Source organism: Pedobacter sp. ISL-64 (assembly GCF_018613605.1).
Taxonomy (GTDB): domain Bacteria; phylum Bacteroidota; class Bacteroidia; order Sphingobacteriales; family Sphingobacteriaceae; genus Pedobacter.
Window position 1 is genome coordinate 197,297 of sequence record NZ_JAGGPU010000020.1, and the last position, 115,343, is coordinate 312,639.

104 protein-coding genes (1 of these 104 cut by a window edge) are annotated in these 115,343 nt (G+C 38.2%); 58 read left to right on the forward strand and 46 right to left on the reverse strand.

The features are described from left to right. Window positions 1–25: 25 nt before the first annotated feature. Complete coding sequence (locus J7E57_RS22030; RefSeq protein WP_215130875.1) at window positions 26–430, reverse strand: EVE domain-containing protein; 405 nt, start codon at window positions 428–430, stop codon at window positions 26–28. A 1,113-nt stretch (window positions 431–1,543) separates the two neighbouring features. After that, complete coding sequence (locus J7E57_RS22035) at window positions 1,544–2,314, reverse strand: hypothetical protein (RefSeq protein WP_215130873.1); 771 nt, start codon at window positions 2,312–2,314, stop codon at window positions 1,544–1,546. A 311-nt stretch (window positions 2,315–2,625) separates the two neighbouring features. On the opposite strand from J7E57_RS22035, the gene J7E57_RS22040 reads away from it, so the two are divergent. Continuing rightward, complete coding sequence (locus J7E57_RS22040) at window positions 2,626–2,994, forward strand: hypothetical protein (RefSeq protein ID WP_215130871.1); 369 nt, start codon at window positions 2,626–2,628, stop codon at window positions 2,992–2,994. A 660-nt stretch (window positions 2,995–3,654) separates the two neighbouring features. Here J7E57_RS22040 and J7E57_RS22045 read toward each other — a convergent pair. Beyond that, entirely contained in the window at window positions 3,655–4,929 is a 1,275-nt protein-coding gene (locus tag J7E57_RS22045) for an alginate lyase family protein (RefSeq protein ID WP_215130869.1), read from the reverse strand. 902 nt (window positions 4,930–5,831) lie between these two features. On the opposite strand from J7E57_RS22045, the gene J7E57_RS22050 reads away from it, so the two are divergent. The 4 genes from J7E57_RS22050 to J7E57_RS22065 all read left to right on the forward strand — a co-directional run bounded on the left by J7E57_RS22050 (window position 5,832) and on the right by J7E57_RS22065 (window position 8,398). Then, entirely contained in the window at window positions 5,832–6,368 is a 537-nt protein-coding gene (locus J7E57_RS22050) for a hypothetical protein (protein ID WP_215130867.1), read from the forward strand. A gap of 534 nt (window positions 6,369–6,902) precedes the next feature. Beyond that, window positions 6,903–7,262, forward strand: a complete 360-nt coding sequence (locus tag J7E57_RS22055; RefSeq protein ID WP_215130865.1) for a ferredoxin — start codon at window positions 6,903–6,905, stop codon at window positions 7,260–7,262. Window positions 7,263–7,389: 127 nt separating this feature from the next. Then, window positions 7,390–7,857, forward strand: a complete 468-nt coding sequence (locus tag J7E57_RS22060; RefSeq protein WP_215130864.1) for a hypothetical protein — start codon at window positions 7,390–7,392, stop codon at window positions 7,855–7,857. Beyond that, a complete protein-coding gene (locus J7E57_RS22065) occupies window positions 7,847–8,398 on the forward strand; it encodes a hypothetical protein (protein ID WP_215130862.1) in 552 nt (183 codons plus the stop codon). The genes J7E57_RS22060 and J7E57_RS22065 overlap by 11 nt, the downstream gene beginning before the upstream one ends. A 698-nt stretch (window positions 8,399–9,096) precedes the next feature. Here J7E57_RS22065 and J7E57_RS22070 read toward each other — a convergent pair. The 4 genes from J7E57_RS22070 to J7E57_RS22085 form a co-directional block, all read right to left on the reverse strand. Next, window positions 9,097–9,786 carry an ATP-dependent Clp protease proteolytic subunit gene (locus J7E57_RS22070; protein WP_215131152.1) on the reverse strand — a complete coding sequence of 230 codons (690 nt, stop codon included), beginning with the start codon at window positions 9,784–9,786 and terminating at the stop codon, window positions 9,097–9,099. 77 nt (window positions 9,787–9,863) lie between these two features. Continuing rightward, on the reverse strand, window positions 9,864–10,133 hold the full coding sequence (locus J7E57_RS22075) for a hypothetical protein (RefSeq protein ID WP_215130860.1): 270 nt from the start codon (window positions 10,131–10,133) through the stop codon (window positions 9,864–9,866). Beyond that, entirely contained in the window at window positions 10,114–10,674 is a 561-nt protein-coding gene (locus J7E57_RS22080; RefSeq protein ID WP_215130858.1) for an RNA polymerase sigma factor, read from the reverse strand. The genes J7E57_RS22075 and J7E57_RS22080 overlap by 20 nt, the downstream gene beginning before the upstream one ends. Before the next feature lie 575 nt (window positions 10,675–11,249). After that, entirely contained in the window at window positions 11,250–12,242 is a 993-nt protein-coding gene (locus tag J7E57_RS22085) for a helix-turn-helix domain-containing protein (protein ID WP_215130856.1), read from the reverse strand. A 159-nt stretch (window positions 12,243–12,401) separates the two neighbouring features. Here J7E57_RS22085 and J7E57_RS22090 point away from each other — a divergent pair, with 159 nt between their 5' ends. Further along, the gene (locus J7E57_RS22090) at window positions 12,402–13,019 is read left to right on the forward strand and encodes a class I SAM-dependent methyltransferase (RefSeq protein ID WP_215130855.1); all 618 of its coding nucleotides are present in this window, start codon (window positions 12,402–12,404) and stop codon (window positions 13,017–13,019) included. Between the two features lie 187 nt (window positions 13,020–13,206). Here J7E57_RS22090 and J7E57_RS22095 read toward each other — a convergent pair whose 3' ends face one another. From J7E57_RS22095 to holA, 3 genes are all read right to left on the reverse strand, one after another. Beyond that, window positions 13,207–14,718, reverse strand: a complete 1,512-nt coding sequence (locus J7E57_RS22095; protein WP_215130853.1) for a sulfatase — start codon at window positions 14,716–14,718, stop codon at window positions 13,207–13,209. 449 nt (window positions 14,719–15,167) lie between these two features. Then, window positions 15,168–17,426 (reverse strand): glycosyl hydrolase family 95 catalytic domain-containing protein, encoded by a 2,259-nt coding sequence (locus tag J7E57_RS22100; RefSeq protein WP_215130851.1) that lies wholly within the window; start codon window positions 17,424–17,426, stop codon window positions 15,168–15,170. 336 nt (window positions 17,427–17,762) lie between these two features. Further along, window positions 17,763–18,785, reverse strand: coding sequence for a DNA polymerase III subunit delta (gene holA, locus J7E57_RS22105; RefSeq protein WP_108199923.1), 1,023 nt, complete (start codon window positions 18,783–18,785; stop codon window positions 17,763–17,765). 231 nt (window positions 18,786–19,016) lie between these two features. Between holA and J7E57_RS22110 the strand changes: the two genes are divergently transcribed. Beyond that, window positions 19,017–19,475, forward strand: a complete 459-nt coding sequence (locus J7E57_RS22110) for a type I restriction enzyme HsdR N-terminal domain-containing protein (RefSeq protein WP_215130849.1) — start codon at window positions 19,017–19,019, stop codon at window positions 19,473–19,475. A 144-nt stretch (window positions 19,476–19,619) separates the two neighbouring features. On the opposite strand, the gene J7E57_RS22115 is transcribed toward J7E57_RS22110, so the two are convergent. The 5 genes from J7E57_RS22115 to J7E57_RS22135 all read right to left on the reverse strand — a co-directional run bounded on the left by J7E57_RS22115 (window position 19,620) and on the right by J7E57_RS22135 (window position 27,708). Further along, complete coding sequence (locus J7E57_RS22115) at window positions 19,620–19,826, reverse strand: hypothetical protein (protein ID WP_215130847.1); 207 nt, start codon at window positions 19,824–19,826, stop codon at window positions 19,620–19,622. Window positions 19,827–20,255: 429 nt separating this feature from the next. After that, the gene (locus J7E57_RS22120) at window positions 20,256–21,449 is read right to left on the reverse strand and encodes a Gfo/Idh/MocA family protein (RefSeq protein WP_215130846.1); all 1,194 of its coding nucleotides are present in this window, start codon (window positions 21,447–21,449) and stop codon (window positions 20,256–20,258) included. A 437-nt stretch (window positions 21,450–21,886) separates the two neighbouring features. Continuing rightward, a complete protein-coding gene (locus J7E57_RS22125; RefSeq protein ID WP_215130844.1) occupies window positions 21,887–23,251 on the reverse strand; it encodes a DUF1080 domain-containing protein in 1,365 nt (454 codons plus the stop codon). 97 nt (window positions 23,252–23,348) lie between these two features. Continuing rightward, window positions 23,349–24,704, reverse strand: a complete 1,356-nt coding sequence (locus J7E57_RS22130; RefSeq protein WP_215130842.1) for a Gfo/Idh/MocA family protein — start codon at window positions 24,702–24,704, stop codon at window positions 23,349–23,351. Between the two features lie 337 nt (window positions 24,705–25,041). Continuing rightward, window positions 25,042–27,708, reverse strand: coding sequence for a valine--tRNA ligase (locus J7E57_RS22135; protein WP_215130840.1), 2,667 nt, complete (start codon window positions 27,706–27,708; stop codon window positions 25,042–25,044). 374 nt (window positions 27,709–28,082) lie between these two features. Between J7E57_RS22135 and J7E57_RS22140 the strand changes: the two genes are divergently transcribed. After that, window positions 28,083–28,505: a DoxX family protein gene (locus J7E57_RS22140; protein ID WP_215130832.1), complete on the forward strand. Its 423-nt coding sequence runs from the start codon at window positions 28,083–28,085 to the stop codon at window positions 28,503–28,505. A gap of 1 nt (window position 28,506) precedes the next feature. Here J7E57_RS22140 and J7E57_RS22145 read toward each other — a convergent pair whose 3' ends face one another. Both J7E57_RS22145 and J7E57_RS22150 read right to left on the reverse strand, forming a co-directional pair. Continuing rightward, complete coding sequence (locus J7E57_RS22145; RefSeq protein ID WP_215130830.1) at window positions 28,507–29,142, reverse strand: Uma2 family endonuclease; 636 nt, start codon at window positions 29,140–29,142, stop codon at window positions 28,507–28,509. 138 nt (window positions 29,143–29,280) lie between these two features. Further along, complete coding sequence (locus tag J7E57_RS22150) at window positions 29,281–31,263, reverse strand: heavy metal translocating P-type ATPase (RefSeq protein ID WP_215130828.1); 1,983 nt, start codon at window positions 31,261–31,263, stop codon at window positions 29,281–29,283. A 346-nt stretch (window positions 31,264–31,609) separates the two neighbouring features. Here J7E57_RS22150 and J7E57_RS22155 point away from each other — a divergent pair, with 346 nt between their 5' ends. The 3 genes from J7E57_RS22155 to J7E57_RS22165 all read left to right on the forward strand — a co-directional run bounded on the left by J7E57_RS22155 (window position 31,610) and on the right by J7E57_RS22165 (window position 35,507). Next, a complete protein-coding gene (locus J7E57_RS22155; RefSeq protein WP_215130826.1) occupies window positions 31,610–33,643 on the forward strand; it encodes a M13 family metallopeptidase in 2,034 nt (677 codons plus the stop codon). A gap of 564 nt (window positions 33,644–34,207) precedes the next feature. Continuing rightward, window positions 34,208–35,020, forward strand: a complete 813-nt coding sequence (locus J7E57_RS22160) for a DUF2625 domain-containing protein (protein WP_215130824.1) — start codon at window positions 34,208–34,210, stop codon at window positions 35,018–35,020. Window positions 35,021–35,042: 22 nt separating this feature from the next. After that, window positions 35,043–35,507, forward strand: coding sequence for a DinB family protein (locus tag J7E57_RS22165; protein ID WP_215130822.1), 465 nt, complete (start codon window positions 35,043–35,045; stop codon window positions 35,505–35,507). Window positions 35,508–35,548: 41 nt separating this feature from the next. Here the strand turns inward: J7E57_RS22165 and J7E57_RS22170 are convergent, their stop codons facing one another. Then, the gene (locus J7E57_RS22170) at window positions 35,549–35,887 is read right to left on the reverse strand and encodes an MmcQ/YjbR family DNA-binding protein (protein ID WP_215130820.1); all 339 of its coding nucleotides are present in this window, start codon (window positions 35,885–35,887) and stop codon (window positions 35,549–35,551) included. Between the two features lie 316 nt (window positions 35,888–36,203). On the opposite strand from J7E57_RS22170, the gene mnmD reads away from it, so the two are divergent. From mnmD to mazG, 6 genes are all read left to right on the forward strand, one after another. Beyond that, window positions 36,204–36,872 carry a tRNA (5-methylaminomethyl-2-thiouridine)(34)-methyltransferase MnmD gene (gene mnmD / locus J7E57_RS22175; protein ID WP_215130818.1) on the forward strand — a complete coding sequence of 223 codons (669 nt, stop codon included), beginning with the start codon at window positions 36,204–36,206 and terminating at the stop codon, window positions 36,870–36,872. 276 nt (window positions 36,873–37,148) lie between these two features. After that, window positions 37,149–38,096: an aldo/keto reductase gene (locus J7E57_RS22180; protein ID WP_215130815.1), complete on the forward strand. Its 948-nt coding sequence runs from the start codon at window positions 37,149–37,151 to the stop codon at window positions 38,094–38,096. Window positions 38,097–38,176: 80 nt separating this feature from the next. Next, window positions 38,177–39,283 carry an AI-2E family transporter gene (locus J7E57_RS22185; protein WP_215130813.1) on the forward strand — a complete coding sequence of 369 codons (1,107 nt, stop codon included), beginning with the start codon at window positions 38,177–38,179 and terminating at the stop codon, window positions 39,281–39,283. A 1-nt stretch (window position 39,284) separates the two neighbouring features. After that, complete coding sequence (locus J7E57_RS22190; RefSeq protein WP_215130811.1) at window positions 39,285–39,581, forward strand: hypothetical protein; 297 nt, start codon at window positions 39,285–39,287, stop codon at window positions 39,579–39,581. A 16-nt stretch (window positions 39,582–39,597) separates the two neighbouring features. Then, the gene (locus J7E57_RS22195; RefSeq protein WP_215130809.1) at window positions 39,598–40,047 is read left to right on the forward strand and encodes a hypothetical protein; all 450 of its coding nucleotides are present in this window, start codon (window positions 39,598–39,600) and stop codon (window positions 40,045–40,047) included. 19 nt (window positions 40,048–40,066) lie between these two features. Beyond that, complete coding sequence (mazG, locus tag J7E57_RS22200; RefSeq protein ID WP_215130807.1) at window positions 40,067–40,873, forward strand: nucleoside triphosphate pyrophosphohydrolase; 807 nt, start codon at window positions 40,067–40,069, stop codon at window positions 40,871–40,873. Window positions 40,874–40,922: 49 nt separating this feature from the next. Here the strand turns inward: mazG and J7E57_RS22205 are convergent, their stop codons facing one another. Further along, complete coding sequence (locus J7E57_RS22205) at window positions 40,923–41,306, reverse strand: YchJ family protein (protein WP_251030006.1); 384 nt, start codon at window positions 41,304–41,306, stop codon at window positions 40,923–40,925. A gap of 74 nt (window positions 41,307–41,380) precedes the next feature. On the opposite strand from J7E57_RS22205, the gene J7E57_RS22210 reads away from it, so the two are divergent. From J7E57_RS22210 to J7E57_RS22220, 3 genes are read left to right on the forward strand one after another with little or no spacing between them, the layout of a single operon-like run. Further along, complete coding sequence (locus tag J7E57_RS22210) at window positions 41,381–42,181, forward strand: tRNA pseudouridine synthase A (RefSeq protein WP_215130805.1); 801 nt, start codon at window positions 41,381–41,383, stop codon at window positions 42,179–42,181. Window positions 42,182–42,217: 36 nt separating this feature from the next. Further along, entirely contained in the window at window positions 42,218–42,664 is a 447-nt protein-coding gene (locus J7E57_RS22215; protein ID WP_215130803.1) for a hypothetical protein, read from the forward strand. A gap of 11 nt (window positions 42,665–42,675) precedes the next feature. After that, window positions 42,676–43,077 carry a hypothetical protein gene (locus tag J7E57_RS22220; RefSeq protein WP_215130801.1) on the forward strand — a complete coding sequence of 134 codons (402 nt, stop codon included), beginning with the start codon at window positions 42,676–42,678 and terminating at the stop codon, window positions 43,075–43,077. 56 nt (window positions 43,078–43,133) lie between these two features. Here the strand turns inward: J7E57_RS22220 and J7E57_RS22225 are convergent, their stop codons facing one another. Next, window positions 43,134–44,354: an ABC transporter permease gene (locus tag J7E57_RS22225; RefSeq protein WP_215130798.1), complete on the reverse strand. Its 1,221-nt coding sequence runs from the start codon at window positions 44,352–44,354 to the stop codon at window positions 43,134–43,136. A gap of 296 nt (window positions 44,355–44,650) precedes the next feature. On the opposite strand from J7E57_RS22225, the gene J7E57_RS22230 reads away from it, so the two are divergent. From J7E57_RS22230 to J7E57_RS22240, 3 genes are all read left to right on the forward strand, one after another. Further along, window positions 44,651–45,802, forward strand: a complete 1,152-nt coding sequence (locus J7E57_RS22230) for an exo-beta-N-acetylmuramidase NamZ domain-containing protein (protein ID WP_410522695.1) — start codon at window positions 44,651–44,653, stop codon at window positions 45,800–45,802. 153 nt (window positions 45,803–45,955) lie between these two features. Then, window positions 45,956–46,162 (forward strand): hypothetical protein, encoded by a 207-nt coding sequence (locus J7E57_RS22235; protein WP_029279784.1) that lies wholly within the window; start codon window positions 45,956–45,958, stop codon window positions 46,160–46,162. A 279-nt stretch (window positions 46,163–46,441) separates the two neighbouring features. Continuing rightward, window positions 46,442–46,579 carry a hypothetical protein gene (locus J7E57_RS22240; RefSeq protein WP_215166281.1) on the forward strand — a complete coding sequence of 46 codons (138 nt, stop codon included), beginning with the start codon at window positions 46,442–46,444 and terminating at the stop codon, window positions 46,577–46,579. Window positions 46,580–46,667: 88 nt separating this feature from the next. Here J7E57_RS22240 and J7E57_RS22245 read toward each other — a convergent pair whose 3' ends face one another. Then, window positions 46,668–47,720 carry a DNA topoisomerase IB gene (locus J7E57_RS22245; RefSeq protein WP_215130794.1) on the reverse strand — a complete coding sequence of 351 codons (1,053 nt, stop codon included), beginning with the start codon at window positions 47,718–47,720 and terminating at the stop codon, window positions 46,668–46,670. Between the two features lie 91 nt (window positions 47,721–47,811). Here J7E57_RS22245 and fmt point away from each other — a divergent pair, with 91 nt between their 5' ends. After that, window positions 47,812–48,720 (forward strand): methionyl-tRNA formyltransferase, encoded by a 909-nt coding sequence (fmt, locus tag J7E57_RS22250; RefSeq protein WP_215130793.1) that lies wholly within the window; start codon window positions 47,812–47,814, stop codon window positions 48,718–48,720. Window positions 48,721–49,226: 506 nt separating this feature from the next. On the opposite strand, the gene J7E57_RS22255 is transcribed toward fmt, so the two are convergent. Both J7E57_RS22255 and J7E57_RS22260 read right to left on the reverse strand, forming a co-directional pair. Beyond that, window positions 49,227–50,066, reverse strand: coding sequence for an aminotransferase class IV (locus tag J7E57_RS22255; protein WP_215130791.1), 840 nt, complete (start codon window positions 50,064–50,066; stop codon window positions 49,227–49,229). 3 nt (window positions 50,067–50,069) lie between these two features. After that, the gene (locus J7E57_RS22260; protein ID WP_215130789.1) at window positions 50,070–51,098 is read right to left on the reverse strand and encodes an RluA family pseudouridine synthase; all 1,029 of its coding nucleotides are present in this window, start codon (window positions 51,096–51,098) and stop codon (window positions 50,070–50,072) included. 103 nt (window positions 51,099–51,201) lie between these two features. Between J7E57_RS22260 and J7E57_RS22265 the strand changes: the two genes are divergently transcribed. From J7E57_RS22265 to J7E57_RS22280, 4 genes are all read left to right on the forward strand, one after another. Further along, window positions 51,202–52,230, forward strand: coding sequence for a DUF6588 family protein (locus J7E57_RS22265; protein WP_215130787.1), 1,029 nt, complete (start codon window positions 51,202–51,204; stop codon window positions 52,228–52,230). Between the two features lie 265 nt (window positions 52,231–52,495). Beyond that, entirely contained in the window at window positions 52,496–53,365 is an 870-nt protein-coding gene (locus tag J7E57_RS22270) for a 1-aminocyclopropane-1-carboxylate deaminase/D-cysteine desulfhydrase (RefSeq protein WP_215131143.1), read from the forward strand. A gap of 246 nt (window positions 53,366–53,611) precedes the next feature. After that, window positions 53,612–54,208 carry a TetR/AcrR family transcriptional regulator gene (locus J7E57_RS22275; RefSeq protein ID WP_215130785.1) on the forward strand — a complete coding sequence of 199 codons (597 nt, stop codon included), beginning with the start codon at window positions 53,612–53,614 and terminating at the stop codon, window positions 54,206–54,208. 6 nt (window positions 54,209–54,214) lie between these two features. Then, window positions 54,215–55,363, forward strand: coding sequence for an FAD-dependent oxidoreductase (locus tag J7E57_RS22280; protein WP_215130783.1), 1,149 nt, complete (start codon window positions 54,215–54,217; stop codon window positions 55,361–55,363). A gap of 328 nt (window positions 55,364–55,691) precedes the next feature. Here the strand turns inward: J7E57_RS22280 and J7E57_RS22285 are convergent, their stop codons facing one another. Continuing rightward, on the reverse strand, window positions 55,692–55,997 hold the full coding sequence (locus tag J7E57_RS22285) for a GNAT family N-acetyltransferase (RefSeq protein WP_215130781.1): 306 nt from the start codon (window positions 55,995–55,997) through the stop codon (window positions 55,692–55,694). 128 nt (window positions 55,998–56,125) lie between these two features. After that, a complete protein-coding gene (locus tag J7E57_RS22290; protein ID WP_215130779.1) occupies window positions 56,126–56,491 on the reverse strand; it encodes a winged helix-turn-helix transcriptional regulator in 366 nt (121 codons plus the stop codon). Window positions 56,492–56,589: 98 nt separating this feature from the next. On the opposite strand from J7E57_RS22290, the gene J7E57_RS22295 reads away from it, so the two are divergent. Together J7E57_RS22295 and J7E57_RS22300 are read left to right on the forward strand one after the other, a co-directional pair. Next, the gene (locus J7E57_RS22295; RefSeq protein ID WP_215130778.1) at window positions 56,590–57,342 is read left to right on the forward strand and encodes an SDR family NAD(P)-dependent oxidoreductase; all 753 of its coding nucleotides are present in this window, start codon (window positions 56,590–56,592) and stop codon (window positions 57,340–57,342) included. Between the two features lie 333 nt (window positions 57,343–57,675). Then, the gene (locus J7E57_RS22300) at window positions 57,676–58,143 is read left to right on the forward strand and encodes a hypothetical protein (RefSeq protein WP_215130776.1); all 468 of its coding nucleotides are present in this window, start codon (window positions 57,676–57,678) and stop codon (window positions 58,141–58,143) included. Window positions 58,144–58,154: 11 nt separating this feature from the next. On the opposite strand, the gene J7E57_RS22305 is transcribed toward J7E57_RS22300, so the two are convergent. The 3 genes from J7E57_RS22305 to J7E57_RS22315 all read right to left on the reverse strand — a co-directional run bounded on the left by J7E57_RS22305 (window position 58,155) and on the right by J7E57_RS22315 (window position 60,391). Beyond that, entirely contained in the window at window positions 58,155–58,616 is a 462-nt protein-coding gene (locus J7E57_RS22305; protein ID WP_215130774.1) for a nuclear transport factor 2 family protein, read from the reverse strand. 221 nt (window positions 58,617–58,837) lie between these two features. Then, window positions 58,838–59,728: an MBL fold metallo-hydrolase gene (locus tag J7E57_RS22310; RefSeq protein WP_215130772.1), complete on the reverse strand. Its 891-nt coding sequence runs from the start codon at window positions 59,726–59,728 to the stop codon at window positions 58,838–58,840. Window positions 59,729–59,809: 81 nt separating this feature from the next. Next, window positions 59,810–60,391 (reverse strand): Crp/Fnr family transcriptional regulator, encoded by a 582-nt coding sequence (locus J7E57_RS22315; RefSeq protein ID WP_215130770.1) that lies wholly within the window; start codon window positions 60,389–60,391, stop codon window positions 59,810–59,812. A 240-nt stretch (window positions 60,392–60,631) separates the two neighbouring features. Here J7E57_RS22315 and lat point away from each other — a divergent pair, with 240 nt between their 5' ends. Beyond that, on the forward strand, window positions 60,632–61,963 hold the full coding sequence (lat, locus tag J7E57_RS22320) for an L-lysine 6-transaminase (protein ID WP_215130768.1): 1,332 nt from the start codon (window positions 60,632–60,634) through the stop codon (window positions 61,961–61,963). 2 nt (window positions 61,964–61,965) lie between these two features. Beyond that, window positions 61,966–62,370, forward strand: coding sequence for a hypothetical protein (locus J7E57_RS22325; protein WP_215130766.1), 405 nt, complete (start codon window positions 61,966–61,968; stop codon window positions 62,368–62,370). 936 nt (window positions 62,371–63,306) lie between these two features. On the opposite strand, the gene J7E57_RS22330 is transcribed toward J7E57_RS22325, so the two are convergent. The 4 genes from J7E57_RS22330 to J7E57_RS22345 form a co-directional block, all read right to left on the reverse strand. After that, a complete protein-coding gene (locus J7E57_RS22330) occupies window positions 63,307–64,668 on the reverse strand; it encodes an acyl-CoA dehydrogenase family protein (protein ID WP_215130764.1) in 1,362 nt (453 codons plus the stop codon). Window positions 64,669–64,839: 171 nt separating this feature from the next. Then, the gene (bshB1, locus tag J7E57_RS22335; RefSeq protein WP_215130762.1) at window positions 64,840–65,556 is read right to left on the reverse strand and encodes a bacillithiol biosynthesis deacetylase BshB1; all 717 of its coding nucleotides are present in this window, start codon (window positions 65,554–65,556) and stop codon (window positions 64,840–64,842) included. Between the two features lie 7 nt (window positions 65,557–65,563). Next, window positions 65,564–66,076: a glutathione peroxidase gene (locus J7E57_RS22340; RefSeq protein WP_215130759.1), complete on the reverse strand. Its 513-nt coding sequence runs from the start codon at window positions 66,074–66,076 to the stop codon at window positions 65,564–65,566. 5 nt (window positions 66,077–66,081) lie between these two features. Then, window positions 66,082–66,696: a DUF4294 domain-containing protein gene (locus J7E57_RS22345; protein WP_057933640.1), complete on the reverse strand. Its 615-nt coding sequence runs from the start codon at window positions 66,694–66,696 to the stop codon at window positions 66,082–66,084. Between the two features lie 109 nt (window positions 66,697–66,805). Here J7E57_RS22345 and J7E57_RS22350 point away from each other — a divergent pair, with 109 nt between their 5' ends. The 4 genes from J7E57_RS22350 to J7E57_RS22365 all read left to right on the forward strand — a co-directional run bounded on the left by J7E57_RS22350 (window position 66,806) and on the right by J7E57_RS22365 (window position 72,519). Then, the gene (locus tag J7E57_RS22350) at window positions 66,806–69,013 is read left to right on the forward strand and encodes a RelA/SpoT family protein (protein ID WP_055906427.1); all 2,208 of its coding nucleotides are present in this window, start codon (window positions 66,806–66,808) and stop codon (window positions 69,011–69,013) included. Window positions 69,014–69,166: 153 nt separating this feature from the next. After that, window positions 69,167–69,664, forward strand: a complete 498-nt coding sequence (locus J7E57_RS22355; RefSeq protein WP_215130757.1) for a Fur family transcriptional regulator — start codon at window positions 69,167–69,169, stop codon at window positions 69,662–69,664. Window positions 69,665–69,702: 38 nt separating this feature from the next. Next, entirely contained in the window at window positions 69,703–70,983 is a 1,281-nt protein-coding gene (locus J7E57_RS22360; RefSeq protein ID WP_215130755.1) for an adenylosuccinate synthase, read from the forward strand. A 279-nt stretch (window positions 70,984–71,262) separates the two neighbouring features. After that, complete coding sequence (locus J7E57_RS22365; RefSeq protein WP_215130746.1) at window positions 71,263–72,519, forward strand: anthranilate synthase component I family protein; 1,257 nt, start codon at window positions 71,263–71,265, stop codon at window positions 72,517–72,519. A gap of 277 nt (window positions 72,520–72,796) precedes the next feature. On the opposite strand, the gene J7E57_RS22370 is transcribed toward J7E57_RS22365, so the two are convergent. The 4 genes from J7E57_RS22370 to J7E57_RS22385 form a co-directional block, all read right to left on the reverse strand. Then, the gene (locus J7E57_RS22370; protein WP_215130744.1) at window positions 72,797–73,603 is read right to left on the reverse strand and encodes a M48 family metallopeptidase; all 807 of its coding nucleotides are present in this window, start codon (window positions 73,601–73,603) and stop codon (window positions 72,797–72,799) included. A 95-nt stretch (window positions 73,604–73,698) separates the two neighbouring features. Next, a complete protein-coding gene (gene plsY / locus J7E57_RS22375) occupies window positions 73,699–74,346 on the reverse strand; it encodes a glycerol-3-phosphate 1-O-acyltransferase PlsY (RefSeq protein ID WP_029279402.1) in 648 nt (215 codons plus the stop codon). A gap of 49 nt (window positions 74,347–74,395) precedes the next feature. Further along, window positions 74,396–75,238, reverse strand: coding sequence for a carboxylating nicotinate-nucleotide diphosphorylase (nadC, locus tag J7E57_RS22380; protein WP_215130742.1), 843 nt, complete (start codon window positions 75,236–75,238; stop codon window positions 74,396–74,398). Window positions 75,239–75,398: 160 nt separating this feature from the next. Next, a complete protein-coding gene (locus tag J7E57_RS22385) occupies window positions 75,399–75,797 on the reverse strand; it encodes a DUF4783 domain-containing protein (protein ID WP_215130740.1) in 399 nt (132 codons plus the stop codon). A 173-nt stretch (window positions 75,798–75,970) separates the two neighbouring features. Between J7E57_RS22385 and gpmI the strand changes: the two genes are divergently transcribed. Next, a complete protein-coding gene (gene gpmI / locus J7E57_RS22390; RefSeq protein WP_215130738.1) occupies window positions 75,971–77,494 on the forward strand; it encodes a 2,3-bisphosphoglycerate-independent phosphoglycerate mutase in 1,524 nt (507 codons plus the stop codon). Further along, entirely contained in the window at window positions 77,494–78,024 is a 531-nt protein-coding gene (locus tag J7E57_RS22395) for a hypothetical protein (protein WP_215130736.1), read from the forward strand. Before gpmI ends, J7E57_RS22395 begins: the two co-directional genes overlap by 1 nt. 54 nt (window positions 78,025–78,078) lie before the next feature. Here J7E57_RS22395 and J7E57_RS22400 read toward each other — a convergent pair whose 3' ends face one another. Continuing rightward, a complete protein-coding gene (locus J7E57_RS22400) occupies window positions 78,079–78,699 on the reverse strand; it encodes a tetratricopeptide repeat protein (protein WP_215130734.1) in 621 nt (206 codons plus the stop codon). Between the two features lie 316 nt (window positions 78,700–79,015). Here J7E57_RS22400 and lon point away from each other — a divergent pair, with 316 nt between their 5' ends. The 3 genes from lon to J7E57_RS22415 all read left to right on the forward strand — a co-directional run bounded on the left by lon (window position 79,016) and on the right by J7E57_RS22415 (window position 83,084). Continuing rightward, the gene (gene lon, locus J7E57_RS22405; RefSeq protein ID WP_215130732.1) at window positions 79,016–81,487 is read left to right on the forward strand and encodes an endopeptidase La; all 2,472 of its coding nucleotides are present in this window, start codon (window positions 79,016–79,018) and stop codon (window positions 81,485–81,487) included. Window positions 81,488–81,570: 83 nt separating this feature from the next. Continuing rightward, complete coding sequence (locus J7E57_RS22410) at window positions 81,571–82,521, forward strand: lipid A deacylase LpxR family protein (protein WP_215130730.1); 951 nt, start codon at window positions 81,571–81,573, stop codon at window positions 82,519–82,521. Window positions 82,522–82,568: 47 nt separating this feature from the next. Next, window positions 82,569–83,084, forward strand: a complete 516-nt coding sequence (locus J7E57_RS22415; protein ID WP_215130728.1) for a murein L,D-transpeptidase family protein — start codon at window positions 82,569–82,571, stop codon at window positions 83,082–83,084. 3 nt (window positions 83,085–83,087) lie between these two features. Here J7E57_RS22415 and arfB read toward each other — a convergent pair whose 3' ends face one another. Together arfB and J7E57_RS22425 are read right to left on the reverse strand one after the other, a co-directional pair. Next, entirely contained in the window at window positions 83,088–83,498 is a 411-nt protein-coding gene (arfB, locus tag J7E57_RS22420) for an alternative ribosome rescue aminoacyl-tRNA hydrolase ArfB (RefSeq protein WP_215130726.1), read from the reverse strand. Between the two features lie 38 nt (window positions 83,499–83,536). Further along, a complete protein-coding gene (locus J7E57_RS22425; protein WP_215130724.1) occupies window positions 83,537–84,061 on the reverse strand; it encodes a ferritin in 525 nt (174 codons plus the stop codon). 130 nt (window positions 84,062–84,191) lie between these two features. On the opposite strand from J7E57_RS22425, the gene cmk reads away from it, so the two are divergent. From cmk to J7E57_RS22460, 7 genes are all read left to right on the forward strand, one after another. Continuing rightward, complete coding sequence (gene cmk, locus J7E57_RS22430; protein WP_215130722.1) at window positions 84,192–84,872, forward strand: (d)CMP kinase; 681 nt, start codon at window positions 84,192–84,194, stop codon at window positions 84,870–84,872. 290 nt (window positions 84,873–85,162) lie between these two features. Further along, complete coding sequence (locus tag J7E57_RS22435) at window positions 85,163–85,993, forward strand: DUF1080 domain-containing protein (protein ID WP_215130720.1); 831 nt, start codon at window positions 85,163–85,165, stop codon at window positions 85,991–85,993. A 59-nt stretch (window positions 85,994–86,052) separates the two neighbouring features. Beyond that, window positions 86,053–87,558, forward strand: coding sequence for a TPM domain-containing protein (locus tag J7E57_RS22440; protein ID WP_215130718.1), 1,506 nt, complete (start codon window positions 86,053–86,055; stop codon window positions 87,556–87,558). A 191-nt stretch (window positions 87,559–87,749) separates the two neighbouring features. Beyond that, window positions 87,750–88,730, forward strand: coding sequence for an SH3 domain-containing protein (locus J7E57_RS22445; RefSeq protein ID WP_215130716.1), 981 nt, complete (start codon window positions 87,750–87,752; stop codon window positions 88,728–88,730). A gap of 580 nt (window positions 88,731–89,310) precedes the next feature. Continuing rightward, on the forward strand, window positions 89,311–91,245 hold the full coding sequence (rpsA, locus tag J7E57_RS22450) for a 30S ribosomal protein S1 (protein ID WP_215130714.1): 1,935 nt from the start codon (window positions 89,311–89,313) through the stop codon (window positions 91,243–91,245). Between the two features lie 553 nt (window positions 91,246–91,798). Further along, window positions 91,799–93,484 carry a beta-N-acetylhexosaminidase gene (locus J7E57_RS22455; RefSeq protein ID WP_215130712.1) on the forward strand — a complete coding sequence of 562 codons (1,686 nt, stop codon included), beginning with the start codon at window positions 91,799–91,801 and terminating at the stop codon, window positions 93,482–93,484. Between the two features lie 187 nt (window positions 93,485–93,671). Beyond that, window positions 93,672–93,878, forward strand: a complete 207-nt coding sequence (locus J7E57_RS22460) for a hypothetical protein (RefSeq protein ID WP_215130710.1) — start codon at window positions 93,672–93,674, stop codon at window positions 93,876–93,878. Here J7E57_RS22460 and J7E57_RS22465 read toward each other — a convergent pair. Further along, window positions 93,875–94,273, reverse strand: coding sequence for a thiol-disulfide oxidoreductase DCC family protein (locus tag J7E57_RS22465; RefSeq protein WP_215130708.1), 399 nt, complete (start codon window positions 94,271–94,273; stop codon window positions 93,875–93,877). The genes J7E57_RS22460 and J7E57_RS22465 overlap by 4 nt on opposite strands. Before the next feature lie 94 nt (window positions 94,274–94,367). Here J7E57_RS22465 and J7E57_RS22470 point away from each other — a divergent pair, with 94 nt between their 5' ends. The 7 genes from J7E57_RS22470 (at window position 94,368) to J7E57_RS22500 (ending at window position 103,646) form a co-directional block, all read left to right on the forward strand. Next, window positions 94,368–95,225 carry an aminotransferase class IV gene (locus J7E57_RS22470; protein ID WP_215130706.1) on the forward strand — a complete coding sequence of 286 codons (858 nt, stop codon included), beginning with the start codon at window positions 94,368–94,370 and terminating at the stop codon, window positions 95,223–95,225. A 270-nt stretch (window positions 95,226–95,495) separates the two neighbouring features. Further along, window positions 95,496–96,044, forward strand: coding sequence for a bifunctional pyr operon transcriptional regulator/uracil phosphoribosyltransferase PyrR (gene pyrR / locus J7E57_RS22475; RefSeq protein ID WP_029279357.1), 549 nt, complete (start codon window positions 95,496–95,498; stop codon window positions 96,042–96,044). 2 nt (window positions 96,045–96,046) lie between these two features. Continuing rightward, a complete protein-coding gene (locus J7E57_RS22480; protein WP_057933671.1) occupies window positions 96,047–96,976 on the forward strand; it encodes an aspartate carbamoyltransferase catalytic subunit in 930 nt (309 codons plus the stop codon). Window positions 96,977–97,403: 427 nt separating this feature from the next. After that, entirely contained in the window at window positions 97,404–100,427 is a 3,024-nt protein-coding gene (locus J7E57_RS22485; protein WP_215130704.1) for a tetratricopeptide repeat protein, read from the forward strand. A gap of 4 nt (window positions 100,428–100,431) precedes the next feature. Further along, window positions 100,432–102,129 carry a TonB-dependent receptor gene (locus tag J7E57_RS22490; protein WP_215130702.1) on the forward strand — a complete coding sequence of 566 codons (1,698 nt, stop codon included), beginning with the start codon at window positions 100,432–100,434 and terminating at the stop codon, window positions 102,127–102,129. A 224-nt stretch (window positions 102,130–102,353) separates the two neighbouring features. Next, on the forward strand, window positions 102,354–103,061 hold the full coding sequence (locus J7E57_RS22495; protein ID WP_215130700.1) for a DUF2071 domain-containing protein: 708 nt from the start codon (window positions 102,354–102,356) through the stop codon (window positions 103,059–103,061). Between the two features lie 27 nt (window positions 103,062–103,088). Further along, a complete protein-coding gene (locus J7E57_RS22500) occupies window positions 103,089–103,646 on the forward strand; it encodes a hypothetical protein (protein WP_215130699.1) in 558 nt (185 codons plus the stop codon). A 105-nt stretch (window positions 103,647–103,751) separates the two neighbouring features. Here the strand turns inward: J7E57_RS22500 and J7E57_RS22505 are convergent, their stop codons facing one another. Next, window positions 103,752–105,245: a hypothetical protein gene (locus J7E57_RS22505; RefSeq protein ID WP_215130697.1), complete on the reverse strand. Its 1,494-nt coding sequence runs from the start codon at window positions 105,243–105,245 to the stop codon at window positions 103,752–103,754. Next, window positions 105,242–105,817, reverse strand: a complete 576-nt coding sequence (locus tag J7E57_RS22510) for an RNA polymerase sigma factor (RefSeq protein WP_215130695.1) — start codon at window positions 105,815–105,817, stop codon at window positions 105,242–105,244. Before J7E57_RS22510 ends, J7E57_RS22505 begins: the two co-directional genes overlap by 4 nt. A gap of 161 nt (window positions 105,818–105,978) precedes the next feature. Between J7E57_RS22510 and J7E57_RS22515 the strand changes: the two genes are divergently transcribed. Next, window positions 105,979–106,881 carry a class I SAM-dependent methyltransferase gene (locus tag J7E57_RS22515; protein ID WP_215130693.1) on the forward strand — a complete coding sequence of 301 codons (903 nt, stop codon included), beginning with the start codon at window positions 105,979–105,981 and terminating at the stop codon, window positions 106,879–106,881. Between the two features lie 344 nt (window positions 106,882–107,225). Here J7E57_RS22515 and J7E57_RS22520 read toward each other — a convergent pair whose 3' ends face one another. From J7E57_RS22520 to J7E57_RS22535, 4 genes are read right to left on the reverse strand one after another with little or no spacing between them, the layout of a single operon-like run. Continuing rightward, window positions 107,226–108,821, reverse strand: a complete 1,596-nt coding sequence (locus tag J7E57_RS22520) for a SusD/RagB family nutrient-binding outer membrane lipoprotein (RefSeq protein WP_251030008.1) — start codon at window positions 108,819–108,821, stop codon at window positions 107,226–107,228. 7 nt (window positions 108,822–108,828) lie between these two features. Continuing rightward, the gene (locus J7E57_RS22525; protein ID WP_215130691.1) at window positions 108,829–111,930 is read right to left on the reverse strand and encodes a SusC/RagA family TonB-linked outer membrane protein; all 3,102 of its coding nucleotides are present in this window, start codon (window positions 111,928–111,930) and stop codon (window positions 108,829–108,831) included. A 32-nt stretch (window positions 111,931–111,962) separates the two neighbouring features. Then, window positions 111,963–112,976: a FecR domain-containing protein gene (locus J7E57_RS22530; protein WP_215130689.1), complete on the reverse strand. Its 1,014-nt coding sequence runs from the start codon at window positions 112,974–112,976 to the stop codon at window positions 111,963–111,965. A 46-nt stretch (window positions 112,977–113,022) separates the two neighbouring features. Beyond that, a complete protein-coding gene (locus J7E57_RS22535; RefSeq protein ID WP_215130687.1) occupies window positions 113,023–113,664 on the reverse strand; it encodes an RNA polymerase sigma-70 factor in 642 nt (213 codons plus the stop codon). A 149-nt stretch (window positions 113,665–113,813) separates the two neighbouring features. Here J7E57_RS22535 and J7E57_RS22540 point away from each other — a divergent pair, with 149 nt between their 5' ends. Together J7E57_RS22540 and J7E57_RS22545 are read left to right on the forward strand one after the other, a co-directional pair. After that, on the forward strand, window positions 113,814–114,710 hold the full coding sequence (locus tag J7E57_RS22540; protein WP_215130685.1) for an ROK family protein: 897 nt from the start codon (window positions 113,814–113,816) through the stop codon (window positions 114,708–114,710). Between the two features lie 144 nt (window positions 114,711–114,854). Then, window positions 114,855–115,343, forward strand: partial view of a SusC/RagA family TonB-linked outer membrane protein gene (locus J7E57_RS22545; protein WP_215130683.1) — the 5' end (the start) only. It continues 2,622 nt past the right edge of the window; only the first 489 of its 3,111 coding nucleotides appear in the window; its start codon is at window positions 114,855–114,857; the stop codon falls past the right edge of the window.

The following is a 115,343-nucleotide window of genomic DNA, read 5'->3' on the forward strand; positions in this document are numbered from 1 at the left end:
CTCCAAACGCCCAACTCCAAACTGATCAACTCCCCATTTCCAAAATCTTATCAAACTCAGCAGCTTTAAGCGGCATTACCGATAAACGGCCCTGGCGCACCAATGAAATATCAACCAAACTCGGCTCAGCTTTGATCTGTTCTAAAGAAACCGGGTTTTTCAGGCTTTCTACAGGCGATAAATCAACCACTACCCAATTCGTATCATCAGTAGTGGGGTCCTGGTAAAACTCCCTTACTACTTTGGCAATGCCCACTACGTTTTTACCTTCGTTACTGTGGTAAAAAAGTACCAAATCGCCTTCTTTCATGGCTTTTAGGTTATTCCGGGCCTGATAATTACGAACACCATCCCAAAAGGTACGGCCATCCTGATTAAATTTTTCCCAACTGTATTTAAAAGGCTCTGATTTTACTAACCAATGATTCATGCTACTTTGTATTTATTTCGATTATTTTACCTTCAAAACTAAGAAAAGGGAATGGATTAGGAAATAATTATCGAAGGAACGTAATGTTAAGATCAAGTACAATATGGCCCTTTTTTATTATACTTGGGTTCAGATTAACTAAATGAGTATGGCTCCAATTAAAAATTTAAGCTTTGTTAAATAAGAACTTACTGTTTAAACAGATGAAAAACGGCAAGACTGTAAGGCTTTCTTGCAAAGTAACCGATGATATTATTTACACCATTTTCTTACAGTTAATTAACGACTTATATTCTATTCATTACTACTATATTGATGGCAATGATGTGTCCGACGAAGATAACTATAGAGATGAACATACATATAATTACGATGATTTTAATAAGCTATATACAGCACTATTAGTTAAATTTCCTGATCTTACTTAAACAATAAATATGATTAATTCCTCACATAGCACACACACTAATAGCGAAGTTCTTGGTGTCTAGGCTAGTGGACTAGATGACTTGTGCTGTGATAAAGCTTATCGATACCAGCGCAAGTCTAATGAACCTCGAAATGTAGATTGCTGACTAAGCTTTCATTATTAATCTTGATTATACTGCCAAAGCACAAGGCAGGCCTATACTCTGGCCAGGGGCACTGAGACTTGCGCTAGATATGGTTGTTCCAAACCAATGCTTCTCGAAATCGGATACTAACTCATTAATTTGCTGTTCTACTGTTTTTTGCTTTTAAAGCCTTAGATGCTACACTTGCTGTCTGATACATTTAGTTCTATTTAAGTTGGAAATATCCTTTAAGAAGCTTTTAAAAGAAACTCACGTAGCAGCAGACGTACGATTTTTAGGCTAAACTGTTGGTAATGAATAAAAGTTTGTATAAGTTTACAATATAACAGGAAGAGCTATCCTTACGAATAGCTCTTTTTAACTGGCCTAGGAACCAAAACCTGTACTGTTTCGGGAGCAGCTACTGGCACTTTCTAAGATACCTAATGAGAGTATCTTTGCAATTGCAACTCTAATGTGGCTTGAAATATATAGTTGTTTCACAATTTCACCACTCCGTACTAAGTATTTTTAACGGCCCCTTCACTGGGGTTCGTTATTATTCATCATCTTTCATTGCGCTTATTACTCTGATAATCTTATCCCAATCTGCGTTTACGATTCCGTCTGGATATATCAGCTTTGCTCTTCTGCCATCCTGGAGTTTAATTCCAAGAGATAAGTCATCAGTTAGCGTTATCGGTTGATATTCTTCATGTGAAGTTCCAAGTTGCTTAAAGGATGAAGATGGCGTATCTGTGCTTGTATAGTCTTCAAACTCTGGAGTTATAGTCTCAATCTTTGAACTTACTTCTCCTAAGCTTTTCATCTTATTATTTCCGTCTATAAGATTAAGGAACTTCAAATTTTCAATAAAAATTTCTGCTGCCTTTTTAGATGTGTTTTCAGCTATATTATGTTTTCTAAATAATGTAACTGCTAAAGCATCTACCGAAGGCATGTGACTGCCAGCATAAATATTCAGTAGCACTTCATATAACTTTGGACTGCGAAAACTCTCCAATTGTGCTTGCCATTTCTCATCTTCCGTTTCTGGTTTGTAATATCTAATAAATAATTCTGTAGGGTTGTAACCAATCTTTGATTTCATCTCTAAAAATCCATATTGCGTTGCATTGCTTAACGGTACAGTAAGGTAATTAGGAGACATATTTAAAACTTTAGCTATACTTTCTCTAGTATTATGAGAGCTACTGCCAAAAGCATTATAGATTTTTTTTGTAAATTCAAAGGCAGTTTCCATCGTTTGAGATGGGTAAGCGGCACTCCTTACTACTGCTTTTGTGAAATCTGTTTTTTCTGTTGCCATTATATGTATATTTGAATTCCTACACAATAGTGAGGAATATTTTTCAATTACACAAATATTTAACTATTTTAAGTAGAAATATACTTTAATTAACTGATTTACAGATGTATATTTTTATACTTAAATTATACAAATAAATATACTTGACAATTAAATAGATACATTTATAATTCAAAATAGGTCATTAAAGAAAAAGGAGCCTTTAATAGCTCCTTTCCAAAATTACTCGTTTAAAACCGGATAAGCGCAGATTATATGACTAAGGGTAATTTGCTATATTGTCGCCAAACATTTTATTTAAATTCTCTGTAATGACGAATGATAACTATTTCAATGAACTTATAATCGCTTTTCCATCTCTAAAGTCGGAAATCCTAAAAGAGGATGCCGAAATGATTCATTCGCGGATGGAAACATTTGCAGATTATACTAAAGAACAAATAAAAAGAGATAATAAAATTGAACTCACCAAATGCTTTAATTTTCAAGAATCAAAAATTGACTTAATGACTTCGGAATTATTAAATGCACTAACTGTATCTTATTGCGAGTCGTTATTATTAGGCGGATGTGGTGATAGGATGAAAAATTTGATTTATTTAATGCCTCCAAAACTCAGGTTCATATATATTGACTATGAGAAATGGTATAATGAGCTTGCTAATAGAAGCAGCCAATAAAAATAGTAATCGTGCTGCATCATTAATCAATAACTCATCATTTCAAAGTAAAGTTCTGCCCTTGCTTTTGGCCAGAGCGCTAAGACTTACGCTTAGCGAATAATTTCACCCCCTATTAGCGCAAGTCCAATGTCATTAAGTTAAGGATATTAACATTAATTAGTAACCCCTTAAATAAAAAATCGATCAAGTGAAAACATGTTTCACCTGATCGATTTTCAAAGTTAACCCACTAAAGGAGGTAACTTTTTCAGTGCCCTCCGGAAGATGTCTAACTTTTTTTGGGTAATGCAAATCACGATCCAGACGCTTTAGATTTACCTTTAACATACTCCGGGGAAGAAACCAACAGTGGGCATTTGTAAAAATTCAGAAGGTAAATTCAGCACATAAACTACCAATTGCATCATATATGGCAAAGAGGCTGTTTCAGAATTGATTTTGGAGATTTTTGGCAGAATAATATTTTGAAAGGTCGTCATTCCCGTGAAAACGGGAATCTTAATGCGATAGAAAGGCAAACAAATAAGTCCCTACCAAAGCATTAAGATGCCCAGTCAAGCTGAGCATGACGACACCGCAAAATTTAATTCTTTTGCTATTTCTGAATCTGTTATTTTGAGACAGGCTCTTTGTCTTGCTGAATTAAGCAATTGCCTATCAACGGGAAAAAGTAAGTGTTCCGAAGCCGAGTTGATCATAACCACCACTATTTGGCCCATAATCTCCACCGCCGCCCTCAGGCCGTACTTTCTCGGCAAATTGGCTAGTATAGGTAGCTGTTTTTCCTTTTACCTTCACATAATAATTGTAAACCAGCTCCCATCCCGGACGTATGGTACCTCGTCCAGCGCTTGAAATAACCGTGTGATTTGAATTTTCACAGTTGTTATAAGTTGTAAAGGGAACGCTATTGGTTGTATTGATGTTATAGGCCGCTATATATTCACTAACCCCTAAAAGCGGCGGGTTAACATGGCTCCAAGGGTTATAATCGAAAAAATTTTGGCCCTGGTTATATAACATTTGGCAAAAGGTACCGAAAAGCGGGACCTCCATCGTAGCATGCCCCTGATCTCTCCCCGCCTCCTGGCCCTGGTCCATACCATTGGGATATGTGGCGGTAGTCACTCTTCCGATAAAGGCGGTGCCGGTTCCACTATGCTGATAATAATCTATTGCATAATTAATCTTGGCCACATCATCGCAGAGAATGCCTATGGCCAACACCGTGCATAAGTTAGACATATCCCAGTTAAACCAGTAATGTGTATCACAGGTATTGTTATGTCTGTTCAGAAAATCGCTCGACACGGGATAGTATACATTCAGCATAAAATTTTTAAAAGCAGTAAAATCTGATGCAGACCAACCACTATAACCCCGCATAATTTCTGCAGCATTGGCCCATTGGTAACCTTGCAGGCCAGCCGCCAGCTGTTTATTGCTGTCCCCATCAATATACTTGCATTTAACAGCCCAGGCATTCATAATCGCTACGGCATTTGCCCCACAAGCTGCATCGCCCTTAATTTTCCACCGTAGTGCATTCTGATAGGCAGCTGCAGCATCCTGACAGGCCAGGATATAATTTTCAGCCCTTCCGCTTGCTGCCCTTCCACGCACAATTGTATCAACCGGCCGCGGAACATAGGTGGCTGCAGAACGGCCATTGGCTACAAGTTTATTCCAGCCATCCAGCCAGGGTTGTGCCCCTGCATTTACCTTGCTGGTCATTCGGGCAAAATCAGCAGCAGAATGAAGCATCCCTGGGTGTACAACAGTACTTACCCGCCCTAGCGCAGCGGCTACCAATTGTTTTTCGGGCACCAGACCAGCACTCAAATCTGCGGGATCTTCAGTGACGATTGGCTTACTGCATCCGCAAATGACTGTTACCGCGCAAAGTGTGAATAGATTCATTTTTGTTTTCATAGATAATAGATAATTGGTTAAAATATGATCCGCCTTTAAATGCAAAAGGCTGGCTTAACAGCCCTTTGCATTGTGACATGCTTATTTTCAACAATCAGCCTCATTGGTGTCAGGTTATTCAGATATAAGAAATAAACGTGTAAAAGATAATTTCCTGATAAGTTTCATTTGTTAATTAATTTTGGTTAGATTTTAATATTAATCTTTGGTGGACGAGCCATCCCAGGTTTATATATTCCAAAGACAAAATTGTAAGCCCTCCATACTCTTTTTGTAAGATATATTTTACATTTCAAAATCAATAACCCACAATTGAACATCACCCAGCTACATTTAGCTTAGGTTAGTCAAATGTAAGCCAGGCAAGTACAGAACTACTAGCTGCAAGTTCTGAACTACCAACTGCAAGCATAGAACTCCCAACTGCAAGGTCTGAACTAACACCTACAAATTCTGAACTATCAGCTGCAACGTCTGAACTAACGACTGCAGTGTCTGAACTGTCGACCGCAAAGTCTGAACTGCCGACCGCGAAGTCTGAACTGACGACCGCGAAGTCTGAACTGACGACTGCAAGGTCTGAACTAACGACTGCAAAGTCTGAACTGTCGACTGCAACCTCTTAACTGTCGACTGCAACCTCTGAACTACGAGCTGCAGGATGAAACCGCCTTCATTTGTGCACCATTCTTCAAAAAGATTTCGTGAATTGTTTTATTGTACTTATCTTGGTAGTGCAGAACAGTAATTAACAATATCTTTTAACTTAATCGGAGAAACATAAAATAAATTAAAAATTTCACAATATTCCTGAGTGAGCGGCTTAGACCCGCATCTTTCAATATCTCTGAAAAGAGTTAATTGTTGTTCTGCAGCACTCAGGAACTTTTTTATCAAATGTTATGCAGAACAACAATTGTAAAAACCCAAACACAAAGCTCCCAAATCAGGTAGCAGCTGTAAGCGAATTCCGGAAACTGATTGAAGCCTATTTCGATATGATTAGTTTATCGGATGTGAACCAACTCCTTACCCAAATGCTCAGCGCCTGTACCGGCCCCGATCCGCGTTTGGGCAAACATAAACCCATTACCATTTCCAACGCCCTTTACGATGTAAACAACATCATCAAGCTATTTACCAAAACGAAACCTTTGGCCAATGATGATGCCTTTCAACAATATGCCCAAAACCAGGCTTATCAATTGCAGGCCGTTGGCCATTTTGATGTAGAACACCTATCAGAACTGTTATATTATGGCTTAAATGCTTACATCTTTCAGGAAGAAGATTATGAGGGTGCAAGCCTAAACTTTTCAGCCGAAATTACCGCTGCATATAAAATGATTTTTGATTGGTTTACAGATTGCGATGCCTGGCGTAATTCTTTTGAGCGTGATGAATGTAATGAAACAATCGGTTTAGCAGCTACACTTTAAACGTTCAAATTTTAATTGGCCATTTATCTTATGCAGCTATGAGGGGTGCCCAACGGGCAGGGTGGTTAAGGTTTTTAACCACAGATGCACACAGATAAACACGGATTTTTATAGCTGTGTGCATCTTTTTTATCTGTGGTTAAATTATTTTTGCTTGTGTAGTATGGCTTAACTTAATGACATTGGACTTGCGCCAGAACGGGGCTCCAGTAAAGCGATTTCACATCATTCAACGCTACATCACCAGTTACCTTTCCACAGTAGAAGGTTTGCTATTATTACACCTGTTTCGTAAAGATTTACGATAAGAAGCCTTGTTAACACCGACCTCATAGAAAGCTAAAATGCTTAAATATAGGTACTGGAATTTTAAATAATAAGGCTTATACTTGTACAAAAAGACGTAAGGAACAATATATTGCACACGCTAGTAAGGACAATTAAGATGCTGTTAATTCATAGTTTCGCATATTTATGAACCAATCAACAGTGATTTTAAAAAGATACTTCAAATGACAAAATCATAATATTTAAATGGAATTCCTGAAAAAGATATTTTTAACAAAGACAAAAGATAAAGACATACCGTTACCAGAAAGGTATCCTGAAAATTCTATTGGAGATTTTTATGTAGAGAACCAGGTTTGTATTACTTGTGGTGCACCCGAAGCAGAAGCACCAGACTTAATAGAACATTCTAAACTTGAATATGGACATTGTTATTTTAAGAAACAACCTACTACTGCTAACGAATTAGACCGAGCAATTAATGCAATGCAAGTATCTTGTATTGAAGGCATTAGATATGGCGGCAAAGACAAAGCGATACTTAAGAGACTTTATGATTTAGGTTTACAAGCAGAATGCGATTATAAACTGGAGGATTTAGAATGACACAAATCCCATTACTAGCGCAAGTCTTAGTTCTATACTAGTGGGTTGGATGAGTAGAATGAGAAATAATATTACACTCTAAAAAGTTTACATTTTAAGTAAACTTTTCCGTATATTTGAAACAACAATGTATGTAATCAATGAAAGCACAGGTAAAAAATATGCTGTAATCGTCAGCAAAATTGATGCGACCGAGATTGCGAAGATCAATAAAACAAAACGGTTTGCTTTCAACTGGAACAAAGAGAAACACTTTAGTGTTTACAAACTAACGTTAGAAGACTCCGCAGAACCAATAGGCATGTTATCAATTGCAGAAAGACCAGACGATTACGCATTAGAAATCAGACTTCTCGCCTCATCGTATGAAAATGTAGGTCCTGAGAAAATTTATAGCAGGATTGCAGGTTGCCTGATTTCTTACGCCTGTAGAGAATCTTTTAAACTGGGCTATGATGGCTTTGTATGCCTTAAACCTAAAACTAAACTGGAAGCCCTTTATATCAAAAGATATGGATTACAGTCAACAAAGCTATTTCTGGTAACAGAAGGAATAAATTCGATAAAATTGATAAAGGAATATTATGAAAACTAACAAGAACAGAAAAGAAATACAGGAGGTAGAGTTTTCAAAATTTACCGATCAGGAACTTGCAGAAGCCTATATGTTCCCTTCCGATGAGGTACAAACTGCTCAGGAAAAAAATGCAGAACAGGACTTTTGGACAAATAGGAGAAAACAGTTCGAGAACAGAAGTGAAAATGAAAAAATGTACAATAGACTACTACAGCTTAAGTTCCAGCTTGAAGACTATATCGGTAGCAACCAATATCATAAAGCATTTAACTTCGGTTATTTTCTAAATGAATATGTCAATAGACAAGATAAAAAAGACAAACAGTTCGCTATTGAGGTCGATGTTACCCCTGCTGTACTCAGCCAGTATATCAACAATCACCGAAAGCCCAAAGATGAATTTGTGATCAGACTTGAATTACACTCAGGAGGCATGATTCCTGCAATCAGCTGGTTTAAAGTTATACAAAAAGATAAGGAGCACGATATCATCACCAATCAACAATTAAGGCTGGAAGAGAGTAAACACGTAAAAAACAGACTCGAATTCGCCTATTGATCTGAAGAATAAAGGAATTAAAAATACGGTTTGAAACTTATTCCCCTACTAGCCATTACTAGCGCGAGTATTAATGTATAGGTTAGCGGGCTTGATGACTTGCGCCAGAACGGTGTTAGCAAAACGCCTAAACTATTCTTAAAAATATGTCAACACCATAAAGGGCAGGGTGGTTAAGGTTTTTAACCACAGATGCACGCAGATAAACACGGATTTTTATATCTGTGCGCATCTTTTTTATCTGTGGTTAAATTATTTTCATTACTAGCGCGAGTCTTAGTGTGCAAGCTAGCGGCGCGGATGACTTGTGCTTAGCAGAGATTTAATTAACGGGTTTATTAAGCACAAGTCAGGCCTATACTTTGGCCAGGAGCGCTAAGACTTGCGCTAGATACGATTTAATTTTTATTCTCGTTCTGACGCTTGAGTTCATCCAAAATCCCTTTTAAAAGCTCGTTTCTGTGATAATTAGATTTACTGATATTATCCAATCTACTTAATATAAAGTAAATGATAGTTACAACTACCAGAATTTGAATAGTTAAAACAGCGATCGACATAAAATTCATAACGAGTGTTAATTAGTTTTTATCTAAGATAAAGAATAATATCATCCTAAACCAAGCCTATTCTCAAAAGGTGGCTTAAGTGAGGAATGGATTGTGAAAGCCATAACTCACTCTAAATTAAACAAAACCCTATTCCCCACGTGTTAACACCTCATCTATCATTCCAAATTCCTTTGCTTCGATGGCGGTCATCCAATAATCGCGACTGGCAATTTCATTTATCCGCTCATAACTTTGTCCACTATGTTTCGCCAAAATGTGGTACAGATCTGATTGTACTTTTAGCACTTCTCTGATCCTGATATCCATATCAATGGCGGTTCCCTCTGTCCCACCCGAAGTTTGATGAATCATAACCCTCGAGTGCTGCAGGGCCGAACGTTTACCCGCGGCTCCCGCGCACAACAATACTGAACCCATAGAAAGTGCAATGCCCGTGCAAATGGTAGCTACATCAGGCGCGATATACTGCATGGTATCATAAATGCCAAAGCCAGCATATACCGATCCACCTGGAGAATTGATATACAATTGGATGTCGCTTTTGGTATCAACCGACTGCAAAAAAAGCAATTGCGCCTGTATTACATTTGCATTCTGCTCATTTACGGCTTCCCCTAAAAAAATAATCCTGTCCATCATCAACCGCGAGAAAACATCCATCTGTGCCACATTCAGCTGGCGTTCTTCCGTAATATAGGGCGTCATGGCAACAGGCATGGCATAAGCGGCAGTTCTGCCCATATACTGATCTACATAAAGGCTGTTTAAGCGTTGGTGTTTTACCGCATAAAGGCGGAATTCTTTGTTGATATCCATCATATTGATTTTAAATTTTAGGCATAACAATGCCCTGCCCTGATAATGGGGCATGATTTATAAATTAAATTGATTGTTTATTTGCTGAACAAACGCATTACCTTTTGCCTGAAGCTTTGATGCTCATCGGTATTAAACAACGTTTCGTGTACATTTTCAATTTCATCCTTAAGCTGCTTCCGGCCGTAATTACGCACCATCTGATAGGTTTTGTTCTGCCAGTAAACCTGCTGCTTGAGTTCAGGCTGTAGGATCATTTTGGCTTCGAACAGGAAACTTTCTCCATCCTTATTCTCCGACAGCAAATAATGCTCTATTAAACGGAGCTCATTCAACGATGTCTTCATATTTTAAGGATTTTGCTTTAACTGTTTCTTTTACTTTTTCGAGGCATTTAAATTTCTGAGCGGTTGCAGAACGTGCACCCGAAAAGCCAAACCGCTGTGCCAGTGTTTCCATATCCAGTTTTTCGTAATAGAAAGCACTGAGCAATTGCATACATTTCTGTCCGGCCTGCTCCAGTAAATGCATCAGTTTCCCCGAAGAAACTTCCTCATACCTGGTATCTACCAAATCGATCTCTTCATTAAGAATGAGGCCAAGCTGATCAAAGGAAACATGCTTGTCGTTTTCTTGATAACGTTTAATCCATAAATATTTGGCAATCCCAAATAAATAGGCTTTCTCTTGATACTTCAGCCTCAGCCCCGAAACCTGTACTTTCTCGCAATACACCACCAGCGCATCCTGAAAAATGTCTTTCGCTTCCTCAAATGATCCGCCCATCTTGCTTACATGCCTTGCCACCAAAGGAAAAGCTTCTTTGTAGAGTTTCATAAAAAGTGCTTCGCGCTGGCTGGGCTGCTCTTTAGTGGATGTCGCTATCATGATTACTATGCTTTATATAGTATGTGACTATTTTTGATCAGATATCACCTAAAATTAGTAATTATTTTTTTGGCGGTAGTTAATCTATTCTTCGGGAACATATTGTAAAAATTGTTTGGAGCGTTATGCTAGAGCTTGCTTTGAAATAACACAGCCCTTACCGAAGCACGCCCATCAATCCCAATCTTAATATTAAATCCTACTGTGTGGACAATTATCTTTTAAGGAAAGTTTAGGCGTTATGCCAGCTTGCTTTGAAATAACTCAACCCTCACCGAAGCACGCCCGTCAATCCCAAGGGCCAGGAAATCAAAAAAACAGTAGCACAACAGTACAAATGGCACTATCAAACCTCAAACGCAGTGGTTTTGTGTTTCATGCCTGCAAAAACTTTCACCCACCCTTAACTAACAAACCCCAAAGGGCTCAATCAGACCAAAGAAACTAGCCAACACACCTGATTAAACAAAGTGCCGCTGTTTTTTTGATGTGTATGGGGTTTGTGTAAAAGGCCCCTTGCCGCGGCATAGAGCGGTAGCGGAATATCCACGGTACCGCATTAATCAATTCCCATCTTAACTCTTCAGCTTACCCGGTGTTACTGCAAATTTCTTTCTGAAAGCATTGCTGAAGTGCTGTACAGATGAATAACCAAGCATAAATGCCACCGATTTTATGGGTAGCCCCTCAAGCAGCAACTCTTTTGCATGGTTAAGCCTGTAATCACTCAAATAACCGAATATGCTGTTATCAAACAGGCCTTTAAAGCCCTGTTTAAGCTTAAATTCGTTAATGCCGCATAATTTAGCCAGTTCTGCAACCGATGGCGGCTGGTGGATATTGGCGATAAGGTAATCCCTTGCATGATAAAGACAATCCCTATCGTAGGCAGAGTGTAATGCGGCAGGCTGTTTTTGGTTAATGGCACGTTCAAAAGCTTCGGCCTGGAGCACAAGCAGTTCAATACATTTCGATTCGATAAACATACGTTTCAGGCCTTCGGGATAATCACAATCGAGAATATCGCGGATGCAGTGCTGCATGGCCCATGAAATGGGAAGGTTTTGCTCCGCCAGCTGCGTATAACGACCGGTATCGGCATAATCTGCCAAAACCTGCAATGCTTTGGTGGAATGTTCTGCCAGTTGCAAAAACTTTTCTTTCGCAAAATGTACCTCAAAAAAGCGGTAGCTATGGCCGGTATCATATTTGCCTGTACCATCAAGCTCAGGCATGTAAATAATATTCTGCTGGTTGGAATTAAAGATGTACTGCTGCTTATTTACCCGGTTAAAGATGGTGCCGTTGCCGGAGAGCGTAAAACGCAGTTTAACCATATCGGGCACATCGTAAGTGGGCCTGAAATACATCTGTTGCTGTTTAAACATGATATCGCCATATACGATATAGATGCCAGGGATATTGATCTGTACCAATTCGGCATCGCTAAAAGAAAAACTGTATTTCTCCTTCCTTTCTGTTACCAATCCATCCCGAACAGGAAGATCATCAAAGCTGCCCCCTACCTTTTTCCAGGCGCCGTAATCTTTACCAACATTGATTCCCATAAAGGCAATTATCACAAAAAAAGCCGAGCTAAAGTAATGGGGTTATCCACAATTCGGTTTTCTGTAAAAGAAAATCCTTTTGATGTAAAAGCGTAGGGCTGCTATTTTTCAATTTTGCCCGAATTGCGAAATGCACCGCAAGAAACTAATAACGATACCATGGAGGAGCAAGAAGACCTGAACACATTAACGCAAGATCAAAAAACTGACGTTCTCCCACCCAAAAACACCCTAATTTTTAAACTCTTACAAGATTTACCGCTAAAAACGGATGAAAAAGTATTAGAAATCGACCCAGCCGGAACCGAACACCTCTCTTACCTGTTTCAAAAAGCAAAAAACATCAGTTATTCGGGCACTTACGCTATCGAATCTGCAATAAAAGAGACCTTTTTTACTTACAAGGCTGATGGTAATGCAGTAGAGTTCATTAAAACAACAGGTAATAAACTCGATTTCCAGGATAATTTCTTCGATTATTGTTTTACGGCGAATACCATTTATTTTTGGCCGGATCCGCTAAAATACTTAGCTGAAAGCTACAGTGTGTTAAAACCTGGGGGAAAAATGAACCTTGCCTTTGTTGAAAAAAACTTTGGTGGCGACCTGCCCTGGACACAGCTCGATTTTACGTTTTACGAGATTGATGAAGTAAAATCATTTTTCAAACAATCGGGATTTTCGAATATTGAAGTAAAGAAAGTAATGGAAACGATAATGGATCAAAACGGAAAGGAAATCAGCAAACCGTTTATCGTGGTGTCTGGCCGGAAATAATTGATGATCTGGCTAAATTTAACAAAACATTATCCTTAAAAGATTGGAGAGGCGCACAGGATTTTGAAAAAATTGCACTATTGAAGGCTCAATATATAGCCAGTAAAAACACAAAACAGCCAAATGCGCTCAATAGCGCATTGGCCGCCTTCGGCATTAAATTATTGGCAACAACCTCAGCAGATATTTAAAGTTCTGCCATAATACTTTTGGCATCCTGGTCGTCATACTGATCGATAAGATGGTTTAATTTGCCTTTTAATTGCGCAACAATACCTGCATATCCTTTTTTGCCATATAAATTATTTTCTTCTGAGGGATCATTTTTTAGATCGTACAATTCCCAGGTATTCAAGCGTTTGTAAAAGCGGATTAATTTATATCGTTCGGTTCTAACGCCAAAATGAGGAGATACCGAATGTTCACCATTTTCATAATAATGATAAAACATGGCATCCCTGAATGCTACTTTTTTTGATTGAAACAAAGGCAGCATCGATTTCCCTTGCATAGCTTGTGGTATTTTAAGCTTTGCGGCATCAAGCAAGGTTGGCGCAAGATCGAGATTCATTACAAATGTTCCGTTTTCACTTCCTGGCTTAATCACACCGGGATAACGCATTATCATTGGTGTTCTGAAAGATTCTTCATACATAAAACGTTTATCAAACCAACCATGCTCGCCTAAATAAAAACCTTGATCTGAAAGGTAAATTACAATGGTATTTTTAGTAAGATTGTGTTTTTCAAGGTAATCGAGCGTACGGCCAATATTCCGGTCGAGCGATGCTGCTGTGCTTAAATAATCGCGCATATAACGTTCATATTTCCATTCAACCAAAGCTTTGCCTGTTAAATTCCGGCTTTTTAAATCTGCTTCGATTGGCTTGTAGTAGGCATCGAATCTGGCCCTTTGTGCTAAGTTCATTCGGTTAACGCTACCCTCTCCATTTTTGCTATAAGAAAGCATTTTCAGATCGTAACCCATTAACATGGTTTTATCAATGGTCATATCCTGTACTTTTGCCGCTTCCCGGTTTACATAATTGTCGTAAAAATTTTTAGGCAAAGGGAATTTCACTTTATCAAATTTCCCCATATCAGCCGTATCCGGAAGCCAGGTGCGGTGCGTAGCTTTGTGCCCAATAACCAAACAGAACGGCTTCGATTGGTCTCTGTTATCTAACCACTGCTCGGAGGCATCTTCTATGAGATTGGTTACATAACCTTCTTTATGTACCGTTTTACCATCCATGCCGATAAAATCGGGGTTGTAGTACTGCCCCTGATCTGGCAGAATGCTGTAATAATCAAATCCCTGAGGCTTATCGCCCAGGTGCAACTTACCTATCCAGGCTGTTTGATATCCGCCAGACTGAAGGTGTTTGGCAAAATTATCCTGTCCATGATCAAAATGAGAGGTTTCATTATCTTTAAAGCCATTTTTATGGCTATACAATCCTGTTAATATAACGGCCCTGCTCGGTCCGCAAATAGAATTGGTTACATAAGCTTTGTTAAAGGTTACCCCCGACTGAGCAATACGATCGATATTGGGTGTTTGCGTTAATTTACTACCATAACTGCTTATCGCCTGAAAAGCATGGTCATCAGAAATGATGATTACAATATTGGGTTTTTGCTGGGCATAGCCTAGTTTGCAGCATAACAGCGCAGTGATTAATATTATTTTTCTCATTGATGATTTTGATATGAATCGTATATAAAAGGTTTATTATTAACGTTTTTAGCTTCTTGCTAAAGCTGGGTATGATGCGTACCGTATACCCGTAAATTTACAAAATGCCTGTTATTTTATATACTTTGGTAAAACGGAATTTACTATCTACCCTAACAGTTATGATTAATTTATCGTTATGTTGCTTAAAAATGATCTTCTTTGCATCTCCAAGTACTGTAACGTGTGGTACAAAATATACTTTAATTTATACTGATGCATCGTGTATTTTGGGCGTGCCCCCAAGCTGAGCAAGGGGTCGGGCTATGCGCTGCAAGTCCTCGCTCGTGCCTCGCTGTGGGCTTTCCGCTTCTATCCCTCACGCTTAATAACATCAGCAGTAGTCCTTTGTTTACTTTGCGAAACCCTTAGCGTTCTTTGCGGTTAATTCATCATTCTAGTTAAGGATATTATTCATATCCATTTTCAAAAACGATGGTCTGTCGTTTTTTCAAACTCACTTCGGCAATTCCATCATCGCCCATTTTTACACTTCCAGCAGGCATATCTCTTACCACATAGGTTTTAAAAGGCAGTTTAATTCTAAGTACACCCACTTTTTCTGCATATACTTTTACTTTTGTTGGCACACCGTTTTCTTTATTCCCGCTTACTAAAAAGGCACCTTCAGCACGTAAATTATTAAAAGTTACATCTTTCCAGCTTTGTGGCACTGCCGGGAATGCCTGTATATAACCATTTCTGCTTTGCAATAAAAGTTCCTGAACACCCTGTGCAAAGGCAAAATTGCCTTCTAAAGTAAAAGGGCGGTAGGTGAAGCCAGAGTACTGCCCTCCTTTTTGATCGCCGTTTAAATGAAAACTGTTCGGCGAACAGAAATTGGATGCAAAAATTTCCAGTTGCTTTACCGCCTTATCGGCTTGGTAAGCCCTTGCATATATAGAAGCCATCCAGCTAAAAGAATAACCACACCATGCTCTTGTACCAATTTCTTCTAACCGTTTTAAGGAGTTATCAATAATGGTTTTATCCTGCTTGTGGTTAACATCCAATAAATCGAGTGGATAAATGGCCATATACTGCGACATATGCCTGTGTGAGCTTGTTAAATTAGATCCAGGGGCAATGGTAAAACCGGTTTCATTTATTTCATAACCTGGTAATTGATTCAGCATTTCCGCCCAATGTTTGCTTTCTTCTATCTTACCTTTTGCCTTGCTTACTTCGGCCGCTGCTTTAAATAAAAATTTAGCTAAGGCCAAATCGAAATTGGTCCAGTTTAAGAACCAGGCTTTAATACTGTTATCGTTATACTCTGGACTAGAGCTTAAGGGCAGTGAACGTTTGCCATCTTTCAACCTTGTAATATTCTCCAGGTAGGTTGCAGCTTCATGGATATATGGATAGGCTCTCTTTTTAAGAAACGCTTTATCCATACTATATTTCCACTGCCAATAAAAATGTTGCGCGGTCCATGCGCTTACGGTTGGCGAAAGCGAGTATTGGATCCACCCACCCATTGGGTCGCCATTTAGCGTAATTACGCCCGGAACATTTAAACCCTCAACACCGAAATATTGCTTGGTATAAGTAAGATTTCGTTCTCTGATTTTCCACAGCCAATCGGTAAAAGTGGCTCCTTCGGCCAGGTGGTTAGCGGTATATGTTGGCCAATAACTCAACTGGGTATTTAAATCATTGTGGAAATCGCCTTTCCAGGGCGGTAAGCTGCCATTATCTGCTGTCCAAACAGCTTGTAAAGTTATGGCTGGTGCGCCTTTTCTGGCTACACAACCTAATTTGTACATTTCTAAATAGTATTGTTTTTGAATAAGCTGATCCGGAACAGAGATATTCGATTTATTCCAGAAATCTTTCCACCATTTGGTATGAGAACCCCACCCTGTTGGCTCTTTCGCCGTTGAAGAAATACCAGGTAATCTTGCAGCTTTATCATTACTAATGGTCCAGGAACCCATTATATTACCGTTCGCCATTATTTTCCATTTAACCAACACTTCATAATAATGTCCATCATAAGTAGGCTGACGGTAACGGACACTATTTACCGTATTGTTAACGGTTCCTTTTGCATAGCCCAGTTTTTGCAAACCCTCACCTGCGTGGCTGTTATCGCCTTTTTCTATCAAATTATTGGCGTAATTATGCACAATCAAGTTAGGTATGATTGCCATAGATTTAAGATTTTCGAAACTAAAATATCCCCGTTGCCGCTTTGCATGAATGTAACAGTTAAAAACAGTACCGTTTTCAAATTTTACCGTGTTTAAGGCCGTTTCGATATCCAATTCGTTCGATACTACTTTACCCAACTTAGCGATATCAAATTCCATTGCCGCAGCAGGCAATTTGGTTGGATATGGACTTTTATCATAAGGTTCATCGCCTATTTTTTGAACGGCAGCATAGTTATTTTGGTGAACCTGCTCTTCTACCCACTTAAAATTAAGCTTCGAGATATCAAGCGCCTTACGTTCGTCCCACAGATCTGCACGATCTAAAGAAAGACGTAGTTTATTGTTTTTTTCCCAGATTAAAACACCTAACATCCCATTCCCTAAGGGCATGGCTTCGTCCCATTTATCAGCGAGTTTAGGAAAGGAAAGATTATAAGGTTTTAATGATTGGGCATAAATAAAGTTCCCAATGCACTGAAGCACTAACAGTAAAAAGATTTTAGTTTTCATTTGTGTTTAGAAATGGTTAGTACCTGTTAATGAGATATCGATTTCTAAAATAATGATATTAAATTACAATAAAACCCCTAAAATTTACGCAAACGTTTGATAGGTAATATAAAACAGGCTTTTGCAAAAAAAAGATTAATGCATCACAGATAAGTACCTGTACTTTATATTATTGCATCCGCATTTTATATTAATGCACCTGCGATTTATATTATTGCACCCGCATTTTATATTATTGCACCCGCATTTTATATTAATGCACCCGCGATTTATATTAATGCACCTGCGATTTATATTATTGCACCCGCGATTTATAAAATAGCAACTCAGATTTTACTAATGCACAATCTTAAACACCAGTTCCTTTAGTAATTCACCATCTTCAACATTTCCTGTACTATCTAAACCCTTACTTTTTAAATCGTATTCGCGGAGTAAACCGATCACCTGGAAAACTTTGCCTGTGTTGTAATTTCTTGCAGCTACCTCATAATCTTTAATAAAGAATGGAGGCACACCCAAAGCTGATGCCGCATCGGCCTTATTTGGGATGTAATGGTATTTTAAAAGTTTAGTAAAGTAACCGCCTAAATTGGCCAAAACCATTACTGTTGGGTTAGCCTTAGGGTTGCTGGCGAAGTAATTGATAATTTTATTACATTTCAGCACATCGCGGATGGCCAGTGCCTTCTGCAGTTCGAAAACATTATATTCTTTACTAATGCCTATGTTTTTCTGAACCAGATCGGTATTAATGGTTGTCTCTTTCGGAACATTAAGCATTAACTTTTCGATTTCGTTGGCAATTTTAGAAAGGTCGGTTCCTAAATATTCGGCCATTAAAGCCGATGCCTGCTGATCGATCTTGTAACCTTTATCTTTAATAAATTCTTCAATCCATGGCACCAGTTTATAATCGCGTACAGGATCTGACTGAAAAATCAATCCACTTTTATTAATGGCTTTGTAGATTTTTTTTCGTTTATCGAAGTTCGCATACTTAAAAGCCAAAACCAATATCGTACTCGGTAAAGGTTTTTCAAAATAGTTGAGCACAAATTCGCCCTCTTTACTGCTCGAATCTTCTTTGCCCCACTTTAAATCCTGTGCCTCTTTAACAATTACCACCTGATAATCAGACATCATCGGGTATCGCTTTGCAGCACCCAAAACCGTAGCCATATCGGTATCTTTACCATACAAAACTGTCTGATTGAAGCCTTTTTCGGCATCGTTCAATAACTTATCTTCAATATAATCTGTTACTTGATCGATATAATAAGATTCTTCTCCATGTAATAGGTATACAGGTTTGAATTTTCGGGCTTTAATATCTTTAATAATTTCGGCAGCAGTCATTGCCCGTAAAATTACGATTTAGGTTTAACGATTTGGATAAATGTTTATAAATTAAGAGATATGAGATTTGAGATTTGAGATACTAGATTTGAGAGGTGAGATGTTAGATAGGAGATTTCCTTGCATATCTTAGAATTAATTAACTTTGCACGATAATAATTGATAGATTGTTCCATTGTTAACGGAGAAATTCCAACTGTTAACTAAAAACTGATTACTGCCAACTGAGAAATGTTCAACCCTACCCCGCTTAACCTACCGCCTTATCCATTTAAAATTACCCAAAAAGATGATGTGTTTTTTATTTTCGATGAGTTGAGGAAAAAGCACCTCGTACTTACACCTGAGGAATGGGTACGTCAGCATTTTATACAGAACCTGGTTTTGGAAAAGAAATTCCCCCGCACATTGATCCAGATTGAAGGTGGTTTGGTGCTAAACCAATTACAAAAAAGGAGCGATATTTTAGTGTACAATACGGTTGGCGAAAAGCTGATGTTAATTGAATGTAAGGCACCTAAGGTAAAGATAACACAATCGGTTTTCGATCAGGCATCACGGTATAATTCTATCCATCAAGCGAAATGGATTGTGTTAACCAACGGTTTGCAGCATGTTTATGCAAAGATGGACCTTGAAAAGGGTAAGTTTAACTTCGTACAGGAAATGCCTGAATATTTGGGGCTGTAGTAATAACGGTCGTCTTTCCCGCGCAGGCGGGAACCACGCAGTGCTCAGCAAAGCTAATCTTAAAGCGCTTGCATTACGATTCCCAATCGAGTTGGGAATGACGCCCCCTTATAATGAAACATTTGAAAAAAAACCTTTCATCCGTCATCCTGATCCGATAGCTATCGGATGCAATGAGGGATCTTTATAGAATAATTTTCGGGTTCTTTTCCGGAAAGCAGAAACAGAAGCATTTGGGTTTGTTCCTGCCCAGCTCCCGCTTCTGCCAATTGATCCCGATGTAAAATCGGGAGGCATCCCGCTTTGATCGGGTTTAAGTGGCACAGTCACCAGAACTATTAGTGGTTGCAAGGAGCAGGAATAAGATCTTTTTCTGAATTAAGTTATATCCCTCAATAGCAACAAAAGCCTTCCGATTATAAACCTGATTGACGCGAAAATCCTTTTTTGTCACCCTGAGCGTAGTCGAAGGCAAAAAAGATTGGAGCAAAAAGCAGGACGGACTTTAAAATGACCTACACAACTGCTTTCCTAAAAAAAATGAAAGATCTGCTTCACAGCGCCATCAGCTTCTTCGTCTCCTACAGAATGACAAAAGAGTGCAAATGAGCTCGTAGATGGCCTAAATATTCATAAATAGCTATACGATTTAATCGTTTGTATAAGAAAATCAACAGTAGCAGATCTCTCTCCCGAAAGTTCGGGACTGCGCTTCAGTCGAGATGACGATGTTTCTATTAGATTCTCAATGCATTTCAGAATGACAAAAGAAAATATGATCTAAACACTATATTCCGTCTTCCAAACCTGTTTATTCCCGCTATAAATGGCTTCGTTACACATGGCCACACAAATAGCCGCCTGCGTTCCGGTATTGATATTTGATGCTGGTTCTTTCTTGGTTGTTATCGATTTATAAAATTCATCTAAGGCATAATTTGTACCATCAATGGTGGCTTTATCCAAAATCGGGATTCCACCATCTTTATTTACCACAATCTTTGTGGCCCCAGTTACACCATCAACTATGCCTAATTCTTTTTTGGCACTTTCTTCAGGATAGAACAAACCGGTGTTGGTAAGCAAAGAAACCGAACCTTTGGTACCTTTTATTTTAAACAGGTAACCATCATGCGCATTGCCACAAGTGGCTCCAAAATTGCCGATCATGCCTTTTTCGTTATAACGGAGAATAGCCTGAATATTATCGTAGGTTTCGCGCCCGTCTTTAAACACATCTATCCCACCCGATCCCATAATTTCATCAGGCTGCGTTTCGAATGCCCAATTGATAAAATCAATCTGGTGCGATAAAAGTTCGGCGGCTAGGCCACCAGAATACTCCTTATACATCCGCCAGTTGATCTTACGTTCTAAAGCCGGATCTGGCACCGCCCTACGCCAGTTGCCATTACGATCCCAACGGCAATCGATCTGACTAACCTTGCCCAAATAACCACTTTGGATCATATCCTTCACCTTAAAATACAAAGGCGAATAACGATACTGATAACCCACCTGAAAAACCTGATTGGGATATTGTTTTACCAGTTTTTTAAGTTCGAGTGCCTGGGAAATATTGTATGTCATGGTTTTTTCTACATACACATGTTTGCCAGCCAGTACCGCATCTTTGGCAATTCTGAAATGTTCACTTAAAGGTGTGGCAATAAAAACCGCGTCGATTGTTTTATCGTCTAAAACTTTGTGATAATCTTTTATGGCCTTTGCATCCGCAGGAACATACTTTTCGGTTTCCTTAAGCCTAAAATCGAGTAAATCGCAATAAGCTTTAATTTTATATTTTGCAGGCATTGATTTAATTACCGACAAAACCCCTTTGCCACGATCGCCACAACCAATCATTGCCACATTAATAATTTCACCAGCCACTAAATTAGCAAAACCCTGATTACCAATAAGTAAACCAGAGCCTAACAAAGTGGTATGTTTTACAAAAGATCGACGATGCATGGTATAATGATTAAAATATTACTTATTATTTAATTGGAGCGCGCAACTCCTGCTACTATTAAAGGCTAGTCCCGCCAATGCTACAATCTTTTTGTTGCCAGCATTTGCAATATTAACGAAAATGCAACAAAAAGTATTTTCGCGTATGTCGGGGCTAATTGACATCATTTAGTGCTGATGGGTAAGTTTCATAGCACAAACGCTAACCATAATCACCTGCACAATGTAGTTAAGTTAAGAAGAAAACAAAACATTGTCATCCTGAGCCTGTCGAAGGACAAATGTTTTTGGTTTTCGACTAGTAAAGGTCTTCGACAGGCTCAGACTGACAACACCTATCCTTAAATTGCCTACAGAGTATATACGAAAGGGGAAATGAGCGAAAGCGGGACTGCATGCCGCCATGTTTAACCAACGCTCATTTTCAAATTAAAAACTTATAAAGTCTTGATTTTAATGGTCCTGAAATCTACTTTGTTACCATGATCCTGCAGCAGGATATGTCCTTTTGGCGCTTCACCAAAATTTTTCCAGTCTTTATATTTACTAATGGCAACCAGTTTTTTAAATTCTTCAGAGCCACGGGTATATTCTAAAACTTTAACGCCATTTAAATAATGCTCTACTTTGTTATTTGGATAAACCACCAAACGGCCGTTGTTCCAGCTACCGATAGGGCGCAGGTAACGTGCTTCTTTTTTCGAAGTCATTAAGTCGTATAACGAAGCCAAGGTACGGTTTCCATCTCTGCCTAATTTTGCATCTGGATGTAATACATCATCTAAAACCTGATACTCAAGACCAATAGCAGAACCTGTATTTTTTTCGCTTAGGGTAACAAAATATTTTACACCACTGTTGGCACCGGGGGTAAGTTTAAACTCGAACGACAAATCAAAAGCAGCATATTCATCCTTGGTTACAATATCGCCGCCGTTGGTCGATTCTGCACCACCCGATGGCTCTACACTGATAATGCCGTCGGCAATCTTCCACCCTTTGGCAGGGAAAGTAGTTTTATAAGCACCAACCCAACCTGCATTGCTTTTACCATCGAACAAAAGTTTATAACCTTCCGATTTTTCGTAAGCAGATAAGGTATTCGGTGTTAAATTAACCGTATAAATTCCTTTTGGAAAAGCTTTGGCTTTTAAGCCCTCTGTTTGAATGTTAATGTTTTTGAAATAAACTTTCTTGCCATCATTATCGAGGTTATTGCCAATGCCATGAACCTGCAAACCGATAAATCCTGATTTATCCAAAGTATCGATCACGTAGGCAACAGGTGTGCCATTTACCCAGGTTTTGGTTTCGTTACCAATACATTCTATTTTGTAATGGTTAAACTCATTCTTTTTATACAGTGGTTTTGCCGATGGGTTAAGTTCTAAAGGATATAACCATAATCTTCTGGCTTCGTCGTAAATCCCACCTGTCCATGCCCTTGGTGTAGGGTCTATTTCTACCTGCCTGCCAAAAACCAATCCTTTACCGTTGTTTCCTTCTGGTTTAATATGGCTGCGTGTTTGCACGCCCGAGTTGGTGGTTTCACCTTCCAGCTTCACATCGAGTTCTAAAATGAAGTCGCCATATTCTTTTTCAGTGATTAAGAACGAATTTGGTGTGCCTTTGGTCATCGTTCCGATAATCATTCCGTCTTCAACTTTGTACGGAGCTGCTCCTGCAACTGCTTTCCAACCCGTTAAAGTTTTCCCATCAAATAATGGTTTTGCTTTTTGGGCAGCGGCTGATAAACTGATTAGCGAAAGGGCTAGAATACTATATTTTTTAAAATTTAACATGATTTGTTTTTTTCTTGCCGTCATTGCGGGGAAGAATGAAAAAGCAATCTTTCTTGAAGATTCGATTGCTTTACGCTCCCAATGACGATATTTTTTTTTAATATTTAAATACTTTTCCGTTTGCGATTACTTCTTGTCTGCTTTCATCGAAAATTGCTTTTGCACCTGTTCTTACCGCAGCATTGGTCATGATATTGGCAATAGAGTGTGAATAACCAGCTTCAACAGGCGCATTTGGTGTTTTACGACTACGCACACATTCCATCCAGTTGCGCATATGGCCAGATGTTAAAGAATCGCCTCCCATATTGGCTCCTGTAGCCGCTTTAATTTCGGTTTTACTTAAATCAAACTCAGGCAAAAGATTAGCTTTTAAGCCCATGGCTGCAGCCTCTCTTTCCTTTAAACCACCTTTTGGCGATACTTTATTGGTAATTAAATTCAGCTCGCCACCATTCGAATAGTAAACCTCGCCCACATCGCCCACACTATTCTGCATTCTTGACGTAAAAGTAACCTGAAAACCATCTGTTGTATCGGGCTGACCATAATCGAATACGGCAACCATCGAATCCCAGTTTCTACGGCCATCTTTCCAGGTGTAAATACCTCCGTTTGCCACTACACTTCGCGGATGTTTTAAATTGGTAAACCAGTGTACAGTATCAATCTGGTGCGACATCCATTGCCCTGGCATACCTGAAGAATATGGCCAGAACAAGCGGTATTCTAAATATTTCCTTGGATCGAAGGATTCGGTTGGGCGGTTCAATAAGAATCTTTTCCAATCGATATCTTCTTCTTTTAATTTGGCTACTAAATCTGGTCTGCGCCATCTGCCTGGCTGGTTTACATTCCATACTAAATCTACAGCAGTTATCGGCCCAAATTTTCCATCCTGAATAAATTTTGCTGCATTGGTATAATTCTCACCACTCCTTCTTTGCGAACCAATCTGTACAATCTGTTTACTTGCTTTAACGGCTTTAAATGCGGCTTTGGCATCGTCCATAGTTTCGGCAAAGGGTTTTTCTACATAAGCATCGCAACTGGCTTTTACGGCCTCGATGGTGTGAAGTGCATGCTGAAAATCGGCGGTACTGATAATTACGGCATCAAGATCTTTAGTGGCATAAAGTTCATCGTTGTTACGGCAGGCTTTAATATCATGACCAAACTTTGCTTTTAAATGGGCAATCCCTAAATCTCTACGGTAGTTCCATAAATCAGAAAGACCTACAATGTCGAAGTTTAATTCCTTGTTGTGGTTCAGGAAACAAGGCAAAAGGGTGTCTTTAAAGCGATCAGAAAATCCAACAACGCCAACGCGTACCCGATCATTTGCACCGATGATGCGTCCATAACTTTTGGCACTCATGCCCATTGTACCCGCGTAGGTTGCAGCAGCAAATATTGCTGATTGTTTAATAAATTTTCTTCTGGAATTTTCCATTTGGGATATTAGGTTAGATTATCTCTTAGTTTGCTAATCTGACAAACCATTTAAATAAAACCTAAAATATGGTTAATAAAAACAAACCTTAAATATTCGCAAGTAATATTTTTGAAACTTTATATTAAAACAATGGCTTATAATCGTATTATCCCTAAATAAATGGCCGGGAAACCTGTATTTAAGGCAATACCCTATTTTTATAGATATCTAGGAAAACGTTTGAAATAATTTATTCTATTTAGCTAGTTTTAATTAACTGTAAGTAAAAAAGCCTTTCAGAAAATAATCTGAAAGGCTTTTTAGGGTTACGATCGCAGCGTCTGTAAAGTTATTATTATTCTAAAACCGCTAAGCTTTCTTCAATAATTTTGATTTTAGCTTCAGCGTCGGCTTTTTTATTCCGTTCGTTTGCAATAATTTCCGGTTTTGCATTCTGTACAAAGCGTTCGTTGCTCAATTTAGAATCTACCGACTTTAAAAAGCCCTGTAAATATACTAAATCGGCATTTAAACGCTCACGTTCTGCTTCTACATCAATATTTTCTGTCAGCGGGATAAAAAATTCATCTTTGCCAGCCATAAAAGCAGTTGCGCCGACAATTTTATCGTTTACAATTTCCGCTTCTGATACATTGGCCAATTTGAAAACAATATTCAACCATTTTTCATAATCAAGATCAGAATTTATTTTGATGCTTAAAGGCAACGCTTCTTTAGGAGAAATTTGCTTCTGGTTCCTAACATTTCTAATTTCGGCTACCACGGTTTTAATTACCTCTGCATCTTTCAATAATTGCGCATCAAAAGCCCCGCCTTTCGGAAATTTGGCAACAATACAGCAATCCATTTCTCCACGTTCGGCAAACAGATCATCATGCCACAGCTCTTCAGTTAAGAAAGGCATGTTCGGGTGTAATAATTTGATGATATTTTCGAAGAAACCGACTGTAGCTTTAAAACTCTCCGCATCAATCGGTTGCTGATAAGCTGGCTTAACCATTTCTAAATACCATGCACAGAAATCATCCCAAACCAGTTTGTAAGTGATCATTAATGCTTCCGATAGACGGTATTGCTTAAAGTTAGCTTCAATTTCTACCAAAGCTTCGTTAAAGCGGTTTTCGAACCAAGATATGGCCTGGGTATTGGGGTTTGCCAAGTTTTCATCCACTTCCCATCCTTTTACCAAACGGAAAGCATTCCAGATTTTGCTGGCAAAATTACGTCCCTGTTCGCAGTAGCTTTCATCGAACATTAAATCGTTTCCGGCAGGCGACGACATTAACATCCCCACACGAACGGCATCGGCACCATATTTTTCGATCAATCCAATCGGATCAGGTGAATTACCCAACGATTTAGACATTTTACGGCCTAATTTATCGCGTACAATACCTGTTAAATATACATTCGTAAATGGTTTTTTACCCATAAACTCATGTCCGGCCATAATCATACGGGCCACCCAGAAGAATAAAATTTCAGGCGCGGTAACCAAGTCGTTGGTTGGATAATAATAATTGATGTCTTTATTTTCAGGATTTTTAAAGCCGTCGAAAACTGAAATCGGCCATAACCATGACGAAAACCAGGTATCCATCACATCATCGTCCTGTCTTAAAAACGGCTCTAACTGATGTTTGAATCCAGCCTTTTCCGTTTCTGAACAGCTTTCATCCAAATGTTTTTTCTTCCAGAATTCTTCTAATGCTTCATCTTTAGTTTTGGCAACCACCCAATTTCCTTTATCATCGTACCAGGCCGGGATCCGCTGTCCCCACCACAACTGGCGACTAATGTTCCAATCGCGGACATTCTCCATCCAATGGCGGTACGTATTTTCAAATTTATTTGGAATCAGGTTTACTTCTCCATTTAATACATCATCCAAAGCTGGTTGTGCCATTTCTTTCATCTTCACAAACCATTGCATGGAAAGTTTTGGTTCGATAGCGGCATCTGTACGTTCAGAAAAACCAACCTGCGATTTATAATCTTCAACTTTGTCCAAATGCCCAGCTTCTTCCAGCATTTTGGCGATTTTTTTACGCGCAACAAACCTGTCTTCGCCCACTAAAATAACCGCTAATTCATTTAAAGTTCCATCATCGTTTAAGATATCGGTAACAGGTAAATTGTGCTTAACACCCAACTCATAATCGTTTAAATCGTGCGCTGGTGTAACTTTTAAACAGCCTGTACCAAACTCAATATCAACGTATTCATCCTCAATAACCGGAATTTCATGATTAATCAGAGGCACAAAAACCTTTTTGCCTTTTAAACGTGTAAAACGTTCATCGTTCGGGTTGATGCAGATCGCTGCATCGGCCATAATCGTCTCTGGGCGCGTTGTCGCTATCGTTAAAAACTGGTCTTCCGTTCCCGAAATCAGGTATTTAATATAATATAGTTTTTGATTTACTTCCTTACGGATTACTTCTTCATCAGAAACGGCAGTTTTACCGGCTGGATCCCAATTTACCATACGGATACCACGGTAAATCCAGCCTTTTTTGTACAAGTGGATAAATGAATCGATCACCGCTTCAGAAAGATCTTCTTCCATCGTGAAACGGGTACGGTCCCAATCGCAACTTGCACCCAGTTTCTTTAACTGTTCTAAAATAATACCGCCGTATTTCTCTTTCCACTCCCAGGCATATTTCAAAAATTCTTCCCGTGAAAGATCTTTTTTATTAATCCCCTGCTCCTTCAACATCGCCACAACTTTTGCTTCAGTAGCAATAGAGGCATGGTCAGTTCCTGGCACCCAGCATGCATTTTTACCTTGCATACGGGCTTTACGAATTAAAACATCCTGAATGGTATTGTTAAGCATATGCCCCATGTGCAGCACACCGGTGACGTTTGGCGGCGGAATGACGATGGTGTAAGGTTCGCGTTCATCGGGTTCGGAGTGGAAAAATTTCTTCGATAGCCAATAGCTATACCATTTATCTTCTGTTTCTGCAGGATTGTACTTGGTGGATATGCTCATGAATGATATTAAAAGTCCAAAAATAGCTAATTAAGCTGAAAGACCAAAGCAGCGTAAGCCGAAAGGTATCCCTATGCGTTTAATTATTCCCCTCTTTTAGAGGGGTGTCCGAAGGACGGGGTGTATTTTTTGGAAAGCAGGTACAGCACTCCATTTTAAAGGGAGTCCTGCTTTTCGTTACAAGTCCTCTCCCAATGAAACCTGTGCAACAAGCAAGCATACCAATAAACAAAATTATGAATGCTTAAATCGGAATGCGGGCTTTACAATCAATCAGGTTTACAAACATGGGCTTGTGCCCCTAAAATTATATGCTAAATACATACATTTCAATAGATAATTGTATTTTAGTATAGCAGATCATTTAAATTCCGATGGATACTAAAAACGCTAAAATTGCTTATACTATTTTACGCACAACAGTTGCTATAATTTTATTATCGCACAGTGTTTTGGGCATATTTGATGGAGGAATTAATGATTTTGGAAATCTCTATTTGAATAAAGTTGGGTTCGCGCCCTATGGAGTAGCCATTGCCTGGATAATTAAACTGTCGCATGTAGTTTGTGCAGTGCTTTTAATTATGAACAAATATATCCGAGCAGCATGTTTTGCAACAATTATCGTATTGATTATGGGAATAATTATGGTACATTTTAAGGAGGGCTGGTTTGTTGTAGGTGGCGGACGAAATGGCATGGAGTATAACTTCGTACTCATATGCATATTAGCCGCTATTATGTTTTTCAATGCTGATTCGAACGATACAACACAAAAATCAAAAGTGAAAAAATAAGTTATTCGATATCCTCAAAAACATCATCTAATTCCAATTCAAAACCTGGTAATACCGATGAAGTTATTTTTTCGCTATGGGTAAATATTTTAGAAGGCTGAAATTTGCCCGAATCATTAAGGGTGTAAATGAGGATGCTTTGATCGCTTTGGCTAACCACCCAATATTCTTTAACACCAAATTCTTCGTAAACGCGGTATTTATTAAGCAGTTCCATTTTGGTATTGCCAGGAGATAAAATTTCTATAACAAGATCGGGAGCACCGATACAACCGCGGGCATCTAGTTTGCTTTTATCACAAACAACACAAATATCAGGCTGTAATACCGTATACACATCCTTATCAGCTTTACTTTCTTTTGGAAAACGGACATCAAATGGAGCTGAATAAACTTTGCAGGGTTTACCCTTTAAAAAATTGACTATAGGATTTAATAAATTGATAGAAACTTCCTGATGCACCCTTGATGGCGCAGGACTCATTTTAAAGATTTTACCTTTAATCAGTTCTACTCTTTCAGGAAAAAGCCAGTTTAAATAATTAGAATAGCTATAAGTTAATGACGCATCAAGTTCATTGAATTGCCTTATGGGCTCATCATCGTTTAAAACCGGATATGGAATAGGCTTAGACATAAACGAATATACTAATTTTTATAGTAATCCGGACTTTCTATTTTCCAACATATCTTAATACCGTTAAGAATTAAGGACATTAAGTTTTAGGCAATTCCTTAACTATCTTAATTTCGTAATGGTAAAAGTGTAAATGTACTAAAACTTCATTTTCTGTATCCTCACTGCATTTAAAATGGCCAAAAGTGCAACACCAACATCGGCAAAAACGGCTTCCCACATAGTGGCAATACCACCTGCACCTAAAATTAACACCAATGCTTTTACCGCGAATGCCAATACGATATTCTGGATCACAACCTTTTTGGTTGCCTTACCGATTTTAACCGCAGTTGCAATTTTAGAAGGCTGATCGGTTTGGATAACTACATCGGCCGTTTCAATAGCAGCATCGCTCCCCATTGCCCCCATGGCAATACCAATATCGCTAATGGCCAATACAGGCGTATCATTTATTCCATCGCCAACAAATGCCACTACCTTGCTTCTGTCACTTTTAATTTCTTCAAGCCTGGCTACTTTATCTTCAGGTAATAAATCGCCAAAATAAGTATCAATACCTAAAGCAGTTGCAACTTTTTTAACAATTGAAGTTTTATCACCGCTCAGCATCACTACCTGTTTTATTCCGTTTTCGTGAAGCTGCTTGATGGCCTCTGCGGCGTCTTCCTTTATTTCATCGGCAATTAAAACGTATCCCACATATTTTTCGTCAACAGCAACAACCACAATACTTTCTTCAATAGCTGTAATCTTGGCATCAAAGGCAATATTAAATTTTTCTAAAAGCTTTGTGTTCCCTGCCAAAACCACTTTGTCATTTACCGATCCCTTTAAGCCCATTCCAGCAATTTCCTCAATATTTTCAGCGGGGTGAATTTCTTTCTGGCCTGCGTATTCTACAATGGCCTTAGCAATTGGATGAGTTGATTTCGCTTCAACAGCAGTTAATAAATTCAAAAACGTTGCTTCATCGATACTGCTTTCTACTTTCTGAACCTTAAAAACACCTTTTGTCAAGGTTCCTGTCTTATCCATTACAACAGTATTCAGCTTGGTAATTAAATCGAGGAAATTAGAGCCTTTAAAAAGAATTCCATTTGCCGATGCAGCACCAATGCCACCAAAGTATCCTAATGGAATAGAAATCACCAGCGCACAAGGGCAAGATATTACCAGGAAAACCAGCGAACGATACAACCAGGTTTGGAAATGATACTCGCTTCCTAAAACCAAAATCGGAATAGTAACCAGCGCGAGGGCTAAAAAGAAAACAATTGGTGTATATATTTTAGCAAACTTGCGAATAAAGAGTTCGGTTTTAGCTTTACGCGTAGTGGCATTCTGAACCATTTCCAAAATGCGCGACAATGCACTATCGGCAAAAGCCTTAGTTACTTTTACTTCGATTACTTTATCCAGATTAAGCATTCCGGCCAAAATCGATTCGCCCTTAATAATTGTACGCGGTTTACTTTCGCCCGTTAAAGCGGCGGTATTAAAACTGCTTTTATCACTGACCAGTTCTCCATCTAGGGGGATTTTCTCACCGGCCTTTACTTGTATGGTCTCGCCAATTTCTACCTTTTCGGGATTAACATCTTCGTATTTTCCATTGCGGAAAACATGTGCTATATCCGCGCGAACATCAAGTAAAGCTTTAATATTCCTTTTGGCACGGTTTACAGCAGCCATTTGGAACAATTCGCCAATGGTATAAAAAAGCATTACCGTTACACCTTCTGGGTATTCGCCAATGGCAAAGGCACCGATTGTAGCGATAGACATTAAAGAGAATTCGGTAAAGAAATCTTTGGCTTTAAAAGTTTCCCAAACCTCACGTAAAACCGGAATACCTACAGGTAAATAAGCTACTATGTACCAATAAGGCCTGATGATCTGAAATGCAGGAACTGTAAATAGATTATCAAACACAATCCCGATCAGCAGCATAACCAATGTTACAATGGCTGGCAGATAAGTTTGAAAGGCCGACGGATCCCCACCATGATCGTGGTCGTGGTCGTCGCCTTCTTCGTGTGTTTGATCGTGGTTATATTTTGGAGCGGAATGTACTTTACTGCTGCAACAGCTATCTTCTTTATCGTGTGAGTGGCTCATTATATCTATTGTATGCTAAACATCTTTTTTATTTATTATCGATAAAACCTCGCAGGTTTAGATACCGTTTTCAAATTTATGGAAAATAAAATGCTTTATCCCGAATCATTCTTAATAGCAATAATTTTTACAACAACACAATAAATTTTGTTAAAAAATGTTAATAGTGTATAAAAGATTTAAAATCATGAAATCTATTAAAATTTCTTTTTCAGCGTCCGAACTTATCAGACGACTTGGTTTAGCAAAGATTTACTACTGGTTTAACAAGTAATATTCTTAATATATAACACCAGTATTAATTAGTATTTCATAAATTTCGCATAATTACTAACTTATTAAGCGAATGAAATACCAAAATTTGAAAAGATGTTTTGCGACGCTAGGTATAGTCGCTGCAGGCTTTTCTGCAAATGCACAAATCAAAAAATTTATCGACCCTGCTAACATGGATCTTTCTGTTAAGCCAGGCGACGATTTCTACACCTACGCAAGTGGTACGTGGGTAAAAAACAATCCAGTTCCTGCTAAAGAAACGCGTTGGGGTTCATTTAACGAACTTCGTGATTTCAATATCAATGCTGTTAAATCTTTAGTAGAAGATGCAGCTGCTGATAAATCTGCTCCTGCAGGTTCCGTTAAGCGTAGAGTTGGCGATTTTTATACTGCTGCCATGGATAGTGCAACCATAGAAAAACTAGGCTATACGCCACTAAAGGTCGATTTAGAGAAAATTAAACAGATTAAAAACATTCAGGGTGTGCTAGATCAGGTGGCTTACATGCGAACCAATGGTTTGGGTGGTGGAATGTTCGGGCTGGGTGTTGGCCAGGACCGTAAGAATGTAAACAAATACATGGTGAATATTAGTCAGGGTGGCACAACACTTCCCGATCGTGATTATTATTTGAAAGACGATGCCCGCAGCATTAAGATCCGCGATGCCTACAACACCTATATGGTTACTTTATTTACTTTAACTGGAAGTACTCCTGAAGAAGCAAAACAAAAAGCAGCAACCGTTTATAAAATTGAAAAGCAATTTGCCGAAGCGCAGATGAGCCGTTTAGAAATGCGTGATCCTTACGCCACCTACAACAAACTTACCGTTGCAGAACTGAACAAAAAAACTCCAGACATTAACTGGACAACCTATTTGCCTAAATTTAAAATCAAAAATCAAGATACCGTTCTGGTTTCATCGCCTAAATTTATGGCAAGCCTGGACGGAATGTTGAAATCGGTTCCTGTTACCGATTGGCAAACTTATTTAGAGTGGAACATTTTAAAAGGTTCTGCTTCTAGTTTAAGTTCTCCATTTGTTAAGGCAAGTTTCGCTTTCACACAGGCACAAACTGGTCAGAAAGTACAAACACCACGTTGGCAACGCATGTCATCTTTAACCGATGGCACTATTGGCGAATTACTGGGGCAGCTTTATGTAGCCAAGTATTTTAAGCCGGAAGCTAAAGAACGCATGAACCAGATGATTGTGAACTTGCGTAAAGCTTTCGAAATCAGAATTAATGGTTTAGAGTGGATGAGCCCTGAAACCAAACAAAAAGCATTGGCTAAGCTCAATGCATTTACACCAAAAGTGGGTTATCCGGAAAAATGGAAAAACTACGATGGTTTAGTAATTAATAAAGACACCTACTTCCAAAACTTACGTAATGCAAGCGTTTGGGGTTACAACGAAATGGTTGATCAGTTAGGTAAACCTGTAGATCGCAAACGTTTTGGCATGACCCCTCCAACGGTTAATGCTTATTACAGCCCTACCCTAAACGAAATTGTTTTCCCTGCGGGTATTTTACAGTTTCCTTTCTTCGATCCAAATGCCGATGATGCCGTTAACTATGGTGGTATTGGTGCGGTAATTGGTCACGAAATGAGCCATGGTTTTGATGACAGTGGAAGTCAATACGATGCTGCTGGTAATTTAAAAAACTGGTGGACAGCTGAAGACAAAGCCAAATTTGATGCTAAAACAAAAGCTTTAGGCGAGCAGTTTGATGGCTATACCGTATTGGATACGGTTCATGTAATCGGTAAATTGACTATGGGCGAAAACATAGGCGATTTAGGAGGCTTAAATGCGGCTTATACTGCTTTTAAAATGACTAAACAAGGTCAAAGTAATGAGAAAATTGATGGTTTTACGCCAGATCAGCGTTTCTTCCTTGCCTGGGCACAGGTATGGAGAGGTAATATTTTACCAGAAAGTGCCGCTCAGTTAATTAAAACCGATCCACATTCTCCAGGCCCGTACCGTACTATCGGTGCACCTGTAAATATGGATGCATGGTACAATGCTTTTGATGTTAAACCTGGCGATAAATTATACAAAAAACCAGAAGACAGAATTAGAATGTGGTAGATTGAGGTGGAAGGTTAAAGGTGGAGGGCTTAAGGCTTTCACTCAATAGTCAATTATTTTATATCATCCCTATATTACAAGCGCCCCGATTTCATTGGGGCGTTTTGTTTTATTAGCGTGGTGTAAGATGTTACCATCAGACACTGGTTGAAATTAAATTTAGCTTATTAACCTGAACTCAATAATTATTTAATGAAAATACTGTCTTATAAACGCTCAGACCGGATCGATTCGTCATGCTGAATTTATTTCAGCATCTTTTAGCAGGAAAGACCATGAAATGAATTCAGGGTGACGACCGCTTTAACAAAAACATGGTTTAAGCTGCCAAAAGGAAATATTAATTATCGAACTCAGGGTATTAATTAATCGTCCACAGATATTGAACGAATCAATTGGATGGTAACCATCCGACGCATACTTATTCACCGCCTTGGTTTGTGTCTCCACGAACTAACAATTAAACCAATGTCAATATTTATCCCAAATCAAAAATTAATTTATCTCCTTTCAACAATTCTTAATTATCATTCTATCTTTGGAAAAACATAAGCCCCCTTTTTCATGAGAAGCGCATTCAAAACAATTCTTATCCTAAGTTTAACTTTATTCTCTTCAATAACCTTTGCTCAAGAGAATAAGTTAATCAGTCTTGAAGCATTGGTAAATAAAACCGATCCGGCCTGGCCGTTGGTAAAAAAGTGGATCGACTCTGCAAAAAACAAGGTGGAGATTCTACCCGTTGATTCTGCAAAGGCAAAAGAGGTTTTATATCACTCGCAAATGACTACCTATGCTACACTTGGATCGGTAATTTACAATACCGGAGGCATTATGGTTGATAATGGATGGATTAGAATTTTAGGTTCGGGCAGCGAAAGATTGAGCCGAAATGTTGCCGAATGGAACAAAGGAAAAACCATAAAAGAATATGGCGATAACATCCCCTATCTATTAATTGCTGATGACGCTGTAGGTGGTTTCTTTGCCATCAATTATGGTGGCTTGGGTAAAGATATTAAAAACGTGTATTACCTGGAGCCTAACAGCCTAACCTGGCAACCGCTTGGTGCTGGCTATGGTGAGTTTCTTGTTTTTTGTTTTGATAGTGATCTTTCTAAATTTTATAAAGGCTTACGTTGGAGCAGCTGGAACCAGTTTATTGCAAATCTAGATGGCACCAAAACCTATAGCTTTCGTCCTTATTTATGGGAAGAAGGAACCGACATCGATAAGTGTACACGGAAACTTGTTGGAATTGAAGAAATGTACCGTTTTAATATCATGAAGTCGAAAGAACTGAATGCTGATAAAGGCATAAAAAAAGACGATACACAAAAAAAAGAAACCAAAGAGGAAACCAAAAACGAGCAGTAAATCACCGTCTATACAACAATTAATGTCTAATACACTTGCTACCATCGCCCAGGTTAAAAACACCAGAATTTTTATTTTAGAACTGGTAAAAGATTTGAGCATCGAGCAATTAAACAAAATTCCAGCAGGTTTTAACAATAACATCATTTGGAATATTGCCCATTTAACCGCGGCGCAGCAAAATATGTGTTATGTAAGATCTGGACTCGAGATAACTGTTGAGGAAAAATATTTCAGCCCTTTTTTAAGCGGGACAAAGCCTGATAAATTTATTGAAAAACAAGAGATTAATTCCATTTTCGATGCACTCTTAAACAGCATGGATCGTTTAGCCACTGATTATTCTAATGGTGTTTTTCTAAAGTTCGATCCTTGGGATAAACGTTATGGCATGAAATTAAACTCCATAGCGGATGCGATTAACTTTGTTCCCTTTCACGAGGGCATGCACATTGGTTATATTATGGCCTTAAAAAAACTGGTGTAAAAGAAAAGATATTTTCGTGCCTTCTGTGTTTCTGTGGCAAACTAAGCATACTTTGCCTGTGTTTTCTTAGGCAGTTTAGCTAAAACCATTGCTCTCGAATCGGCAACTCTGCTTTTTAGCTCTTTATCGTTTAAAACATCCAAATTTTCGATCTGGATCCATTGTCGCTTTGCCAGATGATAAGCTTGTGCAATGCCATCTCTGGCAGCGAGTTCATCAAATTCATCTGGATTACATTTAATAGAAAAACGATTCCCTTCATCAATGGCAATAATTACGTAGATTTTTTCTTCGATCATAAAACATAAATGCTCCCATTTCATCCCTTCTGTTGTACCGGGTAAACTCAAACAATATTCTCTGAAAGATTCGATATCCATTTTAGGGTTTAGGGTTTAGGGTTTAGGGTTTAGGGTTTAGGGTTTAGGGTAAGACCAAAGCTAAGAACAAAAGATTAAAGCTGAAAGGACAAAGAGAAAATTCAGAGGACGGGAGTCCGAAGACTAAAGCTAAAGGACTAAAGCGGGTTAACTTTCCTCCTCCTATCTCTGGATAGTTTATCCCTAAATCCAGAAATCGTTTAAATGCTGCATTCATATCTACACCATGATCCTGAAATCCAAAAATCATATTAATCCTATATCTATATTTGCATCATTATCTTGAAAAAACCCAAGATCCTTAAAATCCTAGCTCATGAATATTATAACCCCAACTGCTGATGGTTCGAATACACTTTACAACGAAACCATAGGCGAACATTACCACAGTAAACATGGTGCATTACAGGAAAGCAAACACGTATTTGTTGATGCAGGGTTAAAATTCGCCTCTGCCAATTTAACTGAAGTTTCCATTTTGGAAGTTGGTTTCGGTACCGGACTAAACTTTATTTTGAGTTTCGAACATTGTGCAGCAAATAACATTAACCTTAACTACACCAGCATCGAAGCCTTTCCGCTTACTACAGCAGTAATTGAGCAAACAGGTTATGCTGCATATGTTCCTGAAGCAATATGGGCCGATTTTATTTCAAATTACCCTGAAGCGTTAAAAACACCTCAAAAACTAACTTCGCTTTGCACCTTAGAAATTTCGCATACTACCTTGGCCGAATACCACAGCGACCAAAAATTTGATGTGATTTATTACGATGCCTTTTCTGTGCAACACCAGCCCGAAATGTGGAGCGATGAAATTATTGCACATGCCTGCAGTTTCTTAAAACCAGGCGGAACTTTTGTTACTTACGCCATTACCGGAAAATTGAAAAGAGCCGTTAAAGCCTGCGGATTTACCATCGAAAAATTACCCGGCGCTCCTGGAAAAAGGGAAATGCTTAGGGCAATCAAGGCGGAAGGGTGAGCATTAGGAGGTTTAGGGGTTAGTGTGTAGGGGGGATTGGGATTAGGCAATTTGCAGGGAAACGTTAATAGTAGCAACGGCCTAAGTATCTAAACCTGGGTGCAGCGGCAGCCTCCGTTTTTTCTACGGAGCTACAGCGAAAAACAGGACTAACGATAACATGAAATAGTAGCTTGCTTTCCAAAAAACTATTTTCATCTTATTTTGACATAATTTCGACCTCTGGCAAAAACCCATGGCTTTAGGATTTGTTAGTCTAACATTAACATTCGTATCATGGAAAAAAGAATTTTAGGAAAAACCGATTTAAATATTGCGCCCATTGTATTCGGGGGAAATGTTTTTGGCTGGACGGTTGATGAGCAAAAGTCGTTCGAGATATTAAACCAATTTGTAGAAAATGGGTTCAACTTTATCGATACTGCCAATGTGTATTCGCGCTGGGCACCCGGAAATAAAGGTGGCGAATCGGAAACGATTATTGGTAAATGGCTTAAGAAACATAACAAACGCCACGATATTATTATCGCTACCAAGGTAGGCGCTGATATGGGACAGGGCAAATCGTTAAAGAGAGATTATATCATAAACGAAGTAGAACATTCTTTATCGCGCCTGCAAACAGATTATATCGACCTCTATTTCTCTCATTACGATGACGAGCACACGCCCGTTGAAGAAACCTTGAGTGCTTACGAAACTTTAATTAAAGCCGGTAAAGTACGTTGGATCGGGGCATCAAACTTTTCTGCCAATCGACTTAAAGAATCTTTGGTTTATGCTACCGAACATAGCCTGCCTCGTTACGAAGTTTACCAACCAGGATACAACCTCTATGATAGAGAAAACTTTGAGCAAGAGCACGAAAAAATCTGTCTGGATTATGGCTTGGGCGTAGTAACCTATTATTCGTTAGCCAGTGGTTTTTTAACCGGAAAATACCGAAGCGAAGATGATTTGAATAAAAGCCAGCGTGGTGGAGGCATTAAAAAATTCCTGAACGAACGGGGCTTTAAAATTTTAGCAGCACTGGATCAGGTGGCTGAGAAGCACCGAGTTGAGCCAGCTTCGGCAGCACTGGCTTGGTTAATTTATCACCCATCAATTACGGCGCCAATTGCAAGCGTTACCGATTTAAGCCAGTTAAAATCGTTCACTGAAGCAGCAAACTTAAAATTATCACCTGAAGATATTTCCCTTTTAGATAAAGCGAGTATCTATTAAAAAATAATCTCTTATATTTAAATGCCCGATTGGTGAAACAATTAATCGGGCATTTTGTATTAAACAGGATTTAAAATTATATGAAAGACAAATTATCGTTCCTCCCCAAGCTTGCCTTGGTTCTTTTCTGTTTAATAAGCTTAACTTACATCGCCATTTTAGGGCAATCGCTGTTAGCTCCTTTACTTTTCTCGTTTTTGATGGCGATTTTATTGTTGCCCGTTGGCAATTTTTTAGAGCAGAGATTTAAGTTTAAACGAAGTTTGTCTACCCTTGTTTCAGTAGTGCTGATGATCGCTGCAATTGGCGGAATTATATATTTTTTCGGCAATCAGTTGAGCGATTTATGGGCCGATTGGCCACTGTTAAAAGAGAAAGCCAATGTTTCATACCATGAACTGCAGAAATGGATTTCACACACTTTCGGTGTAAATTCTCAGAAACAACTCGATTATTTAAATGATAGTACAGAAAAAGCTTTAGCTACTAGCGCTGCTGTAGCTACCACCCTGGCTACGCTATCCTCTACCCTATTATTTTTAGGCTTCACACTACTATTCACTTTCTTTATTTTAAACTACCGCAGGGTTTTATTTACCTTTTTAACCTCGGTTTTTAGAGAAGAACACAAAGAAAAAGTTTCAGAAATTGTTAGTCAGATTCAGTATATCATTAAAAAATACATCATCGGTTTATTTCTGCAGATGCTTATTGTTACGGTATTAATGATTACCGTATTAAGCCTCTTGGGTGTTAAATACGCTGTTTTATTAGGATTGGTGGCAGGCATTTTCAACGTTGTACCTTATTTAGGGATATTTTTTGCTTTACTGGTAAGCTGTTTAATCACCTTTGCAACAGCTGGTGCGGGTAAAGTGCTTCTGGTTTTGATTGCCTTTGTCGGTGTACATGCGATAGATGGAAATGTTTTAATGCCTTTAGTCGTGGGTTCGAAAGTAAAAATAAATGCATTATTTGCCTTTATTGGTATTATAGTTGGCGAAATGATCTGGGGGATATCTGGCATGTTTTTATGTATACCTTATCTGGCCATGTTAAAAATAATCTTCGATAGAGTAGATAACTTAAAACCTTGGGGCATTTTAATGGGCGAAGAACACAAGCCCGACAAAAAGAAACGCGTTTATCGGATTACGAAAAAGATTAAATTAGAAGAAAAGGACTAGTATGGCCGAAAATAGATCGCCTCATATTTTAAGCACTTCTGCCAATCTGTTGGGCATCTGCTTTATTGTACTTACTTCTTTAAAAAAACTCGCACTTACCGATGGTTCCATAATTGATGAATTTGCCGTAGCTGCCGTAATGTTTTTTATGACCAGCTGCATCTTATCTTTTATCTCTATGAGAAGAGAAAGAAACACAAGTCAAAAGTTAGAAAAAGTTGCCGATTTTGTCTTTCTATCAGGCTTGGTTATCTTATTCATAGCAACGATTTTAATTGCCTTTAATTTGATCAAGTAAGTAAAAATTATAATAAATGAAACCTTTATTTGTATTACTTATCGTTTATATTGCCCTATTAGCCTTTGGCGGCCATACCACATTTGATAAAGGAAATATTTTTGCAGGCAATATCGCCATGGGCGTGATGTTACTTTTTACAGCTATAGGGCATTTCAAGTTTAAAACCAGTATGGCTGCTATGGTTCCCCTATTCATCCCTAAAAAAGTAGAAGTTGTACTTTTAACAGGGGTTTTGGAAATCTTATTTGCAGTTGGATTAGCGATGGCAAGCACCAGGTATTTTACAGGGATAGCCTTGATTATTTTCTACATTGCCATGTTGCCCGCAAATATTTATGCAGCCAAACACCGCATCAATTACGAAGACCTTCATAAACCAGGCCCAGGGCCAAAATATTTGTGGTTCAGAATACCTTTTCAGCTTTTCTTAATCGCTTGGGTTTGGTACTTTAGCGTTCGATAACATAGTTCAATCATAAAACATGCCTAACAATCCAATTCCTGCCAGTGCCAATAATCCAGCTGATGCCTTTACACGTTTACTCACTGTTTTAGATACACTGCGTACACAATGTCCCTGGGATAAAAAACAGACCATGGAAACATTGCGCCATTTAACTATAGAGGAAACTTACGAATTGAGCGACGCCATTTTAGAGGGTGATTTAGATGAAATTAAAAAGGAACTTGGCGATGTGATGATGCATTTGGTTTTCTATTCGAGAATTGCTTCCGAAACCAATGATTTTAACATTACCGATGTTTTAAACGGAGTTTGCGATAAACTGGTAAACCGGCATCCGCATATTTATGGCGATGTTGAAGTGCAGAACGAAGAAGACGTTAAACGCAATTGGGAGCAGATTAAACTAAAAGAAGGCAACAAATCGGTACTGGCCGGTGTTCCATCTTCCTTACCAGCTTTAGTTAAAGCTGCCCGCATTCAGGAAAAAGCCCGTGGTGTAGGTTTCGATTGGGAAGATAAAAACCAGGTTTGGGAAAAGGTGGAGGAAGAATTGCAGGAGTTTAAAGCAGAATTTAACGTTACAGACAATACCGCCATTGATGTTGAGAAAGCCGAATCAGAATTTGGCGATGTACTATTTTCTTTGATCAATTACGCACGTTTCATTAATATCAATCCCGAAAATGCATTAGAAAAAACCAATAAAAAATTCATCAAACGTTTTCAATACCTCGAAACCAAGGCAAAAGAAAACGGAAAAGCCCTGGCCGAGATGACCCTCGCCGAGATGGATATATATTGGAACGAAGCAAAGAAATTATAGCTTAAAGGAGTAAAATCGCAAATTTCATACGAATTTTGCGATTTCAACCTTATTCATAAAAATTCCCATCCACGTAATACCATTGCCCATCTTCTAACTTAAAATTGGATTTTTCATGCAATATTTCTGTTTGGAATCTCTTATTCAGATAATAGGCCTTAAACTCGACGACATTAAAATCAGAAAAAATAATTTCGAGTTTTAGCCATTTGGTGTTTTTCGCACTGCTTAAATAAGCACTTTTCGAATGCCCTTTTCTTTTACTGCTATGCGTGGTATCGTAAAGATAAGCAGCATCAACTACTACAAAAGCCGAATATCTGGAACGCATTAAGGCTTCTGCAGTTGGTGCCGCCTTCACTTTTAAATGATAAGGCTGGCAACAATGGCTAAAGGCAGCTCCACTTCCGCAAGGACAGTTAATTAAATCCATGATTAAAATTTACTATACAAAAGTATGATTTAATATTCCTGCTGCTAAAATTTCCGTAAAATTGCAGCTGAAAAATGAGGTATTTCTTTCACATTGCCTATCAAGGCCAGTACTTTAGTGGGTGGCAAAAACAACCTGGGGTTAAAAGCGTTCAGGAAGTTATTGAACAAACCCTATCGAAGATTTTAAAATCGCCGATTGCGATTAACGGCTGTGGGCGAACGGATGCGCATGTACATGCCAGTCAGTTTTTTTTTCATGCCGATATTGAAAAAGAGATTGATTTCGATCTGCTTTACATCCTGAATAAAGCTTTACCTTATAATATCGCCGTATTCGACATTATTAAAATGGAGGGGAAACCCCATGCCCGGTTTGATGCTGTACAACGGAAATATGATTATTTTATCCATACCTATAAAGATCCTTTTTTAAGCACCCAAAGTTCCTTTTATCAATTAAATAATCTAGATTTTGATAAAATGAAAGCCGTTGTAAAACTACTACCCCAATACAAAGATTATAGGGCTTTTTGTACGCATCCTGATAAATACGAGCATACCATCTGCAATGTAATGGAAGCCGATTTATTTGTAAATCCAAAAGGCGACAGGCTGAGGTTTCATATTGCCAGCAACCGCTTTTTGGGCAAAATGATCCGCATTATTATGGGTAAAATGCTAATGGTTGGCAAAGGAGAACTTAGCTTTGATGAATTTGAAAGCGGACTGATTACCCTGCAATCCTCAAAACTATCATTACCAGCTCACCCAACAGGCTTATACCTTTCGAAAGTAACTTATCCATATTTAAACCTCGAACCACGGACTGAATTTATCCATAGTACACAAGGTATAGACTGGATTTCAATTTAAGTGTAGCGTTTTCATTTTGAACTCCGTTTAAGGAGTATGAAAGTTCAAATCTGTATTTTCCTCTTTGCACTGATCCTATCATTAGGCTGTAAAAAATCTACAACCGTGGATGTTTTATTAGATGGTAACTATACAGGTGTGTTGGTAATTACCAATAGTGTTAGGTCTGTGCCGATAACCCGACCAATTTCAATCTCGTTACAGGATGGAAAATTCAACATTACTCTTAGTGCTGATGCTAACCTAAAACCATCAGGAGGTAAGGGAACCTATAACTTTAAGAACGGAGTCGGATATTTTACCGATGAGGGCATTCGGACAGCAGATTTTGATTGGAATATGATTTTAAATGGTGAATACGATATTAGAAGCAGCGGAGTAGATTTAACCCTTAGAAAAAGGTTCACTGCAAAAACAGATTTTTCTCCGGCTACCTCTTACGCTACCGTAGATTATGAATATATTTTAAAAAGAAGTAGTTAATCCTCATCTAAATGAAAAATTTAATATTCTTCTTTATTGTCTTATCTAGTTTTGTTTTTGGATGTGAGAAGAAATCTGAAACAAAAACGACGAATTACGAATTTGAAATCAATACTTCAAAATCAATCGGTGCATCTACATTAGTATTAAAATCAATTAGCGATAGCCGTTGCCCAATAAATGCTGATTGCATTGGTGCTGGTAGTGCAAAAGCTTTTTTCAAATTAACATCTAGTAACATTGATCAGGAAATTATCTTATGCAAAGGAGATTGTGGCACCTTAGAGGGTGTAGCAAACCTTAAAATTAACGGCATAGATTATTCACTCAAATTAATTGACATCACACCATACCCTCAGCTTCAGAAAAGTGATAACACACAAACTGTAAAAGTTGAGTTGACAAGAGCTTAAGTTTAGGTTTGCTTGGGCATCGGAAAATGATCTGTCCGGTGACCCAAGTTTTTTCCTTATTTAAATCGGATTGCTTTAAGCGGAGAAACCTTGCTGATCAATAGCGAAGGGATAATCAAGACCGTTAAACATACCACTACCGTAACGATATTAAGCAGCAGCACATCAATAAAATGAAATTCTATTGGTGCATAAGCTAAAAAGTAAGAGGCCTGGTTAAGCTTGAAAATGTGAGTGGCCTGCTGTAAAAAACCAAGTCCTAAGCCCAGAATATTCCCCAGTAATAAGCCAATACCAATTAAATAAGCCGCATTGTAAAGGAAAATTTTCATAATGCTCCAGTTACTGGCCCCAAAAGATTTTAGCATCCCGATCATATTTGTTTTCTCCAAAATCATAATCAACAATGCGGTAACCATGTTAATTACACCTACAATTAACATCAGGATTAAAAGCACATTGGTGTTTACATCAAGAAGACCTAACCAGGTAAATATATTAGGAAAATTTTCTTCAATAGAATACGAGCGCAAATTGCGTGGAAGCTTTTCATAAATATTATTGGCAATAGGCTTAAGTCTGTTAAAATCATTAATCCTAATTTCTATACCACCAATTTCGTTGGCGTCCCAGTTATTCAGTCGTTTAATTATATTCAGGTTGCCAAGCACAAAACCCTTATCAATATCTTCTACACCAATATCATAAATGCCTACAATTTTAAATTTGCGCGGCCGCAACTGGTTTTGAACAAAATACATGATAAAATCATCCCCGGTTTTGAGTTTTAAACGATTAGCTGTATAATTCGAGATGAGCAGTTCTTGCATGGCAGCCGTACTGTCAGAAAAATCGATAATGGTTCCGCTGATAATATGCTGCTTAATGTAATCCCACTTATAGTTTTTGTCGATCCCTTTAAAATTAATGCCTTCAATTTCATTGTTGGCCGAAAGGATGGCCGGTTTTGTAGCAAAAGGATAATAATATTCAATGTCGGGATTGTTTTTGAGCATTTTTTTTGTTTCTCCATCAAGTACGAAGGGAGAATGCTCAAAAGAATTATTCAGATCGTAACGGGTCACCTGTACATCGCCCAAATAGCCCCTTACTTTATCCTGAATTTCAGTTTTAAAGCCTTTTATAATGGCTATAGAGAGAATCATAACAGCCAAACTCAACATCACGCCTGCTATTGCAATACGCACGATAAGTTTTGAAAAAGTACGCTCAGATTTAATGGCTATCCGCCCTGCGATGAAATATTCGAAATTCAATTTAATCAATTTGTATTAACAAAAATGCTCAATTCCTTTTTAAAAATGGCATTTTCGAAAATAAATAACCAACTTTAAACATCAATTTTTAAGTTGTAACAAGAAAATACCAATAGCATAATTGAAATATATTGTAAATTGTTTTGTTATAATACCGGAAGATTAGAATAATACTCAAAATGAAAAATTACATCAGCTTTGCTTTAACCAGTTTAATTGCATTATCGGCCTGCGGACAACCCAAACCACTTGAACAGGAAGTTCTTGGAAAGAAAAGCCCTGAAAACAGAAAACTGATGATCAGGACTGTTAAACTGCCATCGAAAATTAAAACCGGTGCGGAACAGACCGAAAAATACCTCCCACTTTTAAAAGGAAAACGTGTGGGTATGGTGGTTAACCCCACATCGATTATCGGTACGCAGACTTCGGTTGATAGCCTGCTGAAACGAGGTGTTAAAATCCAGAAGATATTTGGTCCTGAGCACGGTTTTAGAGGCAATGCTAGTGCAGGCGTTACCGTTAACGATGATGTTGACACCAAAACAGGTATAAAAGCCATCTCACTTTATGGGAAACACAGTACACCAACGGCTGAAGATTTAGCAGATATCGACATTATGGTGTTTGATATCCAAGATGTTGGTGTTCGTTTTTACACCTATATCAATACCTTACAGCACGTTATGGAAGCCTGTGCAGCAAATAATAAAACGCTGTTGATTTTAGATCGCCCCAATCCAAATGGTTATTTAATTGATGGGCCGATTTTAGATCCAAAATTTAAATCAGGCATTGGCGTGCAACCTATCCCTATTGCCCATGGCTTAACGGTTGGCGAATATGCACAGATGTTAAATGGCGAAAGGTGGCTGAAAGATAAGGTGAAATGCAAGATTACCATTATCAAAAATGCCAATTACAATCATGATATGGAGTATACTTTACCAGTTAAACCCTCTCCTAACCTGAATACGCAGCAATCTATTTTGCTTTATCCATCTACCTGTTTATTTGAGGGCACTTATTTAAACCATGGCCGCGGAACGATGTTTCCATTTACTGTTGTTGGGGCACCGTACCTTAAAGGGAAATTCGATTTCAGTTTTACACCGAAAAGTATAAAAGGAATGTCTGAAACACCATTGTTTCAGGATCAGGTTTGTTATGGCTTAGATTTAAGAACTTACGATACCTCAAAACTGGTAAAATCGAAACAGGTAAACATCAGCTGGTTAATCGAACTGTACAAGGCATCGCCAAGAAAAGAAGATTTCTTTAACACCAAGCTGAGCAAAGAAATGGGTACTATCGAAAGATTAGTTGGTGTGGCAGATTTCAGACAACAGGTAATCGACGGAAAAAGTGAAGCAGAAATTAGGGCGAGCTGGGAACCAGGACTAAGTGCGTACAAAACCATGAGGAAGAAATATTTGCTATACAATTGATTATTGAATGAGAAAGGGATTGAATGACTGAATGATCGGATTGCCCCTTGCAATTATTTTCAAACTTAACAGAAAGAGGTTTGTCATTATTAATGATTGATAAGCGCTGAGCTATTCAATCATTCAAAAATCAATCATTCAATCATTTTAGCTATGAGCGGTCCGAAAATTAAAAGTGATAAACCAGGAAGCAATTACCAGGAAGAAGTGCCCAAAGGCAGGGAGCCTGTTGACCATAAAACGGTGAGGCATAAAAACGACAGCACCCCTAATAAAGCACCAAAAACAAATAATCCGGCTAAGCAGCGTGAGCTTGAAGAGCAGCCTGTCCATCCGATAAAAAAGGCACCTAAAGAATAATTATAGAAATATCACCACTTACTGTCGCCATCTTGAGTGTAGCTTAACCTGTATCGATTTTATATCCATAGCGAAATGGATTAGTAATCACCTGTTAATAAGTGTTTTTTTCTTGTGTATTTCCACGCGGCTAGGGCATAACACCGTACCCTCGTTCTGCTTAAATCCGGCCTACATCCCGATAGCTATCGGGATCGGGTTCCACTGACCCAGCCAACTCACTAGCTTCGAAAGAAAACGGCGAAGCCCTCATGAATGCAGCTGAAAACTATAATATGAATGAATAAATTTTCAGCCGGTGTTTTTTGTTTTTTCATGGATCTTTATGTTTTCAACGGCATTCAAGCTAGCTATACTGGTTTTTTTGACAACAAAAAGAAAGAGACCATCGGCGTCGGTGAGCCGAGGCAAGGATAAGCCATGGGGCAAAAAACAATCAATTATATACGTCATTCATATTGATTTTTATCCAGTAAATTACTCCTCGAAATGACGATTTTTTATATCAATTTGTCTGTTTACTACTTGATTTTAAAAATGACAATAAAATTTTCTCATCGTGTGCCAAACCTAATTTACCGGTTGTTTTGTTATTATTCATTTTTTTCATGTATTTACCAAGTTCATTGTTTTCATAAGCGGTGAGCAATAACGGATATACATAAGAACTCTTGCAAACAGCCCTGGTATTGCCTAATTTTTTCGCTACACAATCTAAAACCGTTACAATTGTTTTTTTCGAATTTAAGTTAAAATCCTCATCAGCACTGCACTTCGAAAACTGGCGCAACGCTTCTAAGGTACCGCCCCAGGTTCTAAAATCCTTTGCCGTAAAATCATCGCCTGTAATTTCTTTAATGTAAGCGTTTATTTTGCCTGAATCGATACTTTTATGTTCTTTCCCGTTCGAATAAAACTGAAATAACTCCTGCCCGGGAATGTCCCTGCATTTCTTGACCAGTTTTGCCAGCGACCGATCATTTAACTCTACTTTTTGCCGAACACCTTTTTTTCCAACAAAATCCATGGTAATTTTACTTCCTTCGATTTTAACATGCTTATCGCGAAGTGTAGTTAAGCCAAAAGAACCGTAAAGCTGTTTATAACTTTCGTTACCCACACGGATTAGTGTTTTTTGCAGTACATCTACAGAAATGGCCAATACTTTGCGTTCATCGAAATCTTTTCTGCGGAGGTCTTTTTCCAGGTTTTTCCGTGCATTGGGCAATGCTTTTCCAAATTCCAATAAACGGAAATATTTAGCCTCCGATCGGCGGCTGGTCCACTTTGCATGGTATTTATATTGTTTCCGGCCTGCAGCATCAATACCAGTAACCTGTAAATATGCATTTGGCTTACTGGCAATCCACACATTTTGCCATGCGGGTGGAATAACTAAGGCCTTTATCCGGTCGAGATATTTCTCTTCGGTAATTTTGTTGCCCTCTTTATCTTCGTAATAAAACTTTCCCAGTTTCCCTTTCCGGTAAATCCCTGGCATGGTATCAGTAACGTACACCAATCCGTTTGCTTTAACAACATCTTTGCCTTGTACCATTTTTGCCTATAAGTATGGGTTTATTTTTAGTTATTTTGCAAAACTTAAACGTGGGTAGCCACGTTATTTTTAGAAACACAACACTTTCTTTATGAAAATAGTTTTTATGGGTACGCCCGATTTTGCGGTAGCCTCTTTAGATGCCTTGGTACAAGCCAATTTCGATGTAGTTGCTGTGGTTACTGCGCCAGATAAACCTGCAGGCCGTGGCCAAAAATTGAATGAAAGTGCAGTAAAAAAATATGCTGTAGAAAAAGGAATTCCTGTTTTACAACCTGAAAAGTTAAAAAATCCTGAGTTTATTGAAGAACTAAGATCTTACCAAGCCGATTTACAAGTGGTAGTGGCCTTTAGGATGCTACCAGAAATAGTTTGGAATATGCCGGCTAAAGGAACCATCAATTTACATGGTTCGTTATTACCGCAATACCGTGGTGCAGCCCCGATTAACCATGCCATTATAAACGGCGAGAAGGAAAGTGGCGTAACTACATTTTTCCTTAAACAGGAAATTGATACTGGTGATATCATCCTTAGCGACAGTGTGCCAATTGCCAACGACGAAACTGCGGGTGAGTTGCATGATAAACTGATGGTTGTTGGCGCAAATCTTCTGGTAAAAACATTACTTGCTATCGAAGCCAATAAAATAACAGAGCAGCCGCAGCCACAAAATGATGATTTAAAGCATGCGCCGAAGATTTTTAAGGAAGATTGCAAAATCGACTGGAACAACCAGGTGCAAACCATCCATAATTTAATCCGCGGTTTAAGCCCTTACCCAACTGCTTTTACCTTACTTAATGAAAAAAATTTAAAAGTATTTAAGGCCGAAATAGAAGATAAAGAGCCAGGCATTGTAGCGGGAGGCTTTTTAACCGATGGTAAAACTTATTTGAAATTTGCCGCAAAAGATGGTTTTATCAAACTTTTAGATATCCAATACGAAGGAAAAAAACGAATGCTGATCGAAGATTTTTTAAGGGGAATGCGGTTGTAGTTTATCTATGAACAGTCATCACCCTGAATTTAGTTCAGGGTCTTTATAGCATAAAGATGCTGAACTAAATCCGATAACTATCGGATCAGCATGACGATAGTATTATATAAGCAATTCTTTTTGGAAAGCAATTGTAGTGGCTTTAGGCTTAATACAGCCCCGCTCCCGCTTCTGCAAATTTGCTCCCGATGTAAAATCGGGAGCATCCCGCTTTGATCGGGTTTAAGTGGCCACAAATTGCAATTATTTGGGTTTAAATTGCATAGTAGAACTGCCCTTTGTTAAATAAACCCGACCGGCAGCGTTATCCCGATTAAGAATTGTTTATCCTGTGAAGCAAATTTTATCGGGATTAAGCAAAGGCCGGGACTAACCGGAACCGATTAGCACAGGTATTGCTTTCCAAAAAAAATAATTAATTTAGGTTAAAGATCTCTCCATTTCGCTACGCTTCAGTCGAGATGACGAACCAATGACACTAATCTCCTAATGACCAATGAACCAGATTACAAAGCATTCAATTTTTCGATCAAAAATTTCGATATCTCGTTAAAATAACGCTTCCTGCCGTAACCCATTACCCATTGAATGCCTTGCGTTGCGTTGGTAATAAACACTTCTTCGGCTTCTTTTAATATTTCGGGATTGATCTGCGCTTCGATTAATGGCATATCGTTCATTTTGCACAATTGCATAATGGCTGTACGCATTATACCACTTATGCAACCCTCAGACAACGAGGGTGTATAAATCTGTTTATTATATATTACAAAAACATTGGCACTGATGCTCTCGCAAAGAAAGCCATATTGGTTCAAAATCATCGCCTCATCCAAGCGGTTCTGGCTTTTAAAAAGTCCGGCCATTACATAAAGCAGTGCATTGGCTGTTTTAAAATTCGAAAGTTTATTAACCGGTTTGGTCATTTCGTCAAAAACATCAATGATCAAACCTTTACTGTTCAACTCATATGTGGATGCTTTTAAGGGAATACCTTCTAAAATGTAACCTGCTTTATTAATTTCGGGTGTATAAACGCCTGCTCCTCCCCTGTATACAGAAAGGCGAAAACGGACATTGCCATTCCACTTGTTCCTTTTGGCCAGGTCGGCAGTTTTTTGGCGCAGAAAATAATCGTCCATTAAAGCATGACCGTCAATTTTAAGGGCTTTCATGCCAGCCGTTAATCTATCGGCATGTAAATCGGCAAATTGCAGCTTATTATTAATCATTCGCATGCTTTCGAACAGTCCATCGCCAAATTTGAAGCTTCTGTTCGAAGCCGTTAAAATCGGGGCATCTACCGCCTGAAATTCATCATTAAATAAAAGGTACTCCTGAAGCATATTTTATGATGTAGCGATATAATTTTCCCATTTGGTTAAGCCAGCTTTAAAATCGGGTGGTAATGGCGATTCAAAATACACATACTCTTTAGTGCTGGGATGGATAAAACCCAAACTTTGTGCGTGTAAAGCCTGACGGGGCAGCAATTCAAAACAATTATCTACAAACTGTTTGTACTTATTAAACGTAGTCCCTTTTAAAATCTTATCGCCACCATACATTGCATCGTTAAAAAGTGGATGCCCAATATGTTGCATATGCGCCCTGATCTGGTGCGTACGACCTGTTTCTAACTCACAACTGATCAAGGTAACATAACCCAAACGTTTTAATACTTTATAGTGCGTTACAGACCATTTTCCTTTTTCTTCATCATCATAAATATCCATCACACGACGATCTTTCGCACTTCTGCCAATGTAACCGGTTATCGTTCCATCGTTTTCGATATCGCCCCAAACCAGTGCAATATATTTACGGGTAATGCTGTGGTCGAAAAACTGACGTGCAAGGTGTGTAATCGACTTTTCATTTTTACTGATCAGTAATAAACCTGAGGTATCCTTATCAATGCGGTGCACTAGGCCTGGTCGGCCATCATTGCCAGGTAACTGAGGCAGTTGCTCAAAATGGAATGCCAAAGCATTAACCAAAGTTCCGGTATAATTATTAAAACCGGGGTGTACAACCATTCCTGCAGCTTTATTCACCACCAAAAGATCACTATCCTCGTAAATGATATCAAGCGGTAAATCTTCGGGATAAACTTCGGTATCGCGCGGTGGGTGAGGTAAAACAATAGATATTTCATCATAAGGTTTAACCTTATAACTCGCTTTGATCTGTTTCTGGTTAACCAATACATTACCTGCATCAATTGCATTTTGAATACGGTTTCGGGAGGCATTTTCTACGCGCACCATCAAAAATTTATCGATACGAAGCAGCGATTGCCCCTTATCTACAATAATTTTTAAATGTTCATATAATTCCTGCTCTTCTGATTCCTGCAATTCGACCACATTTTCCATGGCGCAAAAATAAACTTTTAACTTCAAGAATTTTTCAATGATTGCAGTTTTCGAAAAAACAGCCTTATCTTTACTCACAATCAAAACATTCTAAATTTTTTATATGAAAAAATGCTACTCTTTAAAGGCCATATGTGCCTTATTTTTATTAGTGATGGCTCAAAAAGTAAGTGCCCAACAAGATGTTGGAGACTTGTTTGTGGGCGGACCAGCAGATGCAACCAAACTGGTTAATGCCTATTTTGATCCTTTGTATAAAGGTTTAGGCCTAGGTTTAACCGATGGCTGGTCGAACACCGCTCAATCGAAAGGATTTTTAAAATTTGATGTAAGGGTTTCGGCCTCTGCAGCATTTGTTCCACAATCGGCCAGAAGTTATGATGTAAATACCTTGGGTTTAAGTAATATCAAACCTGCACCTGGTGCATCATCTATAGGCCCTACTGCATTTGGTGATGACCATGAAGGTGGTAAAATGCAAATTTATACAAGCAGTGGCGTTCCTACAGGTAAATTTTTCAACTTACCTCAGGGAGTGGGGTTTCATGTAGTGCCTTCAGCTCAGATACAGGCTACTTTGGGCTTACCCAAAAACATTGATGTTACTTTAAGGGCAATGCCTAAAATTAAATTAGGTAACGACCTGGGAAGTTTATCAATGATCGGTTTTGGTGCCAAAGTTGAACTTTTACCCTTATTTATGGGTTCAACAACAGAAAAACTGATTCCTGTAGACATTGCCATTGCCGGTGGTTTTACGCAGTATAAATATAATTTGCCTTTGAATATCAATAATACTTCAAATTCAGATCAGCGTATTGATGCTAAATTCAATGGCGTAAATTTTGATGCCATCGTTTCCAAGAAAATTATGTTTTTCACGCCTTTTGCCAGCATCGGTTACCAAACCTCGAACACCAATTTAAAAGCGCTTGGTACTTATAAATTTGAAGATGGTGCAAGCAATGCAACTTATGTTGATCCGATTTCTGTTAAACAAACTGATATTGACGGCGTAAGAGGTAGTTTAGGCTTTCAACTGAAATTTGGTTTCTTTAAATTTTACGGCTCATATACTCAGGCAAAATACAGTATGGTTAATGCAGGTATAGGCCTTGGTATCGGCAAATAATTGATATAGTATTTAAAAGATTTATTGCCAGGTATCGTCATTGCGAGAAGGCTCTTTCAGCCGACGAAGCAATCTTTATAGCAGAATCACGGGCATGAAAGATTGCTTCGTCGTTCCTCCTCGCAATGACGATTTTTCTATTTGAGTCTATCAATAGTAGCTTGTCGAAAGACGTTTTAAGTTCATTTAATCCGTTTCGACAGGCTCAACGTGACATATTCTAATTATATTTAATCTTATGATATAATCTTTGCTTTTCTCACACGTGTTCGAAGAAATATATAGTCCAATACAAAAAATAGCATTTTCTCCTTTAAACAACTTGTTTGTTAAAAGGGATGATCTTATCGATCCTTATATTTCTGGGAATAAATGGCGTAAGCTTAAATATATTTTAGCCAAGGCCAAAGCAGAAAACAAAACGCATCTGGTTACTTTTGGAGGTCCTTATTCCAATCACCTTGTGGCTACTGCCGCCGCAGCATCAAGATCGGGCTTAACCGCTACAGCCTTTGTACGTGGGGAAGCAGTAAAGAATGAGCTATTATTACTTTGCCGTTTATTTGGGATGAAACTCATTTTTACCGACCGTGAAAGTTATCGGGATAAACACCAATTGTTTGACCGATATTTTGCATCCGACACACAAGCTTATTTTATAAATGAAGGGGGTGCGTCAGTTGAAGCCACCATTGGCTGCGCAGAGGTAATTGAAGAGCTAGTGGAACCATACGACCACATTTTTTGCGCTGCCGGAACAGGAACCACAGCTGCAGGTTTGTTGATGGGAATTCAACAACAACAATTAAATACAAAGTTACATGTCATCCCCGTGTTAAAGGGCGCTTCGTTTATCAAAGCAGAAATAGCACATTATACCCCCATCTCCAATCACCTCGAACTTCACCTCGATTATCATTTTGGAGGTTATGCGAAAACCACTCCTGAACTGATCAGCTTTATCAAAACTTTTACTGCAAAAACCGGATTGCTACTAGACCCTGTTTATACGGCGAAAATGTTTTATGCCATTCAAGATTTAGCAAAACAAGAAATTATTGGTAAAGACGAAAAAGTATTGGCCATCCATACCGGAGGGCTTATGGGCATTTTTGGCATGAAGGATAAGTTTTAATATTCCCTAAAACTTAATTAAAATATGCGGATAATCCACATGTAAAGATTCTACCCCTGCTAAATTTTAATCTGAACTATCTTCTATTATTTCAAGTATGATGCTGATCCCGAAAATTCGAGGTAGCATGATGATTGTGCAAGATGAAACACAAATCAATTTGTCAGTGTAAATTAATAATTTGAAGAAAATTTAAAAGTAAACAAACGTTTACTTATTTTTGATCTGTATTAATTAAATAAAATTATGCGGCCCAAAAATTTAGCAAAAGAAGAAGCCATCCGATCAATTGCCTTACAGATTATTTCTGAAGAAGGGCTGGAAAACCTGAGTATGCAGAAACTGGCAAAAGCAGCCAATATATCACCGCGTACCATTTATATCAAGTACGAAAATAAAGAAGATCTATTGATAAAACTTTTTATCGAAGAAGTATTGGGCAATTATGAAAAAGCTATTTTGGAAAATTTTGATCCAAAAATGGCTTTTGCTGATGGTATGAAAAGGTTATGGCTAAATACCTTTCATTACCTTAAAAATAATAAACCTGCTTTCTCTTTAATCCGATATGGAAAATCTTCTCCCCTTTTAAATAAGGCTTTTCAAGAGAAAAACATACAACAAGGTGCATTTTTCGCACCCATTCATACCTTTTTAAAAACAAATGTTAGAGCGGGATTGATTGCAGATTTACCCCATGATGTACTCAGAGCGCTCATATTTTCGCCCATCCAAGATCTGGTAGCTGAATATTTTGACCATTTAGATCGGCCTTTACAAATTATTACCGAGGAAGTTATTTTAACCTCCTGCGAAATCGTAATTAAAGGCATTCTTAAATAAAAAACAATGAACAATATTAAAGATAAAAAAATCGCCATCATTGGTGCTGGCCCGGGAGGTTTAACCCTAGCCAGGCTTTTGCAAATGGATGGCTTCAATGTAAAAGTTTACGAACGCGACACTGATGAAAATGCACGACCAAAAGGCGCTACATTAGATCTACATGAGGAATCTGGTTTAGCTGCCTTACATAAAGCTAAACTCATGGACGCCTTTAAGGCAAACTATCGCCCTGGTGCAGATCGTACACGTATTATTGATCAGCGCGGCAATATCGTTTTTGAAGATAGCGACATACAAAACAGAGAAGCTTTCCGGCCTGAAATAGACCGCGGTCCATTACAAAAGATCCTTTTAGATTCGCTAATAAAAGGTACTGTATTTTGGGATAGTCATTTTGAAGCACTAACACCCAGCAACGGCTCATGGTTGATCGGATTTAAAAATGGAACTTTAGCGCAGGCCGATGTTGTAATTGCAGCAGACGGGGCTAATTCAAAAATCCGTCCATACATTACACACATTAAACCTTTCTATTCGGGGATTAGCATTGTTGAAGGCGCCATTTATTCATCGGCGACTGCTTGTCCGAAAATGCATGCGCTTTTAAACGGAGGAAAAATATTCGCTATGGGTGATGAAAAATCACTGATCGTAAGTTCAAAAGGTGATGGCAGTTTGGTATTTTACACGGGTTGTCATACGCCAGAAAACTGGGTGAAAGCGTCGGGTATTGATTTTTCAGATAAAAATCAGGTGATCGGCTGGTTCAAAAATGAATTCTCCACATGGGACTCAATGTGGTTGGAATTATTTGAAAATGCATCAACAGCTTTTGTTCCCCGGCCTCAATATTGTATGCCTTTAGATCAGCACTGGGAAACCTTCTCCAATTTAACCATGCTGGGAGATGCAGCCCATTTAATGCCACCTTATGCTGGCGAGGGCGTAAATATGGCCATGCTCGATGCTTTAGAGCTAAGCCAATGCTTTAAGGACAACTGCTTTAATACACCTAAGGAAGCCATAGCAGCCTACGAAAAACAAATGCTAAAAAGAGCTTCGGAAACCGCAGATATTACGATGCAATCTACAATGGCACTTCATTCTACTGATGCAATTAGCTATATGCTCAACATTATGGGACCTGAATAAAAAAAGGGCCCTCATCGCTGAGGAACCCCAATAAGATCTCTAAATCGTCCCGTTGATTTGATTCTTGTGATAAAAGTATCGCTACTTTCTTTCGAATGAAATAAAAATAGAGCAAGCCCACTAAATAATAGATAAAGATGCACTATCTATACACATTGAATAATAAACCGTCCAAAACAACCGGCTTTTAGTTCTTTTTAAAGGTTTAATTATCCCATCTACAATTTTCCTGTGGCTTTCTTACCAGAACCGTTGGAAAACCGGTTTTCCAAGGCCATGAAATATTAGTGCAGCTCTCCTGAATTTAATTCTAGTATTATTTTATCGATTAATCGTTTTCGCGCACTTTGTTCCAGATATCTCTGTAAAGTTCTTCGTGGCGTTTAAATTGCAGATGCACATAAGGGCACAATGGAATTACCTTCAGGTTATTTGTACGTACATAATTTACCATGGCATCCAGCAATAGTTTTGCGTAACCTTTGCCTTCTTTTTCGGGATCAATTTCGGTATGATAAACCGTTAAATTTTCTCCCTGAATATCAAAAACCATTTCTCCATGTTTTTCTCCCTCATCATAAAGTTCGAATGTACTAGGTTCTTCCTTTTGGATATTTAATTTAACTTCTGCCATAATACTTAACCCGATATAATTTTTAAAATTTGCTAATCAACTGATGCAACATTAAATAGCTGCCAAATCAATTAAAGGTAACCAATATCTGCTGATTTATGTATACCTATAATCATACTTTAACAGTTTTATGATCCACTCTTCTTTAGCGCTTTATTCTTCTTGCCCCAAGCACTTAATTGACAAAAAATCGGAAGAAACTCCAGTGCTATCGGAGTTAGCTCATATTCTACCCTCGGAGGAACCTCTGCATAAACAGTTCTTTTAACCAGTTCATCCTGCTCCAAAGCACGCAACTGTAAGGTTAACATCCGTTCTGATATATATGGGAATTCTTTTTTCAGTTCACTAAACCTCAATTTTCGATCTCCAAGTTTATCCAATATTACTATTTTCCATCTCCCTCCTATTTTGTTGGCCGCATAAGTCAGATCGCAATCCGTTATAAATTTTTCGTTGAGGGTATAAGTCGAATTTTCTTTTCGTGCCGTCATTACTTACAAATTTGTTTGTACCATACAAATGGTAGTGCATGCTATAAAAATACGCGGTACAGGTTATTATTGCAAGGTCATTTTAATCACAAGAAAATATGGACTTATATTTAACCGGAAAAACGGCATTGGTAACCGGAGCCTCTAAAGGAATTGGTAGCGCAATAGCAAAAGAACTGGCAAGGGAAGGTGTAAAAGTTTTTGTAACAGGCCGTAACCAGCAATCATTAGATAGCCTTTCCAGTGAGATCGTTGCTGAAGGCAACATTGCCCCTATTGTTTTTACGCAGGACTTACTGGCACCAAACGCGCCTCACAAAATTGCTACTGCGGCCTTAGCTGCACTTGGCCATATCGACATCCTCATCAACAACGCGGGGCAAAGTCAGCCTGTAGATGTTGCAGGACCAGAAGAACCCTGGACTAGATCGATGGCCTTAGATTTTGAGCGCCCTAGGTTGCTCACTCAAGCGCTATTACCACATTTTATAGCCCGCAAACAAGGCACAATACTCAATTTGACCAGTACTTATGAATTACGCTCGTTGAATGTTTCAGCTATTGCCAAGGCCGCAATGGCAATGTGGTCTAAACAACTTTCAGGTGAGTTGGGCAAATATGGAATCAGGGTGAACTGTTTACAGCCGGGACTTATCGATACTGAAAACATCCGGCCTTATTTCCCGGGTGATGAGCGCAGGAAATATGCTGAAAGTGAAATACCTTTGCAAGATTTTGGTGAAGTGCAAGATATGGCAAACATGGCTGTTTTCCTGGTTTCGCCACGTGCTAAATATATAACAGGAACGGTTTCAGTAGTGGATGGTGGAGGATCACGTTCGGCATTCTGATTTTTATATTATAAAATCGCTTAAATTGATGTTATTTCTATGTTTTTTTAAACTATAGCCTATCTACATATTTCATTAATAGTAGTTCTTGGTCACTTTAAGTGAAAACCTACCTTAAAAAATAAATGATTTAGAATATCAACAACACAAGCAATCAACCTAAGGTGTAATTATAAGTGCAACGTTCCACTGAAGAAGTGGCCATATAGGAATAATTTCCACACAATTAACTTGTAACAGAATTTTATTCTTAATCAATCAAATAGTGTATATATTAGTATTTTAGATAAGAAATTTTATTGTAAATACCGTTTTCAACCTTAAAATATTTCGATGGAACCCCTTATTATCAGAAAAGCAGCTTTAAACCTTTATGTTATATTAGTGCTGTCCATAATTTCGGTACCCTTTTTTATTTATATATTTTATGATGAATTTTCAATTGTAACAGTAAGCATCACAGCTGTTTTCTGTATATTTCCTATATCGCTTTTTATTTATGCACTTCGCGAGCTGATCAAAAAAACACCTCATATTACTTTTACGAAAGACAAACTGATCATTAAAGACCGTGATTTTTACAATTGGAAAAACATAGAGTCTTTTGCATTCAGCATTGAAGAAGTGGGACGTGATAATGCCGGGAGTATATATAAAAATTACATCACCGTATTATTAAAGAACGGCACTTCTGCAAAAATTCCGGTATCACATCTGGACAGGAAGGCAGACGAAATTCTGTATTTACTTAATGAATATAAGCGGGAATCAGATGATGCAAAAAGTCCTTCTCAACAATAAAGCTAATATCTTCATTGCATGACATCATTTACTGGCTTACTATCCACAAACTGCTCAAAACTTATGATTTTACGGTCTTTCAGTTTCCATATGTGGGCAACTCTTGCCGTAAAAGGCTTATTTGTCTTTTTATAGGTACCAGAATAAGTTCCATACGCTACCACTTTGTCTTCATTGGCAACATAATCTTCAGGTGTGAATTTATAATCAATCCATTCGCTTCCTAGTCTTGCAAAAACATTTTTTTTAATGTTTTCCAAGCCTATATAAGTGCCTGCGCACGGAAATCCTTCTGCTTCTGTCCAAGAGATATCTTCAGCAACATATTTTGCTAAGTTTTCCCCATTTTCTTCCGAAGTTTTTCCTTCGTAGGTACTTTTTACAATTTCTAGATTTGTCATTTTATTGATATTTGAGAAACAACTTGTCAGCAGCATACCCGCAACCAACAAACTGGATATAATTGTTTTCATTTTTTTTATTCTGTGCTTTTACAAAAAAACAATCCCAAAAAGAAATAATGATTTAAAAGAGTTTTTTTTAGTCTTTTAGATAGAGGTTATATCATAAAGGTGATTTTACTTCAGATGCTGTCATGTTGAGCTTGTCGAAACACCCTAAAGAGTATTTAACAGGTCCTTCGACAGGCTCAGGATGACAAATTCGATATTTGTGATACAGCCTCAATTTAATTCTACCATTTCATTTCTCCGGTATTTACCTTTGCTCCAATCTGCAAAGCCGTTTCGAAAGTTAAGGTTGGATATTGTGCTTTAATCGCTTTGATCAACTCTTCAGAAGTTCTGTTGGTTTTTAAAGCCTCTTCGTAAAACTGGATATAACTTTTGGTATGTTTTATTGCACTAACATCAAATGGGCTTGCGTTATTGGCGTGTGCAGGAATAACGATTGAAGGATTTAAGGCTTCGATTTTGTCTAAAACAGCAATCCAATTTTTACGGGCTTCCGGCGTTTGTGCATCTGCCATCCATAGGTTAAATGTAGTTCCGAAAACATTGATACCACCTATTACTGCTTTAATTGAAGGAATCCAAACAAAGGTTTTTGCAGGAAATTCTTCCAAGCCAACAACTTCGAGTTTCTGACCTTCCAAATCAATGCTATTTCCCTTTATAACCTGTGGTAATACCACATTAGAAGTAATGGCCTTGCCTAATCTTTCCCCCCAAACATCCAGTTTTTTCTGTGCAGAGGCTTTGATAGCTTCCACGGTTGCCGGTGAGGCGAAAGCCGTTACTTCTGGGAAATGTTTCTTAAAAACTTCCAATCCGAAGTAATAATCAGGATCAGCATGGGAAACATAAATTACAGTTAATTTTTTACCAGACTTTTTGATTTGGCTGGCAACCTTTTCGGCGTCTTCCAAAGTAAATTGTGCATCGATTAAAACGGCATCTGTTTTGCCCGAAACGATTACGGAGGCCACGCCAAAAGCATTCTCTGATGCGTTATAAACTTCGAGCTTTAAATTAGGTGTTTTAATAGTTTTGAAACCTTGTGCATTTGCTTCCATTTTTAATAAGATTAGAATAGTTAGAAATAATGTTGAAATAATTGATTTCATGCCTTTATGTTATTTGATGACACAAAGATGCACAGGACACCAAGACAAAAAGATTGAACAAGTTCAATAAATACAGGTAAGCTAGCTGCCGTTTACAATTTTCTTTCTGATCTTACTCAAAAATTCGTGACTAATGCCTAAATAAGCTGCAATCTGAAGGTTGGTCAATCGTTGTTGGAGCTGCGGATATTTTTTAATAAAGTCAAGGTAGCGCTGGTCTGCAGTTTTACTCAAATTATCGATCATCCTCCTTTGTAGAGCAACATGGGTTTTTTGGGTCATTATCCTGAATAGTTTCTCAATTTGAGGAAGATTGATGTAAGCAAATTCTTTGTCCTTCTTAGAAATGAGCAGTACCTCACTATCTTCAAGAGCCTCTATATAGAGCTGAGAAGGTGTGTTATTGGTGAAACTATCAATATCGGTAATCCACCAGTTTTCAATGGCAAAATACAATATGTTTTCAAAACCATTTTGGTCAGCATGATAGACGCGGAAAAGCCCTTTGATTACAAAACCTTCAAATTTACAGGTTTCACCCTCTTGCAGTAAAAAACGCTTTCTTTTAACCAATTGATGTTTGAACAGGTTACAGAATCTATCTCTTTCCTTTTCCGGAATAGTTACATGGTTGGAAATATGCTGATGGAGAAGTTCTTTCATAAAGTTTACAATATCAGGCTTAAAACCCATAGATAGTTCATATTTATTTAGATTTAATTTGCTTCGCAATAAGAATTTTCGAAAAAAGTTTTCCACATCTGTGAAGTCCGAAACGCGATTTTGTCTATAATCATACTTTAAACTGTTTAAACCTATTTTTTAAGTAAAGTGCACAAAAAGTGCTTAAATTTTGATTTTAGGCACATTTAACTAAATTTGGATTATACCAAAACCAAGTTTATGTATCAATTAACAGTACCTGCAGATCGCGTTAACGAATCGTTAAGTAAGCACATTTTGGCCGATGGTTTCGACCTGACTTATGATATGGAAAAAAGTCATGGTGCTTACATTTACGATGCTAAACACAACAGAACTTTACTCGATTTTTTCACTTGTTTTGCTTCCGTTCCTTTAGGATATAACCACCCTAAAATGATCAATGATGAAGCGTTTAAAAAAAATCTTCTCCTCGCTGCATTAGCCAATCCATCGAACTCTGATGTTTACACCCAGCAGTATGCACAGTTTGTTGAAACATTTTCCAAAGTCGGTATTCCGGCTTACCTGCCGCATGCTTTTTTTATTGCAGGTGGAGGCTTAGCAGTAGAAAATGCAATTAAGGTAGCCATGGATTGGAAAGTTCAGAAAAATTTTACGAAGGGATATACTGAAGAAAAAGGTTTTAAGGTTTTACACTTCGAAAGGGCTTTTCATGGCAGAACGGGCTATACTTTAAGCTTAACCAATACCCTACCCGATAAAACCAAGTGGTTTGCCAAATTCGATTGGCCAAGAGTGGCTGTTCCGGAAGTTAAATTTCCGCTTTCAGGAAATAATTTAAGTCATGCCATTCAAACCGAAGAAACATCTTTAGCGCAGATCAAAAAAGCCTTTGCAGATAATAAAGACGATATCTGTGCTATAATTGTAGAGCCAATCCAATCTGAAGGTGGAGATAACCACCTGCGTGAAGAATTTTTGATCCAACTTAAGGCCTTGGCCGATGAAAATGATGCCTTTTTGATTTATGATGAAGTACAGACCGGCGTTGGCTTAACAGGTAAATTCTGGTGCCATCAACATTTTAGTGAAAAAGCTCGACCAGATATCATCGCTTTTGGAAAAAAAATGCAGGTTTGTGGTATCCTTGTCGGTAATAAGGTAGACGAAATTGAAACCAATGTATTTAAAGTGCCAAGCCGTATTAACTCAACGTGGGGAGGCAATTTGGTTGATATGGTTCGTTCAACGCAGATTTTACAAATTGTAGAAGAAGATCAGCTTTGTGAAAATGCAGCAAAGGTAGGTGTGTACTTAAGAGATCAACTAGAAAACCTATCGCATAAATTTGATCAAATGACAAATGTTCGTGGAAGAGGTTTGTTGTGTTCTTTTGATTTCCCGACAAAAGAAATGCGCAATGCATTTATTAGCAAAGGATTGGAAAACAATGTGATGTTTTTGGGCTGTGGCGAAAAAACGATACGCTTTCGTCCGGCACTTTGCATTGAGCAAAAACATATTGACGAAGGCTTGACGGTTATGGAAAAAATATTGCCTTTATTGTAGGCATGAATAAAAAATGGTTAGTTTATTTCTTAGTTGCAGGTATTTTAGCATTGATCTTTTTCATGGTTAAGGCTGTTTTTGATCAGCCTGGGATTGAGGACATGAAAGCTGGTTTTAAAGAAGTTGCCAAGTATAGAAATGCAAACAATACTGGTCCGGTACAGCGCATTTATGTAGTTACGGTTAAAGATTCGGTATGGAAAGAAATGGAAGATTATGGCAATTTAATGCCCCATACCAAATACGGCAATACGAAAGTTTACTTTTTCATGCAGGCTAATAATGTGCCGAAAACTTTGCAACCTGGCGAAGTAAACTTCGATCCTCAGTTTAACAAAAACTGTGTTGCTTTATTTGAAAAAAGTGCAATGAGCCAAACAGCGTTTAATAAAAATCCGTATAAATAGAAGGGTAAAACTCGAAAGGGATATCCCAAAAATATTTAGTTCTTATTGATTTGGAAATGAAGGGTTCTGTGCATTTGGCATTTTCAGTCCCGCTTTCCCTCCTGCTAATTTGAAGGAAATTAGCATCCGTTCCAATCGGGTTTACGCTCAAAGTTAGTGCCTTGAAAAGGACCGTTGTTCAATAAACCTGACAGCCGCGGCAGCCCCGATTTAAGCACCGGTTTATGTTACATTTTGGTGTACTTGCTTGTTTCACAGGTTTCTATCGGGCTACAGCGAATGGCAGGACTGCAGCACCTATGAAATGCTGACATTCATTTCAAAAAAAACACTAAGAAATTCGTCATTGCGAGGCACGAAGCAATCTTAATGCGTTCGCTACTAGCGATAGTTGTAAGATTGCTTCGTCGGCTGAAAAAGCCTTCTCGCAATGACGATCGCCTTATAATTCTACTGCCGTTTATATTGATTTATCCTTAATATTAAACTACTATAAACACTTCATCCATATTTTCACCGATGATTTGGAAATGGATGTTTCTGCGCTTTTGGCATTTTCAGTCCTGCTTTTCCTCCTGCTAATTTGAAGGAAATTAGCATCCGTTCCAATCGGGTTTATGCTCAAAGTTAGTGCCTTGAAAAGGACTGTTGTTCAATAAACCTGACAGCAGCGGCAGCCCCGATTTAAGCACCGGTTTATGTTACATTTTGGTGTGCTTGCTTGTTTCACAGGTTTCTATCGGGCTACAGCGAATGGCAGGACTGCAGCACCTATGAAATGCTGACATTCGTTTCCTAACCTAAAAAATCCGTTATTTATTATTACTATGAGTCTTCGACTACGCTCAAACTGGCAAGCAACTAATTACCCCAGCTCAAAACTAACGAAGTTCCCAAATAGCTCTTACCCTTTCAAACTTCGTGAGTTCCCGCCACCTAAACGAAAGCCGAAAATCCCGTTATGGCCCTACCTACAATCAGCGTATTAATTTCTTTTGTACCTTCGTACGAATAAATTGCTTCAGCATCGGCCACAAAACGCGCTACATTATATTCCAATAAAATGCCGTTTCCACCCATTACCTCACGGGCCTTGCTTACCACATCGCGTGTACGCAACGAACAGAATACCTTGGCTAACGAAGCATGCTCATCTTTCAATAAACCCTGATCCTGCAATTGTGACAACCTAAAACATAATGTTTGCATGGCCGTTAAATTTGACAACATCTCAACCAAATGGTTTTGAATCAATTGAAAAGATGCAATAGGTTTACCAAACTGTTTTCGGGTGCGGGTATAATCCAGTGCGTTTTCGTAAGCACCACGGGCACAGCCAACAGCCTGCCAGGCCACCCCTGCCCTTGTCATTTGCAATACCTTTGCTGTATCTTTAAATGAGTTTGCATTTTGTAAGCGATCGGCTTCTTCTACTTCACAATTGGTTAAAGTGATAATTCCATTCTGCACAATCCTGAGGGCCATTTTATCCTGCATCTTTTCTACCGCAAAACCCGGATTATCCTTTTTTACAATAAAACCCTTCACTTCTCCACTTTCTTCATCTCGTGCCCAAATAATTAAGATATCGGCAAAAGTGGCATTGCCGATCCATTTTTTCTGACCATTTAATACCCATCTGCCATCTATTTTTTTGCAGGTTGTAGTGAGTCCTCCAGCAGCAGCAGAGCCCACTTCGGGTTCAGTTAGCCCAAATGCACCGATAATTTTAAATTGCTGCATCAGTGGTAACCATTGCTGTTTTTGTTCCTCTGAGCCACATAAATAGATCGATCCCATCGCCAAGCCACTCTGTACACCAAAAAAAGTGGAAATTGAGGTATCTATCCGCGCCATTTCCATCGCTAAAATCCCTTCCATCAAATTCGATTTCCCCGGACAGCCATAACCTTTATACGTTAAACCACAGATATTAAGCTCAGCAAGTTTTGGGATAATTTCGAAAGGAAATTCGGCTTTGTTCCAGTAATGGTTTACAATGGGTTTTACTTCTTTTTCTAAAAAAGCACGCACTTTTAACTGGAGTTCGCGATCCTCATCTTTGAGTGCTTCGTCGCCCAAATGGTAAAAATCACCTTCAATTAGTGGTAATTCTCGCTTTTTACCCGATCCACCCATCATTTTCATCATCCCCTGAATCTGTTTATCATCCAGGTTGGATATGGTTTCGACCATTTTGGGTAAATCGACTTTTTTCGATAAAGCTTCTAACTTATCGAAATCTACATGTTTAAAAAGATTGTACGCATTTTTGAGAGAAGAGAATATATTCGCCATTATTATTCGTTTTGAGAATAACAAACGAAGGGCGGTTTTGTTGGACTGTCAAAATAACCGCAATGGGCGCTAAGTTTTTCGCTAAGGAAAAGAAAGAGAAATCTTGGTAAGACAAATCCCTACAGCTTTGCGTACTTTGCGGAACACTTCTTTTCTTTGCGGTTAAAAAATTTACCTTAAATCAAACAAACTATCAACACCCAACAATTTTCTTGAGGTAAAGCCCTCGCCAAAAGTGGTACCGATGCTTTTACCAAATTCTCTGGAACGGCCAATTACGCTTTCAAAAAATTCTGGTGAAGAAATATAGGTTTGCAAGCCATCTACATCAGGATTATAAAACTGGGTTTTAAAGGCCTTAATCGATTCAATTTTCTTATCCATGTGGTCAGATATATCCACAATGATATCAGGTTTTAAGTACCTGTCTTGAATATATTGCAATAATAATCTTGGGCGGTGCGCTTCTTGTTTAACGCCATCTAACGATGTTTCTATTTTTGGCAAGCCTGATAAAAAAACCGAATCATACACCAAATCGCCCGCACGTCCATGATCAGGGTGACGGTCTTCTAGCGCATTGCTTAAAATAATTTCTGGTTGGTATTTCCTGATGGCTTTAATTACTTCTAATCGGTGAAATTCATCATTCTGAAAAAAGCCATCCCTCATTCTCAAATTTTCGCGCACATGTAAACCTAAAATTTTCGCAGAGTCTGCGGCCTCTTCATCTCTTGTTTCTGCAGTACCACGCGTACCCAGCTCGCCTCTGGTTAAATCTACAATTCCAACTTTTTTACCAAGGGCAATATGTTTTAAAATAGTACCTGAACAGCAAAGCTCTGCATCATCAGGATGCACGGCTATAACTAAAATATCTAACTTCATGATGTAATTATTGGGTATTTTGGCTCAGCAGTTGCTGAATTTTCTTTTTAATTTTCGAACTCAATGGCTTGGTGAAGGGTAAGAAATAATCTTCCAACTCGCCATTTTTGTTCACGATATATTTATGAAAGTTCCAACGGGGTTTCGAACTTAATTTTGAGTTTTGTTTTTTATCTCTCAGAAATTGATAAAGCGGGTGGGCATGTGCACCACGTACCATAATCTTATCAAAAACCGGAAATTTTACACCATGATTAACCTCACAGAAAGATGCAATATCAGATCCATTAAGCGGTTCCTGCTTTCCAAAATCGTTGGTCGGAAAACCCAAAATTTCAAAATCAGGGCTATTAATCTCGTCTTTTAACTGCTGTAATTCTTTCAATTGTGGCGTAAAACCACATTCGGAGGCTGTATTTACAATTAAAACAACTTTGTTGCGGTAGGCTGATAACGGCTGCTCTTCGCCATTAATTTTTTTAACCTTAAATGAATAAATATTCGGAATGCGTTCCTGCATTATAGTTATTGATAAAATCCTGAAGTACGGATAATAGATTCTATATCCCTATCTTCATTCGGATCGTAAGTGCTTTTTAAATTATGTCCTACCACACGGGCCACAATCTGATAAGAAAATGCAGCGAAACCGCCTTTGGTCTGCTTGACAATATCATACGTTGTTCTGCCCACCTCACGGTCGATCAGCTTCGTTAAAATCTGACCTTGAGTAATGGTTAATTCTTTTATTTCGCGGTTAAACATGTCTTTAATTTCTTTATCACATTGTTTAACCAGCTGTTTCTGTTCCTTTTTCTCAGGCGTTCGGGCAATATCCTGCTCTAATTGTTCGTATCTACGTTTTGCAAACAGTGCATATGGCATCACTTTTAATACGTTATACCTTAAGCGATTATAGGCGGCCTGTTCTGCCGGCGATTTCCATATCCTTGCGGCATAAATAGATACGTCGTTAAGCTGCATCCACGGAATCATTACACCATTATCATTTGTTGAGGCTACTCTTATCGTATCGCTTTTACCCAATTTAGGGAATATTGGCGCAGCAGGATCCTGAGCCCGTAGCGAAATGCTACAAATCATTACAATACAAAGAAAAAAGAGCCCTTTAATTTTCATAAATTTATACTTTTACAAAGTTAGGTGTTATTTCATATATTAGGTGTTTCACAAAACTAATATAAGTTTTATTCATAAATAAGACGCAATTTTTACGCAAAAAATACAAATGAAAACAGAGTTAGTGATTGATTTAGAGGCGGAAAAGCAAGAAATTCTAAAAAGATATAGGGCATTACTACGGGCAAGCAAATCTACTTTACAAAAGGGCGATAAAAAAGAAATCAGGAAAGCTTTTGATATGGCACTGGAAAGCCATAAAGATATGCGCCGAAAGTCTGGAGAACCCTACATCTACCACCCTATCGCTGTAGCGCAGATTGCTGCTGAAGAAATTGGCTTAGGAACAACCTCTATAGTATGTGCCTTGCTACACGATGTGGTAGAAGATACCGATATCACTTTAGAAGATATTGAACGCGAATTTGGCAAGAAAACCGCTAAAATTATCGACGGTTTAACCAAAATATCCGGCGTTTTCGATACCAATAGCTCTTTACAGGCCGAAAATTTCCGTAAAATGCTACTTACCCTGGCAGATGATGTGAGGGTAATCCTGATCAAACTTGCCGATCGTTTGCACAACATGCGTACAATGGATTTTATGCCCCGCCACAAGCAGCTTAAAATCGCTTCAGAAACCATTTATTTATACGCTCCATTGGCCCATAGATTGGGTTTGTATGCCATAAAATCAGAGTTGGAAGATCTTTCGATGAAATATCTTGATCCTGATACTTACAAATTCATTGCAAAAAAATTAAACGAGAAAAAAGCTGAACGTGCGCTTTTCATCAAAAAATTCGTCGAACCGATTGATGAAATTGTTCACGAACAAGGTTTAGTAGCCGATGTTTACGGCAGGCCCAAATCAATCCACTCCATCTGGAACAAGATGAAAAAGAAAAATATTCCTTTCGAAGAGGTTTACGATCTTTTTGCCATCCGGATTATTTTGGACTCTGCGCCTGAAAATGAAAAGGCAGATTGCTGGAAAGCGTATTCTATTGTTACCGATTTATACCGCCCAAATCCGGATCGTTTACGCGATTGGGTTTCCTCACCAAAAGGAAATGGCTACGAAAGTTTGCACACTACGGTAATGGGACCTCGCGGACAATGGGTTGAGGTACAGATCCGTACACAACGCATGAATGAAATTGCAGAGAAAGGTTTTGCTGCACACTGGAAATACAAAGAATCGAGTAATGATAATGGTCTGGATCAGTGGATCCAGAAAGTTCGCGAAATGCTGAGCAACCCGGAAGCCAACGCTTTAGACTTCCTGGACGATTTCAAGATGAACCTTTTCTCGGATGAAATTTTTATTTTCACGCCAAAAGGCGCCTTGATACAGTTGCCATTAGGCGCTACCGCATTAGATTTTGCTTTCGAGATCCATACCGATGTAGGTGCAACCTGTATAGGCGCTAAAGTGAATCACAAACTGGTCCCTATTTCGTATAAGCTTCAAAATGGCGATCAGGTGGAGATTATCACCTCAAGCAAACAAACACCTAAAGAAGATTGGCTAAATGTGGTGGTTACTGCCAAAGCTAAATCGAAAATTAAATCATCTTTAAAAGAAGAAAAGCGGAAAATTGCCGAAAATGGCAAGGAAATCCTAGAAAGAAAGCTGAAATCATTAAAAATCACTTATAATACCGATAACCTACAAAAGCTAAGTTATTTCTTTAAACTGCCTTCTACACAAGAGCTTTTTGTTAATGTTGCTTTAGGAAAAATCGAACTGAAAGATATAAAAGAGTATCTATCGAGTGAGAAAGAAGTTGAAAACCGCGGACCAGAACGTCCTGAAAATCTTTCAGTTGACGGAATCAAGAGTAAAATTAAAGGAGGAGAATCTGATATTTTATTGATTGGTGAAGATATGCAGCGCATTGATTATACACTCGCTGCCTGTTGTAATCCTATTCCCGGCGATGATGTTTTTGGTTTTATTACCGTGAGCGAAGGCATTAAAATACACCGGACCAACTGCCCTAACGCTGCGCAGCTAATGGCCAATTATGGTTATCGCGTGGTGAAAGCCAAATGGAACAAACAGCAGGAATTAACTTTCTTAACCGGCTTACGCATTGTAGGCATTGATGATGTAGGTTTGATCAATAACATCACCAGGGTTATTTCTACCGATTTTAAAGTAAATATGAGATCAATTACTGTGGATACTAACGAAGGGATTTTTGATGGTTCGATTATGATTTTCGTAAACGATACCGAGCACCTGGAAAACCTGATTAAAAATTTATTAAAAGTTAGAGGTGTTACAGGAGTAACGAGGTTTGACGCATAGTTAGTCCAAAGTCTTGAGTCCGAAGTCCTAAGTCGTATGGCTATAGACTTTGGACTCAGGACTTTCGACTTCAGACTAATCTTACAACATTTCAACAATCAAACACTATAACAATCAAACAATTTACCTACCTTTGAATGGAGTTTAAAAACTATGTCTGAACAAAAAACAAATGAGCTCGTTCGCAAGATTTTTGAGGCTTATTTAGAAAACAAAAATCTACGTAAAACACCAGAGCGTTTCGCTATATTGGAAGAAATATATTCAAGAAACGACCACTTTGATGTAGAAACCCTTTATATCCACATGAAAAACCAAAAGTACCGCGTAAGTCGTGCTACGGTTTATAACACATTGGAGTTGTTGGTTTCATGCGATTTAGTTACCAAACACCAGTTTGGTAAAAATATGGCACAATTCGAAAAATCTTATGGTTACCGCCAGCACGATCACGTAATTTGTATCGAATGTGGTAAAGTAGTAGAATTCTGCGATCCACGAATCCACCAGATCCAAACCATGGTTGGTGATCTTTTAAAATTTGATGTGAAACACCATTCGTTAAACCTTTATGGCTTCTGCTCTGATTGCAGTATGGCCAGAAAAGTAAACGAAAGCGCAGCAACAGCCACAAAAATTGTAGAAAATTAAATCAAAATACAAATAAAACCAGCTTAATTTATTAAATAATGACGCAAGTAGATGTACTTCTCGGCCTGCAATGGGGTGATGAAGGAAAGGGAAAAATCGTTGATGTACTAAGTCCAAAATATGATCTTATTGCCCGTTTTCAGGGTGGCCCAAATGCCGGACATACTTTAGAGTTCGATGGCAAAAAATTCGTTTTAAACACAATCCCTTCAGGAATTTTTAACGAAAAAACCATGAATCTTATTGGTAATGGTGTAGTAATCGACCCTATTATCCTAAAAAGAGAGTTAGATAATTTAAAAAAAGCTGGTCATGATCCTGTTGCCGATGGCAAATTGGTAATTGCCCGTAAAGCACACTTAATTTTACCAACCCACCAATTATTGGATGCTGCAAACGAAGCACGCATGGGTAAAAATAAAATTGGATCGACCTTAAAAGGTATTGGTCCAACTTATATGGATAAAACTGGCCGTAACGGTTTACGCGTTGGTGATACTACGCTACCTGATTTCAAAGATCGTTATGCCAAATTGGTAGAAAAACATACTGAAATCCTTTCTCATTACGAAGGTTTCGAATATGAATTAGCGGAGAAAGAAGCATCATTCTTTGAAGCAATCGAATTCTTAAAAACCATTCCTCATGTTGATAGTGAACATTATGTGAATGGCTTCTTAAAAGAAGGAAAAGCGGTTTTAGCAGAAGGTGCTCAAGGAACGTTATTGGACGTAGATTTCGGTTCATACCCTTTTGTAACTTCTAGTAACACTACAACTGCAGGTGCCTGTACTGGTTTGGGTATTGCGCCTAATAAAGTGGGCGCTGTTTATGGTATCTTCAAAGCATATTGCACACGTGTTGGTGGCGGTCCTTTCCCTACCGAATTAGATAATGAAGTTGGCGAAAATTTACGCGCTTTAGGTCACGAGTTTGGCGCAACTACAGGTCGTGCCCGTCGTTGTGGCTGGATTGATCTTCCTGCATTAAAATATGCCATCATGTTAAACGGGGTAACCGAATTAATTATGATGAAAGCTGATGTTTTGGATACTTTCGATACCATTTATGCTTGTACCCACTACGAATACAATGGTGAAACGATTGATTATATGCCATACGACATCATTTCAATCGAGCCAAAACCAGTATTGAAAGCAATTGATGGTTGGGCTACTGATGTAACTAAAATTACTTCTGTAAATGAAATCCCATCTAAATTAACTGATTACATTGCTTTCTTAGAAAAAGAATTAGAAGTGCCGATCAAATTCCTTTCTGTAGGACCAGATAGAGCACAAACTTTGGAATTACGTTAATATAAGATTCGTCATGCTGAATTTAGTTCAGCGTCTATATGTTCGTAAACTGATAGCCCCTGAAATAAATCCGATAGTTACCGGATCAGGGTGACGGCTCATAAAAGAAAAGCAACCTGCAATCAGGTTGCTTTTTTTATAGGTTTCAACTTTGTGCTTACGCTAGTTTTTAACGAGCGTATAATATCAAATCGTTTGCAAACGATTTTAAACTATATTCAACGATTCTATGATAAGTATCTTTCCACTTATGTAGCGTTTAGTTACCTTTGCCGCAACTTGAAAACCTCACAAAACATATCCCATTTTAAACAAAAAGCATTGCACTGGGCCAACCAGTTCGAGGTGTGTTGTTTTTTAGATTCAAACGATTACAAAGATGCTTATTCAGCGTACGATTTCATTATCGCTGCTGGTGCGCATCATGAACTAAAATGCACGTCAGGCAATGCGTTTGATCAACTAAAAAGCTTTTACTCGTTACATAAGCAGTGGGTTTTTGGCTTTTTCAGCTACGATTTAAAAAACGAAATCGAAGACCTTCAATCTAATAATTCGGACCATTTAAATTTCCCAGATCTATACTTTTTTGTTCCAAAGTACCTAATCGCCTTTAAAGATGGCAAGGCGGAGGTTTTGCTTGGTCATCCTTCCATTTTAGCAGATATCGAATCCTTTCAGCTTCCGGCAAAAAAACAATCGAAAGCGATAACAATAGCACAAAGATTATCAAAAGATCAATATATCCATAAGGTAGAGGCTTTAAGAGATCATATTATTCGTGGCGATATTTATGAAGTTAATTTTTGTCAGGAGTTTTTCGCTGAAAATATAGAAATAGATCCGGCTCAAACTTTCGAGGTGTTAAACCAGGTTTCTCCTACCCCATTTGCTGGTTATTTTAAAATTCAGGGTAAATATATTCTATCTGCTACTCCGGAACGTTTTATGTGCAAACGTGGATCGAAGCTCACCTCACAACCTATAAAGGGCACTGCAAAAAGAAGTTCTGATCTAGCAGAAGATGAAGCCATAAAGCTGCAACTCAGGAATGATATTAAAGAGCAGGCAGAAAATGTAATGATTGTTGATCTGGTACGCCACGACCTCACTAAATCGGCCGTTAAGGGTTCTGTCACTGTTGATGAATTATTTGGCATCTACAGCTTCCCACAGGTCCATCAAATGATTTCTACCATTAGCTGTGAACTAAATCCAGCGATTCACTTTATCGACGCCATTAAAAATGCATTTCCAATGGGCTCTATGACAGGTGCACCAAAGGTTAAAGCAATGAAATTAATTGAAGAATATGAAGTAACCAAAAGAGGTCTTTATTCCGGTTCCTTTGGCTGCATCAGTCCAGATGGTGATTTCGATTTTAATGTGGTTATCCGGAGTATTTTGTACAATGCTGAATCTAGCTATTTATCCTTTCAGGTTGGAGGAGCCATTACTTATCAAAGTGATTCTTCATTAGAATATGAAGAATGTTTGTTAAAGGCCAGCGCAATTTTGGAGGTGTTAGGTAATTAGATGATTGGCTATTGGTTTGGTTGTTCATTTGCATGGTTTGTCATTCTGAACGCAGTGAAGAATCTTTTTATTTCCTTTTGTAGCCTTAAATAACATCTTTCTACTCTAGTTGTAGCGTCTCGCTACTCGACTTAATAATATCCTTAACCCAAATAAAATGGTCTTAGCGAGACGCGAAGACCGGATAAGAGTAAAAAAGGTCTTAGCGAGAGGCTAAGACCAGATAAGGTGGGAAATTCTGCCTCATGCAAAAACCCTCCACCTTAAACCCCTAAACCTATTTCTTATAATACTGTTGCGCTTCAGGTAAATATTTTTGGATCTGTGCAATACGTGTTGCATCGCTTGGGTGGGTACTTAAAAATTCAGCTGGTTTCTGCGCCCCTGCAGATGCCGCCGACATTCTATTCCAGAAAGCAGTGGCATTTTGTGGATTGTATCCGGCCATGGCCATAAAAATCAAGCCTAAACGGTCGGCTTCTAATTCTTGATTGCGACTGAATTTTAACATCGCCACTGGTGTACCCACACCATAAAGCGTATTAAAAATAGATTGAGTTTTTGGGTTTTTAGATAATGCAACACCTGCTGCTGCACCAATACCCTGAGCAACCATTTCCTGCGACATCCGTTCTGCAGAGTGACCTGCAATGGCGTGGGCAATCTCATGGCCCATTACGGTGGCCAAACCTGCATCGTCTTGTGTTATGGGTAAAATACCCGTATAAACCACAATCTTCCCTCCTGGCATACACCAGGCATTTTTCTCGTTGTTCTGTACCACATTAACCTCCCACTGGTAATCTGCAATCAAGTTACCATAATTATTACTGTTCATGTACGATTTTACAGCCGTAATTAATCTACTGCCAACGGTTTTAACTTTCAAAGCCTGCGCATTCGAGGCTGGTAAAACGGTAGTTTTATTCTCCGTTAAAAAGGTGCTGTAAGCTTGGAATGCCATTGGCAAAACCTGGTCGTTACTCACTAAATCAAATCGACTACGGCCTGTTAAAGGAACGGTAGAACAGGAGTTAAATAGTAATATCCCAGCAACACTTGCTGTTAAAAATAACTTTTTCATAATTGCGATTTTAAATGATAGTAAATACTGGTAAGCAAAACCGTAGATTAAACAGTAAGCCTATAAATAAGTTTTAATGAAATGTGCTTTGTTAATTAATTAGTTTTCTTCCTAAACAAATACACTTTAGATTCTTTGCCTTTCAGCAATCTTTCGAGGTTTTTTTGGTGCGTAACTAAGATTAAAATGCAAACCACCATGCCATAAAGCACTTCAGATTTGATGGAAACCTGAAACAAAAAAACTACACTGAGCGGAAAAGTAAATCCTGCACAAATGGAGCTTAATGAAACATATTTAGTTAACAACAACACAACCACAAAAACCAGAACACAAAGCATAGATGCTTCGAAGTTAACTGCCAAAATCATTCCAAAAAGTGTAGCAACACCTTTTCCGCCTCTAAAACCTGCAAAAACAGGAAATAAATGCCCCATTACTGCGGTTACACCGAGTGCAAGTTGATAATTGACAAAAACAACTGAATTTTGTGGCCCGGTTACCGACATGCCGATCAGATAGGCCAGATTGGTTGCGGTATAACCTTTTGCAATATCGATGATCATTACAGCAATTCCGGCTTTTTTGCCCAATACCCTAAAGGTATTGGTTGCGCCAGCGTTGCCACTTCCATACTCTCTTACATCAACCCCATAAAAGGCCTGACCAAGCCATACAGCTGTTGGTATAGATCCAAAAAGGTAGGCAATTAATAACGCGCTGAGAGAATAAACCGTAACCATAGCCTACAATGATACAAAAAATAAGCTTTTAATTTTATAGCAAATCACTTTAGTATGCTTTTAAACTCATATCCAGGCTTTTCACAGAGTGTGTAAGCGCGCCCATCGAAATAAAATCTACTCCGCAAGCAGCATATTCGGCAACATTCTCTTCAGTAATCCCTCCGGAAGCCTCCGTAATGAATTTACCGTCGATTAATTTAACCGCAGCCCTTAAGTTTTCGAAACTGAAATTATCAAGCATAATACGGTCTACACCGCCAATAGCCAAAACTTGAGATAACTCTTCCAAGTTCCGTACTTCAATTTCGATCTGAAGTGATTTATTTTGATCTATTAAATATTTTTGAGCAGCTGTAATGGCGTTTGAAATCCCTCCTGCATAGTCTACATGATTATCCTTTATTAAGATCATATCATATAAACCAATGCGGTGATTTACACCTCCTCCTATCCTTACTGCCCATTTTTCTAAATAGCGAAGCCCTGGAGTGGTTTTACGGGTATCTAAAATTTTGGTTTTAGTTGTTTTCAATAAAGAAACAATCCGATGGGTTTTAGTAGCAATGCCACTCATGCGTTGCATACAGTTTAAAACCAAACGCTCCGCAATTAAAATAGCATGTGTACTTCCAGAAACGGTTAAGGCAATATCGCCTACTTTTACCGCTACACCATCCTGCAACAGTACATCAACCTTTAAAGTATCATCAACTTCCTTAAAAATCTCAAGAGCCAGTTCAATTCCAGCCAAAACACCATCTTCTTTGATAATCAGTTTTGCTTTTCCCTGCGTTCCGAGTGGAATTGTTGACAGTGAAGTATGATCACCATCACCAACATCTTCGGCAAGGGCATTTTTTATGAATTGATGTATAAGTTGAGTATCCAAAATGTAGATTTTATGCCGCAAAAATAAGAAATATTTGTTAGCAGACAATTTAATGAAGCGTTAAAGTGATTTGTTAACATCAGAAGTTTTTAGCCTCCGCGACTTATGAAGTTGGCACAGGCATAGTGATGGCATAACTTCGGAAGTACTGCTTAGCCAATTAATCCTTTGCCGGTTCGATCCTTAATTCAGTAATCGAAAAGCTGGTATTGAATTTTTTCATGGTAATAGAAACCCTGAAGGTTTCTTTGGTGGTACTTAGAATAATTACGCCAAAACGATAATTTGGATTCGTATTAATTTTATGAAAAATACTTGTTTTTATTGGCGGATGTTTAACAAAAAAATCTCTTAAAATCTGTTCACCCTGTGCTTTTGAGTATACATCTTCCTCATCAACTATAATAAGTTCAATAGTTGAGGCGAAACTTTTCGCAATTTCTTTTGAGTTGCCAGCCTTAAAATACGAGGATAAATCATCAATAATATCTGCCTGAAGAGCTGTAGGGTGATATAATGATGACAAACTAATAATGAGTAAAAATAAGCTCCGGATCATTTCTGTATTTTATACAGAACCCTATAGCTAAAATTATGCCATTAGCGTATCAAAAAAAGGATTTCTTCATTTGTATAAGCATCAATAAAGTTATATTTGCCATATAAACAAAACACTAAAACATGTTATACATGAAAATGTTTTAATGTGGATCAATAAATTTTACAATAAAAATGGTAAACGATAAAAAACTCGCGCTTATAATTCTAGATGGCTGGGGCTACGGAAAACAAGATAATTCTGATGCTGCATATGCCGCCAACACTCCTTTTTTCGATTCGTTATTACAGAAATACCCTAATTCTAAGCTTGAAGCATCTGGTGAAGCAGTGGGTCTACCAGCCGGGCAGATGGGAAACTCAGAAGTTGGGCACATGAACTTAGGCGCAGGTAGGGTAGTTTACCAGGAGCTTGGAAGAATCAACAAATCGATTACCGATAGAGAATTGCACAGCAATCCGGTTTTGGTGAGTGCATTCGATTATGCTAAGCAGCATAACAAAGCGGTTCACTTCATCGGCCTGGTATCAAACGGCGGTGTGCATGCGCATATCGAACATTTAAAAGCTTTATGTGATGCCGCAAATGAAGCAAACGTACCAAACACTTTTGTTCATGCTTTTTTAGATGGCCGCGATACTGATCCAAACTCCGGCCTGGGCTTTATCACTGACCTGGAAAACCATATCCAAAACACCAATGCTAAATTGGCTACCATGGTTGGCCGTTATTATGCAATGGACCGCGATAACCGCTGGGAGCGGGTTAAACAAGCTTACGATGTAATGGTAAACGGTATTGGCGAAAAAACCCAGGATGCTTTAGCAGCAATCAAAAAATCATATACCGATGGCGTAACTGATGAGTTTTTAAAACCAATCGTTTTAACGCAGGATAATGGTGCACCAGTTGCTACGATTCAAAATGATGATGTAGTAATCTGTTTTAATTTCCGTACCGATAGAGGTCGTGAAATCACCACTGCATTAACGCAAAAAGATTTCCCAGAACAGCAGATGCATAAACTGCCATTGTATTATGTTACCATGACTACTTACGATGAGCGTTTTGAAAAGGTAAATGTAATTTTCACCAAAGATGATTTAACCCAAACCATTGGCGAAGTACTGGCCAACAACAATAAAAATCAGATCCGTATTGCGGAAACTGAGAAATACCCACATGTAACCTTCTTCTTCTCGGGCGGAAGGGAAGCTGAATTTAAAAACGAAAAACGCCTTTTAATTCCTTCACCAAAAGTAGCCACCTATGATCTTCAACCAGAAATGAGTGCCGCGGGGATTACAGACGCCATTACCAAAGAAATGGAAACCGGATGGGCTGATTTTATTTGCTTAAATTTTGCCAATCCGGATATGGTTGGCCACACAGGTGTTTTTGAAGCTGTAATAAAAGCAGTAGAAACTGCAGACAAATGTGCAGAAACTGTGGTAAACAAAGGTTTGGAACATGGTTATTCGTTTATTCTTTTGGCCGATCATGGAAACTCTGAATTTATGGTAAATGGAGATGGTTCTGCCAATACTGCGCATACCACCAACCTGGTTCCTTGTATTTTAATTGATAAGGACTATAAAACCATTGCAGATGGTAAATTAGGCGACATTGCCCCTACTATTCTAAAAATATTAGGTGTCGCCATTCCAGCAGAAATGACAGGAAATGTTTTAGTATAATGGTTAAAAAACTTCATATCCTGGTATTTGCTTTGGCATTGTTTTCCTGCAACCAGCGAAAAGAAGCTGAAGCAAATACTGATTTACTGTATTTCGATATAAAAGGGTATTTTGGAAAAGAAATTTCGCGCTTACAAAGGCTAAATCCTATTGTAAATAAAACCGTTAGTGTAAATGAGACAGCCGAAAACAAAACAGCTAAAATTGCTGACTGGGCAAAAGAATTAGCTATTTTCGTTAACGCCGACATTAATAAAACATCGTGGAAAGGAAGTTTTAAAACAAAAGAACAAAATGGCGTAGATATTTATACTTCCGATAATAAAAAAATCCCTGTTAAAAAGGTTTCTATAACCTGGGACGGTCAGAAAGCAGGTAAAATAGAGATCATTATCGATAATAAAAATATCTTATACCAATCTCAGGATACTTTAACTTACTGCCCAGATAGCTTATACGCAATCAAAAAACAACAAAAAATCAGATTGCTAAAGGAAAAAAAGTATTCAGTTATTGGAAAACTGAAATAATAAAAAATGGGACTCGAAAATATTCAAGTCCCATTTTTCTTTAGAGGTTATATTTTATTTTAGGCTTGTAATCTGCGCCTTATCGTAGGTTACCCAATCAATAATATCTTTTCTTAATGGCTGCAAGGTTAATACCTTCTGAAAATCAGCGATAGAGTTATTAAACAAAGCTACACAAGCTGCTTTTTCTTCTTTTTTCTTGGCTTTAAAAGATCTGAAAATTGCATAATCTTTGTAAGCTAAACCACGGTTCTGAAACATCTGCGCATCTTCATCACCATTAATTTCAATGGCTTTTGTAAAATCTTTGAGAGATGCCAAATAAAAGTTTTCGCGCATGGTATTTAATGATTCTTTAGGGTCGTTAGCAATTTTTAACCTTGCTATACCACGATAATAATAAGCAGAAACCTCAGTAGGTTTAATGTTTAATAACCGGCTGTAAGTGGCAATACATTTCTCGTATTCGCGATTTTGAAAATAAGAATACCCAAGCATCTGGAGCACATTTGCATTATCAGGAGTTTTAGTATCAGCTTTTTCTAATTGTATAGCGGCAGTTTTATAATCACCTTTCATCATAGCCTGCATGCTTCTTTCGTAACTGCTTTGTGCGAAACTACTAGTTGATGTAAAAATAATTAATCCTAAAATTGCCTTTTTAAAATAGTTCATGTATGAGTAATAAGTTTAACAAATCTAACGCCTAACCAATTTATAGGAGAAATTTTTTGCAATATAATCCTATTCTGATAATTTAAAAGTTTTTAATTTTCTTACATTCAAAACCAAATGCCCTAAACATTAGCTTAAACGCTAAAATATGCTTTATATGATATTGGCGAAAATATTTATATTACTCTGCCTTTTTAACATAAGATTAATATTATTTTCACTTTGGCACAAGAGTTGAATTTATTAAGTTAATACCAAAATTAAACAAAGTGAATACGATTAAACTGCCAGTTTGTCGTTAGCGGAAAATGTGATAATGAGTAAACAAGATATATTTGATTTCCATACAGCAATGCCAATCATAAATGAGGATACCGAATTTTTTCCCTTAATGTCTCAACAAGACGAAGAGGAAATGAATAATGAGGAAACGCCCGAAACGTTGGCCATATTGCCTTTGCGAAACACAGTTTTATTTCCAGGAGTAGTTATTCCTATAACGGTTGGAAGAGATAAATCAATTAAGTTAATTAAGGAAGCGTACAAAGGAAATAAGATTATTGGGGTTGTTTCTCAAAAAGACGTTTCCATTGAAGACCCTACTTTTGAGCAGCTTAACACGGTTGGTACGGTTGCAAACATCATAAAGCTGTTGCAGATGCCTGATGGAAATACTACCGTAATTATCCAGGGTAAACAACGTTTCAGCTTAATTGAAGAGGTGCAGAACGAACCTTACATTAAAGCCGTTGTTAAAAAATTTGAAGAACAAAAGCACAAAGCAGATAAAGAGTTTAAAACATTAATCGCTTCTATCCGCGAAATGTCTGCTCAGATTATCCAGCTATCACCAAATATTCCAAGTGAAGCCAGTATTGCGCTTAAGAACATCGAGAGCAATTCATTTTTGATCAATTTCATTTCATCAAATATGAATGCCGAAATGGCCGATAAGCAAAAAATCCTTGAAATGGATAAATTGCAGGAAAGAGCGCAAAAGGTAATGGAGCTTTTAATGGTCGAACTGCAGATGCTGGAACTGAGAAATCAGATCCAATCAAAAGTACGTACCGATTTAGACAAGCAACAACGTGATTATTTTTTAAATCAACAGCTAAAAACCATTCAGGAAGAATTGGGAGGCAGCTCTGCCGATTTAGAATTCGATGCTTTACAAGAAAAAGCCAAGAAGAAAAAATGGGCAAAAGCAGTTGCCGAACATTTTGATAAGGAGCTAGATAAGCTGGGCAGAATGAACCCTGCTGCACCGGATTACTCTGTTCAGTTAAATTATTTGGAACTTCTTTTAGATTTACCCTGGAGCGAGTTTACGAAAGATAATTTCGACCTAAAAAGAGCACAACGTATCTTAGATAAAGATCACTTTGGTTTAGAAAAAGTTAAGCAACGTATTATAGAATACTTAGCAGTATTAAAATTAAAGCGCAATATGAAAGCGCCGATTTTATGTTTGGTCGGCCCTCCGGGAGTTGGTAAAACATCTTTAGGAAAATCGATTGCGAAAGCATTAGGTCGTAAGTATGTACGTATGGCTTTAGGCGGTATCCGCGATGAAGCAGAAATCCGTGGTCACCGTAAAACTTACATCGGTGCAATGCCAGGGCGTATCATTTCGTCTATTAAAAAAGCTGGAGCAGATAATCCTGTTTTTGTTTTGGATGAGATTGATAAAGTAGGAACCGACCATCGCGGCGATCCGTCATCAGCTTTGCTTGAAGTATTAGATCCTGAGCAAAACAGCGCCTTCTACGATCATTATGTAGAAATGGACTACGATTTATCCAACATCCTGTTTATTGCAACAGCAAACTCTTTAAGTACCATTCAACCTGCTTTGTTAGATCGTATGGAGATTATTGAAGTAAATGGATATACGATTGAAGAGAAAATAGAAATCGCTAAAAAATACCTGTTGCCTAAACAGAAAGAAAACCATGGTTTACAAACCAAGGATATTAACTTAAAAACTCCACTGATCGAAAAAGTAATTGAAGATTATACCAGAGAATCAGGCGTACGTGGTTTGGAGAAAAAAATAGGTTCTTTGGTACGTGGTGTGGCCACCAAAATTGCGATGGAAGAAACCTACGATTCAAATTTAAGCAATGATGATGTAGAGCGCATTTTAGGTGCCCCAATTTACGATAAAGACTTATACGAAGGCAATGAAGTGGCTGGAGTAGTAACAGGTTTAGCCTGGACAAGCGTAGGGGGCGATATTTTATTCATCGAATCGAGTTTAAGCCCAGGAAAAGGAAAATTAACCTTAACAGGTAACCTTGGTGATGTAATGAAAGAATCGGCGGTTATCGCGCTAGCATATTTACGTGCCCACGCAGCCGAATTTGATATAGACTACAGTTTATTTGACAATTGGGATGTTCACGTTCACGTGCCTGCAGGTGCTACACCAAAAGACGGACCTTCGGCCGGGGTAACGATGCTTACCGCCCTAACGTCGGCATTTACACAACGTAAGGTAAAACAGCATTTAGCTATGACTGGTGAGATTACTTTACGGGGAAAAGTACTTCCGGTTGGTGGTATCAAAGAAAAGATCCTAGCTGCAAAAAGAGCAAACATTAAAGAAATTATCCTTTGCAAAAGCAACCGTAAGGATATTTTAGAGATTAAAGAAAGTTACATCAAGGATTTAAAATTTCATTATGTATCCGAAATGAGTGAAGTAATTGAGTTGGCTTTAACCAAAAACAAGGTTAAAAAACCTTTAGATTTAAGTGTTAAAATTGCACCGATTGTAAACTAATTGCTAATTCTTTTGGATTAACAATCAAAAATCCAATAACAATAAATACTTTTATAGCCCAGGTAAATTGCCTGGGCTTTTTTATGAGATCATTTTTATTCACTATAGTTTTTTGTTTGGTTGTTTCAACCAGTTTCGCTCAATCTTTTAAAAACGAATTCGGTTTTAAAACCGAAAACGACGCTTATTTGGCTACTTTAAACGATCGGTATTATACCAACGGATTATTTATCTACTTCCGCCATGCCATCAATACGGAAAAGCTATCAGATAAAATAGAGAAAAAGACCTATGAAATTTCTGCCGGACAGAAAATGTATACGTCTTATTGGGGCCAAGTTCCTAACAAGGAAGACCAGGACAGGCCTTTTGCAGGTTATCTTTATGCAGGCGGTGCATATTCTGTTTTCTATAAAAATGAGAGCGTTTTAAAAACCAGTGTAGAATTGGGAACGGTTGGTCCTAACTCACTTGCCCAAACAGCACAACGTTTCCTACATAAAACCGTAGGTTTTTATACCCCTGCAGGTTGGGATTACCAGATTAAAAATGAACTGGCCGTAAACCTTGCCGCAAATTATAGCAAGTTACTTTTTAGACCTGAAGATCCCATTGTGGATATTAGTGCCCAGGGTTATGCCAACTTAGGAACAACTTTTTCGGGTTTGGGTGCATCGGTGCTTTTTAGGGCCGGTAAACTAAATCAATTGTTCAACAGTGCTTATCACAACGCGGTGATCGGAAATTCAAAAACCAAAAGCTTAAACAGCTCGGAATTTTTCTTTTACGTAAAACCACAGCTAAACTTTGTTGCCTACGATGCCACTATACAGGGAAGTCTTTTTAATGACAACAGTCCATTAACTTTTGGCGTAAAACCGATTGTTTTTGAGCAACAGTTTGGTGTAAATTATAGCTCAAAAAGATTTACTGCCGATTTCAATATCATTTTTAAAACCAAAGAAGTTAAAAGTGTGGCTAAAGCACAGAATTACGGTGGTTTGAGTTTGTATTATCGGTTTGGGAAGAGTTAGAATAATCGGTTAACTGTTTAAATTGGTTAATTGAGAATTTGCAGCGTATGAAAAAAGCAACCTTTTTTATCATTTTGTTCTTCGTGATTGGTGCCGTTATTTACAATCTATACCCTGAAAAGAAATTACCAACTAATACTGAAATCGATTATATCATTGTTAAAAAGTCAAATAGACAATTACTGGCTTATTCAAAGCAGAAATTGATTAAAACTTATCAGATTTCTTTGGGCGACAGCCCAGTTGGACATAAAGAATTCGAAGGTGATGAGAAAACACCTGAAGGAGTTTATGTAATCAATGCCAAAAACCAAAATAGTGGTTACCATAAAAACCTTGGAGTGTCTTACCCAAATAAAAAAGATATTGCAAAGGCAAAACTACTTCGTAAAGATCCTGGTGGTGATATTAAAATACATGGGATCAGGAACCATTTAGGATTTATCGGTAAGTTTCAACGATTTTTCGATTGGACAAATGGCTGTATGGCATTAACCAATAACGAAGTAGACGAATTGTTTTATGCTGTAAATATTGGAACTAAAATAGAAATCAAGCCGTAGGCTTTAATCAATTGATGGTCTTTTGCGACTCTCTTTTTTGTCGGCATTTACGGCCTTATTCTTTAATCTTTTTTGAATAACCGCTTTAGGTATTTTAGTTGCTTTTCGCTTTTTTTGAACGTGTAACGATCGCTTTAACAATTCAATCAACTTGGCAACTGTTTTCTCTTTATTGAGTAGCTGGCTCCTATCCTCTTGCGAAACAATATGTAACAGTCCTTCTGAATCTAGCCTATTTTCCAGTTTTTCTTTTATACGTGTCTTTTCGTCTTCGTCCAAATAAAAAGCTGTTTCCAGGTCGAAAATTAACTCTACCTTACTCGAAACTTTATTTACATTTTGTCCACCCTTACCCCCACTTCTGGAAGTTTTGAAAGTAACAGACCGTAAAATTTCTTCTCTTGTAGGCAACATGCCGCAAAAGTAATAATTTGGAATTTAATAAAAACAGATTATTCTCCCTCTTTCGATTCGCTTACCTTGCTACGTAACCCTACAATATCTTTATCCAATTGGTAAATACCTCCTCTATCGCTGCCCACCAATTGAAGTTTCTCTAACATCGTTTTCGCCATTTTTTCTTCTTCAAGTTGTTCATCTAAATACCATTGCAAAAATTTAAATGTGAGATAATCTTTCTCATTCAGCGAAAGTTCTACCAAATCGTTAATGCTTTTCGACACCAACAATTCATTATCCAGAAAATCCTGAAATACCTCTATTACCTGTCCGAAAGAATTTTTAGGCATTTCAAGGGCAGTAATCATCGCATGCCCATCACGATCATTGATATAATGAATCAGTTTAAGCATATGATGACGTTCTTCTTCACTCTGACGGTAGAAAAATTCGGTATAACCTTCTAAACCCGGCTGGGTTTCTAACCATGAAGCAATTCCCAGATAAACTTGCGACGATTCGGCTTCCAGTTTAACCTGGTTATTCAGCGCCGCCAACATTCTTTCAGATAACAACATAATCGTGTATTTATTTTATAATTAAACACATCCAGCAAATCAATGTTTTAGCATTATCTTGTTTAGAATCTATCTTTATACCTTTAAAAAAATTCAGCATTCTGTTTCTATTTTTTACCTTTGCGCTACGATGAAGAAAAACCTGGTAATAGCAATAGATGGCTACTCATCTTGCGGAAAAAGTACTTTAGCAAAAGCACTGGCTAAAAAATTAGGTTTTATTTATGTAGATAGCGGAGCGATGTACCGTGCCGTTACGCTATACTTCTTAAGAAATAACATCGATATTACTGATGATGCTAAAGTTGTTGATGCTTTACAGCACATCGAACTGAATTTCCACTCCCGCGATTACGAATCTCATATTACCCTTAATGGTGAAGAGGTTTCTGATGAAATCCGCTTAATGCCTGTTTCTGAAAATGTAAGCGAGGTTTCAGCACATAAAATTGTGCGTCATGAAATGGTGAAGCAACAGCAGCGCATGGGTAAATCGAAAAACATCGTGATGGATGGCCGTGATATTGGCACTACCGTTTTCCCTGACGCCCCTGTGAAATTTTTTATGACGGCCGATCCGAAAATCAGGGCTGAACGCAGATTTAAGGAACTGGAGAGCAAAGGCAATAACAAAACTACCCTGGAAGAGGTTTTTGAAAACCTTGCCCATCGCGATTATGCCGATACCACCCGTAAGGAAAGTCCGTTGGTTAGGGCTGATGATGCCATTATTTTAGATAATACCGATCTTACACAGGAAGAACAATTAGACTTTGCATTGGAAAGAGTGCAACCGTTTTTGGTTCACTAGTCATGAGTTCATTGGTCAATGGTTAATTGTTTAAATCGGTTAACTGATGTCTATCGCTGCATCCCAAATACATAGCTTAGTTAATCATCTTAAGACTAGGGATTTTAGACTAAATAGATTTCTCCATTCCGCGGTGCTCCAGTCGAAATGACGTATCTCTAAGGTTAATTGCTATCGGTTAACTGGTTCCAAGCTACGGGCTACCAGACTATCAACCATGAACTATCCGGCTATTGACCTTTGACTTCAAAAAAAATTTCATATTTTTAGCATCCAACCCAAATGTTACTATGAAATTAAAATCAATTTATCTTGCGGTATTATTTTTATCGCTTACCATCCTCAACGCAAATGCCCAGAAAGGCTGGATCAATCTCTTTAATGGAAAAGATTTAAAAGATTGGAACATTAAAATCGCCAAACACGACTATAAAGAAAATTATGCCAATACTTTTCGTGTAGAAAATGGAGTAATGAAAGTGAGTTATGATGGATACAAAGAATTTGACCAACAATACGGACATATTTTCTACAAAAAACCTTTTTCAGCCTATCTTTTAAAAGTAACCTACCGCTTTGTTGGCGATCAGGCTAAAGGTGGTGAAGGCTGGGCAACCAGAAATAGTGGTGCCATGTTACATTGCCAGGATCCGGCAACAATGCTAAAAAACCAGGATTTCCCGATTTCGATTGAAGCCCAAATTCTCGGGGGAGATGGTGAACATGAACGCCACACCAGTAACGTATGCACACCTGGAACACTAATTGATTATAATGGAAAACTATATACCGGACACTGCTTAGATTCCAAATCGAAAACCTATGCAGGCGACCAATGGGTAACCGCAGAATTTTTAGTTTTAGGTGATTCGGTTGTAAAACATATTATAGCAGGCGAAGTCGTTTTAGAATACACTAAACCTCAAATTGGTGGCGGCAGCGTTTCTAATTTCGACCCGAAAGTTAAAATAGACGGCAAAGCATTAACATCAGGTTATATTTCATTACAGAGCGAAAGCCATCCGATAGAATTTAAAACCGTGCAACTTTACGATTTGGAAGCGTACATGAAAGATAAAGCAAAACTGGATAAGGTATTGGCTAAAATATTAAAAGAGTAAACCATATTGCTACCTAGTTGTTAAATCATGATGTAAAAACCTCGCACCTAAATTATACAATGCTTAATACCCATTTGTTTAAACCCATTGCCCTACTATTTTTTCTTTTAGTTGCCAATATTACTTTTGGGCAAACTGCTTACAAAGTAAAAGACATACCCAACCCAAAAAACAATGGAGGAGGTTATGTAAGTGATCCTGACGGCATTTTGGGAAGTAGTGCGGTTTCGGGTTTAAATAATACCATTGCCCAGTTTGAACATGAAACCAATGTTCAGGTAGCAGTGGTGATTGTTAACGATTTCGACCATGATAAAGAAGATTTCGATTTTGCATTTGAGCTTTTTAATACCTGGGGAATTGGTTCAAAAACCAGCAATAATGGCTTATTGTTATTTATCTCAAAAGATCGGCGAAAGTACAGGTTCATTACAGGAACGGGAATTGAAGGTGTATTGCCAGATGTAAAGCTTAAACATATTGCTGAGCAGAATCTCCTACCAGCTTTCAGGCAAAATGATTTCAGCACCGGGATAACGAATACCATTAATGCCATTGGTGTAATTATTTTAAACCCTGAAAATAAATCAGAACTCAATCAGTTTTTCACTCAACACGAAAGCAACAGTTCACTCGAAAATTTTTGGCTTCCTACAGGAATTATCCTACTGGTATTTTGGGGGGTGTTCAAAATTGTGAACAGGCAAGCCAAAAATGGTTTAAATCCAAAAGGCTTTGACAAGAACAAAAATAGTTATGATGCCACCATAGCTAAAGGCTGTGGAGTGGCTTTCTTTATTGTGTTTGTTTCTATTTTTATTTTTGTTTTTACTGGTGCTTTTGAACTGTTCGAAAAGATAAAATTAGCGCATATCCCTTACATTCTTTTTTCTATCCTGGCCATATTGCTTTTCTTTCGTTACCTTTTCTATTTGTCGGGATTAAGAAAAGTACACCAGGATGATAAAAATTTCTTTGATGCCGTTGTGGCTTTCCACAAAAAGAACTGGTGGTTAGTTCTTTTCTCTCCTATAATTTTAATTGCAATTATACTCCACCTCATCAAGCGCGTTAAAACCATTGATCGTTTCAAGCCAGTTTTGGATAGTAAAAACAACCCGATGACCAGAGTAGATCGCGATATCAATATAGAAGGGGAACCCTTTTTAACGGCAGGGCAACGTAAAGAAGAAGTTGTTTTAGCTTATGATTATGATATCTGGGAAAGCACAGACCATAAAGAACATATTATTAAGGCATGGCCAGCTGAAAAATACAACAGTTATATAGAATGTCCCGAATGCGCTTTTAGGACATACAAACTGAATGAACGTGTTACAGTTAAACAAGCCACTTATAGTCACGAAGGGCAAGCAAAACTGATAAATGAATGCAGTTTTTGTAAAAAAACAGAATTTATAAAGTGGATCACATTGGCCATGTTGGTCGAATCGAGTTCGTCATCAAGTTCCTCTTCATCAAGCAGCAGCTCATCTTCTTCATCATCAAGCAGCAGCTGGGGCGGTGGTAGTAGCAGTGGTGGCGGTACTGGCGGAAGTTGGTAGTTCAGCTTATTCACTGCATAAGATGCTTTGACCTTGCTTAAAGAAAATTTTTAAGGAAACGAACAGCAGCTTTTTTAAATCTTATCCTCACCTATTAAAAGTATTTTCTAATTTTGAAACACTTAGCACGGTCTTTGCTTAAAGCGTGTTTGCAATTACCCATTAAAACTGTTTCGCAGAATCCTATACTTATGACTAGAATTATCTTCCTCCTCATCGCTCTTTTTATTTTCACTAACCGTTTGAATGCACAAGAAACGTATCGCGTTAAGGCAGACAAATTGCGTGTAAGGGAAAGCAGCGATCCGAAAAGTAAGGTGATTGGAAATATTGCTCAAAATAAAAACATTACGGTTTTAGATGCCAAAAATGCCAAGTTTTACAAAGTAAAATTTAAAAACCGCGAAGGCTGGGTAAGCAAAGATTTCATCGAAAAAATTGCTCCTGCTGCTAAACCATCAACTCCTCAGCCAAATACTGCACAGCCGGCCGCTACCCCTCAAACGGCAGCAAGCGCCGACATGTATCGGGTAACTGCAGACGATTTACGGGTAAGGCAACAAGCTGATCCGAAAAGCAAAATTGTGGGATACCTGCCCAAAGATGAAAATGTTGCCGTGATCGATTCATCAAATACAAGCTTTTATAAAATTAAGGTTACCAATGGTGAGGGATGGGTGAGTAAAGAATTTTTGGTCAGGATTTCTCCTGTAAAAGCAGCAGCCGAAAAAACAAGCATTGCAGCTTCGGTACCTCAAGAAAACAAAGATTATACGAACATTATCTTTTTTGCGGTTGTAGCCTTAATACTGATTACCATTTTATACTTTTCGATTAAATATGCCAGCGGCAATAAATTTTTGATCGGTTTTTCGGCAATTGTGATTCTGGTAACCGGGTATTTCTGCTACATTACTTTTATACAGGCAAAAGTGGTAACGGGTACTTTTGCAAGCAACGAAGATATACAGTATAAAACCTTCAATTTTAAATCGAAAGATTCGGTAACCGTTACCGATGCCTATACTGATTCTATTTTTACCTCGAAATACGTTATCGAAGGTGACATGATCAAACTTTACGATCAGCAAAACACGATTATGTTATTAATCAGAGATGATAAAACATTAATTGGCGAAGGTTTTACAAGAGGGACTTTTACGAAAAAATAGAATTTCCAAAATCATATCAAACGTGCCTACGCGATGAAAAAAAAATACTTTTTTTCTACCCATGAATCGTCCCTATGGGACGCTTAGTCTTAACAAATAACTACACGCCGCCTAATTGGGCGATTTGCAAATTGAAGACGAGCCGGCAACTTTAGTCACTTTACATGCCATCCCATCGGGACGCTTGCTAGATAACAAATGTTATTTGTGTTTCATTCCTTAGGAACGTTTGGCAGGCATTTGTGCACAGCCGTTGTTTTTAAACCTGATGGAGCGGAATAGCCCGCAGCGTAGTGAGGACTATAAGCGATAGCAGGGCTGCTGCTCCCGAAGAAATACGGAGCGCTCATTTTCAAATAATTAGCATAACTAAGCGATTAAACTCTAAATAAAACAGCTACATTTTGGAAAAACATGTGGTAAACTGAAATAACCACCCCACCTTTCAGGCACCCCTCCAGGGGAGGGGAATTATAAAGAGCTAAAAATCAGCAAGATTTATTAAAAAAATCTTTTCTATTAATTAAAATATTTTTACCTTTGCAGTCCCTAAATAGGGGAAAAAGGAGATAATTAATTAATGGCTAAAAAACAAGTAGCAGAAAAAGAATTAGCGGCTAAAACAGCTGAACTTCAGGGAGAAGGCGGACGCCTGACTGAAAAAGAAACGATTGAATCAGAAGCTGATTCAGTTTCGATCGAATCGATCAAATCATCATTGGCTACACCATCGGAAGATTTCGATTGGGATGCAGATGAAAAAGTTTTCGGTAATTACAATGATGCAGACCGTAAAAAGTTTGAGGATATGTATGCTGGAACATTCAATCAGATCACTAAAGGTGAAATTATCAGCGGTATCGTTGTTTCAATTAACAACAAAGATGTAGTATTAAACGTAGGTTTCAAATCAGACGGTTTAGTTTCTACTTCAGAATTCCGTGATACACCAGATCTTAAAATCGGCGATTCAGTTGACGTTTTCGTTGAAGCACCAGAAGATGCTAACGGTCAATTGATCCTTTCTCGCAAAAGAGCAAAAACCCAAAGATCATGGGAAGCAATTAACGAGGCTCTTGAAAATGATAGAATCATCAACGGTTTCGTTAAGAGCCGTACTAAAGGTGGTTTAATTGTTGATATCATGGGCGTTGAAGCTTTCTTACCAGGATCTCAAATTGATATTAAACCTATCCGCGATTACGATGTATACGTGGGTAAAACAATGGAATTTAAAGTTGTTAAAATTAACCATGAGTTTAAAAACGTAGTCGTTTCTCATAAAGTGTTAATTGAAGATGATTTAGAAAGCCAAAAAGTAGAGATCGTTTCTAAATTAGAAAAAGGTCAGGTATTGGAAGGTACTGTTAAAAACATTACTGATTTCGGTGTGTTCATCGATTTAGGTGGTGTTGATGGTTTACTTCACATTACTGATATTTCTTGGGGCCGCATAGAGCATCCAAAAGAAGTATTATCATTAGATGAAAAAATCAACGTTGTTGTTTTAGATTTCGATGATGAGAAAAAACGTATCGCTTTAGGCTTAAAACAATTAACTCCACATCCTTGGGAGAACTTAAGCACCGACATCCAAGTTGGTTCTAAAGTAAAAGGAAAAATCGTAACTGTTGCAGATTATGGTGCTTTCTTAGAAATCATCCCAGGTGTTGAAGGTTTAATCCACGTTTCTGAAATGAGCTGGTCGCAAAACTTAAGAAATCCACAAGAATTCTTAAAAGTTGGTGATGAGATCGAGGCTGAAGTTTTAACTTTAGACAGAGACGAACGCAAAATGAGCTTAGGTATTAAACAATTATCTAACGATCCATGGCAAGAAGTTGCTGCTAAATTCCCAGTTGGAAGCAAGCATACAGCTACAGTTAAAAACATGACTAACTTCGGTGTGTTTGTTGAAATTGAAGAAGGTATCGATGGTTTAATCCACATCTCTGATTTATCATGGTCTAAAAAAGTAAACCACCCTAACGAATTCACTAAAGTTGGTGATGTATTAGACGTTGTTGTTTTAGAATTAGACGTTGATAACCGTAAATTAAGCTTAGGTCACAAACAATTGGAAGAAAACCCTTGGGATACTTTCGAAACGATCTTCACTTTAGATTCGGTTCACCAAGGTACTGTTGTTAAAGTAACTGATAAAGGTGCTGTTATTGCTTTACCATATGGTGTAGAAGGTTTCGTACCAACTAAACACATGGTTAAAGAAGATGGTACTTCAGTTAAAGCTGAAGAAACCAATGACTTCAAAATCATTGAATTCAACAAAGAAGCTAAACGCATCGTTGTATCTCACGCTCGTATTTGGGAAGAAGTTAAAGCTGAAGTTTTAGCAGAAGAACGTGCTACTAAGAAAAAAGAAGCAAAAGCATCTATTACAGCTGTGAAAAAAGTTAAAGATTCTGTAGAGAAATCTACTTTAGGAGACTTAGACGTATTGGCTCAATTGAAATCGCAATTAGAAGGCGAAGAAAGCAAAGCTAAAAAAGGCTAGTTCTTTTTAACTGATCATATTAATCCCGATAGCGAAAGTTATCGGGATTTTTTTTACACCAATTTACCGTCATTTCGAGCGGAGTGCAACGAAGTCGAGAAATCTAACTAGGGATAGCTTTCTCTCCCGACTCAACGTAGGGATTGCACTTCATCCGATAGCTATCGGATCGAGATGACGATTTATCTATTGAATCTTACGCCGAGAGATAATTTATTGTATAAAAATCAGTATAAATGACATGAGAATTTCAAGGAGATAAATATTCTGAGATTGTCGTCATTGCGAGAAGGCTTTTTCAGCCGACGAAGCAATCTCATTAATGCAATTAAGAACAAGACAGGAGCTTATATTTTCTTAAATGCCTTATACGGTAAATAATAATTTGAAAACGAAAGCAACAGCCTATCGGTAACCACAGCCCCGCTATACTTTCTGCCGTGAAAAACGGCATTCATCCTATCGGGTTTATGTAACAAAGTAATTCGTCCTGCCAAACCTTTTCCTTTCAACCGTCTATAATTATTACTTTTGAAAAGGAAAATCCCTTATAATGAAGAAATTTATCTTTTTGTTTTTATCAATTATTTCGTTTAAACTTTCTGCACAGGAAGTAAATATAATTCCCCAACCCGTAGAACTAAGGCCCGGAGCTTTTCCGTCAGATAAATTCAAACTTAACAATAGTACCACGATCAGAATATTGGATTCTACAGCGGTGAACGCTGCTATTTTTCTTAAAAATTATATTGCCAATCATTATAATCTTAACTTAGAGATAAGCAATAATCTAGTGGAAACTAAGGGAAATGCCATTAATCTCGTTATTTCAGATCAATTGTATAAAAACCCCGATAAATACTTTGTATCTGTATTGTCTTCCACAATTAATACAGGTGCTTCTTCACCACAGGGTTTGTTTTATGCAGTTCAAACCATTATACAGTTATTACCAACAAATGCTGATAAAGAAATCAGTATTCCTTCAGTAGATATTATAGATTATCCCCGCTTCGATTATCGAGGCATGCATCTGGATGTAAGTCGCCATTTTTTTGACGTAGCCTTTATAAAACAGTACATCGATTATCTAGCGCTTCATAAAATGAATTATTTTCATTGGCATTTAACTGATGACCATGGCTGGAGAATAGAGATCAAAAAATATCCCAAGCTTACTGAAATCGGAGCATGGCGAAATGGTAGCATTATTGGCTTATGGCCCGGACAAGGAAACGAGCACATAAAATATCAGATATTGCCGGCAGAAGTAAAAATCACGCCAAAAGATGCTGTCATTAAAACTGATGGTATTCGTCACGGTGGTTATTACACGCAAGAACAGATTAAAGATGTGGTTGATTATGCTGCTAAACGTTACATTACCATTATTCCTGAAATTGAAATGCCTGCCCATAGCATGGCCTTATTGGCTGCATACCCAAAATTAGGCACGGAACCCGGCAAAAAATACGAAGTTGCCCAAACATGGGGAATGATGAATAAATACAACAATGTACTTCAGGCTTCTGATACGACTTTTAAATTTCTGGAAAATATATTAACTGAGGTAATGGCTTTGTTTCCCTCGCAATACATCCACATTGGTGGCGATGAAGCCTCGAAAGTATGGTGGAAACGATCTGCTGTTTCGCAAGAGATTATGAAGGCCAATGGTCTGAAAAATGAAAGTGAGCTACAGAGTTATTTCATCCGCAGAATGGAAAAATTTGTAAACAGCAAAGGTAAAACCATTATCGGCTGGAACGAAATTTTACAGGGCGGTTTAGCCCCTAATGCAGTTGTAATGAGCTGGCAAGGCGAAAAAGGTGGTATAGATGCGGCAAAACAAAACCACAAAGCCATTATGACACCTGAAGATAAGATGTATTTCAATCATGGTCAGTTTGTAAAAGAAGATAGCTTGGTTGCAAATAAGTTTTCGCCCTTAATTGATGTTTACAATTATGAACCCGTACCGGCTGAATTAAGTGCTGAGCAGGCTAAATACATTTGGGGCGCACAGGGCTGTTTATGGAGTGAGTACATTACCAATCCGGCAAAAGTACAATACCTGCTTTTTCCAAGAATAGATGCCTTGAGCGAAATTTTGTGGAGCCCGAAAGAAAAACGGAATTATCCAGATTTTCAAAAAAGGCTAAAAACACAGTTTAAACGCTATGATTTAATGGGAATAACCTACTCCAAAAGGTATTTATCTGACCATCTCGTTAATTGAGCCAGGAAGATATTTACGAAAAATTATTACATAGGTAATTGAGCGAACCAAAGCAATAAAAATAGGTAGTCAGTTAGATAAAACGGCCATGTCAGTTTGGAGAAATCCGACTGACTTTTTTAATTACAGCCTATACAGATTGTTCTATTTTGAAAATTAATGCAATCTTTGCATTAAAAATTAAACCATGCGTAAACTATTTGCCGTCCTTTCTACCATCATCACCTTATTTGCCATTAAAGAAACGGTATACATCTTTACTTCTACTGAGCCAGATATGGTTAAACAAAAAGCCATCATGATTGTAATCGCCTTAAGTATCAGTATTCCTTTAGTGATCCTTTCGCTATGGCTTTGGTCGCCGGGTAGAAAGAAAAATGGTCAACAAAATTAAGTTATAAACTTATTTTTCAATTCGGGTGTTGGTACCCAGCAACTCTCCTGCCTGCCCCACCATCTGTAACGGTTTTTAGCAATAATATCGTAAACCCAATCGCGTATAAATTTAGGAACGATCAGAAAAACATAAAACAACGGAATTAATCCGCTGAGTTGTTTAGCCACACGCAATGCCGCTGAAGATTTAGTGTAAAGCCTTCCCTCTTGTAGTAACAAAATGGTATTTAACTTTTGAGGATCGGCATTAAATTTAGGCAGCATATCTTTGGCATAATCTCCCTGTAGCGCGGTGAATTTAAATTGATTTTTTTTATCATGTTCGATAACAAACTGAACCGATGCGTTGCATAGATTACAAACACCATCAAAAAAGATTACCGGTAAGGCCATGAAATAAAGTTAGCCATTAAAGCCTCAATAAAAATCAGTTTTATGTATTATTACTTATTTATTAATCTGTTAATTGGCTATAAAACAGATAATCATGTACATTAGCTTTCGCGATCAAAACCTAAAGTGTATGTATATTTCGATCAATAATGAGCTGGTTTTAAAAGAAGGTGCCAATATTTCAGTATCCGACCTCTCCATCCAGCGGGGATATGGAATTTTCGATTTCCTGAAAACGTTAAACAACAAACCTATTTTTATACAGGATTATTTCGACCGCTTTTATCACTCGGCGAAAGAAATGAATCTGGAAGTAAATCTCGATCGAACACAGCTTTACGAGGCCATTTTAAAACTGATCACAAAAAACAATATACCAAATTCGGGTATCAAAATTATTTTAACCGGCGGATTTTCTGACGATGGCTACACCATGGTAAAACCCAATCTGATTATCATCCAAACGCCTTTAAACATTAGCGAAGCTTTGGCAGAAAAAGGACTTAACCTGGTGAGTTATAATCACCAGCGGCAGATTCCGCACGTAAAAACCATCGATTATTTACAAGCTATCCGCCTGCAGAAATTTGTTAGGGAAAGCAATGCTGATGATTTATTATACCACAATAACGGCAAGGTAAGGGAATGCCCAAGGGCCAATTTTTTCATTATCACCGATAATGAAATTATCACCGCAAAAAATGAAATTTTAAATGGGATTACAAGAAAGAAGATTTTAGGTTTAAACATTCCTAACTATACTTTTGCGGAAAGAGATTTTACATTGGATGAATTATATAATGCCAAAGAAGCCTTTATCAGCAGCTCTACCAAAAACGCCTTTCCCGTTAACCAGGTAGATGAAAAGTTAATCGGCGATGGAAAAAACAGTATAACCAAATTAATTAACGATAAACTTTTAGCATTGATCGAACTGGACCAGAATAGCTGAAACGGGGTGTTTTAAACCTTTAATAGCTGTAAAAATTGGCCATTTAAACCGGATGGAAACGGCAGCTCACGTTTGAAAATCGGGACTACAGTGTACAGTCGGACCACCATTAAGATGAAAAACAGCTATTGCTTTCCAAAAAACATTGCAAAAAGAAAAACCGATTTTTAAATGTTGTAACAGAACAATTTAACTATCAAAAAATAAAACAATCGATCTTCAACTTTCTTACCTTAAAACATTTTTATATATTTGCCCAATCCTTCTTCAATGCAAAAGAAAACACTTCTTGACGGACAAAAAATTCAGATTACAATTAAGAGGCTCTGCCATCAATTAATTGAAAACCACGACGATTTCGCAAATACCGTTTTAATTGGTATCCAGCCAAGGGGTATTTTTTTGGCAGATCGCATTCATCAGGACCTTCAACAGATTCTAAAAAACAAGAAAATTTTAAAGGGCAACCTTGATATTACTTTCTTTAGAGATGATTTCCGTCGTAAAGACGGACTGGTTACCGCAAGCAGTAACTCGATCGATTTTATTATCGAAGGCAAAAAAGTAATCTTAATTGATGATGTACTTTGGACCGGTAGAACCATTAGAGCAGCGCTTGACGCTCTACTTGCCTATGGCCGCCCAGAGAAAGTTGAACTTTTGGTTTTAATAGACCGTAGGTTTAGCAGGCATTTACCTATCGAGCCCGATTACATTGGGCATCAGGTAGATAGCTTAAACTCGCAACAGGTAAAAGTAACCTGGGCGAGCGAAGGAAGTGAAGATAAAGTGATTTTAATATCCGAAAATACTAAATAAAAATGGCAGCAGAAAAACTATCAACCCGACATCTTTTAGGCATTAAAGATATTAACCGGAATGATATCGAATTGATTTTCGAAACTGCAGATAATTTCAAGGAAGTGATTAACAGACCAATAAAAAAGGTTCCTTCACTCCGTGATATTACCATTGCCAATATCTTTTTCGAAAACTCTACCCGTACCAAACTTTCATTCGAACTTGCTGAAAAAAGGCTTTCGGCCGATGTGGTCAATTTCGCCGCTTCCTCTTCATCGGTGAGCAAAGGTGAAACCCTGATCGATACGGTAAACAATATCTTATCAATGAAAGTGGATATGGTGGTGATGCGCCACCCCTATGCGGGTGCTGGTCAGTTTTTAAGCAAACACGTTAAAGCGCAGATTGTAAATGCCGGAGACGGTGCGCACGAACATCCAACACAAGCCTTACTTGATGCTTTCTCTATCCGCCAGAAATTGGGTGATGTAGCTGGTAAAAAAGTGGTAATTGTGGGCGATATCTTACACTCTCGTGTAGCGATCTCGAACATCCTTTGCCTGCAGCGCTTAGGCGCCGAGGTAATGGTTTGCGGACCAACAACTTTAATCCCAAAACACATCCACCAACTTGGAGTAAAAGTTGAACATAATTTAATTAAAGCCCTGAACTGGTGTGATGTAGCAAACATGCTCCGTATTCAATTGGAGCGCCAGGACATTAAATATTTCCCATCATTAAGGGAATATGCCATGATGTATGGCTTAAACAAACAGATCTTAGATAACCTTGATAAAGAAATCATTGTCATGCATCCTGGCCCAATAAACAGAGGCGTTGAGATTACCAGCGATGTGGCCGACAGCAAACAATCGATCATTTTAGAGCAGGTAGAAAACGGAGTAGCAATAAGAATGGCTGTGCTGTATTTGTTGGCAAGCCAGGGATAGGTTAGTTCAATCGTTCATTGGTTTATTAGTGCAGAGTCCATAATCTAGCATCTTGCCGAAAGTACTAAGTCCAACGTCTTTTAGAAATGCGTTAGTAAATAGTCCATTGCTAATAGACTATGGCAATTTACCAATTTATATGATTGACCAGTTAACCCTTCTAATAGATTGCTTTGTTGGCTGAAAAGCCGCCTCGCAATGACGGATGCGGCGGTACCAATGAACTATTGACGAATGAACCAGTGAACCTCAACCAGATGCGGCGGTACCAATGAACAATGAGCCCTATCATTTTTCCACATTCGTTCACCCCTTAATACCAAACCAAAAATCCTATCGTTAATTTGTGTTATTAACAGATGTTAATTACTTCTGTTGATAAGCTTTGATACTATTTCTAATTTAGTACCAACCATATTTGAAACCAATGCAGAAAAAATACTTACTAATTCCGCTACTTTTAGCAGGAAGTTTTAGCACCTACGCTCAGGTTAGCGCTGTGCAAAACCTCAACAAAAACTATCAAACGGGCTTAGAATTATTAGACAAAGAAAAATACACTGCAGCTGCACAACAGTTTAAACTTGTTGAGCTGCAACGTTATAAACCTTCTACCCAAGCGGAAAGCAACGCTGAATTATCTTTACTGAAAGAGAATGCAAAATTTTACGCTGCTGTTTGTGCACTAGAGTTAACCAATAGTGATGCCGAAAGTTTGTTTCAGGCATTTATCCGCGATTATCCGTTAAACCCGAACACCAAACTGGCTTATTTCTACGTTGGAAAAACTTATTTCAACCAAAAAAACTATAAAAAAGCTTTAGAATGGTTCGAAAAAACAGATCCTTCTACGCTTTCGGGCAAACAAAGAAACGAATACCAGTTTAAACAAGGTTACGCTTATTTCGAACTTAAAGACTACGACAAAGCAGAACCTTTATTCGAAAAAGTTAAAAAAGAAGAAGGCGATTTTCAGGAAAGCGCCACCTACTACTTTGCTTACATCAATTACCTAAACAAAGAGTATAAAACAGCATTGGCCAACTTCGAAAAGTTAAAGGGCTCTCCTACTTATGAGGCGAGTTATCCATACTACATCACTTCGATGTATTACCTTGACGAGCGTTATGATGATGTAATCAGCTATGCTTTAGCAGCCATTCAAAAAACCAAACAACAGTTCGAGCCAGAAATGTTGAGTTTGGTCGCAGCATCGTACTTTGCAAAATCTGAATTCAAAAATGCTGAAAAGTATTTCGCCGAATATTATGCAAAAGATAAAAGCGAAACCAAAAACAACCTGTTCATTTACCAATACGGCTACTCTTTGTTCCAGAATAAGAAATATAAAGAGTCTGTTGCTGTTTTAGAAAAACTAAATACCGATGATGTTTACCTTCAAAATGGTATGCATACTTTGGGTAAAGCCTTTATTCAATTGGGCGATAAACCAAAAGCGCAGAGTGCTTTTTTCAGGGCATCGCGTTTAAGTTTTGACAAGGGTATACAGGAAGAAGCATGGTTAAATTATGCCAAATTAAGTTACGAACTAGAATTCCATCAGCAGGCGCTAGAGACCACTCAGGGTTTTTTAAAAACTTTCCCGAAATCGCGTAAAATAAACGAAGCCAAAACTTTATTGGGCGAAGTTTTATTAACCACCAAAAACTATCAGGCGGCTGTAGATATTTTAGAACCTATTCCAGATAAAAACCTTGAAGCTAAAGAAGCTTACCAAAAAGTAACCTATTTCCGTGGGTTAGAATTTTATAATGAAAGAGCATTCCCAAATGCATTATCGATGTTTTTACGTTCTGAAAAGTTTCCTGAAGACAACGAGATTAATGCATTGAATACCTACTGGAAAGCTGAATCGATGTACGAACTGCGCAAGTTTGGAGAAGCAGTTTCTACCTTTGAGAAATTTTTGAAAATGCCTGATGCCGACAAAACCGGTGTTTACAATTTTGCGAACTACGCTTTGGCCTATGCAGCTTTCGAAGATGAGAAATACAGCAAAGCAGCTACTTATTTCGAAAAATTCCTGGCGGGCAATGATAAAGACCAAAAAACGATTGATGATGCCACCATCCGTTTAGCCGATTCTTATTTCGTAAACAAAAACTATGGTGATGCAATGGCAAATTACAACAAGATCATCAGCCGCAAAACCACTTCAGAAGATTACGCCACTTTCCAGAAAGGAATGATCCAGGGATTGGAAACGCAGTATGATGCGAAAATTGCTACCATGCAGAGCCTGTTGAATACTTTTCCAAATTCTAATTACGCTGATGATGCTGGTTTCGAAACCGCTTATACGTATTTCAACAAGGGCGATTTTGATAAATCTAAATCAGACCTTGTAGCCCTGGTAGCTAAATATCCACGCAGCAGTTATGTGGCAAAAGCGCTGGTAACCATCGGTTTGGTTCAATACAATCAGGATCAGGACGATGCCGCTTTAGAATCGTTTAAAAAAGTAATCCGCGATTACCCTACTGCCGATGAAGCCAAACAGGCAATGGAATCGATCAAAAACATTTATGTAGATCGCGGCGATGCAAATGGTTTTATCGCTTACGCAGCAACTACCCCACTTGGAAATTATTCGGGCTCGGAGCAAGACAATATCGTTTTTGCCGCAGCCAATAACACCTATTTAAAAGGCGATGCCAATGGTGCGTTCCAGGCGGTAAATGCTTATTTTGATAAATTCCCTAAAGCGAACCATGAAAAAGAAGCTAAATTTATCAGGGCAGAATCGCTGGTGAAATTAGGCCGTCCAGATGAAGCCATTCCTGATTACGAATTTATCTTAAACGACTGGACAAGCGATTACACAGAACGCTCTTTGGTGAGTATATCAACATTGTTCTTAAATCAGAAGAAATACAACGAGGCCATTGTGTACCTGAAAAGATTAGAAACTACTACCGATTACAAGTCGCACTATAGTTTTGCCATCAACAATTTGTTAAAGGCTTACACCGCTTTAAACATGCCTGATGACATGCTCAAATATGCACAGTTGACCAAAGAATCGGAAAAAGCTTCTGAGGAAGAAAAAAACAGTTCGAGCTTATTCTCTGGTAAGGCTTACTTGTTAAAAGGCGATACCACCACAGCAATTAAGGAGTTTAAAAATGTAGTGGCCAAAACAAAAACAGTTGCTGCCGCAGAAGCAAAATATAATTTAGCTTTATTGGAATACAACAAAGGTGATTTCAAAACTTCATCTAAAACCTGTTTCGATCTGGTTAACAACATGGCTGCTTACGATTACTGGGTAGCAAAGGCGTTTATCCTTTTATCTGACAACTATGTGGCCCTGAAAGATAATTTACAGGCAAAAAGCACTCTTCTCAGTATAATTGATAACTACGAAGGCAAGGATGATATTATCCCTACAGCCAAAGAAAAACTAGAAAAACTAAACCAGAAGAAGTAGCATTATGAAATCGATTAAATATATATATAGTTCACTGTTTATTTTAGCTGCTGGATTAATGACTGCGCAGGCGCAGGATAAAAAGGCCGATGAAAAAGCAGTAGTAAATGAAGAAATTGAAGTAGTTCGTCCATATAAACCAATTTTGGCCGAGGCTGTAAAGCTGAGACGAAGCCCAAATTTAGATGATGTTAAAACTTATAAAGCAAAATTAAACTATAGCATATTAGATAGAAAGCTGGAGTTAAACAGCGATATCCAAAAGTTACAGGCACAAGCTTTGGCCGAAGAAAAAGAAAGCATATTGGTTAACAATTATGTAAAAGGTGCATTCGGATCGCTGGCTACCCTTTTGGGCGAAGCTTATTTTAACACCGGTAAAGATGAAGGTTTACAGGTTGGTGGATACTTTAAACATTTTAGTCAGGAAGGAAAGCTGAACAAGCAGAATAGCAGTAACCAACAATTAAGTGTTTTTGGCCGCAGTATCTTAGATCAAAACACAGTTAGTGGCCGCATTAATTTTGAACGTAACGGCACCTATTTTTATGGTATAGATGATACCAGGCCTACGCTTAACCCTAACCCTGATAAACAGGCCTTAACCACCATTGAACTGGAAGGCGAGCTGGTAAAAAACTTTACAGAAGATGAAGATGCTTTTAGTTATGCTTTAAAAGCCAATGGTTATATCTGGAATGATAAATTCAGCGCAAAAGAAAACTACCTGAGCTTAAACGGTTATGTAAACAAACGTATTAATTCGTTAAACTTAGGTTTGGCCGCATCAACCGAATTCGGTAATAGCAAAGATGCTTTAACCAGCGTTGGCAATAACCTGTTGCGTTTAAATCCGTATATCCGTTTACAGGTTAAAGGTGCTAAAATTACAGCGGGGATTAATTTTGTACAGGAATTTGGTGCTTTTAGCAGCTCTAAAATATTCCCTGCCATTACCGCCGATTTCACTTTAATTCCAGATTATTTACAGGTTTTCGGAGAAGTTAAAGGTGATGTAAACAGAAACTCGCTAAAAGGCTTTACCGATGAAAACCCTTGGTTAAACAGCAATATTGTGGTTAAAAATACGGTTGAAAAGTTAAGTTTCAGCGCTGGTATTAAAGGAACCGGCGGACCGGGTTTTGGTTACAAGGCGCGCGTATATGTAAAACAGTTTGATGATATGCCTTTGTTCGTGAACAACTTTACTGACTTTAACAAATTTGATGTGATATACGATTTCGGTAAAACCAAATTAACAGGCTTAGAAGGTGAAATTTCTGTTCAGGTAAGTGATGCCTTAAAATGGACAGGTAAATTAAATATCGACGATTGGAAACCTGCCTCAGAAACCTACTCTTGGTTTAAACCAGGTTTAAAAGTAAGTTCGAACTTTGTTTATACCTATAATAAAAAACTAAGCTTTAACGCTGGTGTTGTAATTCAGGATGATATTAAAGCTAAAGTATATACCGGCGCTCCTGTTCCCGCTTCACAATACATAATTCCCAATACCAATATAGAACTTATTGAAACGGTTAAAGGTTATGTAGATTTAGGCCTTGGTGCTGATTACCGCATCAACAAAAAATTCTCTGTTTTTGCTAAAGCAAACAATATCTTAAATACAAACTACAGCAGGTATTTGTACTATCAGGTAAACGGATTTAATATTTTCGGAGGATTAACGTATTCGTTTTAAGCGATAAAATCGTAAAATTCATTTTTAATATTTTATACGCCTTTAAGTTAAACTTAAAGGCGTATTTTGTTTGTAAGCTTAGGGGCGGCCGATCATCAGCAAAAACAACTTTAAGATAATTATTTCCACAAAGAATTATTAATACCTATTCTCTTAATTGAACAACATTAATATTGTTGTGATTTCGACTATATTTACTTTAGTTAGCGTAAAATTAAATCGGAATGAGAATCCCAACAATACATGGATATATTGACAGAAGAATCTTAATTAACTTCACAGCCGACCCAAAGATTGTGAAAGAGCTGATTCCCTTTCCTTTTAGACCAAAAGTTTATATGGAAAAGGCCATTGTTGGAATATGCCTAATCAGACTAAAAAATATAAAACCAAAAGGGTTACCAAACTTTATGGGTGTAAATTCTGAAAATGGTGCTCATCGAATTGCAGTTGAATGGGATGAGGACGGTGTAACAAAATCAGGAGTTTATATACCACGTCGGGATACTTCGCTAAAATTAAATGCGCTCGTTGGTGGACGAATATTTCCAGGTAAACACTTTCATGCAAAATTCAAAATAGAAGAAGAAAACGGTAATTACCAAATTAGTTTTAAGAGCTCAGATAATACCGAGATATCAATTGATGCTAATGAGACTCCTTTGTTTAACAATAAATCAATTTTTAAAACACTAGAAAATGCATCTGACTTTTTTGAAAACGGCGACCTTGGATATTCACCAAATAAAGACAAATTTGATGGTCTGAGATTAAAAGCATACCATTGGAAAGTTAGTCCACTTGAGGTTTTGAAAGTAAAATCAAGTTTTTTTGAAAACGAAGATCTTTTCCCCCCAGGGTCGGTGACTTTTGACAATGCGCTGCTTATGACAAATGTTGAGCATGAATGGAAAAGTGAAACAAACAAATAACTATAAAACATTATAGGTCTAACAAAAATGAAGCAAATATTCATAACGATCTTAAGCATTTTCACCCTGACCTCTTACGGTCAGGACAAAAACAATTATACTCATTTCAATAAACTGACAGAAGTTGAAGGAACTGATTATGTAATTGCAAGTGTTGAAAATTGGGAAAAAATACCTGGTGCGAAAAACAAATACCTGCTGTTTATTAATACTAAAAACGGACAAACAAAACAGGTAGATTTCCCGAGCGATGGCTATTTTGAAAAACTTGAACAGGTTAAGATTGACCACCTAGGGATCAATCAGATTATTATTTCAGCCCAAACTATTGATCTTGACGAAAAAAAGGGAATAGACTGGAACGACCCAAAACAAATTATAATCTTATCTCCTGATGGACAAAAAAGAACACAGTTAACAGATAACAAACTCTTTGTAAGGACCTGGGCTGTGAATAAACAAACAGGAACCATTATTGTAACGGGCCACATTGACACAAACAATAATAACAAGTACGACAAAACGGATAAAAGCGAAATTCTAATTTACGACTTGAAAACCTTGAAACCGGTTAGTAAAATTTGAGAAGGCCCATACCAAGTTTTTCTCTCATTAGATTTGAAATTTCTGTTTTCTATCATCTCTTATGAATTTTCAATACTAATCATTTCAATTTTGTTCCTACTATAATTATTTAAACCGATATCCTATCCCAATCCTAAAAACCTGATTGGTCTGTTTAAAAGAGCCCGAACTATTGCTCACCTTGAATGGAGTTAACCATTGGTAGCTTCCATTGATATCAAATTGTTTAATGTGAATACTGATGCCGCCCGTAAACCCTACATTTACCTTATTGCTTACTGTATTTACTAAGGTCGAGTCGATTTGCTTGCTATGGTATAGTGTATCACGTGGATCGGCTATCGGGTTTAATCTGGCTATCATTGCAGACTGCTTGCCCACAAAACTAATTACCGGACCTACTTTAACACTTATATGTTTTGAAAGCCTATAGGCTGCTGTTAAAGGAATATCTACTGTAATCACTTTTCGTGTAGCTGCAATTGTAAACGGCGGTAACGAATCAGGACGGTAATAACTTGGATGTGTAAATTCTCCTGCAATTTTTTGATAGCTATTAACATTTACGCCAACAGAAAGCTGCCATTTTTTGCTTAATAAGTAAGCACCAGATATGCCGACATAAAAACTACTGTTGCCTTTTTGCACATTCATTCCTGTTGTTACACCATAACTATATGTAGGCACTATAATTTCGCTTTCTTGTTTAATTTTAGTCGTTTTGATTTTGGGTGATTTGACATTTTTTACTTTCTGGGTTTTACCTCCAGTGGTGCGGTCTTCTTTATTGTTGCTTCCCTTCCTACGGTTATTTATTGAGGATGCACTTTGTGAATCGCCAGGGGCATAGGTTTGTAAAACAGCCCTTTGGTTTAAAATGGAAGCAGGTTGTTTAAAAAATCCATTTGTTTCCTGATAACTATTTGGTATTAATAACAAATTTTGTCCGTTCATAAATGAACTATCAACATTCCGGCCTTTAGATTCATGATCATCAGCTTTTGAGCCAGGCTTTGATGATCTCGAACTTAAAATTTCAAATCGTCCAAAATGATGACGTCTTTGTGTACCATCGTGTTTGTTTTTAATGGGAGAACCAGCATTCGGTTTAGCGGCAAATGAAATAATGTTTTCATTGCCATTCACCCGTTTTACATCCTGAACAGATCCATTGTCAATATTTTTATTTTGTTCAGCAAGATCATTAACTGCATTTCCATCCCGATCAACACTATCCTTAATTATTATTGTATCGGCAAAATTGCTGTAATTTATCACCTTGCTACTATCAACAACTATTGAATCCAGAATTGCGGGTTTAACTTTCTTTTCTATTTCTTTCTGTTTATTTTTTGATTTCAGAACTGCAAAGTAGCCTACAGCAGAAACCGTAGCAGCTACAGATAATGTATACCCAATTATTTTAAACAGTTTCGCTCCTGTAGATAGATGAGTACCGGGGCCACCGATCGTACTGATTGGCATTTGCTCGTTAAGCAGTTTGTGCATACCCGCCCATGAGGCATCCGAAGCATCCTTAATTGGAAGACTATCGAATTTATTGCGCCAGAGTTTATGATACCATGCTGAATTTCTCATCTTTTTTTTATGTTTTCAGTTGGTTTATCAATTGCTGAGGATGTTAACATTTTCCTCAACTGTTTCTTTGCCTCTGAGAGGTGCCACCTGGAGGTGCTCTCAGTAATATCCAAATGTTCTCCAATTTCTTTGTGCGAATAACCATCAATAACTGAAAGGTTAAAAACCAACTGCGTAGCGGCTGGCAATAAGCGTATCAATTTTAGGAGATCTTCTACGAAAAGTTTATCCAACACCGAAGGCTGGATAAAAATCTCTTCTATTTCATCTGAACTAATCGTTTCGTTAAATTTCGCCTCTTTTCGGCTAATATCAATACACGACCTTACCATCACCGTCCTAATCCAGGCACCAAATTCTCCTTTTTTAGCATCGAAAGTATGGATATGTTGAAAAACCTTCAAAAAACCAACGCTCAGCGCATCATGCGCCAGATCATCTGATTTTAAATACCGTAAACATATACGCAGCATATCGGCGTAATAGCGCTTGTAAAGATCTTCCTGTGCTTGCCGCTCATTGGCTTTGCAACCTTTGATTAGTTTAGTATCCTGCTTAAAAAAAAGGTTCATCCATTTGGGTCGGTAAGCGGTTTTTCATCGTGTTATAATAAGGTTACGTAGTGAGTATGAAAAACGCTGGGTTAAAATTAATTTTTTTCGTTAATACATTTTTATTTTTCAACCAAGCGTTTTTAGAACCCGGTTCGTATACCTTATAAACCCCCTACTCTATGCACCATAATGAAAGCTATAACAGACATAACGAATGGTACAATACACATTTCCCGTCAGAGCGTTCTAAAACTGACCTTTACGGGAAGGCAAGGGCCAGGGGTAAAAACAATGTAGCTTACTGGCTCCAAAAACTCTTCTTTAACTGTCTTGACCCACTTTTGGATAAAAAAGAACAGCGTTGGCTTACTATAGGAGATGCCTACGGTTTTGATGCGCAGTACATTCTAAATTCAGGCAATCATGCATTGGCAACCGATCTGAACACCGATTTTTTAACGGTTGCGCAAAAGGAAGGGATTATTAACGCCTGCGCTGCAGAAAACGCTGAAAAACTTTCACAACAAGACAATAGCTTTGATTTTGTGCTTTGCAAAGAATCTTACCATCATTTCCCCAGGCCCTACGCCGCAATGTATGAGATGATCAGAGTGGCCAGATCAGGGGTGATTGTAATGGAACCGCAAGATCCGGTAATAAAAATGCCGTTACTATTAATGTTAAGCAATCTTTTTGCCCGAAACGGGCAATTTATTAACAAACTATGGAAAAACCGTTTTTCATTTGAGCCTGTTGGAAATTTTGTATACAAGGTTTCTGAACGGGAATTTGAAAAACTGGCGGCTGGTTTAGGTCTGCCGATGGTGGGCTTTAAAAAAATTAACCCCAATTACTGGTTTAAAGGGGCAGAATCGATACCCACTGATCAACACAACAGGCAGTTTCTCTTTATCAAAACGAAGAAGTTTCTTTTTGACATCCTCGTTAAATTAAGGGCTATGCCATCACAGGTGTTAACGGCAGTTATTTTTAAACAATTACCTGATGAGCACACGATTAATCTGCTTAAGAAAAGCGGTTACCACCTGGTTTACATTCCCCAAAATCCTTATCTAAATTAAACAATATCCACTCTTATCATTTCACACATATCTAAATAAAACATGAAAATTAACTCAACACCTAAAATCCTTTATTTTTTCTCAATCTTAATGTTACTGGGGTTTTTGATACTAACTTACTTTTTTTATCCCCGTGTGCTATGGAGCGAGTTCTTCGCATCAGCAGCTATTTTTTTGCCCATTGCGGTTGGGATAATTACTTCTGCTATTCTTTTATTCCTGGGCATATACCTGATGATAAAAGGCCTTAACCACGGAAAAGAAAAAAAACACGTTAGATATTTATAGTCATTAAAACCTACTATTATTATGGGTGATTTAGCTGTATCCTCTATATCCATTCATTACTTATCCCACCACACCCTAGCAGTAAGTACATCGCCTCCAGCTATTCTGGCTACAGCATCTTTATAATTTTGGGGGTTGTTCAGCACCTCTGTTGATAGGTAGATCATCCTGCGGGGAATGGTGCCATTGGTAACGTTGCCTTTGTAATTTACGGGAATAAGTTTAGGATAATCACTCCGTTTCCAGTTTAGCCAGGCCTCTATAAAATTAAAATTGGTACCGGTAGCTACCCAGTATTGCAAATTTATGGCACTCAATGCGCTTTGTGTACTGCTTTCATCAAGCGAATTCTGGTTAACAAAAGCGGTAATTTTATTGGAATCAACCGCAGCCAGAGGATCTAACTGGACAAGCGACTGTATAGCCCCGGTTAATCCGTTGGTATAATGTAGTTTTGCCGTGCCATTAATATTCCAGCCCCTTACCTTAGCTTCGGCCAGTAGAAATTCAGTTTCTGCGTAACTCAGGATAAAAATTGGCCCACCTAGTTTAAGGTACATCGCGGTGCGTGGTCTGGAATACTTTCCGAGCGGGGCAAGGTCACTTCCGCTACCTGTACCACCCGGATAGTTTGGCGAACGACTGATATCGGTGGTTCCACCCTGTAGATCGTATCCATTTGGCAACCCAAGCTGAACAGCTGCATCGGTATCTCCACTTAAATTCTGATTCGCATTTTTGGCCAATCCATCTTTTGGTACTTCACCTATCACTTCCAACCTGGGGTCGTTGGTATTTTTTAACTGATCAATTAAGGTTTTACTCCACCGTACTTCCAAATAGTCGGAAAATGTTCTTAAAGCAAGCGATGTTCCATTTTGACTGTTAAAAGAGGAAGCATCGGTTAAAAGAATCGCATTGTCATTGATACTGTTAAAAGTTTTGCCCGCAGCCTTTTCGGCCCAAATTCTGGCCTTATCCGGATCTACTTTCGTTAATCGCATGGCAATCCTAACCATTAACGAATAACCAAATTTTTTCCATTTACCGATATCGCCTTTATAAAAAAGATCAGCACTTGGTCTGGGTTTTTCGGCATCCAATTGCGCGGTAGCCGTTTCGAGATCGTTCAGCATGTGGGTATAAATATCTTCCTGACGATCGTAAACGGGATATTTAACACCTTGCATCGCTTTAACAGCCTGTGTATAGGGCACATCACCATAAGCGTCGGTAATCCGTTGCAAAATCAATACGAACATGATATCACCAATCGCAATCAGGTTTTTATAGGCCGCTGGATCTTTTAATCTGGCCAGTCGTTGCATCTCTCTGATGTAGGAGGCATCAGCATAACCTTCATCAAAAATACGACCCTGATAATCGGTAAAACTGCCCACGTTGATGTATTTATCACCATTGTTGTAATAATAATAAGTTGAGGCAAGCAACTGCATCATAGTACTCTGATACAGAAGCTGGTAATAACCCAAATTGGCATATTTTAACTGTGCCTGTGCAAGCAAGCTGTTGGGATCATAATTGTCTTCTGTGAGTTTGGTTGGATCTGTATTGATTTCATCCAGCTTTCCCTTAGAACAGCTGCCCATTAAAGCCAGGAAAAAAGCACCCAAAACACACAACTTTCTCATGGCCATGTTATTTGAATTTAAAATTAAAATTAACCCCAAATGTACGTGTTGCAGGCAATGAAGCCCCTTCTATCCCGGCATAACCCAATGTTGGCGAGAACTGCGACTCAGGATCTATATTTTTAGTGTATTTAAGCAAAGTAAACAGGTTCCGCGCGACCATATCTATCCCTATACTACCAAAAGGTGTTCTTTTTAAAAAACGTTCGCTAAAAGAATAACCTAATGTGGCCTGCCTCAGCTTGATAAAACTGCCATTGAGTACTGATAATGCAGAAATATTGGTAGCCAGTTCAGGGTAATAGGCATAAGCCGGAACATTAATCGTGTTCTTCTGCCCATTTTCTAACACGCCATCGGCCACAATCCCTGTCTCCCTACCCACTAAAGTTGCCTTATTTAAGCCAAGCACATAACTGTAATATTCTGTTGCTGATAGGATTTTATTGCCAAAGCGATAATCGATCAAAAAGGAAAAACTAAACTGTTTATAGCTAAAACTGTTGGTTATCCCTCCATATAGCGTAGGCATGGTGCCACCCATAGGAATAAAATTACCCCGCTTAGGTATGCCATCCGATCCGATAATGATGTTTCCATTAGCATCCCGCAGATAATCGTAGGCCATAATCTGCGTAATCGGTTTACCAACCACCAGCGCAGTATTGGCATTTAATGGCCGATAGGTACCTGTCAGGGTATAATTACTGTTACCATCGATAGAAAGCAGGGTATTCTTTACCTTGGTCATGTTAAAGTTGATCTGCCATTTGCCCGTTGTTGTAAGCAAGGGCGTATAGCCTAAAGCCAGTTCTATCCCTGTATTCCGGGTTTCACCAAGATTGACATAGGCGGAGGTAAAGCCTGTGGTAACTGATTGTTTTGCATTAATAATTTCGTTGTGGGTAATGCGGTTGAAATAGGTAAAATCGACATCCAAACGGCTATTGAAAAATTTAAGGTCGAGGCCTGCCTCTATTTCTTTTAGGGTAAACGGTTTTAAATTGTAATTGGGTAAATCTCCTGAAAAACCACCTACAGGCACGCCGTTTACCTGATTATCTACGGTATAATAGATTTGCGTGGTGTACGGGACAATCGGCTCTCCACTGGTTTTGGCAAAATCCAACCGCAATTTACCAAAATCGAGGCCCTTTAATCTCAGCAGATCTGAAAAAATAAAACTGCCTGATACGCCGGGTACAAATATGCCCCGGTTGTTAGCAGGCAATGTAGAATAGATATCGTAACGCCCGGTAACGGAGAAGTTAAGATAACGCTGATAGCTAAGATCGGCAGTGTAATAAGCCGATTCGGTTACAATTCTGGATATGGCCAATGTTTTGGTACTGGTAATCAGATTTTCTGGCACATACAGATATGGCACTTTAAACTGCGATCCTTTCAGTTTTTCGGTATTGCCCTTTCTTTCGCGATAATTTGCGCCCATTGAAAACTCGAGGTTCAATTTATCGCTCAGGTTTCTGGTTGCACTAAACAAAATATCGCTATTGAGCTCTGAAGTATGGTTTTGATCATAGGCATTTATACCGCCCTGCCTGTTAATTGAAAATGCAGTCCCTGTAGGTAAAATACTCACCACTTCATCTTTACTCGAATCGTAGCCAATTCTGCCCTGCAGTGATGCCCAGCTGGCCAACTTATATTTTAATACGGCTGATGTGATATAACGGTTTCTATTGGCATAATCGGCCTGTTTGTTCATTAAAAAATAAGGATTGGTTTTATATTCATCCGCATTCCACCGCGTTTCAAAACCTGTTTCAGTATCAAAACCAGGGGCTAAGATCGATTGATCTAAACTGGTGGCTAAAGCTGAAATCCCATAATTTGCATTTAAAGGGCCATCACTGAGGTAACTTTTATTTTTGTTCCTCTCGTAAATGTAATTACCGGTAAAGCTCAGCGATATTTTAGAACTTAGCGCTACTGTACCATAAAAATTCAGCGTTTTACGGTTTAGGGATCCATCGCTTAAAACAGAGTTGTAATCTAAATTAGAAACCGAAACACGATAGTTGTTATTGGTATTTCCACCAACCAGCGATAGTGTATTAATAAAGGCCGGAGCGGTGCGGTAAAAAGTCTGGATGTTATTTTTAACGGGAGCATAAGGGCGCATAGAGCCATCTACCTGAGGACTTAATTTACCGTCCATAAGTTCTCCCCAGCTCAACAAACCCGTGGTAATTGCATTGTACAGATCGGCAGGACGTTTATTTTGTGTACCCTGACCGTATAAATATTGAAAATCGGTAGAATTAACCGGCACATCGAAGGCCAGGTTTGCATTGTACTCCAGCCTTGGTCCGGTATTTTCTCCACCGCTTTTCAGGTTGATGAGGATTACACCATTTGCAGCCCTGGCGCCATATAAAGCCGAAGCAGCAGAACCTTTCAATATCGTAATGGTTTCAATATCATCTGGGTTGATGTTACTAATGCCATCGCCATAATCGGCCCCGCCATATTCATTTGCACTTCCACGAATGCTGTTATCAATGGGGACACCATTTACGATAAATAACGGAGAGGCAGCTGTCATACTGGAAACACCACGGATGAGTATGCGTGCCGCAGATCCCGGACCACCATTTACGCCGGTAATGTTAAGTCCCGCTACCCTACCCTGTAGCGCCATAATCATATTACTTTCTCTTGCCTTGGTGATTGAAGAACCTTTAATGGTAGTTAAGGCATAGCCAACTTTATGATTATCTTTTTCGATACCCAAAGCCGTAATTACAACCTCTTTTAAAAAACGGACACTATCAGAATCCATTTTTCCTTCGGCATTTTTTCTGATTACGATTAAATTATTCGGCAAAAGAGAATAGGTATAATCACTATTGCGCAGCAATTGATCGATCACCTTTATGGCCTCCTCTTCTTCTACCTTGATTGATACCTGATGTTTAGGAATTTTAGATTCACTATAGGCGAAATGATAAACAGTTTGTTGTTGTATAGCTTCTACAACCTGCTCAAAATTTGCTCCGTTAAAATTTAAGGTTACTTTAGTTTGCGCATTGGCACATAGCGGAAAAATCAATCCAATTAACAATATGATTCTCTGCGCACAATTCATGGCTACAAATATACATTGCTTAACTGTTTGTCCTAACGGTAGATATAGACATTTTTCCCCTTTATCGAATAATTGAAATTTTCGATCAGTTTTAGCACATTTAAAGCTTCGGCAATGGTTTCTTTATCTACATGTCCGGTAAATTTCACCGTTTTAAGATCAGCTTCTTTAAAGGTTATTTTAACATCGTACCATCGCTCAAAAAGCCTGGCAATTTCATCAAAACGATTGTTTTTATAGATGAGTTCGTGGTTTGTCCATGCGGTTTCCATTACTTTGTCGGTCCCTGTTCCACTAAAATGGGTGAGCTGGCTCATGCTTGCCTTACCACCTGCCAAAGTAAACTTATCGTTTGGCTTTAGGACAAAAGTTTGCTTGGTATTATTTTTAAGCGAGATAGCAACGCTTCCCCTGATTAAGGTAGTTTCGGTAAAAACATCATTCTGGTAAGCTTTAACATCGAATGCAGTACCCAGTACTTTTACAGCCAATTGCTCGGTGTGTACAATAAAAGGGTGTTTAGGATCTTTTTTAACATCAAAAAATGCCTCGCCAGATAAGTAAACATCCCTGGTATCTGCAGTAAAATGATCAGGGTATTTTAAGCTGCTTCCCGAATTCATTTTCACGGTAGAGCCATCGGCCAGTACAATGGTTTTAATTTCCGTTGCCTTGGTTTGCGCTTGTTTCAAAGCCTGCTGATCCGTTTTATTGAAGAAAATAGCTTCTCTGTTATACACCAAAATGCCAGCCAAAACAATTGCTACAACAGCAGCAATTTTTAGCCAAACACTGTAACCTTTGTTTTTGGTAACCTTTAAACGGGGTTCATCGGGAATCTGGATCTGACCCCTGATCCGATCAAAAACAACATCGATATTTTCTTCCTCAGCTGTTTCAGATTCAAAATAAGTTTGTAGCTGTTTATATTCTGTTCTAAGCGCTTCGTTATCGGCTAAAATCGATTTCAGTTCAACAGATTCATCCGGTGAAATTTCACCGGCCAATTGTTTTCCAAGCAATTCTGTAAATCTTTGATCTGTCATTTTTTTCCCGCCCTTTATGATATGTTCCTTTTTCTGTTAAAATTGCCTACAAAAAATAAAAAAAAGATAAAGTACCCGCTAAGATAATCAGGGAGATCAGTTTTCCAAGTTTTTTTTCACCTGGTCCTTTGTCTTGTAAGGGCTGTAATATTAAGCGGAGTTTTGCAATGGCCCTGAACAATTGGGTCTGCACCGTTCGGGGCGAAATGTTCAGCAACTCTGCCACTTCTTTATATTTCATGCCACTTTCTTTAACCAACCTAAAAACCGTGGCTGCCTGAGGTGCCAAACCAGCAATGGCAAAATCAAGTTGCCGGTGCAGTTCTTTGGTTTCCAAAATATACTCCGGCGTTTGTGCTGTTACCGAAATATCCTCTTCTGCATCAACTAAATCGATAAACGTAATTGAAGAATTTTTTTTAAGGTATTTGAGTGATTGATTTTTTACTGCGATAAAAAAATAACTTTCGGGATTTAGTACGTGGGTACTTGTTGCGCGGTTTTCCCAGCATTTAACAAATACCTCCGTAACCAGGTCTTCTGCCGCCTGTTTATCAACCACATAGTAAATAGAAAATTTGATCAACCTACTGTATAGAAAGCGATAAAGTTGCTCGAAAGATTTTATGTCATCCTCAAGGCAAATCTTATTCCATAAAACGACTAGATCTGGCTTAGCTGCTTTCAACTTGGTTAGTTTGGTGAATCAAATGTACGGTAATAAAAAATATTTCATAAAAAAATCTTCCTACTGTAGGCAATTTAACAAAAAAAGGACTCTTCATTCGGTGCCTTAATAAGGTGCAGCTATTTATAGATCTATTGAAGCAGAAAACAATGAATAAAAACAAATATGTGATGGGCATTGATATCGGGGGTTCGCACATTACAGCTGCAGTACTCGATATGCAGCAGCGGAACATTCTTAAAAATTCCTACACGCGCGAGCGGGTTGACTCGCACGGCTCAACAGAACAGATTATCCACACCTGGTGCAGTGCAATTAAAGCAGCTTATAAAAAGGTAGATATCCAAATTGGCAGTTTGGGTATTGCCATGCCAGGCCCTTTCGATTATGACAATGGTATCTCTTATATCGCAGGCAATGATAAATATGCCGCTTTTTATGGACTAAACGTAAAAGACATGCTGGCCAGTGAACTTCAGATTGGTGGGGATCAGATTTTGATGAGTAACGATGCTGCTTGTTTTTTGGCTGGAGAAGTGTTTGCAGGTGAGGCAGGTGTCTATCAGCACCTGATTGGCATTACACTGGGAACAGGTTTAGGAAGTGCGGTTTACAATCAGGGAAAAATTGACGATGCCAATTTATGGTGTGCTCCTTTTTTAGATGGCATAACAGAAGATTATCTTTCTACACGATGGTTTTTAAAACGTTATTACGAACTCACAGGATTTAATATTCTAAATGTTAGAGAATTGGCCAAACTTTACGACGATAACCAAACCGTACGGAAAATATTTGCTGAGTTTAGCCACAACCTTGGGCTTTTCCTCAAAAAATCCCAACAGGATAATGCTGCTGAAGCCATTGTAATTGGTGGTAATATTGCCAACGCCTCCAACCGTTTTATTCCCGGTGTGGTTAAATATCTCCATTCGCAGGGCATCACTTCTCCAATACATATTTCGAAATTGAATGAAGATGCGGCCTTGATTGGAGCTGCGGGTTGCTGGGCTACGCAGACATTTAAAACGATCGAAAAAATCTAACAAAAAATATTTAAAAAATAATTCAATTCCCTTGTAGGCAATTTGTATAAGCAAAATGCTCTTAACTATAAAACCGGAGGGATGGAAATCCTGAAGGCGGCAAACAATTAACCAAATACTTATTCAAAATTATTCATAATGAATATGAAAAAATCTTTACAGCTCACCTGTTTATTGCTCTATGCATCCACAGGTTTGTATGCAGCTGCACCAATCGATCATTTTAATCGTGCAGTTTCTTTCCATGCTGTTTATCAGGATGTGATTAAAGGAACCGTAAAAGACGAAACAGGCGCTACCTTACCGGGTGTAACCATTACTATAAAAGGCGCACAGGGCGGCACACAAACCAATACTTCAGGCCAATATAGCATAACGGCTAAAACGGGCGATGTTTTGGTGTTCTCGTTTATCGGCTACCAGAGCAAAGAAGCTACTGTAGGTACGCAAACTACCATTGATATAACTTTAACCCCTGACTCTAAAAACCTTGAAACCGTAGTGGTAACAGCACTAGGAGTAAAAAGATCAGAGAAATCTTTGACTTATACCACCCAACAAGTATCGGGAGAGGAATTGAATAAAGTAAAAAGTCCTAACCTGGTAAATTCGTTAAATGGTAAAGTTGCCGGA

Coding starts and splice junctions, on each gene's coding strand:
- J7E57_RS22030 (WP_215130875.1), bottom strand. CDS start 430: ATGAATCATTGGTTAGTAAAATCAGAGCCTTTTAAATACAGTTGGGAA.
- J7E57_RS22035 (WP_215130873.1), bottom strand. CDS start 2,314: ATGGCAACAGAAAAAACAGATTTCACAAAAGCAGTAGTAAGGAGTGCC.
- J7E57_RS22040 (WP_215130871.1), top strand. CDS start 2,626: ATGACGAATGATAACTATTTCAATGAACTTATAATCGCTTTTCCATCT.
- J7E57_RS22045 (WP_215130869.1), bottom strand. CDS start 4,929: ATGAAAACAAAAATGAATCTATTCACACTTTGCGCGGTAACAGTCATT.
- J7E57_RS22050 (WP_215130867.1), top strand. CDS start 5,832: ATGCAGAACAACAATTGTAAAAACCCAAACACAAAGCTCCCAAATCAG.
- J7E57_RS22055 (WP_215130865.1), top strand. CDS start 6,903: ATGGAATTCCTGAAAAAGATATTTTTAACAAAGACAAAAGATAAAGAC.
- J7E57_RS22060 (WP_215130864.1), top strand. CDS start 7,390: ATGTATGTAATCAATGAAAGCACAGGTAAAAAATATGCTGTAATCGTC.
- J7E57_RS22065 (WP_215130862.1), top strand. CDS start 7,847: ATGAAAACTAACAAGAACAGAAAAGAAATACAGGAGGTAGAGTTTTCA.
- J7E57_RS22070 (WP_215131152.1), bottom strand. CDS start 9,786: ATGGATATCAACAAAGAATTCCGCCTTTATGCGGTAAAACACCAACGC.
- J7E57_RS22075 (WP_215130860.1), bottom strand. CDS start 10,133: ATGAAGACATCGTTGAATGAGCTCCGTTTAATAGAGCATTATTTGCTG.
- J7E57_RS22080 (WP_215130858.1), bottom strand. CDS start 10,674: ATGATAGCGACATCCACTAAAGAGCAGCCCAGCCAGCGCGAAGCACTT.
- J7E57_RS22085 (WP_215130856.1), bottom strand. CDS start 12,242: ATGGGAATCAATGTTGGTAAAGATTACGGCGCCTGGAAAAAGGTAGGG.
- J7E57_RS22090 (WP_215130855.1), top strand. CDS start 12,402: ATGGAGGAGCAAGAAGACCTGAACACATTAACGCAAGATCAAAAAACT.
- J7E57_RS22095 (WP_215130853.1), bottom strand. CDS start 14,718: ATGAGAAAAATAATATTAATCACTGCGCTGTTATGCTGCAAACTAGGC.
- J7E57_RS22100 (WP_215130851.1), bottom strand. CDS start 17,426: ATGAAAACTAAAATCTTTTTACTGTTAGTGCTTCAGTGCATTGGGAAC.
- holA (WP_108199923.1), bottom strand. CDS start 18,785: ATGACTGCTGCCGAAATTATTAAAGATATTAAAGCCCGAAAATTCAAA.
- J7E57_RS22110 (WP_215130849.1), top strand. CDS start 19,017: ATGTTCAACCCTACCCCGCTTAACCTACCGCCTTATCCATTTAAAATT.
- J7E57_RS22120 (WP_215130846.1), bottom strand. CDS start 21,449: ATGCATCGTCGATCTTTTGTAAAACATACCACTTTGTTAGGCTCTGGT.
- J7E57_RS22125 (WP_215130844.1), bottom strand. CDS start 23,251: ATGTTAAATTTTAAAAAATATAGTATTCTAGCCCTTTCGCTAATCAGT.
- J7E57_RS22130 (WP_215130842.1), bottom strand. CDS start 24,704: ATGGAAAATTCCAGAAGAAAATTTATTAAACAATCAGCAATATTTGCT.
- J7E57_RS22135 (WP_215130840.1), bottom strand. CDS start 27,708: ATGAGCATATCCACCAAGTACAATCCTGCAGAAACAGAAGATAAATGG.
- J7E57_RS22140 (WP_215130832.1), top strand. CDS start 28,083: ATGGATACTAAAAACGCTAAAATTGCTTATACTATTTTACGCACAACA.
- J7E57_RS22145 (WP_215130830.1), bottom strand. CDS start 29,142: ATGTCTAAGCCTATTCCATATCCGGTTTTAAACGATGATGAGCCCATA.
- J7E57_RS22150 (WP_215130828.1), bottom strand. CDS start 31,263: ATGAGCCACTCACACGATAAAGAAGATAGCTGTTGCAGCAGTAAAGTA.
- J7E57_RS22155 (WP_215130826.1), top strand. CDS start 31,610: ATGAAATACCAAAATTTGAAAAGATGTTTTGCGACGCTAGGTATAGTC.
- J7E57_RS22160 (WP_215130824.1), top strand. CDS start 34,208: ATGAGAAGCGCATTCAAAACAATTCTTATCCTAAGTTTAACTTTATTC.
- J7E57_RS22165 (WP_215130822.1), top strand. CDS start 35,043: ATGTCTAATACACTTGCTACCATCGCCCAGGTTAAAAACACCAGAATT.
- J7E57_RS22170 (WP_215130820.1), bottom strand. CDS start 35,887: ATGGATATCGAATCTTTCAGAGAATATTGTTTGAGTTTACCCGGTACA.
- mnmD (WP_215130818.1), top strand. CDS start 36,204: ATGAATATTATAACCCCAACTGCTGATGGTTCGAATACACTTTACAAC.
- J7E57_RS22180 (WP_215130815.1), top strand. CDS start 37,149: ATGGAAAAAAGAATTTTAGGAAAAACCGATTTAAATATTGCGCCCATT.
- J7E57_RS22185 (WP_215130813.1), top strand. CDS start 38,177: ATGAAAGACAAATTATCGTTCCTCCCCAAGCTTGCCTTGGTTCTTTTC.
- J7E57_RS22190 (WP_215130811.1), top strand. CDS start 39,285: ATGGCCGAAAATAGATCGCCTCATATTTTAAGCACTTCTGCCAATCTG.
- J7E57_RS22195 (WP_215130809.1), top strand. CDS start 39,598: ATGAAACCTTTATTTGTATTACTTATCGTTTATATTGCCCTATTAGCC.
- mazG (WP_215130807.1), top strand. CDS start 40,067: ATGCCTAACAATCCAATTCCTGCCAGTGCCAATAATCCAGCTGATGCC.
- J7E57_RS22205 (WP_251030006.1), bottom strand. CDS start 41,306: ATGGATTTAATTAACTGTCCTTGCGGAAGTGGAGCTGCCTTTAGCCAT.
- J7E57_RS22210 (WP_215130805.1), top strand. CDS start 41,381: ATGAGGTATTTCTTTCACATTGCCTATCAAGGCCAGTACTTTAGTGGG.
- J7E57_RS22215 (WP_215130803.1), top strand. CDS start 42,218: ATGAAAGTTCAAATCTGTATTTTCCTCTTTGCACTGATCCTATCATTA.
- J7E57_RS22220 (WP_215130801.1), top strand. CDS start 42,676: ATGAAAAATTTAATATTCTTCTTTATTGTCTTATCTAGTTTTGTTTTT.
- J7E57_RS22230 (WP_410522695.1), top strand. CDS start 44,651: ATGATCAGGACTGTTAAACTGCCATCGAAAATTAAAACCGGTGCGGAA.
- J7E57_RS22235 (WP_029279784.1), top strand. CDS start 45,956: ATGAGCGGTCCGAAAATTAAAAGTGATAAACCAGGAAGCAATTACCAG.
- J7E57_RS22240 (WP_215166281.1), top strand. CDS start 46,442: ATGAATAAATTTTCAGCCGGTGTTTTTTGTTTTTTCATGGATCTTTAT.
- J7E57_RS22245 (WP_215130794.1), bottom strand. CDS start 47,720: ATGGTACAAGGCAAAGATGTTGTTAAAGCAAACGGATTGGTGTACGTT.
- fmt (WP_215130793.1), top strand. CDS start 47,812: ATGAAAATAGTTTTTATGGGTACGCCCGATTTTGCGGTAGCCTCTTTA.
- J7E57_RS22255 (WP_215130791.1), bottom strand. CDS start 50,066: ATGCTTCAGGAGTACCTTTTATTTAATGATGAATTTCAGGCGGTAGAT.
- J7E57_RS22260 (WP_215130789.1), bottom strand. CDS start 51,098: ATGGAAAATGTGGTCGAATTGCAGGAATCAGAAGAGCAGGAATTATAT.
- J7E57_RS22265 (WP_215130787.1), top strand. CDS start 51,202: ATGAAAAAATGCTACTCTTTAAAGGCCATATGTGCCTTATTTTTATTA.
- J7E57_RS22275 (WP_215130785.1), top strand. CDS start 53,612: ATGCGGCCCAAAAATTTAGCAAAAGAAGAAGCCATCCGATCAATTGCC.
- J7E57_RS22280 (WP_215130783.1), top strand. CDS start 54,215: ATGAACAATATTAAAGATAAAAAAATCGCCATCATTGGTGCTGGCCCG.
- J7E57_RS22285 (WP_215130781.1), bottom strand. CDS start 55,997: ATGGCAGAAGTTAAATTAAATATCCAAAAGGAAGAACCTAGTACATTC.
- J7E57_RS22290 (WP_215130779.1), bottom strand. CDS start 56,491: ATGACGGCACGAAAAGAAAATTCGACTTATACCCTCAACGAAAAATTT.
- J7E57_RS22295 (WP_215130778.1), top strand. CDS start 56,590: ATGGACTTATATTTAACCGGAAAAACGGCATTGGTAACCGGAGCCTCT.
- J7E57_RS22300 (WP_215130776.1), top strand. CDS start 57,676: ATGGAACCCCTTATTATCAGAAAAGCAGCTTTAAACCTTTATGTTATA.
- J7E57_RS22305 (WP_215130774.1), bottom strand. CDS start 58,616: ATGAAAACAATTATATCCAGTTTGTTGGTTGCGGGTATGCTGCTGACA.
- J7E57_RS22310 (WP_215130772.1), bottom strand. CDS start 59,728: ATGAAATCAATTATTTCAACATTATTTCTAACTATTCTAATCTTATTA.
- J7E57_RS22315 (WP_215130770.1), bottom strand. CDS start 60,391: ATGAAAGAACTTCTCCATCAGCATATTTCCAACCATGTAACTATTCCG.
- lat (WP_215130768.1), top strand. CDS start 60,632: ATGTATCAATTAACAGTACCTGCAGATCGCGTTAACGAATCGTTAAGT.
- J7E57_RS22325 (WP_215130766.1), top strand. CDS start 61,966: ATGAATAAAAAATGGTTAGTTTATTTCTTAGTTGCAGGTATTTTAGCA.
- J7E57_RS22330 (WP_215130764.1), bottom strand. CDS start 64,668: ATGGCGAATATATTCTCTTCTCTCAAAAATGCGTACAATCTTTTTAAA.
- bshB1 (WP_215130762.1), bottom strand. CDS start 65,556: ATGAAGTTAGATATTTTAGTTATAGCCGTGCATCCTGATGATGCAGAG.
- J7E57_RS22340 (WP_215130759.1), bottom strand. CDS start 66,076: ATGCAGGAACGCATTCCGAATATTTATTCATTTAAGGTTAAAAAAATT.
- J7E57_RS22345 (WP_057933640.1), bottom strand. CDS start 66,696: ATGAAAATTAAAGGGCTCTTTTTTCTTTGTATTGTAATGATTTGTAGC.
- J7E57_RS22350 (WP_055906427.1), top strand. CDS start 66,806: ATGAAAACAGAGTTAGTGATTGATTTAGAGGCGGAAAAGCAAGAAATT.
- J7E57_RS22355 (WP_215130757.1), top strand. CDS start 69,167: ATGTCTGAACAAAAAACAAATGAGCTCGTTCGCAAGATTTTTGAGGCT.
- J7E57_RS22360 (WP_215130755.1), top strand. CDS start 69,703: ATGACGCAAGTAGATGTACTTCTCGGCCTGCAATGGGGTGATGAAGGA.
- J7E57_RS22370 (WP_215130744.1), bottom strand. CDS start 73,603: ATGAAAAAGTTATTTTTAACAGCAAGTGTTGCTGGGATATTACTATTT.
- plsY (WP_029279402.1), bottom strand. CDS start 74,346: ATGGTTACGGTTTATTCTCTCAGCGCGTTATTAATTGCCTACCTTTTT.
- J7E57_RS22385 (WP_215130740.1), bottom strand. CDS start 75,797: ATGATCCGGAGCTTATTTTTACTCATTATTAGTTTGTCATCATTATAT.
- gpmI (WP_215130738.1), top strand. CDS start 75,971: ATGGTAAACGATAAAAAACTCGCGCTTATAATTCTAGATGGCTGGGGC.
- J7E57_RS22395 (WP_215130736.1), top strand. CDS start 77,494: ATGGTTAAAAAACTTCATATCCTGGTATTTGCTTTGGCATTGTTTTCC.
- J7E57_RS22400 (WP_215130734.1), bottom strand. CDS start 78,699: ATGAACTATTTTAAAAAGGCAATTTTAGGATTAATTATTTTTACATCA.
- lon (WP_215130732.1), top strand. CDS start 79,016: ATGAGTAAACAAGATATATTTGATTTCCATACAGCAATGCCAATCATA.
- J7E57_RS22410 (WP_215130730.1), top strand. CDS start 81,571: ATGAGATCATTTTTATTCACTATAGTTTTTTGTTTGGTTGTTTCAACC.
- J7E57_RS22415 (WP_215130728.1), top strand. CDS start 82,569: ATGAAAAAAGCAACCTTTTTTATCATTTTGTTCTTCGTGATTGGTGCC.
- arfB (WP_215130726.1), bottom strand. CDS start 83,498: ATGTTGCCTACAAGAGAAGAAATTTTACGGTCTGTTACTTTCAAAACT.
- J7E57_RS22425 (WP_215130724.1), bottom strand. CDS start 84,061: ATGTTGTTATCTGAAAGAATGTTGGCGGCGCTGAATAACCAGGTTAAA.
- cmk (WP_215130722.1), top strand. CDS start 84,192: ATGAAGAAAAACCTGGTAATAGCAATAGATGGCTACTCATCTTGCGGA.
- J7E57_RS22435 (WP_215130720.1), top strand. CDS start 85,163: ATGAAATTAAAATCAATTTATCTTGCGGTATTATTTTTATCGCTTACC.
- J7E57_RS22440 (WP_215130718.1), top strand. CDS start 86,053: ATGCTTAATACCCATTTGTTTAAACCCATTGCCCTACTATTTTTTCTT.
- J7E57_RS22445 (WP_215130716.1), top strand. CDS start 87,750: ATGACTAGAATTATCTTCCTCCTCATCGCTCTTTTTATTTTCACTAAC.
- rpsA (WP_215130714.1), top strand. CDS start 89,311: ATGGCTAAAAAACAAGTAGCAGAAAAAGAATTAGCGGCTAAAACAGCT.
- J7E57_RS22455 (WP_215130712.1), top strand. CDS start 91,799: ATGAAGAAATTTATCTTTTTGTTTTTATCAATTATTTCGTTTAAACTT.
- J7E57_RS22460 (WP_215130710.1), top strand. CDS start 93,672: ATGCGTAAACTATTTGCCGTCCTTTCTACCATCATCACCTTATTTGCC.
- J7E57_RS22465 (WP_215130708.1), bottom strand. CDS start 94,273: ATGGCCTTACCGGTAATCTTTTTTGATGGTGTTTGTAATCTATGCAAC.
- J7E57_RS22470 (WP_215130706.1), top strand. CDS start 94,368: ATGTACATTAGCTTTCGCGATCAAAACCTAAAGTGTATGTATATTTCG.
- pyrR (WP_029279357.1), top strand. CDS start 95,496: ATGCAAAAGAAAACACTTCTTGACGGACAAAAAATTCAGATTACAATT.
- J7E57_RS22480 (WP_057933671.1), top strand. CDS start 96,047: ATGGCAGCAGAAAAACTATCAACCCGACATCTTTTAGGCATTAAAGAT.
- J7E57_RS22485 (WP_215130704.1), top strand. CDS start 97,404: ATGCAGAAAAAATACTTACTAATTCCGCTACTTTTAGCAGGAAGTTTT.
- J7E57_RS22490 (WP_215130702.1), top strand. CDS start 100,432: ATGAAATCGATTAAATATATATATAGTTCACTGTTTATTTTAGCTGCT.
- J7E57_RS22495 (WP_215130700.1), top strand. CDS start 102,354: ATGAGAATCCCAACAATACATGGATATATTGACAGAAGAATCTTAATT.
- J7E57_RS22500 (WP_215130699.1), top strand. CDS start 103,089: ATGAAGCAAATATTCATAACGATCTTAAGCATTTTCACCCTGACCTCT.
- J7E57_RS22505 (WP_215130697.1), bottom strand. CDS start 105,245: ATGAGAAATTCAGCATGGTATCATAAACTCTGGCGCAATAAATTCGAT.
- J7E57_RS22510 (WP_215130695.1), bottom strand. CDS start 105,817: ATGAACCTTTTTTTTAAGCAGGATACTAAACTAATCAAAGGTTGCAAA.
- J7E57_RS22515 (WP_215130693.1), top strand. CDS start 105,979: ATGCACCATAATGAAAGCTATAACAGACATAACGAATGGTACAATACA.
- J7E57_RS22520 (WP_251030008.1), bottom strand. CDS start 108,821: ATGAGAAAGTTGTGTGTTTTGGGTGCTTTTTTCCTGGCTTTAATGGGC.
- J7E57_RS22525 (WP_215130691.1), bottom strand. CDS start 111,930: ATGAATTGTGCGCAGAGAATCATATTGTTAATTGGATTGATTTTTCCG.
- J7E57_RS22530 (WP_215130689.1), bottom strand. CDS start 112,976: ATGACAGATCAAAGATTTACAGAATTGCTTGGAAAACAATTGGCCGGT.
- J7E57_RS22540 (WP_215130685.1), top strand. CDS start 113,814: ATGAATAAAAACAAATATGTGATGGGCATTGATATCGGGGGTTCGCAC.